The organism is Croceitalea dokdonensis DOKDO 023 (assembly GCF_001306415.1).
GTDB lineage: Bacteria > Bacteroidota > Bacteroidia > Flavobacteriales > Flavobacteriaceae > Croceitalea > Croceitalea dokdonensis.
Genome location: NZ_LDJX01000008.1, coordinates 1 through 115343, shown reverse-complemented (window position 1 = coordinate 115343; position 115343 = coordinate 1). Strand labels below are relative to the sequence as shown.

The window sequence follows — 115343 nt, the reverse complement described above, 5'->3', positions numbered from 1 at the left end:
TAGCATCTGCACAAGACACCGAAGATGCCATCCGATTGGGTTTTGACGGTATTATCGTCTCCAACCATGGCGGTCGCCAATTGGATGCGGCAGAATCCACCATAAATTCCCTTACCGAAATAGCCGCCAAATATGGCGACCAAATTGAGGTCATGATGGACAGTGGGTTACGTTCTGGTCCAGATATTGCCCGAACCATGGCTTCCGGAGCCAAGTTCACCTTTATGGGCCGTTCTTTTCTTTATGGTTGTGGCGCTTTGGGCAAAAAAGGTGGTGACCATACCATTACCATGCTAAAAACACAGTTCAAACAAGTAATGGACCAGCTCTGCTGTGAACGGGTGGAGGATTTACCAAAACATTTAATACAAAACTAAAACCAACCAAAATGGGCCAACACAACATTGAAGAGGAAATAGAGGAAATTGTAGGTGGGGAGTTTGAGAGGGAGCCCGTGCCCCAATCCAAGCTTAGAAGTTGGAAAAGCTTTTTGGGAATGTACGCTGGTGAACATGCCGCAGGCACGGAATTTATGATCGGGCCACTTTTCCTCACGGCCGGGGTCAGTGCTTTTGACCTCATCATAGGCTTGTTGTTGGGAAATCTGTTAGCCGTTTTAAGCTGGCGTTTTTTAACCGCAAAAATTGCGGTGGACAATAGGCTAACGCTTTATTATCAGCTAGAAAAAATATGCGGTAAAAATTTGGTCACCGGATACAACCTGGCCAACGGTATCTTATTCTGCTTTTTAGCTGGGGCCATGATTACCGTTTCCGCCACGGCTGTGGGTATTCCCTTTAATATGGAAATGCCCAAGCTTACCGATACCCTACCTAATGGCCCAACCTGGATCATTATCGTTATTATCATAGGAGCGGTCATTTCATTGATTGCCTCCAAAGGGTACGACACGGTTTCCAAGGCCGCAAACTGGATGTCTCCCATCATCGTGCTCGCTTTTGTGGCCTGTGGTGTGGTAGCCTTGGGGCAACTTGGCGTCAGCAGTTTTTCAGATTTCTGGAACATTTGGGGAGAAGGATCGGAACCCTTTCCGGGTCAAATAAAATTTACGTTTTGGCATGTGGTGATTTGGTCATGGTTTGCCAACGCAGCCATGCATATTGGTATGTCTGATCTGTCTGTGTTTAGGTTCGCCAAGAGCGCCACATCTGGCTGGACAACCGCTGCCGGAATGTACGTAGGCCATTATATGGCTTGGATTGCCGCAGCACTATTGTATGCGGTATATTTAAAATCCCCAGAGGCACAAGCATTTTTATCCAACGGGGAGGCACCACCGGTTGCCCCTGGCCCCTTGGCCAATAATGCCATCGGTATTTTTGGTATTATTGCGGTAGTGTTGGCGGGCTGGACAACTGCAAACCCAACTATTTACAGGGCTGGACTTGCATTTCAGGCCATAATTCCAAAAGTATCCACCTTTTGGGTCACCATCATTGCGGGGACCATTGCGACCATTGCAGGCCTATTTCCTGCCTTTGCCATGAAATTATTGGGCTTTGTAGCCTTATATGGATTTATTTTGGCCCCATTTGGTGCGGTAATCGTTTTTGAGCATTTCTTTCACAAAAAAGCGGGAATCGTCAAAAATTATGCGGAAAAAGCAAACATAAAATTCAATAATGCCGTCTTTTTGGCCTGGGCGGTAAGCTTTGGCTTTTTTTACTTTATTTCCCTTCAGTTTGATGTTTTTCTATCTTTCGTAACCCTACCGGCATGGCTGTTATGTGGGGTACTCTTTTTAGTATTTAGTAAACGGCTACAGCGTAAACACCAATAGAATTCCCCATGAAAATCCACGAACTACTACATCCAAAAGAACAAATTATAAAGATTATTGACCGTATCTATAAACGCGGGATGACAACCACCTCTGGTGGTAACATTTCAATAAAAGATGAGGACGGCAATATTTGGATAACGCCATCCGCTATAGACAAGGGTACCTTAAGGACATCAGATATTGTTTGTATTGCAGAAAATGGAGCAATTTTAGGAAGACATAAGCCTTCTTCAGAATTTCCTTTCCACAAGGCCATTTATGACACCAGACCAGACATCAAATCAGTGATTCATGCACATCCTCCCGCATTGGTCTCTTTCAGTATCGTACATCAGATACCCAATACGAACGTTATTCCACAGGCCAAGAATATCTGTGGCCCCATTGGCTATGCTAAATACAAGTTGCCCGGAAGCGACAAGTTGGGTGATGTCATTGCCGCAGAATTTGCAAAGGGTTTTAAGGCAGTGATCATGGAAAACCACGGTATCGTATTGGGTGGCACGGATATGGACGATGCCTACCAACGGTTTGAGACCTTAGAATTTTGTGCAAGTGCATTATTATATGGGCAAATGGTGGGTACACCAAACTATTTATCCGATGAGGACATTCAGGCCTTTTACGATCAAGTGGTAGCACTGCCAGAAGCATCCCAAAAGGCCATGTATCCTTCCAAAGAACGGGCCAAACGGGCAGAAATATGTACCATAGTAAAAAGGGCATGCCAACAGGGATTAATGACCAGCAGCTACGGAACAGTATCCGTCCGGTGGGATAAAAATGATTTTTTGATTACCCCTAGGGATTTTTCCAGATGGGAGATACAGCTAGAGGACATTGTACAAATAAGGGACGGTGAACGTGAAAAGGGAAAATACCCTAGTAGGGCCACCGCCATACATCATGAGATTTATCAACGGAACCCGGAGGTAAACTCTATTATTATGACGCAATCTCCTTATCTCATGGCTTTTGCCATTACCGATACACATTTGGATGTGCGCACCATACCGGAAAGCTGGATATTTTTACAAGATTTGATGGCCTACCCATTTGGAGACCATTTTATCAACGGAAATCATACAAAACTACTTGAGGAAGCCAAACCCGCGCTGATCATAAAAAACGATTCCGTTTTAATTACCGGGGATGAGCTGCTACAGACGTTTGACCGACTTGAAGTTGCCGAGTTTAGTGCTAAATCCTTGGTGATGGGAGCTTCATTGGGTGATTTAAAACCAATTAACGACCAACAGATACAAGAATTAAAGGAGAAATTTTTATAAAGATGGGACAATTGGCGTACCTAAACTGTACTTTTTGAATGGAAAAAGTGAGTAATTTTCGCATACAAAAATAATCCTAACCCATCTTTAAACAATAAACAATTCAAGAAATGAAAAAAGTAGTCACTTTTGGTGAGATTATGCTCCGCTTAGCACCTCCAGGTTTTTTACGGTTTTCGCAGGCCAACAGTTTTGATGTCGTGTACGGCGGTGGGGAATCCAACGTTGCCGTTTCTTTGGCAAATTATGGGGTACCCGTAGATTTTGTAACACGACTGCCCAACAACGATATTGGCCAGTGTGCTTTAATGGAAATGCGAAAACGGGGCGTTGGCACGGATAAAATTGTTTTTGGTGGTGACCGTCTCGGAATATACTTTTTGGAAACTGGGGCCGTATCAAGAGGCTCCAAAGTCGTGTATGACCGAGCACATTCGGCCATCGCGGAAATCAAGTCTGGAATGATTGATTGGGACCATGTTTTTGAAGGGGTGGAATGGTTTCACTGGACGGGGATTACCCCTGCCATATCCCAAGGTGCCGCAGATGTTTGTCTTGAAGCGGTGAAGGCTGCCTCTGAAAAGGGAATCACCATTTCCACCGATCTTAATTATAGGGCAAAACTCTGGAAATACTGCGACGATGCCAAACGTGAGGAAATCATGTCTGGCCTTACCGCCTATTGTGATATCGTTTTGGGCAATGAAGAAGATGCCGAGAAACACTTTGGCATACACCCCGCCGGATTGGATGTGCACAAGGACGGTGCCAACGTAAAGGCAGAGGCCTTTTTATCGGTCTGTAAACAAATGATGGAGCGTTTTCCGAAGGCCAAAAAAGTGATCACCACACTGAGAGGCTCCATATCCGCATCGCACAATACCTGGGCGGGAGTGTTATGGGACGGCAAAAAAATGTATGAGACCCGGCAATACCAAATCACGCATATTGTGGACCGCGTTGGTGGAGGCGATTCTTTTATGGGCGGATTGATTTACGGCCTCTTAAAATACCCCGAAGATGACCAAAATGCATTGGATTTTGCCGTGGCCGCTTCCTGTTTAAAACACACCATAAAGGGCGATGCCAACTTGGTTACCGTTGCAGAAGTGGAAAAGTTGATGGGCGGTGACGCCTCCGGTAGGGTGGCAAGGTAGGCCTCCCCTACAACACAAAAAGAGTATTATGAAAAGATTTAGTTTTAATATAGAAAAATAGAACTCCTTCCCTTTGGGAAGGATTTAGGATGGGCATATGGCACAATATTCAAGAATTGAAGTAGCAACGGTAATGAAGGAAACCGGAATGGTACCTTTGTTTTATCATCCCGATATCGAACTGGGCAAAAAAGTACTTCGGGCCTGCTACGATGGTGGGGCACGTTTAATGGAATTCACCGCACGGGGCGATTTTGCCTTTGAGGTATTCTCCGAACTCAACAAGTTTGCCATCAAAGAACTACCGGGAATGATTATGGGCGTTGGTTCCATCACGGATGCCGGGGCGGCATCCATGTTTTTGCAGATGGGCGCCAATTTCATCGTTACCCCATCTCTACGCGAAGATATCGCCATTGCCTGTAACCGCAGAAAGGTACTATGGTCACCGGGCTGTGGTTCGCTTACCGAAATCAATAGGGCCGAAGAACTGGGCTGCGAGATTATAAAACTGTTCCCAGGTTCTACCTATGGACCAGGGTTTGTGAAGGCTATCAAAGGACCACAACCTTGGACCAACATAATGCCCACTGGTGGTGTAAGCACCGAAGAATCCAACCTCAGAGGCTGGTTTGATGCTGGTGTGACCTGTGTAGGAATGGGCTCAAAATTGATAAGCAAGGAGGTCTTGGCCAATAAAGATTATGAAGGTCTTAAAACCAAAGTTAGCGAGACCCTAGACCTCATCAAAAAAATACGTTCGTAAGATATATGAGCTTTATTACCGACGATTTCTTATTACAAAACGAATTTGCTAAAAAACTCTATCATGGCTTTGCAGCAGATTTACCCATTATAGACTACCACAATCACCTACCCCCGAACGAAATCGCCCAAAACCGTGTTTTTGAAAATATCAGCCAGGCATGGTTGGAAGGGGATCACTATAAATGGCGGGCCATGCGCGCTTTCGGTATCCAAGAAAAATACATTACCGGTAATGCTTCTGACAAAGAGAAATTTTTAAAATGGGCAGAAACCGTCCCGTATACGGTTAGAAATCCGCTGTACCATTGGACGCATTTAGAGTTGAAACGCTATTTTGATATCGATGCGTTGCTCACACCTGATAATGCCGAGGTTATCTATGAAGCTGCGTCCGAGAAACTGCAAACCTCGGAGTATCACACTCAGGGTTTGCTACAGCAGAAAAAAGTAGAATACCTCTGCACAACTGACGACCCAACCGATTCCTTGCAGCACCATAAGCATATAGCGGACAATAAGATAAAACCGAGGACCTATCCGACCTTTAGACCTGATAAGGTCTATGCGGTAGAAAATGGCGATGATTATCTAGAATTCTTAAGATTATTGGCAAAGGTCACCAACTCTGAAATCAATACCTATGATGACCTTATTTCGGCATTGGAACGGCGCGTAGATTATTTTCATGAGACGGGATGCAGGCTTGCGGACCACGGCTTGGAGCAACTCTATTATTTTGACACAGCTGAAGTCAATTGTGACCGTATTTTCGAGAAAATCGTTTCAAGAAAAGCACTCTCCACCAAAGAAGTACAAGTCTTTAAATCCACCACCTTACTCCTCTTATGCAGAATGTACCATCAGCGGGGTTGGGTACAACAATTTCATTTGGGCCCTATTCGAAATAACAACACACGCTTATTGAACGAACTCGGCCCAGATACCGGATTTGATTCCATTGGCGATTTTTCGCAGGCTAGAGCGCTGAGCGGATTTTTGAACGATTTGGATGGCACCGACCAATTGGCGAAAACCATTCTATACAATATAAATCCTTCCCAAAACGAAGTGTTTGCAACCATGGCCGGTAATTTTAATGATGGTACGGTTCGTGGCAAAGTCCAATACGGTTCTGCTTGGTGGTTTTTGGACCAAAAAGATGGTATGGAAAAACAATTGAACACGCTATCTAATATGGGCTTGTTGAGTTGTTTTGTGGGGATGCTGACCGATTCCAGAAGTTTTCTATCCTTTCCCAGGCATGAGTATTTCAGAAGAATTTTGTGTAATCTCATTGGTAAAGATGTAGAAAACGGAGAACTCCCGGCCGATGAAAAATGGCTGGGCAAGATTGTGGGTGATATCTGCTACCACAATGCAAAAGCATACTTCGGATTGTAAAAAAAAAATCAAATTATGGAAACCGTAAAATGGGGGATTATTGGTTGTGGCGATGTTACCGAAGTGAAAAGTGGCCCCGCTTTCCAAAAAGTGGAAGGCTCCGAACTCATTGGTGTCATGCGCCGTAATGGAGAAAAAGCCAAGGATTTTGCAAAACGCCATGGTGTACCAATTTGGACCGATAAGGCCGAAGACCTCTTAAAGAATGATGAAATCAATGCGATTTATGTGGCCACTCCCCCATCCACACATTTAGCCTATGCCAAAGCCGCACTTGCAGCGGGGAAAGATGTTTATTTGGAAAAACCAATGGCGCTTAGCTCGCAGGAAGCTAAGGAAATCGTTGCCGCCGTAAACAATAGTGATATCAAGTTATCTGTTGCCCACTACCGCAGAAAACTACCTGCCTTTGAAAAGGTAAAAGCATTACTTGATGAGAACGCTATTGGTACGGTACTTTTTGCAGACATCCAAATCCTACAACCTAGAAATTCTGATATCGTTGCCAATTCCGAAGAAAACTGGCGGTTGAATCCATCTGTTTCAGGAGGGGGTTATTTTTACGATTTGGCTCCGCATCAAATTGACCTAATGTACCATTATTTTGGAGCTTTTGACAAAGTTGACGGGTATGCGACCGGCCAAAAAAACAAGGTAGAAGATACCGTCAACGGGATCATACAATTTAAAAATGGAGTGCAGTTTAGGGGCGTTTGGAATTTTACAGCCGCGGACAATTATAAAAAAGAGGAGTGTGTAATTTATGGTACGGAAGGAAGCATCCGTTTTTCTTTCTATGGAGATAAGGTCATTCTCGACAATGAAAAGGGGGAAACCGTTTTTAAATTTGAAAACCCCAAACACATTCAACAACCTATGATCCAAGCCGTGGTTTCCTATTTTTTAGGAAATGCTGAAAATCCCTGTTCCGCAAAAGAGGGATTTACTATCATGAAGGCCATGGAAAAACTGGCTGGTCGATAATCAACCTATTCTTACAGCCCAAACTGCCTAGGCAACCACAAACTCAACTCTGGAAAATAGGTCACTAAAAACAAAGCGATAATCATTGCGATAAACAGTGGAAGCAAAGGCTTTACTACCTTTTCGATGGAGGTTTTTGCGATACCCACCCCAACGAACAAAACTGAGCCTACAGGCGGCGTACAGAGTCCAATACAAAGGTTTAATACCATGATGATTCCAAAGTGAACCGGATCAAGACCTAAGGCCGTAACTACGGGTAAAAAGATGGGGGTAAAAATGAGCACTGCAGGAGTCATATCCATAAAAATCCCAACAAAAAGCAATAGTAAATTGATGATCAACAAAATGACTACAGGGTTATCACTCAATGCCAGTAGCGCCGTACTAATTTCTTGCGGTATGTTTTCGTAACTCAATGCCCAAGACATGCTCATGGAAGCTCCAATCAACAACATTACAATGGCGGTGGTTGCTGACGAATCCAATAAAATCCGCGGCATTTTAGGTAGGCTGATTTCTTTATAAAACAGCCCCAATAAAAAACTATACAATACGGCAATGGCCGATGCTTCGGTGGCTGTAAAGATTCCTGTAACGATACCGCCGATTACGACAACCAGCATGAATAAACTAGGTAGGGCATCAATGAATGTTTTGAACACCTCTTTTAAACTGCTGCGTTTCCCCACTTTATAGCCTTTCTTCTTCGCCCAGACCGATGCGACTATCATCAGGAACAATCCAGTCAAAATCCCAGGAATGTAACCCGCTAAAAACAGCGCAGCAATAGAGGCACCACCGCTGGCCAATGAGTACACAATCAACACATTACTGGGTGGTATTACCAAGCCTGTGGTCGCTGCCGTAATATTCACCGCCGCACCAAATTCCCTGGAATAACCTTCCTTTTCCATTTCGGGACCCAAAATACTTCCCATGGCAGATGCTGCGGCCATGGCCGAACCTGCAATGGCCCCCATAAGCATGGCTGAAATGATATTTATCAATGCCAATCCACCTGGGAGTGCGCCCACCAAAGTCTTGGCAAAAGCAATGAGCCGGTGTGCGATACCGCCTTTATTCATCAATTCCCCCGACAGAATAAATAAGGGTATCGCCAAGAGGGCAAAACTATCTAGACCCGTTCCAATACGTTGGGAAACGGTGGTTGCCGCCGGCAATATAGGGATGCTGACCATTAAGGTCAATAAAGAGGATATGGCAATACTCCACGCAACAGGCGTTCCTATGGCCAATAGACAAATAAAACTGAGTACAAGTACGAGAATTGGAATGTATTCCATGGTCTATTGTTTTTTTAGGATATCGGACAGTTTGTAATACATAATCAATACACCACTGATAGGTATAACGGCATAGACGACGGCCAAGGGCACTTGCAAGGCAGGCGAATTTTGACCGAGCACATAGGTGATATACACCAATCTAGAGCCGCCAATGACCATAGCAACCAAGCAAAACAGAATAATCAGCAAACGAACCACCAGCATCAGACGCTTTTGGGTGGGAGGATTGAACCTTCTTGGAAGCACATCAATCGCCACATGCATATTTCTTCCTGAAACATAGGCGGCACCTAAAATACCAATCCATATCATTAAGTACCGGGCAAGTTCATCGGTAAAAGAACTTGGTGTACCTATAATGAACCTACTGGCGACTTGCCAGAGTACATTGATGACCATAACGGCCATGATGATGACCAAAAAATTGGCCAATACCTTATCTATAGTTTTTCGTAGTTGCATGGTTTGGTTTTTTTGGTATTATTCGGTTGCCTGGATGTCTTTAATGAGTTGATACATGACCTCATCCTCTTTGTATTTATCAAAACTGTCCTTAATCTTATCGGCAAAAAGGCTTTTGTCTGGTCTAATGATTTCGACCCCTGCTTTTTTTACCGCTTCCAAAGCTTCATTCTCAGCTTCTAGCCACAGCTCCCGTTGGTATACTACGGATTTTTCAACTGCCGCTTTTAACCATCTTTGTTCTTCTTGAGTGAGCTTTTCCCAGGTCTGAGTGCTGGCTAGCAAAACATCTGGGAGCATGGTATGCTCATTTAATGAATAATATTTACACACTTCATAATGTCGGGAAAGGTAAAAACTGGGGGGATTGTTCTCAGCCCCATCGACTACCCCTTGTTGTAATGCCGTATAGAGTTCGCCCCATGAAATGGGCGTGGGCGAACCTCCAAGTCCGCGCACCATATCCATTGCAGTTACGCTTTCCATCACCCGAATTTTTTGTCCCTTTAAATCCTCCGGGGTATTTACTGGCTTATCCTTAGTGTAAAAACTCCGGCTACCCGCATCATAGTACCCCAGGCCTTTTAACCAATATTGTTCACCATCATTTAACAATTGTTGCCCAATGGGGCCATCCAACACCTTAAAAGCATGTTCACGACCACGAAACAAAAAGGGCAAGCCCAATACTTTCATTTTTGGAGCGAAGTTTTCCAAAACACCTACGGACACCTTGGTCATATCCAAACTACCTATTTGCAGTAATTCCAAACATTGCCGCTCAGTGCCCAATTGCTGACTGGGGTAAATTTCAAGTTTTAGCTTTCCATCGGACAAGGCCTCAAGGTCCTCGCCCATCTTTACCATGGCCTTGTGTACCGAATGGCTGACATCCAATCCGTGACCTAGGCGCAATGTCTTAAAATTATCGGCCTCGGCGCAGGAGTTGCAGCAGAACACCAAAATTAGCAGGATGGAAAAGTACTTGAATCTCATAACTCTTTACTTTATAGTTACCTGTAGTGGGTTTTGTAATTGCTGGGCAAATCTATCCAAATAGGCTTCCCATTGGGCTTTGGTACTAAATTGCCCACTTTTTTTCCAACCAAAACCAGCATAATACACGGCTTTTCCGTCGTTGGTCTTGATGTGGGCATAGAGGTTGCTCTCATCCTTACGTTCCGTCAGATAATGTTCATAACCCAGCATGTTGCCATTGGGGACCACAATCCCGGTACCCAATTCCGAATCCCCATGAAGCTCCCAATAGCTTACCCAGCCACTGTCTTGATTTACGCCTATGTCACCATCTTTTTCATGAAGTGTCAATCCGGCAGAAATGGTATCCGTTCCCTTTAGCGTAATTTCAAAACGGGACAGATTTTGGCCATAGTCCAACGAAATCTTTTTCTCTTCGGAAATCATGTTTCCGGCAGCGTCCCAATCGGCATAGGTGAGGATAAAACTGGTGCGGATGGGTCCTGTGGACAGGGTTTTCCAACTGGTAAAATTTTTGGAGATATGATAGATAGAATCCACTTTTTTAGCAATTCCGCCGACGCCTCGACTGATACCTACGTGAAAATTATCCAAACCTTCACCATCATCTTTATGGTAACTGCCATCGGTTTCCAATTCTTTTTTGTACCATTTATTGATAATGGGGTAATCTACCCTTTTTAACCAAGCATCCATGCCGCTTGACAAGGTACCGCCTTTAACGCTGTCTTCCACCATTTTTTGGGCCGTGGGACCGTATGTCCTAAAGGCAACGCGATTGTTTTCCCAAGCGTAATCATCCGTACGTTCCGGTACAAATCGCGAATAACAGGAAGGGTCGCCTTTAGTTCCTGTTTCAGCAGCACCAAAATGGACCTCATAGGTTTTGGTGGCATTCGCAGCTATTTTAGGCTGAAACAATAATACATCCACAGTGCCATCACCATCGGTATCCACCTCTTGGGAGGTCATCACTTCTCCTGTTTTTGCATCCTTTACAATAATAGCACCGGAAACACCATCATTTTTAATGGTGGTAAGGTTTACGGAAACCGTTTCAAAAGCACGGTGGGCATCCATCGTATTTTCCACCACTATTTGTTGTCTAGCCGCTTTCTCTTGGCAGGAAATGGCAAAAAGTGCCAAAAACAAAACAGGAAGTGTCAAAAAAGATTTCATATCGCGTGTTTTAATTTTCATTTGAAGGTTTACCAATGGTAGCCAAGATTCCGCCATCAACATAAAGTACATGACCGTTAACAAAATCACTGGCTTTTGAAGCTAAAAAAATAGCTGCACCGCCTAAATCGTCCGGGTCTCCCCATTTGGCAGCAGGTGTTCTATTTATAATGAATTCATTGAACGGATGCCCATCAACACGTATAGGAGCCGTTTGTGAAGTGGCAAAATACCCTGGACCAATACCATTGATCTGTATGTTGTGTTTGGCCCATTCCGTGGACATGTTCTGGGTGAGCATTTTTAGTCCGCCCTTTGCAGCAGCATAAGCCCCAACGGTATTTCTGCCCAATTCGCTCATCATGGAACAGATATTAATGATTTTTCCTTTTTTTCTGGCCATCATTCCTTTCACCACATGTTTGGACATAATGAACGGACTCACCAAGTCGATATCGATGACCTGCTTAAAATCCGCCACTTCCATTTCTTCCAAAGGGGTTCGCTTAATGATTCCCGCATTATTCACCAAGATATCAATAGGGCCAACTTCACTTTGTATGGTGCTTATGGCATCAATGACTTGTGCTTCATCGGCTACATTAAATTTGTAACCAACGGCATTGATACCTTCATTTTTGTAATGGGCCACGGCATCATCGATTTTTTGTTGGGAAGAATTGCCATTGACCACGATAGTCGCCCCGGCCTTTCCCATTGCTTTTGCCATGGCCATTCCCAAGCCGTGGGTGCTACCGGTTACCAATGCGATTTTACCAGAAAGATTGAATAATTCTACGCTCATTGGATTATCTTAAATCGGTTATTTTAGCGACATCCATATCGCCATAATCTAAATTTTCACCGGCCATACCCCATATAAAGGTGTAGTTAGAAGTGCCTGAACCACAGTGAATGGACCAAGGTGGGGAAATCACTGCTTCATGGTTTTGCATCCAAATATGTCGTGTTTCTTGGGGCTGCCCCATAAAATGACAAACGGATTGCCCCTCCGGTACATCCAAATAAAAATACACTTCCATACGCCTGTCATGCACGTGCGCAGGCATGGTATTCCAAACACTACCTGTTTTGAGCTCGGTCATTCCCATTTGAAGTTGACAGGTAGTGACCACACCACCAATGATCATTTGACTTACCGTGCGGTGGTTGGCCGTTTCCAAGGAGCCTAATTCCAATTTATTGGCCTCGGCAAGACTGACTTTTTTCGTAGGATAGGAAGTGTGGGCCGGTGCAGAATTCAAGTAATACTTAGCGGGCTTGGATGCATCATCGCTTTTAAAAACCACTTCTTTAGCCCCTTGACCAATGTACAAGGCATCTTTATGAGCCAAGTGGTAAGTTTCACCATCGACCTCAACACTGCCAGAATCGCCCACGTTGATAATTCCTAATTCCCGGCGCTCCAAGAAATACTCCGCTTTAAGTGGGTCAATGGTTTCCAGCCTTAAAGGTTGATCAGGCACTGCCGAACCTGCGATGTAACGGTCATAATGCGTGTAAGTCAGATTGATTTTTCCTTTTTCCATGAGGTTATCAATCAAGAATTCATCTCGCAGTTCAGTAGTGTCGTATTTTTTAACCGCTTCAGGACTTGAAGCATAACGGGTTTCGTAGGATACTGACATTATCGTTGTTTTTAGGTTTAGTTATATATTGATTTTCGTATTCCAAGTTCCAATCCCCTGAGTTCGGCAAGCCCCCTAAGACGGCCAATACCCGAATAGCCGGGATTAGTTTTTTTCTTTAAATCATCTAGCATTTTATGACCATGGTCTGGACGCATGGGCATTTTTGTGTCTTTACGTCCAGCAGCTTTTCTTTTTTCCTGTTCATTGACCAAAGCTTTCATCACCGCGTACATATCCACATCACCCTCTAAATGATTGGCCTCATGAAAATTACCGTGCTCATCGCGTTTGGTACTTCGTAAATGGATAAAATGGATGCGGTGGCCTAAACGTTCTATCATTCCTGCCAAATCATTGTCCGCGCGTACGCCAAAAGATCCCGTACAAAAGGTAAGTCCGTTATTTGGACTGTCCACCGCTTGGTAAAGGTCTACAATATCCTGTTCCGTGCTGACTACCCTCGGCAAGCCTAAAATCGGATAAGGCGGATCATCAGGATGGATACACATTAGCACCCCAGCCTCTTCAGCCGCCGGTATAATGTGGCTCAAAAACTCAAAAAGATGTTGCTTTAATTCTTTTGGGCCAATATGGTTATAAGTGGCGAGAACTTCATTGAAGGCTTCCAGCGTATAACCCTCTTCGGCTCCAGGTAAGCCCGCGATAATGTTGTTGCTCAACTGCGTTTTTTGCTCCTCGGAAAGGCCTTCAAAATAGGAAACTGCCCTTTGCTTCTCTTCTTCAGTGTAACTTTCTTCAGCTCCCGGTCTTTTCAACAGGAATAGCTCAAAAGCCGCAAAAGCAGCAGCTTCAAAACGTAGGGCCGTTGAACCGTCCTCCACCTCATAGTTTAGATTGGTCCTGGTCCAATCCAGTACGGGCATAAAATTGTAGCAAACGATATCGATACCACATTCCCCCAAGTTGAGCAGCGTTTGCTTGTAATTTTCTACATAGCGCATGTAACCTTCAGCCTGTGTTTTGATGGCTTCGTGAATTGGGACACTTTCCACTACCGACCATGAAAGCCCGGCGTTTTCTATATCTTTTTTTCGTTTTTGAATTTCCTCAACTGGCCAAACCTGGCCATTGGGTATATGGTGCAGGGCACTTACAATTCCAGTAGCCCCGGCTTGTTTAATATCAGCAAGGGATACCGGGTCGTTTGGTCCGTACCACCGCCAAGTTTGTTCTAATCCTATATTCATTTTAATGTGTGCTTTCGTTTAAACCCCGCTAAATGCGCTAAAACCACCATCAACTGGCACCACTACGCCTGTAACAAATGAAGCACCATTGCCACAAAGCCAAAGTGTGGTTCCTATTAAATCTTCAGGTTCCCCAAACCTGCCCATAGGGGTCTGCCCAATAATCGTATTTCCCCTTGGGGTCAGTGAACCGTCACTTTCCGTTAGCAAGGCCCTGTTTTGGTCGGTCAAGAAAAAACCTGGGGCTAATGCATTGACCCGTATCCCAACTTTTGAAAAATGTACTGCCAGCCATTGGGTGAAATTTGATACCGCAGCTTTGGCCCCACTGTATGCGGGAATTTTAGTTAGCGGGGTAAAGGCGTTCATAGAAGATATGTTCAATATACTGCATCCATCTTTTCCTACCATATCAGCGGCAAATACCTGTGTTGGTAAAAGGGTTCCAATAAAATTGAGGTTGAAGGTGAACTGTATGCCATCGGCATCCAAATCAAAAAAAGTTTTGAAACCCTCCGCCGTGTTTTTTAAATCATCCATTTCAAAAAATGGATTGGAGGTGGTGCCCAAGGGATGGTTTCCCCCTGCCCCATTGATTAAAATGTCACAAGCACCAAATTTGGCATGCACCGTTTGTTTTGCTTTTTCGAGCGAATCTTTCTGAAGTACATTGGCGGCAACACCTAGTGCAGTGCCCCCATCATGCGTTATTTCTTCGGCAACTTTATCGGCAGCCTCTTTATTAAGGTCCAGCACGGCAATTCTATGGCCCTCCTTTGCCAATGCCATTGCCAGGGTGCTGCATAACACCCCTCCGGCGCCTGTAAGTACTATTGTTTTATTGGTCATTTTGTAGTAATCTCGTTTAACTTTATAATATTAATTTTTTAAATTGGAACGGGGAGAATAAATAGGTTTAAAAAAAGTACAGAATAGGAGCAATCCCGTTCATTTAAAGATAATAAAAGTAGTAATGACCACTACTAAAGGTATCCTGTTGTATCTTGTTAAGGTACTATTGTTGTTTTGTTTTAAATTGGCCTTCGTTTCGTATTGGTTTTTAATGGATATCTCCAATACCATTTTTTAAATCCGAGTATGAATTAAGAAAATCCGTTTGGTCGCATACCATAGTTTCCATGAGGAATGTAATTCTATATATTTTTCTTCTAAGTACCATTGCCTGTTTCTCCCAGAATCAGGAAAACCCGTTTAAGTTTAAACACTTGGGCACCTCTGACGGACTTTCACAAAGTTCCGTTATTGCCATGGAGCAGGATAATCTAGGGAGAATGTGGCTAGGTACCCGTGATGGTCTAAACCTTTATGATGGCAGTGGTTTTAGAATATTTAGAAATATTCCTACTGACAGTACCTCCATTAGCAATAGTGATATCCTTTCAATTAAAGAAGATAGTGAAGGCTATATTTGGATTGGCACGTACAACGGCCTTAACAAATACGACCCACGCAAGGATACGTTTCAACGGTTTTATCATTACAACGACAAAAATTCCTTGTGTGACAACAGTATTTGGGCCATTGAAGAAGCCTCGGATGGTAACATATGGATAGGCACTTCAAACGGCTTGAGCATCTACGATAAAGAAGCAAAACGTTTTGACAACTATTTTGATAAAGGAGACAGTGCGGACAACAGACTTCCCTCAAACTACGTGCTCAGTATTCTTAAGGCAAACAATGGCACGCTATGGCTAGGCACTTCCAAAGGATTTTGTAAGGTCATGGACAAGGGTGGCAACAACTATGTTTTTCAAGCAAGCCATGCGCCTTTCGGAGAAACCGAAGCATTTGTACAAACCATGTCGCTCTGTGATGAAAACACGATTTGCGTGGGCACAAAAAACATGGGCATTTTAAAATTTGACTTAATCTCCGAGCGGTTTCTTGACACTAAAATCTTAAACCAGAATGAAGATGTTAGGGCTATTGTCGCAGATGACAATGGGCAAATATGGTCTGGCACTTCTAACGGGATAGTGGTGTTAAAAAACAATAAAGCACCAGAACAACTGCTCTATGATTCAAAAGACCAAAACGGAATTAGCCATAACTATATTAAATCCATTTTTAAGGATATTAAGGGCTCTATCTGGATAGGCTCCTACTACGGAGGTGTTGATATATGGGATGACTCCAACAATAATTTTATCAATTTTAATGAATCTAGTGCCAAAGGTTTATTGTCGCATAAAGTAGTTAGTTCAATTGTTGACGATGGTAATGGACACCTTTATTTTGGTACCGAGGGCGGGGGCATGACCATTTACAACAGCAATACCAAGGCCAGTCGTTTTATCAACACCGTAAATTCAAAAATTATAGAAAGTGATAATATCAAATCACTATTACTTGATGAAAACGTACTATGGATAGGCACCTTTAATAGAGGAATAGAAACCTATAATATTGTAAAAAATAAGTTTGAGAAAGGGGTTTTTCCAGAACCTTTGAACGAAGCTTTTGAGGGTACAGGAATAAATACCATGAAAAAAGGGCTAGACAATGATATTTGGATTGGCACCTTTGGCAAAGGACTCTGGCGTTACAATAAAAAAGACCAATCCTATGTTCGTTTTATTAACAAATCAAACTCTGAACAAAGCCTTACCAATGATAGGGTAAGAAGCCTTATGGTAGATAAAGGCTCCAATATTTGGATAGGTACCCAGAGTGGTCTTAATCTATTGCCATTTTATGACGGAAGCTACAGTAACAACCGTTTAAAACGATTCTTTTATAACGGCCACATAGGCTCGGGTGAAGACATACTTACCATATTTCAAGATAGTAAGGGCGTCATTTGGGTGGGTATACGTGGAAAGGGACTATTTCGTTTTAACGGTAATGAATTTGAACCGGTAACCATAGCCACCTCCAACCAAGTAACTTCGGTTTATGCTATTTTGGAAGGAGCGAACAACACCTTATGGATGAGCTGCAACGAAGGCTTGGTTAAGTATGATGTTGTCAATAATTCCTTCATGACCTATTCCAAAAAAGATGGCTTGGTTGGCAATGAATTTAGTAGTGGTGCCGCACTTAAACAAGGAGCATCAACATTCTTTTTTGGAGGCCCACATGGCGTCTCTTCTTTTGATGCGGAAAACATTTCAAGAAATGACCACGTACCCCAAGTTATTTTAACTGATTTTAAAATAAAGAGCACATCGGTAAAGGTAGGTGGAGAAAGTGGGATATTAGCACAAAGTATGCCTTTCACCAAGGCTATAGACTTGAATCATGAAAACACTAATTTTTCCATTAGTTTCGCCATCCCAAACTACATCAACCCCAACAGTAATCAGTATAAATATAGAATGCTGGGGCTTGAAGACAATTGGACCCATACCAATAGGCCTAGCGTAAATTACACCATTCAGCGACCGGGAAATTATATTTTTGAAGTGAAAGGAGCCAATAATGATGGGGTCTGGAACAAAGAATCTGCCTCGTTGGAAATCAATGTTCGCCCGGCACCATGGCTTACCATTTGGGCAAAAATATGCTACTTGCTGGCCATTCTTGGCATTGCATACTGGTTAATTGTTAGTATACGCTCTAAAACCAAGCTAAAACACAAACTACAACTAGAACATTTAGAAAACCAAAGAAACCAAGAAATCAATGATGCCAAACTAAAGTTTTTTACGAACATATCCCATGAGTTTAGAACGCCACTTACCTTGATTACCGGACCGCTTGAACAGCTGTTGACGGACTATAAAGGCAGCAGTGTGGTCTACAAAAAGCTTTTGGTTATTGAGAGCAGTGCCAACCGGCTATTGCAATTGATCAACAGATTAATGGATTTTAGAAAATTAGAGCATCAAAAATATACGCTTGAAGCGGCCGAAGGCAACATTATAAAGTTTCTCCAAGAGATATACTTATCCTTTTCCGAATATGCCAAGTGCAATGGGTATGACTATGAATTTAAAACTGAGGAGGAAAAAATATTGGTGTACTACGATCGTCCCAAATTAGAACAGGTTTTTTACAACCTCATTTCAAATGCATTTAAATACACCCCCTCAGGAGGAAGAATTGTTATTTCAATTAAAAAGGACCCTAGTAATATCATAATCGATGTTACCGATTCTGGACCTGGGATTCCTGAGGCGTATCGAAATAAAGTATTTGATCGTTTCTTTGAAATACCGGAATACCAAAAACCAGCTACGGTCCAAGGAACCGGAACTGGTATTGGCCTATCGATTGCCAAAAGCATAATTGATTTGCACAAGGGAACCATCCATATTGACGATGGTAAGGTGCAGGGCACCACATTTAGGGTAAGCCTAAAATTGGGCAGCGATCATATCACCGATAAGGATATTAACGAAAACTACAAGTTTAGTGATGATCTTGGGCTGTATGTGGAACAAATGGAAACACCGTTAGACGATACTTTCTTGGGGCCAGAAGAAGTCTTGGCGGACAAAGAAAAAGACACTGTCCTATTGGTTGAGGACAATGTACCCCTTCGTAAATTTATCAAAGAGCTACTAAAAGAAAAGTATAAAGTGCTGGAAGCGGGGAACGGTAGGGAAGCCTTGCTGAAAGCATTAAAACATCTACCCTGCTTGGTTATTTCAGATGTTATTATGCCAGAAATGGTGGGCACTGAACTTTGTGCCAAACTAAAGGCCAATATCAAAACCAGTCATATTCCCGTTATTTTACTTACCTCTAGAACTGCGCTCATTTATAAATTTGAAGGCCTTGAAAATGGAGCGGACGATTATATCAGCAAACCATTCAACATAAAGGAATTTAAGCTAAGGGTTAAAAATCTTATTGATTCCTCTAAACGGTTACAGATAAAGTTTTCCAAGGAGGAACGTTTAGCCCCTAGCGAGATTGTGACCTCTTCAATGGACGAAAAATTATTAAAAAAGGCGCTAAACATTGTTGAGGACAATATTTCCAACTCCAATTTTGATATCATTGCGTTTTGTTCTGAGCTTGGGGTGAGCAGAACCTTGCTGTTTACAAAAATCAAGGCATGGACCAACTTCACACCAAATGAATTTATACAAGAGGTACGCATGAAAAGGGCGGCCCAATTATTGGAACAAGGTAACTTGAACATCTCCGAAGTGAGTTATGAAGTCGGATTTAAAAATCCCAAGTACTTTAGTAAGTGTTTTCAAAAAAAATATGGTCTTGGCCCCTCTGCCTATATTCAGAAATTCTCAGAAAACCTTTTCGATTTAAATTAAAAAAACAACCACAAACCCCCGTAATTAGGGAATCCGTATTATTTTACCCCTATTTCTGGACTTTTATAAACTGCTTTTAACATAGTTTTGGGAGAAGACAGGTAACACGCTTTTTGTTTAACCAAAAAAGTAGGTTGACCAATAATTTTAACTAAATAGACTAGACTTATGTATGAAAGTAGCATCACAAAAAGGATACTAAAACCGCTCTTAGGTTTTCTTCTCCTGATGGCGTCTTATACCTTTGGGCAAGACGTTACAGTAACAGGTACCGTTACTGATGAAAACAAAATTCCCATTCCAGGGGCCAACGTTATCATTTTAAATACAACAACTGGTACACAGACCGATTTTGATGGCAAGTACACTATTAATGTGGCCAGTGGTGAAACCCTTCGCTTTTCATACATTGGTTATGCAGCCCAAACCATTACACTAACCGGCCAAACAGTTGTTGATGTAACCTTGGTAGAAGATGCTTCCCAACTAGATGAGGTGGTAGTCGTGGGATATGGTTCCCGAAAAAAGAGTGATATCACGGGTGCGGTTTCTTCCGTTAAATCTGAGGAATTGAATGCATTTCCGGTGTTAGATGCAGCACAGGCCTTACAAGGTAGGGCGGCAGGTGTTGTGGTTCAATCCAACAATGGTGGTGAGCCCGGTGCTCCCATCAACATCCAAATTAGGGGTAATACTTCAATCAACGCCAGTAGTAATCCTTTAATTGTAGTTGACGGTTTTGTTGGCGCTGTTTTTCCCCAACCCAATGATATTGAGTCCATAGAAGTCTTAAAAGATGCCTCAGCTACCGCTATCTACGGGTCGCAAGGTGCTAATGGTGTGGTTTTGGTAACGACCAAAAAGGGACGAAGCGGCAGACTAACCGTTGAATTCAACACAAATTACGCTGCACAAAGTACCTCAAACCAACTCGATTTATTAAATGCGGATGAATTTGCGTCTTTTCAACAAGCGATCAACCCATCTTACGAGCAGGGTCCTGCCAATACGGATTGGCAAGATTTAATCTATAGAAATGGGTATACAACGAATCACCAATTCTCCTTTTCAGGAGGTGCTGAAAACATTAATTTTTATGCATCTGCAAATTACTTTAAGCAAGAGGGTGTGGTCATTAATTCAGATTTTGAAAGGGTAACGTTTCTCGCCAACATTGATGCTCAGGTAACAGATAAGCTAAAATTAGGAGCCAATTTATTTGGGAGTAGAGGTAATCAAAATGGCGTGCCAACACAATCTACCGGCCAGACAGCCAATGGTGGTGGTGATGATGTGGTATCTTCAGCGTTTAGATTTTCGCCAGACTTGGGCGTATTGGATGCCAACGGGCTTAATACCATTAATAGCGTAGGTGATGATATTGACAATCCGTTTGCCGTAGCTACGGAATCTGTGAACGAAACAAAAACAGATAATTATAGGGCAAACCTTTATGCTGATTATGAATTAATGGAAGGGCTGTCTTTTAAAACCACATTCGGTTTTAGCACAACCAATATTTTTGATGGACTGTTTAGGCCTTCAACCTTGATTACTACCGCAGGGGGCAATACCGGAGGTCGGGCCATAGTTGCTAGTAGTCAAAATACCAATCTAATCAGTGAAAATTACCTGACCTATAACAAAGAACTGGGAAAAGGAAATTTAACGCTTTTAGCTGGTTATAGCTATCAAAAAAATAGGACTGAAGGCTTTTCGGCCGGTGCAGAGAATTTTACCTCTGATTCATTTTCCTTCTTTAATTTGGCAGCTGGGGCCGTGCAATTAACCCCAACCTCTTCATTCTCTGAAAGGGAATTACAATCTCAATTCGGTCGTCTAAATTATGATTATGATGACAAGTATTTATTTACGGCCACCGTAAGGCGAGATGGTGCCTCTAACTTCGCAGCAAATAATAAATATGCCATTTTTCCTTCAGGAGCCATTGGCTGGAAAATTTCTAACGAAGACTTTTTAAAAGACAATCAAAAGATTTCCAACCTTAAGCTCAGGGCAAGTTATGGGGTAACCGGTAACCAAGCCATTAGTGCCTTTCAATCGTTGGCAAGATTTGATAACGTACTGTCTATAATCAATGGGCAACAAGTTGGTGCTGTGGTGCCAGATCAAGCAGCCAATCCTAACTTAAAATGGGAATCTTCTTTTCAAACCAATATTGGACTAGATTTGGGTCTGTTCAGCAATCGAGTTGCACTATCCGTAGATTATTATAATATTGACACCAAAGACCTGCTCTTGGCGGATCAAGGCCAGCCAGAATTCCTAGGTTTTTTAACCGCTGCAAGTATCAGAAACGTAGGTGAAATAAATAATAAAGGTCTTGAAATTTCATTGAATACCGTAAATGTGACCAATGATAACTTTAGTTGGACCACAGATTTCAACTGGTCTAGAAACAGAAACACGGTAGAAGCGCTTATTGGCGGTTTAGACGTCTTTCTAGATGCTTCACCAGGTTATTTTAATATAGATCGTACACATATTTTAAGAGAAGGTGAAACCGCTGGTGTATTCTGGGGTTTTGAGTATAGAGGTGTGTATCAAGGTGGGGATCTGCCGGAAGGTACTGCGGTTTTTGAAGGTGCTGAGGCAGGCGACCAATTGTTTACCGATGTCGCAGATGAAAATGGTGTTACGGATGGTGTGATTACCACAGCCGACCAAAAAATCATAGGAGATCCTACCCCAGATTTCACCATAGGTATTACCAATAATTTTACCTACAAAAATTTTGATTTAAACATCTTCTTTCAAGGAGTTTATGGAGGGGATGTGATGAACCTTACCAATGTTCAATTATTTAATGGAGATTCCAATGCAACAAGGGAAATACTAAACTCTTGGACACCCAGCAACACGGATACCAATATACCAAGAGCAGCACTTAGGGGTAAGCAAATCAGCTCACGTTTTGTAGAAGATGGTAGTTACTTAAGACTTAAAAATATTGCCTTAGGGTACACCTTACCTTCAAATGTCTCCGAAAAAATTGGTATGGATACGGTGAGATTTTCACTGAGCGGTCAAAATTTATTAACCTTCTCTGACTACTCTGGCCTAGATCCCGAGGTAAGTTTCTTTGGATCTGGTGGCGGCAATAGTTCGTCTGCAAATACCACCAACGGTTTTGATTTTGGCAACTATCCAAACGTCAAATCTTATACCTTTAGCTTAAATTTACGATTCTAATAAAAAAATGAAAAGAAAAATGAAAACAATTAAACTAGTGCTTTTATTGATTGGAATATCCGTAATTGGATGTTCTGATCTAGAGGAGAACCCGCAGGGAGTTTTGGCGCCCGAGAGTTTTTTTAACTCTATCGCAGATATACAGACTGCGGTAAACGGTGCCTATGGGCATATGACCCACGAAGATTTTTGGGGCAGAAAATTTTCACTGACCATTATGTTACGAGGTGATATGGTCGATATCGGAGATCCCACTACTTCGCTTAGGCGGATTGAACATAATGAATTTAACGTTCTTGCGGATAATGGCATGATCGATGGTTTTTGGACCCGAGTGTACCAAATAATTGGTGCCGCCAACCAAGCCATTGCTGGTGCAGAACTGGTTGATGCCGATCAAGACGCAAAGAATGCAGTGATTGCTCAAGCCTATTTTGCCAGGGCGTTTACCTACTTCCATTTGGTAAGGCTGTTTGGTGACCTTCCCTATTTGGATGCGCCTGTGACGGATATCGTTGCGGCGGGTTCCATTAGTAGGACACCTGCGGAAGAAGTTTATGCCAATATCATTGCCGATCTAGCGTTTGCCGAGACTTGGTTGCCAAATACACAACCCGCTAGGTCCTTGCCTAGCAAAGCCACCGCTAAAGGATATCTAGCATTGGTTCACTTAACAAGAGGTGATTACCAACTGGCATACGATAAAGCCAAAGAAGTAATAGACAATGAAGGAATTTATGAATTGGCATTAGAACCGGATTTTCAAAACCTATTCAACGCTGCAACGATTGATGCTTCCCAAGAACCGCTATTCTCTTTGGATTTTGAAGCGTTTAGGAATGGAGACGATGGTCAGGATTATGCCCCTGCGCTAACAGGAATTCGATCAGATGAACAATACGGTATTGGTGGTGGTTGGTCTGTGGCCGTACCCGCATTATCCGTATTTGAAAATTGGGATGATGACGATTATAGAAAAGCGGTCAGTTTTGACGCAACAGGGGTTTTTAATGGTAATGTTGAACCTTTTACCGTATTTAGGGATTTCAACAGTAGAGCCGTAAATCGCCCGCATATTGCCAAATATACAAGAGGGACGGGTACAACTGCCAATAATAATGGTAGAGCTTCCCAACACAATTATTCCATGATGCGTTATGCTGAGGTGCTGCTTATTGCTGCTGAGGCTTTGAATGAAATTAGTGGGGGCAACGCTGAAGCTTTTCAATACGTGAACAGAATCCGTGCACGCGCCAGAAGTGGTAATGGTGCCGCCGTACCTGCAGATGTGAGTGGTCTATCTCAAGATGAGTTCCGCGACCTGGTCATGGAAGAGCGAAGGTTAGAACTTGCTTTTGAATTTAAAAGATGGTACGATATTGCAAGAAGAAGAATGGGTAATGAAGTTTTTGGTGCCAGTGGATTTGAAGGTGAAAAAGTCAATTTTGACCCAAATCAAGATTATTTGTTGCCGATGCCGGCAGATGAATTAGCGAGAAATCCCAATTTAACCCAAAATCCCGGGTACTAAAAGTTAGTTTAAATTCTCCCAGAGCGGCCATTTACCAAGGCAGTAGATTGGTCGCTCTTTTTTTTCACAAGGCCATTCTATCATGAAAAATACATATCCCACTTTATGGGCTCTAACACTGCTATGCTTTTTTGTGGCGTGTAAAACAGAAAAAAATGAAACCGCAGCACGTGAAGCTAAGGCAATGGATTCCCTTCTTCAACAGCGGTATTCAAAACTTTTAGAACATCCTGTTGACTCCCTCAGCTTTCCAAGAAGTTATTCCCTTGACAAAAAATCGGTAAACAAAGTACCTTCCAAAGATTGGACCAGTGGATTTTACCCTGGCAATCTATGGTTGCTTTATCAGCTTACGGGTGATGAGGCATTCAAAGAACATGCATTGAAATGGACGGCTCTCGTAGAAAAAGAAAAGCTAAATGACGGCACCCATGATATGGGTTTTAAGATTTACTGCAGTTTCGGACAAGGCAGCAAAGTACAACCGAACGAATCGTATAACGACATCATCCTTGAAAGTGCCAAAACCCTTAGTACCCGCTTTAACCAAAATGTGGGCAGTTTACGATCCTGGGATTTTAATAAGGATATCTGGGAGTTTCCCGTCATTATTGACAATATGATGAATTTAGAACTGCTCTTTGAAGCTACCAAAATCTCAGGAGACAGCACCTACCACAACATCGCGGTAGCACATGCCAATACCACCCTTAAAAACCATTTTCGTGAAGACCATAGCAGCTACCATGTTGTGGTTTATGATACCATTACAGGCCAAGCCAAAGACAAGGTTACCCATCAAGGCTTTGATGCCAATTCAGCATGGGCCAGAGGGCAGGCTTGGGGTATTTATGGGTACACTATGGCCTATCGATATACCAAAGACGTCAATTACTTGAACCAAGCAAAATCTAATTTTGATTTTTACGTCAACCATACTAATCTTAGGGAAGACGCTATCCCCTACTGGGATTTTAATGATCCTGAAATTCCCAATGCGGTTCGTGATGTTTCCGCAGCGACCATCATAGCATCGGCCTGTTATGAACTGCATTCGTATACAGATTCCCCTAGGTATAAATCCTATGCCGATCGCGTGCTGAACACCCTAAAATCGGAAGAATATATTTTGGGTAAAAATGTCAATGCGCCTTTTATCCTAAAACACAGTACAGGTAATTGGCCCAAGAAAGACGAAATGGATGAACCCATAATTTATGGTGATTATTATTTTCTAGAGGCTTTGTTAAGACAGCAAAGAATTTAAAACATTTTTCAAGGTTCGTTCTTGTTCTACCGCAGGTAGTGCAGGATGGCACCAGATTCACCTAAAGGTATTTTTATCCTTATAAATAATTACATCCAATGAGCGCATCAATTATATTTCTAAGCCTACTTTTTTCTATTGTGGGATGTCAAAATAAGGAAACTATTACCGCGCTTAGAAGCAAAACCAATATTAATGAAGGATGGCACTATCTGGAAGACAACGCAGAAGGTATTGAGCTCATACAAAATTCAGATTCTTGGGTAAGCATAGATTTGCCCCATACTTGGAACAGTGAAGACCCAACGGATAATGAAGCAGGGTATAGAAGAAGTGGCAGTTGGTACAAAAAAACACTATCATTTAATGGGATTGATGCAAATACTCGCTACAGCCTTTACTTTGAAGGAGCCAATATTACTACAGATGTATACGTGAACGGACACCAAGCTGGTGGCCATATTGGCGGATATATTGGTTTTGAAATAGATATGACGCCCCATTTGAACAAAGGAGAAAACATCATTTTAGTACGGGTAGACAATGGGTACAACCGTGACGTTATCCCCTCCCAAAAAAGTGATTTCTTTATTTATGGGGGAATTACCAGAGATGTCTGGCTCGTTACCAAGCCTAAAATAGCTATCGGTGCTGTTAAAGTAACTACTCCAAAGGTATCGTATGAAACGGCCGATGTACACCTAGAGATTCCTCTTACCGAATATGATAATACAGCTACCCTAAAACTTAAAGCAGAACTTAAAAACCCTGAGGGCAACGTGGTGCTATCTGCGGAGCAAACAGTGGCAGGGAAAAAAGCCAAGATAGAGCTGAAAAACATTGAAAACCCCATGCTTTGGGATATTGACGAGCCCAACCTTTATGAAGTGGTCGTTACCTTATTTAAAAACGACCAACTGCTCGATGAAACAAGTGAAAAAGTAGGCTTGCGGTGGTTCGAGTTTAAAAAGAACGGTCCTTTTTACCTCAATGGAAAAAGGGTGCTCTTACGAGGAACCCACCGCCATGAAGAACATGCAGGAGTTGGCGCTGCTATGAGTAATGCACAGCACCGAAAAGACATGGAGCAAATTAAGGAAATGGGGGCAAATTTTGTTCGTTTGGCGCACTATCCCCAAGACCCGGAAATCTATAAAGCCTGTGATAAATTAGGACTTCTTGTATGGGATGAACTGCCCTGGTGTCGTGGCGGTTTGGGGGAAGAAGTCTGGCAAACCAACACCAAAAACATGCTGCGTGAAATCATAGACCAAAACTACAACCACCCTAGTATCATTATTTGGTCTCTGGGAAATGAAATGTACTGGCTGCCCGATTTTGAAAATGGCGATGATACCGATAGAATGAATGCGTTTTTGATGGAACTGAACGACATTGCCCATGAAATGGACCCTACAAGAAAAACAGCTATCCGCAAATACTATGAGGGCGCAGATATCGTGGACGTATTTTCACCTTCCATATGGTCTGGCTGGTATTCTGGCAGCTATAAAAGTTATCAGAAGGCGATTGATACTTACAAGCCACAATACGACCATTTTTTACATACTGAATATGGTGGTTCTAGCCATGTTGGTCGTCATACCGAGAATCCGATAACCGGTGAAGGCGTAATTAATTCAGACGGATGGGAAGAGGCCATAGTACAAACCAAAGTGGCCAACATCGCCCAAATTGGGGATTGGAGCGAAAACTATATCGTGGATCTCTTTGATTGGCATTTACGCATTACCGAACAAGATTCCACCTTTGTGGGCAATGCCCAATGGGCTTTTAAAGATTTTGGAACCCCACTGCGACCCGAAAATGATATTCCATACATGAATCAAAAAGGCTTGGTAGACCGCAATGGTAAGCCTAAAGATGCCTTTTACGTATTCAAAAGTTATTGGGCCAAAGACCCTTTTGTGTATATAGAATCCAGTACTTGGACAGAACGCCAAGGCCCCGAGGGCAAAAAGCGAAACCTAAGCGTATTTAGCAATTGTGATGAAGTACAACTGACGCACAACCGGATTGATTTGGGAAAAAAGAAAAAGGATATTTCAAAATTTCCAGCATCGGGACTCACTTGGGACATTGATTTTAAAGAAGGAAAAAATGAATTGATCGCAGCGGGAATGACCAACGAGGGAATGGTTCATGATACCCTAGAGGTGCACTATCGTTTTCAAAAAAATGGTGCGGCAAAAGCATTGGAACTATCGTACGCTCCATTGAAGAACGGTCATTATTTGTTGACCGCAACCGCCGTAGACAAAGATGGGATGCGGTGCTTGGATTATGAAGACAAGGTCTATTTTCAATGCCTGGAAGGCGGTGCAACGCTCAAAAACCAAGGAACGCCCACAGGTAGTGAAATCATTGGTATGGCCAACGGGCGCGCATCCATAGAAATAATTCCTGATGCCACAGCCGTAGACCTTACGGTAATGGTGCTCAACCAAAACTTTAAAGGCACCTATTTAAAGATTGAAAAATGATAGTGTATTGAGATGTTGTTTTGTTCCATGTTATGGTCTTTGCCCTAGGGCTATGGCACTTTTTTTCTTGGATAGGTAATAGTTTTAGGGACGTAGGCCACCATTAAAAGTGACAGGCAGTAAAATCAACAAAAATGAATCCAAGCTCATTATTGGCTTCTTGCCTACCAAACGTTGCAAATAATTCTGAAATGAAAAAAAACTTGCTGATTATATATGTGATTTTCACAGTTTTATCTTGTAATAAGAATGCTGAAAATGAGAAGGTTTATGTGAAAGACATCGCTGGATTGAATGAAGCGATTCAAAGGGCAAAACCAGGCGATGACATTGTAATGGCCAATGGTGAATGGAATGATGTTGAAATCCGTTTTGTAGGATACGGTACTGAAGAACAACCAATCTCATTAAAGGCGGAGACAGCGGGAGAGGTTATCCTTAGTGGGAAATCTGATTTAAAATTAGGTGGTGACTATTTGGTGGTAGATGGGCTTAAATTTAGCAATGGTTCGTCTCCTTCCCGAGCGGTCATCGAATTCGCCATGGACAAAGATACCGTTGCCAACCATTCTAAAGTAACAAACTGTGTGATTGTCGACTATAACAAGGCGCAACGAAATGAGACCGATGTGTGGGTGCAATTAAAAGGGCGATATAATGAACTAGACCATTGTTATATCGCCGGGAAGTCTAACCGAGGCCCTACGGTTCGGGTGGATTTAGAAGGGAATAGGAGTATCAAGAACTATCATAAAATCACGAACAATTATTTTGGGCCACGACCACCCAAGGGCGGCCCCAGTGCTGAAACCATTCAGATTGGCAATAGCTATACGTCTATGGCACCAAGTTATACCCTAGTTGAAAACAATTTTTTTGATCGTTGTAACGGAGAGGTAGAAATCATTTCAAGTAAAACCAATTTCAATGAATTTCGTAACAATGTGTTTTACAAAAGTGAAGGTTCATTGGTAACGCGTCATGGCAATTATTGCACCATCGATGGAAATTATTTCATTGGGGATGAAAATTCGGAGCAAATTGGCGGTATCCGATTAATTGGTACTGGCCATTGGGTTACCAACAACTATTTCTACAACCTTAAAGGAAAAGTATTCCGCAGTCCCTTGGCGGTAATGAACGGTATTCATAAATCGCCGCTCAACAGATATATTCAAGTAACTGATGTGGTCGTGGCTCATAATTCTTGGATAAATTGCATCGAACCCTTACAATTTGGTGTGGGGTCTAATACAGATCAAAGAGATGTACTTCCTGCCTCAGAAATCAGGTCTGAAAGACCTATTAGAACTATAGTTGCCAATAATCTTATTTACAGTGAGAATAGAGACAAACAGCCCGTTGTTGCACATGATTCTTTAGACGGAATCCATTTTAAAAGCAATGTGATCAATAACCAAGATGTTGCATTTAAGCCACTTGAGGGTTTCATATCTAGCGACTTTTCAATTTCAAAGTTAGAAGAGTATATATATGTGCCAGCTACTAATTTATCGAGTATTGAACCGTATGCTGGTTTTGAATTTGACCAAATTAAACATGACGTATTTGGTAATTCGAGAAAAGAAAATAACTCAGTTGGCGCTATTTGTAGCGTGAACACCGGGAAACCAAACTTGATGGATGTTTCTGAATACGGTCCAGATTGGTATCACAAAAAGCCAAAAACTACCGAGACTAAAACACATCATGTTGGTTCAGTAGCCGAGCTAATCACTGCCGTGCAGCAAGCTAATGAAGGAGATATTATCAACTTGACTGCCGAAAACTATGAACTCAATTCATCGTTAAAGATTAATAAAAAATTAATCATACAATCAGATGGTCCAAAGAATACCACCATTGCGTATAAAGGTGCTGCTAAAACACCAGCTTTTGAAATGAACCCTAAAGGGCAACTTACTTTAAAAGACATACATCTAAAAGGAACTGAATCTCAATATGCCTTTGCCAGTCTGCAAAGAGATATGTCCAGTCTGTACAATTTACAGGTTGTTGGCGGTGAAATTTCAGATTTTGATCATGTTTTACTCGGCTATAAATATTCATTTTCAGAGTATATCAAGTTTACGAATACTAAGATTTTAAACTGTAGCAACGGATTGGTTTTAGCAGCCGAAAATGATGATAAAGGCGATTACAATGCTGAAAATGTATTTATTGCCAATTGCCAATTTGAGAATATCGAAAAAAACACCATCAATTACTACCGTGGCGGATATGACGAATCCACCGTAGGCGGAAATCTCGTGGTGAACAACAATATTTTTAAAAATTGCGGTGCAAAAGAGAACAATGGAACTTTAATCCATACCTACGGCATCATTAATGTAAACATTGCCAACAACAAATTTTTAAACAATAAGGTGAACCTGGTGGCCCGTTTATGGGGGGCTAAGAACAATTCGCATTCCAATAACGAAATCATAAATTCCGGCAATATTGTGGTCCAAGAAAATCTGCCCCTTAAGTTGATGTATTGATGGACAAATTCCGCTGGTCATAAATCCGTATTTACCGCGATAGCCGCATAAAGATTGAGTTAAAAGTATTGGGTAAAGACAATGATTTCTTTAACCAATAGTTTTTGCGCCCTAAAATCGTTGCGCTTAAAAAGCTTCTTATATGGCCATTGCGAAGCATTTCTTACTTCCCATGAATTTTAATCTACCTAAACATTAAACAAAGCTACCTATTATGCATTTTGATGAAAATTCGTCAATTCGAATGATTTTTTGATACCAAGTATCGGGAAATATTATCGAGAATCAGAATTTTAGCATTGCAACCTTGATCTCGATACTTTTTCTTCCAGAAAAAACTCGAACTGACGGTTTTACATCTAAAAAGCATTCAAAAGGCACAACGGGTTATCGATTGAAAAGTTTACGCTCCTGGTAGCCATTTATGATAAAGAGTTGGTAAATAATTTGCCCATACCATAAATAAGCGTATTTTTGGTAAACCAAACTGGTTAACCAATTTTAACTGATGTTACTACACTATCTTTTCACGCGCTTTACCATAGTTTGTAGTATTTTTTCATTGCCTTCTTTAGCGACTGGCCAAGAACATCCCAAGTTGATTCTCACCAAGACCGGTGTTGAAAAAATCAGGGCAGAATTAGGTAACATTCCCTTATTTGATAGCTCCTTAAAGACATTGAAAGAAGAAGTTGACGCTGAAATCGCCCTAGGCATAGACACCCCAATTCCTAAAGATTACTCAGGTGGGTATACGCACGTACGGCACAAAAAAAATTGGATTGTGCTTCAAAAGGCGGGCGTATTATATCAAATTCTTGATGATGAAAAATACGCTAAGTACGTAAAAGACATGCTAATGCAGTATGAAGAACTTTACAAGACATTACCGCTGCATCCTAAAACAAAATCTTACGCTAGAGGCAAATTATTTTGGCAGTGTTTAAATGATGCCAATTGGTTGGTATATGTTAGTCAGGCTTACGATTGCATTTATGATTATTTGACCAAAAAAGAACGCAAAAAATTAGAAAAGAATTTATTTAGACCTTTTGCGGATCATATATCCGTTGAAAGTCCGCAATTTTATCAGCGCGTCCACAACCACAGTACTTGGGGCAATGCCGCTGTCGGCATGATAGGTTTGGTCATGGATGATCAAGCGTTGATCGATCGGGCCATGTACGGCATTAAAGGAGTTAATCTGGATAAAACCGCAAAGGATGATGATGGTGGGTTTTTAAATAAAGATGGAAGAGCAGGTTTTTTAGCAAATATAGAAGCACCTTTTTCGCCTGATGGTTATTACAATGAGGGGCCTTATTATCAGCGATACGCCATGTATCCATTTTTGGTCTTTGCCACGGCCCTTAATAATGTAAGGCCTGAAACTAAGATTTTTGAATATAAAGATGGTGTCCTTTTAAAATCCATCAATGCCTTATTGAATCTAACTGATGCAAATGGCAATTTCTATCCCCTTAATGATGGTCAAAAAGGCATGTCTTTATATAACAATGCATTGGTTACCGCAGTAAATATTTCCTACCATTATGGTAGTCAGGACAAGGGATTATTGTCCATAGCAAAAGAACAGGGCCGTGTGCTTTTAGATGATTCTGGGGTAGCCGTTGCCATAGACCTTAGAGATGGCAAAGAACAACCTTTTGACAAAAAATCAATTAATTTGTCCGATGGTGCCAATGGGCAACAAGGGGGTGTCGGGATTTTGCGAAATGACGAACTCGAACTTGTTTTTAAATATACCTCCCAAGGTTCAAGTCATGGGCACTATGACAAACTTTCATTTTCCCTTTATGATGAATTAGGCGAAGTCCTACAAGATTATGGCTTGGCCCGTTTTGTCAATATTGAGCAAAAAGGCGGGGGCAATTACCTAAAAGAAAACAAGACTTGGGCCAAACAAACCGTGGCCCACAATACATTGGTTCAGAACGAAACTTCACACTTTTTGGGGAAGTATGAAATTGGAAGCCAGCATCATTCTGAGCTGTATTTTTTTGATAACCAGAATGATTCCCTACAAATCATCAGTGCTAAAGAGAAAAATGCGTATCCCGGAACAGAAATGCACAGAACCATGGCCCTTATTAAAGATGCCGATTTTGAAAAGCCTCTTGTTTTGGATATTCTGAAAATTATTTCGGAGAAGGAAAATCAATATGACTTACCTTTTTATTACTTCGGACAGCTCATCACAACAAATTTCGAGTTCACCACACCAAAAACACTAAAAACTTTAGGTGAAAAAAACGGGTATCAACATTTGTGGCTTGAGGCAGAGGGTAAGGCCAATGAAGGAAACACGCAATTCAGCTGGCTAAACAATCGTAGGTTTTATACCATCACAGCGGCAACAAACCCATCTGATGAAATACACTTGGTACGGATTGGGGCAAATGATCCTGAATTCAATCTACGAAGAGACGCCGGTTTCATGCTACGAAGAAAAAATGCCCAAAATACCACCTTTGTTGCAACTATGGAAGCACACGGTAGTTATAGTCCCGTTTCAGAATCTGCTGTTAACGCTTCTAGCAACATTGCCAGCTTGAAAGTGGTTTTAGATGCGGAAGACTATACGGCAATCACTATTTCCGGTAAATCAGGAGGTAATCGATTATTCATAATTGCCAATACCAATGCCTCAAAAGAAGCAAGACATCAACTAAAAATCAACGGAAAGGAATACACTTGGGTTGGCCCATATCATTACAATCAAATTAAATAGAAAGAAATCATATTATGAACAGATTTAGTGAAAAGTATATCATCGCAAAAGAATTGGAGTGGGAAAATTTAGGCGGCGGAGTTTCAAGAAAATTCTTGGGTTATGACAATCAAATCATGATGGTACGAGTGAAATTTGAAAAGGGAGCCTTAGGAGCGCCACATCAGCATTTTCATACCCAAGCAACGTATTGTGTATCAGGTAAGTTTGAATTTGAGATTGATGGCGTAAAGAAAATCGTTGAAGCAGGAGATGGCGTATATATTGGACCTAATTTAATGCACAGTGCGGTTTGCTTGGAAGAAGGGGAATTGATCGATACGTTTAGTCCAGTACGGGAAGATTTCTTAACTGGCGAGGGGCCGTCGTATTTTAGCGATAAATAGAAAATTCAACGCACACAAGACTTGTTTTCATCATTAGGCTGAAAAGGGGCTTAGTATTATTTTTTTAAAATAGGAAGCAACAAGATATAATTGGTAACCAATTCGCAGAAAGTTAGTCATTTTATGAGGTTAGAATTACTTACAAAATCAGAGAACCAAGAAACTCAAAATGAAATCATCTCTAAAATCAGGGATTTAATGAATTACAAGAATCTTGAACCTGGAGATAAACTACCCTCTGAACGTATGTTATCAGAGAAGTTTGGTGTGAGCAGAGGCAGTATAAGAGAGGCGATTCAAAAATTGGAATTTTATGGCCTTTTGAAATCGAAGCCCCAAAGCGGAACCTTCGTTGCCGATATTGGACAAATTGCCATGAACGGCATGATAGAAGATATCCTTAAACTTGAAGATCCTGATTTTAAGTCTTTGGTGGAAACCCGAATACTATTGGAATTAAAAGCCGTAAAACTAGCCTCTTTACGGCGTATCGAAGAAGATTTGGTAATGCTCCAAAAAGCTTTAGATGCCTACAAAGAAAAAGTTTTAAATGGCGAAGATGCGGTACAAGAAGATTTGCTTTTTCATTTGGCCATTGCCAAGGCCAGTGGTAACAGCACCATGAATACCTTTATGTTGATCATTACTCCTGAAATCATCACCAATTTTGAAAAATACCATGTTTGTGACAAAAATCTAGCACAAAAGGGGATTCAAGAACATCAAGAAATTTTCAACGCCATTAAAGAACGGAACCCTAAAATGGCAAGGGCTAAAATGAAAATACATTTTAAAACCTTGTACCAATACTGTTACAACATTTAAGGTACTGTCATTTAGAGTAAAATAAGAACTAGAAATTAAAGACCAACTAAAAATATGAAAACTAAGGGTTTACGATGGTGGGTAGTAGGGCTTGTTGCCTTGGCCGCTGTGATAAATTATATTGACCGGCAGGCTTTTGGTGCACTGTGGCCCGATATTGCAAAAGAGTTATTCCCCGATATGGATGCTGATGGTACCAAGGCCATTTATGGCACCATATCGGCAGTCTTTATCCTTTCCTATGCTGCTGGCCAAACGATATTCGGGAAAATATTCGACTGGGTCGGCACGCGTATAGGTTTTGCACTATCCATAGGTGTTTGGTCATTTGCCACCATGATTCATGCCATGGCGCAAGGGCTACTTAGTTTTTCGATTTTTAGGTCCATTCTCGGAATTGCAGAAGCAGGTAATTGGCCAGGCGCAGCCAAAGCCAATGCAGAATGGTTTCCTACAAAAGAAAGAGCTTTTGCCCAAGGAATATTTAATTCTGGTGCCGCTGTGGGTGGAATCGTAGCGTATCCTATTATCGGTTTGCTCTCGGTCTACTTATCGTGGCAATATATTTTTATCTGCGTAGGGCTCATCGGTTTTTTATGGTTGTTGCCATGGCTTTACATTGTAAAATCATCACCAGAAAAACATCCTTGGTTATCTGAAGATGAAAAAAATTACATCTTATCAGGGCAACAAAATCAAGATCTTGATGAAGACGGTAATTTTGATGACGGATACAACCCTTCAACAGGTAAATTACTTAAACATAAAGAAAGTTGGGGTGTGATTTTGGCTTCTGCCGCAATAGACCCTATATGGTGGTTATTCATAGTTTGGATTCCCCTATACCTCAATGAGGTTTTCGGTCTGGATGTCAAAGAAATTGCCTTTTCAGCTTGGGTGCCTTATGTTGGCGCCATGTTAGGAGCCTGGTTTGGTGGTATTCTGGCCCAAAATAGATTAAGTTCAGGATGGTCGGTCAATAAAACTAGAAAAATGGTGATTACTTTAGGGTGCGTCATTATGATACCTTGCTTCTTTTTACTAAAAGCACCCGGTTCTGCATTTAATGCAGTAATCATCATGGCTGTATTACTCTTCGGGTTTCAAACCGCAATTGGCAATGTTCAGACCCTTCCCAGTGATATGTTCAGTGGAAAGGTAGTGGGAACACTGTCGGGTTTCGCAGGAACTGCGGCAAAACTGGCTGCTTTTGGTTTAACCATTCTAGTACCAATGTTGACCACCGGGGGAAATTATACTTCAGCGTTTTTAATTGGTGGTGCATTAGCTATCATGGCTTTAATAGCGGTATGGCTGTTGTGCCCTAAAATTGAACCGCTGAAAGAACAGTAAAAGACTTTAAAATTAAATTTTATACGATTGAATATGAGCAATAAAGGAAAAATAGCTGTCGTTACGGGTGCCACAGGTGGCATTGGTTTCGAGGTAGCTAAAAGATTAGGTACAGAAGGTTACACTGTTGTTTTAAACGGTATTAATGATGAGGAGGGCGCCGAAAGGGTCAAAGAACTGACCGCTCAAGGTATAACGGCTGAATACCGAGGTTTTGATGTAACCAAGGAAGAAGCGGTAACATCAAACATTGTGGCCATAGGAGAAAAATATGGTAAAATTGATGTTTTGGTCAATAATGCGGGCGGACTTGGCGGTCGTTCACGATTTGAGGAAATGACCACTGATTTTTACAGGTTTGTCATGGCATTAAATTTAGATTCGGTCTTTTTTGCCTCTAGAGCAGCTATACCTTATTTAAAAAAAGGGGAACATCCATCAATCATAAACTATACCTCCAATGCTGGATGGACGGCTGGCGGACCGGGGGCTGGTATTTACGGTACCTCTAAAGCAGGAGTGCATGCCATAACCAGAGCTTTGGCCAAAGATTTGGCCGAGTACGGTATTAGAGCAAATGCAGTATCGCCTGGTACAATTGATACCGATTTCCACAAACAAATAAAAACCACCAAGCCAGAAGTATTTGCTTCTTGGGCCAATAATATCATGTTGGGTAGGTTGGGTCAACCAGAAGATGTAGCAGGTGTTATTGCCTTTTTAGCAAGTAAAGACGCATCTTTTATAACGGCTGAAACAATTCAAATTGGAGGTGGTCAAGCATTGGGCATCTAAGCTATTTGAAGCTTTCCGTTGAACAAATAAAATTCCCTAAATCGTTGCCATCGTGCTGATTTAGGGAATTTTTATACCATTTTTTAATGAAAAGCGTGGTTACATTGAGTACCTATGGGCGTATACCTTAACAAAGTTCCTTTGCCCAATGCATTGGGCAGGATGGTACATGATGATTTCCTATAAAAACACCCCTACATTTAAAATGATGGATACAACCCATAATTTGTAGTAAAAAGCCATGAAACTAGCCTCGGTAGATATTGGTTCAAATGCTATTCGGCTTCAGGTCATCAAGGTCTATGAAGACAATGACCTTGTCAGTTTTAAGAACCTTCAACTGCTACGATTTCCGTTGCGATTGGGTAAGGATGTATTTACGCATGGAGAAATTACGCCTGGCACCCAAGAACGGTTGATCACCCTTATGAGTGCGTTTAAGCATCTCATTGACCTTTACGAGGTGCAAGACTATTATGCGGTGGCAACCTCAGCGATGCGAGAGGCTTCCAACGGTGAACTGATTCAAAAACAAATCAAAGAAGAAGTTGGCTTAAACATCCATATCATCAACGGAAAAAAAGAAGCACGTATCTTGAACAAAGCGATAAGACCCACCTTATCGGAAAAAAAATATGTACACATTGATGTTGGTGGTGGTAGTACGGAAATTAACCTGCTCCATGGAAACGCCTTGGTCAAAAGCAAGTCGTTCAAAATAGGTTCGGTACGTACCTTATCGTCGAAAGAACGGGCAGCCACTTTTAAGACCATGGGCGCTTGGTTGCAAAGCACCCCTTTCCATAGACAAAAAAACATTGTGGGCATTGGCACCGGCGGCAACATCAATCGTTTGTTCAAATTGGCCAACAAGACCCACGGTTCTGCAATATCGTATGCCGAACTCAAAGCGTTACGCGCCTATGTCAAAGAATTTACACTAGAAGAACGCATGTCCATTCTTAAAATGAATCCGGACCGTGCCGATGTCATCATCCCAGCATCAGAGATTTATTTACGGGTGCTCAAAGAAATGGGCAGCGACCAAATTTTAGTGCCACGGGTGGGCTTAAAAGACGGATTGGTCTATGAACTTTACGAAAAGGCCACCGAAAAAAATCTAGATAACATTGAATACTTGGGTTACCTTTAATATGAGAAAAGGACAAACAAAATTGAATCGACCCCCTATAAAAAAAAGATATTTATTTTATTTTGGGCTTTTGCTCATAGGGTGCGCCCCTACCCCATCCCCTTTTAACGACCCCTTATTTGACCAAGAAAAAGAGCGCGTATTGGCATTGGCCGAAAAATATGCTAATGCCCAACCGATAACCGTTACCGCTGCTATAAGCGAAAGAAGTGCTGGTGGCATCCATGATTTTTATTCGGAAGGTGATTATTGGTGGCCAGATCCGGAAAATCCTAATGGGCCTTACATTCGTAAAGATGGGGTTACAAATCCCGATAATTTTACGGCCCATAGGTATGCCATGATAAGACTGAGCCAAATTTGTGGTGCATTGGCATCGGCCTACCTTGTAACAGGAAATACTGCCTATGCCAATCAATTAGTGCCGCATCTAAAGGCTTGGTTTATTGACCCGTCTACTAAAATGAACCCCCACTTAACCTATGCCCAAGCCATAAAAGGTAAGGTCACTGGCCGGGGCATTGGCATCATAGATACCATCCAACTATTGGATGTGGTCAAAGCCATTTTGGCCATTCAGAATTCCGGAGCGCTTACAGAAGAAGATATTGGGGATTTACGCAGTTGGTTTGCAGATTATCTTCATTGGATGGACACACATCCGTATGGCATTTCGGAACAGGCCAAAGACAACAACCATGGCGCCTGCTGGTTTTTACAGGCCGCAGTTTTCTCGGAATTTACTGGCAACCGAGAAATGATGACCTATGTGGAAGGTAAGTTCAAAGAAGTGCTACTGCCCTGCCAAATGGATGAAAATGGCAGCTTTCCTTTGGAGTTAAAGCGTACAAAACCATATGGATACTCGCTTTTTAACTTGGATATCATGTCTGGCATAGCCCAGGTCTTATCCAAAACTGACAGCACTATATTTAAGTATACTATAAACGGAAGAAGTATGGAAAAAGGAATGACCTTTCTATATCCCTATATAAAAAACAAAGAGCAATGGCCATATGGGCAAGATGTCCTTTTCTGGGAAGAGTGGCCCGTAAGACACCCCGCTTTGCTATTTTCCGGAAAAGCATTGAAACGCACCTCTTATCTTGAGTTATGGCAGCGCTTAAGTGCGGATTTTGACAGCCCCGAAGTCGTAAGAAATATGCCCATACGTTATCCCCTGCTATGGCTATAACCGCAGATGTTTGCACAAATATGTATCCGTAATGAAACTAAAAAATATTTTCTACCTCTTATGTACCAGTATCATTTTTGGATGCGTTTCCAAATCAGGGCACACGCTGTTGTTCGTAGGTAGTTTTACTGATGGCAAACCCGATGCTGGAATTCATGTGTATGCAATTAATACGGACACAGGGGAAACAACATTGCTCCACGAAGAAAAAAACACCATAAACCCGTCCTATTTAAAAATAGGAAACCATGGCCATTTTCTCTATTCCGTCCTAGAAAGTCAGTTGCCCACCCATGGCAAGGTAGCGGCTATTTCGGTGGACTCTCTATCGGGAAAATTAAAGCTACTGAACATGCAGGATTCGGGAGGTAGAAATCCAGCACATCTTTCTCTACACCCCAGTGGTAGATATTTGGTAAATTCCAATTACACGGATGCCGGAATCTCGGTATTCAACATCAATTCAGATGGAAGTTTGGGACCCCATCACCAACTGTTAGAATTTAAGGATAGTAGTGTTGTAAAAGGAAGACAGGATGCCGCCCATTTACATTCCACCAATTTTTCGCCTGATGGTCAGTTTTTATTCGGACAGGATTTAGGGGCCGATAAAATACGTGCATTTAAGGTAATTGATACAGATGCAGGTCCTTTACGATTACGGCCATCAAAAGAAATTTCCGTAAAACCAGGTAGCGGTCCTAGGCACTTTACCTTTCATCCCAATGGAACATTTGGATATGGGATTTCCGAGTTGAGCGGAAAAGTTACGGCCTACCAATATTCAGATGGTGATTTGGTGTTCCTGGAAGACTATCCCTCTTATGCAACAAATCAAGAAATCTATCGAGCGGCTGATATTCATATTTCTCCTGATGGAAAGTTTCTATACACCTCCAATCGCGGTCCCAAAGAAGACTCTATTGGCATCTTTTCCATTGATCAAAACAGCGGTAAATTAACTTTAGTGGGCCATGAACCCACCTATGGCAAACACCCCAGAAATTTTTGTTTGGACCCTTCTGGCCAGTATTTATTGGTGGCCAATCAGTTTAGTGATAACATCGTATTATTCAAACGCGATAGGGAAACAGGACTTTTGACCAAACTTTCGGAAGAAATTCAAATGGATAATCCTTCTAGTTTGCAGATGTATAAGTACCGAGTAGAATAAAATATCTTTCAGTAATCAATTTGATTGAAACTAAATCCGGATGGGTTGCCCTACCCTATTAGACTCATAAGCCTTTTCCATTATCACGATATTATTGAGGTAATCTGTTACATCGGTTTCAAATGGCTCACCGGAAATCAATTGTGCTATAAAGTGTTTTTGGGTGGCATACACACAATCCCCGGCAAAATTCTTGTCCTCAAAAGTATACGGATGCACGGTTTCTGACTGACCTAGAAGTTTAATGGTAATTGTACCATCCTCAAGAAGGTGAATAACCCCTTTATTGCCTTCAATTCTGACCTCGCCAAAGGTCAATCTTGGATTTGCACAGGTACTTTCATGATAACGACCCGCATCTATAACTGCAGTACCACCATTTGAAAAATCGCATAATACAATAGCCGTGTCTTCCCCTTTAATATTCTTGTTAAAGCGTTTCAATTTGGCAAATACCTGATGGATTTCCCCTCCAAAATAACGCAGCACGTCAATAAGATGTACTCCTGTTTCGTACATCAAAAGTTGCTTCATCACCCTGAAATAGGGTTGACGGTTCATATAGGCATCTTCTTGCCAACCGTCACCCATACGCATACGCCATTGTAGTGCAAGCAATTGATCGCCGATTATATTTTGGTTCAGTAATTTTTTGATTTCCCGATGCCAGGGTTGAAATCGGAAATTTTCATGCACCATGATGCGTACGCCATGTTTGCTAGTCAATGCTGCAATTTTTTCTGCTTCCCCAAGGGTTGGCGCCAGTGGCTTTTGGCAAATACTATGCACCCCCTTCTGGGCCGCCAATCTGCAGAACTCCAAATGGGTTTCTGGTGGGGTGATAATGTCAATGAAATCAGGCTTTTCTTGCTCTAGCATTTCATTAACATCGATGTAGGCATTTGACACACCGTAGTTCGCTGCGAAGGCTTTTGTCCGCTCTAAATCCCTGCCGCAAATGGCAGTTAATTCTACCTCATCCAACCTTGACCAAGCTTCATACTGAAACCTGCTAAAGTACCCTATGCCTACAGCAACTGCTCTTAGTTTTTTCATTTAATATTCAGTAAAGTGATATTGGGGCCGCATTTTGGACCACAAGAAAATCGCAATAATATTCAAAATGGCTCCGACAATAAAAAAGAGTGTTGTGGCCCCAGTCCAATCCAAAAGATACGGAAATAAAAGTGCTGTGATAAAGGCACCTATATTTCCCGCCATATTCATGGTACCGGAAATGGCACCTGCATTTTTCTTTCCAATATCCACACAAAAGGCCCACGAGGGCGGCAAGGTCATATCGGCCCCGAAAATGGCGATGCTCAATAATAGAATGGCACCCATGGCACTGTCCATAAAAATACTGCCCACCAGACCGATGGCTGCCAGTGCAAAACCTAGAGCGGCAGGTAACCTTCGAGACCTGTCCCAGTCCCCTTTTTTGAAAATACGGTCAATCAACCAGCCGGCGAACCAATTTCCGAATGCCCCAAATATCAAAGGAACCGCAGTGTACAATCCCGCCTCTACCGTTTCTAGACCGTATTCTTTTTTGATATGGGGAAACAACCAGGTCAATGCAAAAAAGAAGGTAAAGTTACTACAGAAGTACTGCCCCATGGCGAGCCACATGTTCTTCGATTTTGAAAGCTGGCGAAAACTGATTTTCTCTTTTGCCAAGGATACTTTTTTGTCCTGTCTGTTGGAAAGAATAAATGCCTTCTCCGCCTCAGAGATGCTTTTATGGTCCTCTGGTCTATCCCTGAACAAGAGATACCATCCAGCGGCCCAGACCACCCCAATGCCACCTAATATAAGGAAGGTAGCCCTCCAACCTAAATCCTCTATCATCCAGGCCACAAGCGGAAGTGCAAACGCAGCTCCCAATCGTGAACCTGAAAAGTTGATACCAGTGACCACACCCCTTTCCTTTAACGGAAACCAATTGTAAATGGCCCTGGACATTCCCGGGAATGCCCCCGCTTCACCAGATCCAAAAAGAAAACGAACCACCAAGAGGGAACTAAAATTCCAAGCGACTGCCGTAAGTGCAGTGAACGCAGACCAAATGGTGACGATGCCTGCCAATATTTTACGTGGCCCATATCTGTCGGCCATCAGCCCGGATGGTGTCTGGAAGAATGCATAGCCCAATGAAAACGCGGCCAAGACCCAACCCATTTGCTTATCACTGAGGTCCAAACTAGACGAAATGGGCTCTTTGGCCACCGAAATACAGATGCGGTCTATGTAGAGTAATAGCGCCAGCAAAAAAGTACCGGCCACCATAAAATATCGTTTTGGAAAATAATTCTCTGAGCTCATTCCAGTTTTTTTAATGCGTTGTACAAATCTGCTGTTGCGCCCACATTTCCGGGAAAAACGATGTAAGGAATAGCAGGAAACTTAGCTTCTTTATCTGCCTGCCAAACCGGTACGCCTTTAACAAGTTGCCCCAGAACAGTGGCCCTTTGTATTTTTAAAGACTTCACTGCTACATCACTGGAGGTTATGCCTCCTTTGGCCAAAATAAACTTAGGTTGTACGGTGACCATCCCCACAAGAGTGGTCAACGCCCCGGATACTAGATTGACGATTTGTAGACTTTCTTGAGTGCTGCGACCTTCTTTCACCTTTCGGCTGGTGTAGAGTACCACATTGCTTCCATTGCGTAGTAATCCATCAATTACCGCTGCCTTTTTCAGGAGGGTCTGTTGCAGATTGTCATCCTCAAAAATGGAGTCGACATCCAATTCCATGTATTCAGCGGAATACTTATCTTTTAAAATCTTCAATTGTGCGGTGGTCTTGGGTACATAAGAACCGATTACGACTAAAGCACCAGTTTGATGCAAGCTCTGAAAAGCCTCCTTTTCCAATAGCGGTGCAGGTCTTTGTCCACTAATGGCATTGACAAAGGAAGCAGCGGTGCGGTATACTAAATTTTCTCCCGAATTCAGTGCTGCCAGTGCAAAAGCTTCCAAATCGGCATGTGATGTGGCATTCACCACTGTGCAGTGGCTTTTGAATTCGTCAATTGTTCCATTTGTTCGCAACGCTTCAATTGGAACCGTACTAATACCATCAGGATGCAATCCATCCGCATATTTTTCCAATACATAATCACGCAGGTTGGAATGGGTATATCCAAAAGAATTGTCCTTTGCAAAAGGAGTATCGGCCGCTGGAATAAATTCATCGCCTTCCCGAACATAGTGCACATCTTTATAGGTGTACCTGCCACCTTCAAAAAAAGCCGGGATAAAAACATGTTTGGCTTCTTTCATTCCCAAGGCTTTTGCCAAAGTTTCCACTTCGCCAGGATAATGGCCCCGCAGTGTGGAATCGCTCCGACTGATAACAATTAGCTTTTTATCGTGCTTATCGGCCAATAGTTTCAATCGACGGCCCAAGGTTTCTGCCAAATCTTCGGCTTCCTTCTTTTGCAGTGCTCTGGAATTGGTCAGCACAAAGAAAACTGGACTTTGCATCAATTCCTTTTCCAGCGTTTGCTCGGACCAGTTGGTAACCACAGGAATGTTTTGCACCGTTTGGGTGCCAGTGGGGTCATCATCCAAAATGACGATGCTATGCGGATACTTTTCCAAATAGTCACGCACCTCGCTTTGATGGCCTTTTAATAGGGCCCCTTCAGCTATCGACTGTAAAATTTCATCGTTCATAGTTCTATTCCAAAGCCAATACCCTGGCCGGTGCACCATCACCCCGTAAAATCTTTAACGGTGTAGCTATTAAGGTTACTTGTGACTTGCTTAATTGGTCCAAATTGGTAAGGCCCTCCACAATCAAAATATCATTTTTCATGAGGATAGTGTGGATTTCGGTCACTTCATCAATATTATTCACATCAGCTACGGATGGAGGTTCCACGCCCAAGAGGCCTACCCCTTTTTCGCCCAACCATAAAGCCAACTCTTTGCTGATTCTGGGCAATTCGTCACGATAACCTTTGGTCCCTACTTTCTTGCTCCACCCGGTCTGCAAAATGACACTTTCACCCTTCTGAATGGTAGCTGCGATGGGTGCCATATCGGCCACGGTGATTAATCCGCTAGGACCAATATGGGACAAATCCACCACCCAAGCTTTGGAAATAAACCGCGCAACCGGAATTTCATCAATACTTTGGGAGTTGACCTCAAAATGCAAAGGGGCATCCATATGGGTGCCAACATGGGAATACAATTCCAGCGTACTGGCGTTCCATCCATCTTTGGCCAAATTCCGGGCCTCGGTGATGGACACCCCGTTCATCTCATTGGTCAAGGTCAGTGTTAAATCAATGATTTTTTTGTCCCCAAAGCCTTCCATAAAAACTAACTATTGATGAAGGAACTGATGCGTTCTGCAATTTCAGATGTAGACGCGTTGCCTTTTAAATCCTTGGTCAAATCGCCCCCTGTCGTGGCATGTTCTATGGCTTCAACGATATTATCCGCAGCGGCTTTTTCTCCCAAATGCTCCAACATAATAGCTGCCGACCAAATTTGGCCGATAGGGTTGGCAATGTTCTGTCCTGCAATGTCAGGAGCTGAACCATGAATGGGCTCAAACATGGACGGAAAGTCTTTTTCTGGATTGATGTTTCCGCTTCCGCCAAGGCCCAAACTGCCCATGATGGCACCTCCCAAATCAGAAAGGATATCCCCAATCATATTTGTGGTCACAATCACATCAAAAACCTCAGGTTTCAACACAAAACTGGCCGAAGCATTATCTACATACATTTTACTGTATTCCACATCTGGGTATTGGTCCGCCACCTCTTGCATCACCTTGTCCCAAAAGCCAAGGCTATAAATTAAGGTGTTGGATTTGGTAACGTTGGTCACTTTTTTACCTCGGGTACGTGCCAATTTAAAGGCATAATGTGCAATGCGCTCCACGCCTAAACGTGTAACCATACTGGTATCTACAGCACAGCCGTTGGGCGTATCGGGATAGAAGATTTTACCGTTTTGTACAAATTCTCCTTCGTTATTTTCCCTTAGGATGATAAAATCGATATCGGCTTTGGTTTTATCACGTAGCGGACTTTGCACTCCTGAGAATAATTTTACCGGGCGATAGTTGACATACTGATGCAACTCCGTACGGACTTTAAATGTATAGTCTCTGGCTGGAAGGGTATCGTCTACCTCAGGAAGACCGACGGCACCAAAATAGATAGCGTCAAATTTTTTAAGGGTCTCGATACCGTTTTCCGGCATGAACTCGCCGTGCTTTACGTAATGTCCGGCACCCCAAGAAAAGTCTTCGGTCTCTACCTCAAAATTGTACTTTTTGGCAACCTCCTTAATAATGGAAACCCCTGCTGGCACTATTTCGTTACCGATGCCATCTCCATTGACCACTGCTATTTTATATGTTTTACTCATGCTTTGATTTTCTTATTTGTATTAATTGTGATTAATTTTCCTGTTTATTCTGATTGTATTTTAACTTTTAAAAACGGTGTAATCCTCTTTCTTTAGTACGTTTTGTAGACTATCGGGAACTCTCAAAGTTTCCCGGTCCTTGTCCAAATCAAATCGTTTTGTCTTTATCAATGGCATCCCCGAGTGTTCTGAAAGGATATCGTCTTGGGTTTCCATCCATTTTAGTAAATCTTGGGAGAGTCTTTGTTTTTCTGTTTGAAACTTGGGATTCTTCGCCAAATTATTGGTTTCAAATGGGTCGTTCTGAATATCATAGAGTTCTTCAAACGGACTATCCTTAAATTTTTTGGCCCCAATCTCAATAAAGGCATTCACATATGGATTATCCGTGAAGTTCTGCTCCATCACTTCGACCGAATTAAAGTTTCTGATGTATTTGTACTTTTTGTCGCGAATCATTCGAGCAGGAAAAATCGCAGCGGACAAAATCCCTTGATTGGTCTGCACCCCGTACACGCACTCATGGATTTCTTCTTGACTTCCCTTTAAAATTGGCAGAAAACTTTTTCCGTCAAAATCAGTTTTGGATGTTGCACCAGCAATCTCCATAAGCGTGGGCAATACATCCGTATAATGAACCAAGGCTTTTGAACGCGTTCCAGATTTGATGACACCAGGCCACCTAGCAATAAAGGGAACCTTTAGGCCACGGTCATAGACGGTAAACTTTCCAGAAACGCCATGGTCGGCACTATAAATAAATAAGGTATCGTCGCTCAGGTGTTCATCTACTTGCTCCAGCACAAACTCCAATTGCGTATTGTCTTCCGCTATGCTTCGGTAGTAGCCAGACCTCTTTTTTCTGTAGGCTTCATCTGTTTTTTTGGCTTCATCGAAAGGATAAAATTGGAGGTCTTCAGCATTCTTCGGTGGTACATCAAAATATTTCCCGTGGGGAAACATTGATGCAATGAACATACAAAAGGGCTTCTTAGCGTTTGCCATGTAGGAAGCTATACTATCCATAGGAATATAATCGCGCGGACTTCCTTCTTTTTCAACGGGTTTCCATTCTTTGTCCCATTGATAAACACTGGATGGTTTTACGTGACTTTTTCCTGCAAGCACCACATCAAAACCCAACGCCCCCAAATAACTGGTCACACTTTCAATAGCATCGTAAGTAGAAGTATGGTTGACAAAGCACCCGTTTCTAAGCGGATATTTACCCGTGAACAATTGCGAACGGCTAGGGGCGCAAATGGCTTGGCCCGTAAACGCATTTTCAAAGAGCATCCCCTCCTGTGCCAATTTATCGACTGCTGGGGTGTGTACCTTATCGTTGCCATAACAACCGTAATCATACACATCTTGGTCATCGGCCAAATAGAAAACAATATTGGGTAGTTCTTTAGGGACATCAATAGCCTCGGTTTTCTCGGCAGTCTCTTGATTTTTCTTCTGATGCTGACAACTTGATATGAATATGAATAATGAAATCAACACCGCGCATCGACACGAAATACAGAAAAGACTCTTTATATGTTCAATCTCGCTAGTCATGTGCTATTCGACCTCCTTGTAAAATTCATCACCCCATTTTTCCCTTAACTCTTTTGAAAGTTGTTTTACCGTAGCCTTATGGGAAGCCTGTTCCGCAAGGTTCTCCAATTCCCACGGGTCAGTACTATGGTCAAACAGCATTCGTTCTTGGATTTCTCCCTTTTCATTAAGCCATTCCGTGTAGAACAAATCGCCCTTTATCAAGGCGACGGCATCTTTAAATTTGGACACGGCATAATCCTTATCGGAACGCTTTCCTTCCAGTATTGGCTTCAGACTAATCCCATCTAAATGTTTTGGTTTTTCAATCTTGGTCAAGTCACATAAAGTGGGATAGATATCGATAAACTCGGCAATGTCCTTACTATGCTGACCCTCGGTTTTACCCGGAACTTTTAAGAATAGTGGTGTCCTGAGCGAGGATTCAAACGTGCTGTGCTTGCACCAAATTTTATGGTTGCCCAAGTTCCAGCCATGGTCGCCCCAAAGAACGACGATGGTATTTTCGGAAAGACCGAGCCTATCAAGTTCTTGTAATACACGACCAATCTGCGCATCCACATAACTCACAGCGGCATAATAGCCATGAATGAGGGTTTTTGCCTGTTCTTCATCCACATCGCCCTCTTTCCTTTTGGGGATATCTTGATATTGTCTTAGTTCGCCATAACTATGAAACGCTTTTGAAGGTGTGGATTCAGGTTGGCTAAAATTTTTGGGCAATTGGATGTCGTTGCTATCGTATAAATCCCAGTACTTTTTAGGTGCTGTAAAGGGCAAATGGGGTTTCATAAAGCCTACTGCCAAAAAGAAGGGTTGATTGCTTTTGCTCAGCTCATTGATATCGGCGATGGCCTTGTTGGCAATTTTGCCATCGGCATAAGCCGTATCCAATACGTCTGCCATTTCATAGGCCGGCCCGTTGTCCCCTTTTTGATTGTACTTGATGTTTTTAGGTAGGACATAGCCCCTATTTTCAAAGCCCGGATGCCAAATGTAATCCCATGCCTTTTTGTCGTCATTCCTATTATGGTAAACTTTACCGATAGATACCGTTTTGTAGCCCGATTTTTTAAAAGTATAGGGGAGCGAAGGAACCGAAGAGGCTTCCTCATCTTTGCGGGTTTTATAGTCTATAAAGCGATTCCAAGTAGGCCGAAGCCCTGTCATAATACTCGCCCTTGAGGCACCACAGACTGGAATATTGCAATACGCCCGCTCAAATACCATGCTTTCTGCCCCCAATTTATCCAAATTGGGAGATTGAATGTGGTTGGCCCCGTACACATTCAATTCCGGTCTAAGGTCATCAACGGCTATAAAAAGTATATTGGGTTTTTGTTCGGTATTCGCGTTTTGGGAAACTGCGATAACCGCCAAAAATAGCAGTGGAATCAGTGGTATCCATCGCTTCGCATCGAATTCATTTCCTATGGATTTCTTAAACCGATTGTTCATTTTCAAGTTTACAACTATAAAACTGCAGAACCGTCCTGCTCTTTCAGGCAAGCCCAAGCTTAGCGCACGGAAATGGTACAGACCACCTTCTCGATGGCTCCGGTAAAGTCAATGGTAATGGGTATGGCTTCCATACCGGGCACCATATTGAATATCCTATTTCTTTTGGTCTTTTTTATGCTCATTGGAGCGTTGGCTGAAACAACGACAGTGCCCCCTTCTTTTTCTATCTCTATTTGTTCCTCCGAAACTTGGGTCACTTTTTCATGGTTTGGGGATATTAAGGGAAGCACCAACGAGACAAGGGCCATTTCCTCATTCCAACTGGTACTCATGGTGCTGATTTTCATGGTCTCCTTTTCAAAGCTATAGGTAAGATAGAATTGGGCATCAGCTAGTTTTTTTTGTTCTTTATTGGTGAGCTGTGTTTTTACGCTGACAACTGACTTTCCTGGGGCATCACTTGCCAAAACGTCGGCTTTTAGGTCATACAAATTGGTATACCATTGGTCTTTTTTAAATACTTCCATTCTGGGGGTCAATGCAAAGTCTTCACCATTGGGTTGCGGTTGTTGGTTGTAGGGTTCCACCAAAAGGTATTCTGCCATACTCGCCGTAAACAAAGGCCCTACTTTTTCGTGCCAAAGCACGGCAAGGGAACCTCCTGTAGCGGCCTGTGACAAGGGTTTTTTAAAGACCACATCATTGGCCGAAACCGTGCCCCGCCATGGACCAGTGGACACCAACCAAACCGCAAGGTCCTCAAAATGCTTGATGCCATATTCCAAACTACGGGGTACTGGTTTCGATTTGGTGATTTCTGGAAGTTGCTCACTATTGTCCAATACAAAGGCAAGCGATTTGGCGTGGGCAAACGTATGATGTAAACATGGCAGAACACCGTGTTTTTCATAGTGCAGGCCACCTGCCAAAAGCCCGTCGACCGTACAACGTTGCAATAGTTCCGTACTTAAATACGCTGCCGTTCCAAAGGCCTCATTTCTATCTGCCATCAGCGAAAAAGCGGGTTGGCAACCATCTGTGGTCCTGCTGCCCCAATAACTCCACTTGTTCTGTCGTGTACCCCAACTATTGTCCCAAGCGCCATCGGGCAACATAAACTCTAAATGGCTTTCCATCGATTTTTCCACCAGTGCCAAAAGTTCATCATCTTTCACCGCCACTGCATACAGGGCTATGCCGTTGAGGGTCTCTTCCACATTGTATCCTAAATCAACAGGAAGCAGGCCCTTTTCGCTGGGTTCAGTAGCTGGTTTGTTCTCTCCAAAAATAATATGGTTGGGCTGCGTAAGTCGACTGGGAAATTCATCTGCCAATTGCCTAGCGTGTGCTTTGTAGGCCTCATTATCAAATAGTTCCCCCCAAAGATGCAATCCGTATACGGCGGTGATGGGATAGTTGGTATGGCTGTAATCGATATTAAAATTTTTATGTACAAACTCAGCGGCCTTTTTTAAGCGCTCCGTCCACTCCACTTTAATTTCTTCGGGTAAAATATGGCCATGGTGATGTAAGGCCTCCCCTAAGGCAATGGCTCCAAAAACCGTGATGCCCGCCCACGTCTTAGGATTGGGAACCACCGTCCAACTACCATCCGGTTTTGATACGTTTTTAGACCACTCCATTACGTTGATTGCGGCATCTACATATTTTTGCTCGCCGGTGGTATCTGCCATGTACAAAAACGGATACACCGCATCCATACATCTACCATGTATCCTGTTGCAGGCATCACAAAACAAGGCACCGTGCAATGTTGGATCTTCAGGTTTATCTATTTGGGTAGCCAGCATAGCATCACACCATTCTGCCAATAATTCAGCGGATAATGCTTCAAAAGATGAAGTTTCCGGTTCGGCAGTATCCGTTGGGTTTTTATTCTCCTTGCAGGCGTGCATGGGGACTAAAAGGCCCATACTGGCCAAAACGGAAAGTTGGGTAAAACTTCTTCTTCGCATGCGGTAATTGTTCGTTCTTAATTCAATTGCCTCAATGATAAAAAGTAATGCGTAGATTCATATCCTGTACCGTACTGTTTTGTGATAATTGGCAAATGCAACGCCTTAGGTACAATTATTGATGGTTGAATTTAAGTATACTTTTGAAATGAAGTAAAAAACCAATGGGTTCATGAAGCGTGTAATTGCTTTAGTAATAGGGTTGGCCCTATCAATTTTCACCACTGCCGTGGCGCAGCAAAATGATGCGGATAACCCCCCCATTGCGGAAAGATTAAAGCATTACATCACCCATAAAGGCCCAGAAAAGACCTATATACATTCGGATAAGGATACCTATGTGACCGGGGAAACCATTTGGTACAAGATTTATATGTTAGATGGAGTAAGCCATAGCATTAGCGATAAAAGCAAAGTGGTGTATTTGGAATTGCTCAATGAAAGAGATAGTCTTATTGCGAAACAGAAATTATTTGTTGACGGTTTGGGAGCGCACGGAAATCTGGATATTCCCCAAACCATATCAGAGGGCGGCTATACGCTACGTGCCTACACTGCTTATATGTTGAATGAACCAGAACCCTTGGCTTTTTCAAAAACAATTACCATTTGGAACCTAAAAAATGAACGCGATCAGACTCCCAAACAGGCCGTACGGGTGGATACCACGAACATAAATATCAGATTTTTCCCGGAGGGAGGGAATTTGGTCAGTGGACTCCAAAATACCATGGGTGTAAAAATTACGGATAAGACCGGCAAAGGCCTCGCTTTTTCCGGTAGGATTGTGGACCAAGCCGGTGCGGTTAGCCAACAATTTGAAACCTATGAATTTGGACTGGGCAAGTTCACCTATGAACCTGAATCCGGGAAGCGCTATTTTGCCATTTTGGATGGAAAAACCCCAAAAAAGTACCCGTTGCCGAGTCCCATGTCAAAAGGGTACGTTCTTCATGTTCGAAATACCAAAGAACATATCACAATCAGGGTGGAAAGTAATCTAACTAGCGGATTACAAAATACGCTGCTCATTGGTCATATCAGGGGACGTATCTTCCTAAACCATATGGAATCCTCCAATGACAACAACTTTAGTGTAAAAATCAATACCACCACTTTGGAAGATGGAGTGGCCCACTTTACCTTGTTTACCGCCACGGGCGAACCGGTATGCGAACGCTTAAGTTTTATAGATAATCCTAATAATGACAACCTATTGGACATCCGAAGTGTTCTACCATCTTACAAAAAAAGGGAACGGGTAGACCTCACCTTGGATATGGCATCTGTTGGAAAAATAGAAAACTTCGCCAGCTTTTCCGTAGCCGTGGTCAACCAAACCAGACTGCGGTCATCCCAAAAAGAATCCATAAAAAGTTGGTTGTTGCTCAATTCAGATTTGGGCGGCACCGTTCCCGATGCCCACTTCTTTTTTGCAAAAAGAAATACCAAAAGAAAATACCTGTTGGATGCCCTAATGCTCACCCATGGGTGGCGGCGCTTTGTCTGGAAAGAACTTTCGGATAGCACCAAATCCCAAACGCAACGTTTTGAACCAGAAAAAGGAATTGTAATCAAGGGGCGCACCACAGCCTTTAAAAACCAATATCAATTGCGACCGGCGTTTGTTAGTTTCAATATTTTGGGAAAAAACCTTTTTCGTGAAAAGAAGGCAACCGATAATAAGGGAAACTTCACTTTTGGCCCCTACATATTTCAAGACACCATAAAAGGCATGATACAGAGCGAGCCTATGACGGTTTCTGAGCGCGAGGCAGAAAATCAATTTAAAATATTCGTTGAAGACGGTTCCCCGGCAATTGAAGTAAGTGACATCGCCCACAAAAATCAGGAAGCCATTGTACCAGACCAACCAAAAAAATATGTGGAGCAGGCCGCCAAAAAAAGACAGCTAGATATGGAGCTCAATGCTGGCACCATTACACTTGAAGGGGTAACCGTAGAAGCTAGAAAACGGACAAAACGGGCAGAGGTTGAAAAAAGGTTAAAGGGCCTAACCCGCTATCAGCTGCCCAACCAACGTATTTACACTGATTCCATTTTTGGCAAAGGAGCCTTGCAGCCCGCAGATTTATTGTTGAATATTCCAGGGGCGCGGGCAGCGCGGGATGGATTGAGCATACGTGGTGGCGGACCGCCCATGTATTTATTGGATGGCTTCCAAGTGGAACGTGGCGACCTTGCCCAAATCAACCCTAACGAAATTGCCGTCATCGATATTCTTAAAGATGGAAATGCAGCAGGCTTTGGCTCCGGGCTTTTTGGCAATGCCGGGAATGGGGTCATTGCCATTTACACAAAATCGGCTTTGGGCATATCATCCGACCAAAACCGGTATTTCCCCAACATTGCTAATTTTATCGTGCAGGGGTTTTACAAAACGAGGGAATTTTATAGTCCAGATTATGAAGTTCAGACGGCCTCGCACCAAAAAGAGGACTACCGGAGTACCTTATTTTGGGAACCTAATGCAATTGTCGATAAAAAAGGGTTTACCAACCTTAAATTTTACACCGGTGATGTATCCGGTCTGTATTCCATTATGGTTGAGGGCATCACGGCAGAAGGTATTCCTGTGCGGGAAATAAAATCCTTTGAGGTAACGGATGATTCGGAAAAGTAAGGCATTCCAAATTCATCATTCCATAAAAAAAACTTCGCTTAGCGGTTTGGAAACTGGGGAATTGTCTGGATGGGTTTCCATAATATCCGCCATAAAGGCCCACCATTTTTGAACAATTGGATGATCTGACAAATCTTGGGAACCCCCATCGCCAGAAACTTTTTGAAAAGCAAAGAGGGTATTGGTCTCTTGGTCAAAGAAAATGGAATATTCACTGACCCCGGCATCTTTTAGAAGTTTCTTCAACTCTGGCCAAAGCTGGTTGTGGCGTTCCGTGTAGGCTTTTATTTGGCCTGGATTCAATTTCATTTTAAAAGCGAGCCTTTTCATAAGAACATTGGTTTTAGATGGATGGTATTTGCATTAACCCAGAACAACATTACTTGAAGACCTCATCCGTATTTGAAAAAGACTTAAATTCCAGCGGATTACCGCTGTAATCAAAAACAAACATGGTCATTTGTTCCCCTGTTTTGCCCTTGTATCTAGTTTGTGGCTTAATCACAAATTCAATACCTGCATTTTCCAATCGTTCTTGAACCTCTGCAAAGACTGATTTCTCTAAAAGACAGCCAAAATGTGGAATTGGAACGCTAATCCCATCAACCTTGCCACAATAATCCAATTTGGGAAAATCCGTACTCACGTGGGCAGATAGTTGATTATCAAAAAAGTTGAAATCGATCCAATTTTCCGTGGACCGTCCTTCTTCACACCCTAGAATATCCACATAAAATTTTCGGGTAGAGGGAATGTCCTTGATTTTAAATGCATAATGAAATGATGCCATAAGCTATTCAAAGATTGTTTTTAGGAAATTATATCTGTTCGGAATATTGGTCCTGACCCAAGCCTCCGTATCTGGGGCTAATCTGCCCGGATGTTTTACCATGGTATACACAAACAACGCGGTCTCTGCCATATCTTCCTTATCCGCATTTTCCATGGCATATTGGGTAATAAAGGTTCCATCCCTTTGTTGGGCGTCTCTCCACTCGGCACGCTGTAAATGCACTGCATCCAAGGTGGCATGGACACTTTCATGGAAAACGGTCTCCTCAAGATCCTTATTGGAAATACGGACATCAATATTCTCGGAGTAGACCACAAAAAAATTGGACTCTGACTCTGCAAAGGCCCCTGCATCCCCTTTATGCAAAACTACATGAGACAATTTATTTAGCATAAACGGGGGCAGTTTACCTAACCTATTTACGATTTTATCCGCATTTTCCTTGGCTACGTTCTCATTGCCAAAACTACTGTGTGCCCAGATTTCAACCGTAACACCCGCTGAAAAGTTAGCTTTAAAAACAAAGGCGGCGGTATCAAAAAGCTGATCGTTTCTGCTATCGGGCATTTCTTTCTCTGCTTGGCCTTCATAGGTAATGGATAAAAAACTATCCGAATCACCAGACCTAATAAAATCTATTTCCGTAGAAACAATGGAATTGGTAAAAAGGGGATCGCTGTTTTGTGCGCTAGAACCATTCCCATCTTCATCCACAGTTCCTTCTGGCCCACGGGGCTCCATTTCAATAAGATTGTCTTCAGTGGCCTTGGAGGAGCAAGCAATGGCAAGAGAAAGGGCTAAAAAAAATATAAATCTCATCATGATTTTTGGCATACGTTGGTAGGTAGGGTGATGCTGTTTTATTAAAATTTACGCTTCTTTCGTTTTCGCATCCGATTGGCTTGCTTGTCCCCCTTAAATTTTTCTTTGTTGGGGTTCCATTGCAGGGGCCGATTAAGTTCATAGGCGATATTTGCAATATGACAAAGACTGGCCGAACGATGGCCAATTTCAACGTCACAAATGGGCTGCTGTCTGGTTTTGATGGCGTCCAACCAATTTTGATAGTGGTTCCCTTGGTCCTTAAATAGTTCTTTGGTATCTCCCCCATTAGGCATTAAAATTGAACTCGGTGTGGTTTCAAGAAAGCTTCGGCTTACATCAAGACTACCATCGGTACCGATAAATCGAACCGCCCAGCCACGACCAAAATCCTCATGCACCAGTTCAATTCCGTTTTCATAAAACATGCGCAGACCCCTGGTTGCCTTTGGGTCTTTGGGAGGTATAAAAGAGACAGGGCCGGTACGGTCCATGCCCAAGCACCACTGGGCGATATCAAACATATGGGTGCCCCAATCCGCCAATCTACCTCCGCCAATTTCTTTAAAATCGCGCCATGCGGGATAATTTTTTACCACTTCCGGGGCAATGGTATCGTGATAAGTGATGAGCGGGGCGGGGCCGCACCACAGGTTCCAATCTACCCCTTTTGGGGTTTCTTGAAATGGAAGGTCGTAGGTGCGATAGGGATCGCCGACATTAACGAGTACTTTTTTGATTTCACCCAGCTTGCCAGACTTTACAATTTCATTTGCCTTGATAAATTTGGCCCAAGAGCGCTGCATACTGCCCACCTGCAACACGCGATCGTACTTGGTAAGCGCATCTACCATGTCCCTACCGTCCTTTATGGTATTGGTCATAGGCTTCTCACAAAATACATCTTTTCCAGATTTCATGGCATCAATGGCCTGTTGGGCATGCCAATGATCTGGGGTGGCAATAACAACCGCATCCAACCCATCCTGCTCCAGAAGTTCCTGGTAGTGCAAATAGGTCCTAATTCCGTTATACCCGGCAACTCCCCTTTTTTCTGCATAATAGCCCTCTACCAATTGTTTGAACCACCTTCTTTTTGATGTCCAGACCTCTGCCCCTGCCACAATCTGTGCTTGGGTATTGGTCATAAACTTATTGGCCAAAATACCCCCTTGTTTGCCTAGCCCTATGTACCCCAAATTTATTTTATCACTGGGGGCAATAAACCCTTTACCTAAAACATGCCTTGGAACTATGGTAATTAAACCTGCGGCAAGGGCGGTTGTTTTTAAAAAACTTCTACGGGAATTGGTACGGTCCCTTATTGGTGCTTTATCGTTTGATTTTTTCATGCGCTAGTTTCTACTTCTTAGGTGGACTTAAAGTTAATTGATTTTAAAGGAAACAAGGATATAGGAGTTGCCGTACATCATCCGTCCGTTCCAGTCCGGAAGCCAGCTTGCAATACAAGGGAACATTTAATAAACTGCCAGATGTCACATACATTCTTCTTAATCGCTCCCTAGCGCTCCCCATATCACCCAGTTGCTCGTAAGGCCAAGATATTGTTTCATCCAAATAGGGATATAAAAAATCATAGGCCTTTTGTAAATCACCTTCCTCTGAGCTTTGCTCCCAAAGTTCCACCCCTAATTTCCTTCCATAAAAAGCCAATTTTGTCAAGGCGGATAGGTTTAATATACTGTATGTAAGCCCTTTGGTACGCTTTAGTTCATGGGGCTGACTCCCATCTGGCTCTATTTGATGCTTTATACGTTGCTCAAAAACGGTGTTCAAAACCAATTGGGCTTCTTTTTCTTTCCCAAGATATAGTAGAAGTGATACAACTTGCACATCATACAACGAGCCATGGTTGTTATTTCTGGTTTTTTCAAAAACACCAAATTCACTGGTCTGTAGCCATACCAAATAGTCTTTCAACCATTTTCTAACCCCTTTTTCCACCATTAAATCCAACTGATTTTGCATCCCCAAGATCTCTAAAGCGGTAATAACGTGGGAAATTCCGGAAAACTCAATAATGCCAAAGCCCCTTCCATCATTTTTACCCGGTATCCCTTGGGCATAGTTGAGGTTAGGGTTCATACGGGTATCCAAATCCACAAACCACACTTGGAGCAGTTTCTGGACCTTCTTGGCATACATCTTCTTACCGGAAAAGAAATAGGCCAAAGAGAGCACTTTTACGTTGTTGATCATTTTATCCTTGATGGGATCGTCCACGTTATCACCCTTGGTCATGGGATTTACAATGCCATCCTTACGAATCCAGGGCAAGCCATTCTCTTTTTCTGGGTCTGGCCACCAATAAGGCGCCAAACTCAAATAGTCTTGCTTGTCACCACTTGCCGCTACCATTTTTTTTTGAAGTACCGAAAAAGGCCCTTCATCCAAAGCTTTATCCGCTTCTCTAATGAGTCTTTTGTAGGCCGGCAAATAATGAACATCCCCATGCTCAAGGGCGGTTTTCACCTTTGCCAACTTTTCAAAGTCCAAATTGGTCAGTTGGGCATTGCCTTGCACTAGAAAGACCAAATAAAGCGGCAAGACAAGAAAGTAAAGGGTGGTTTTTCTGGGCACTAGTCCATTTTTAACAACTCGCTACCAGCTAATAAAAATGCTCCGGTTCCATAGTTCTGCCAACTATCCGCAGTGGCAGGTTGCGGATCGGCACCAATATCTTGTACCCAGCCAACCATACCGTTTTGGTGTTGGCAGGCCACTAAGGCGTTCCATGCTTTTTTTACGGCTGGCGCATATTCCGCCTTATCCAAAAGTCCGTTGTTCACACCCCAGGCCAAAGCAAAAGTGTAGAATCCGCTCGCGCTCACCTCACCATGATTCCATGATTCAGGTGAAAGCAGACTCGTTCTCCAAAGGCCGTCTTCCTGTTGTAGGTCTTTGATTTTCGCAGCCATTTCTTTGTAAAGGTTGACATAGAAATCACGATGCTCGTAGTCTTGGGGCAAATCCGTCAATACTAGGGCAAGTCCGCCCAATACCCAGCCGTTACCGCGGGCCCAAAATATTTTCTTTCCGTTCGGTTCTTTTAAATCTTTTGCATTAACGCCCCATTGGTACCTAGTATCCCTTGCAAAAAGCTGTTCCTTTTTGTCATAGAGTAGGTTGTACGTTTCCATGTAGTATTTGTGCATTGCGTCCAGATATTTTTCTTCACCAGTTTGTTTGGCATATACTGTAATTACAGGAGGCGCCATAAACAAGGCATCACACCACCACCAAAGAATTTTTTTCTCCTTATTGGGGTCTGTTCCATCTTTCCATTTATTGGGTTCATAAAGGTGGGTATCCAAAAACGCTTTGGTGGGCCCTAAATCCACCAAGTTCTTTCTGGTAGCATTCGCATATAAATACGAATAAGAAATTGCAACATCGTCGGCGTGATAGGTTCTGTAAAGCGGTTTCCATTCATTTCGATAGCCCTGAGTTTTAAGGGCTGCCAAAAATATGGGGTTTTTAGTCGCTTCGTGGGCTTTGGTCACGCCAACGTAGTAGGCGCCGTTGGTCCAGTCTGTAGGTGCGAGGGCAAAAATAGGATGCGCCTCTTGCCATTCCATGGCGCTAACCATGGCATGCTCAATTTTTTCTTTATCTAAAGTCATTTGTGCCTTTACGCCTAAGCATAGCAAAAACAGAAAGACACTTTTGTACATTGTTTTTGGTGTTCGTTTCATTTATATCCTTTTTAGTTGTTTGCGTATCTATTTTTCCAATCTAAATCTTGCGGTGACTCCTTCTTTTGAAGAGGTACCTACCATAACGGTATAATCCCCTTCCTCCAACACTTTCTTCATGGACAAACCCGTAAACTCCAACATTTTAGGGGTTATCTTAAAAGAAACCGTTTTGGACTCCCCGGGATTGAGCAGGATTTTCTCAAAACCCTTAAGCTCTTTATCTGGGCGGGTTACGGAACCTATTTCATCTTTAATGTACAGTTGAACCACCTCTTTGGCCGCCATGCTGCCCGTGTTGGTTACCTTGGTACTCACCGTAATTTCAGAGGTTGGAGTCATCGTTGCGCCTGAAAGTTGTATGTCATCATAGGTAAAATTACCATAGCTCAAACCATATCCAAAGGGGTACAAAGGCCCATCTTCCAAAAAAAGATATCCTTTTTTATTGTTGATTTCCTTCATACTGTAATGAAAGGGCAATTGCCCAATGGAACGTGGCACGGTCACAGGTAGTTTTCCAGAGGGTGAAACCTCACCAAAAATCACTTTAGCTAAAGCAGTATCCCCCATTTCGCTTAAATCCCATCCATCTAAAATAGCATCGGCCTCTTTGGCCATTACATTAATGGCCAAGGTTCTGCGGTGTTTTAAAACGATAATGACAGGTTTGCCCAATGCCTTAACACGACGGACCAACTCGTCTTGCGGTCCTACGGGTTCTATGGTTGCCCTATCGCCTAAGGCATTATTGAAATAGGCTTCCTTGGCGGTAAATTCATCTCCACCCAAAAATAGTATGGCTACATCGGCATCATTGGCGAGACCTGTTAATCTGTCCAATGCTTTTTCATCCGTAGGCAAAACGTTGGGAACACCCTTTTTACCATCGGTAAGCTCAAAACCTTTATCGGCCACAAAAGTGATATCTTCTCCAGCAATAGCCTGAAACGCTTCTTGGGTTTCTTGATTTAATAGCGGCCCTATAAGCGCTATTTTCTTTTTGTTTTTTGCTAGCGGAAGGGTATTGGCTTCGTTTTTTAATAGAATGATGGATTCCAAATCGGCCTCTTGGGCAAGGGCCAGTGAGGTTTGCGACCGTACTTCCTTTTCTGCCTTTTTTACGTCCACCAGTGGATTATCAAAAAGACCCAATCTCATTTTAGTACGCAGCACCCGTCTTACGGAACGGTCTATCATCTTTTCTATAGAGGGGTCTTTTTTGACCATTTCTGGCAGATAGGCATAAGAATCCTCGGCATATAAATCAATGTCGATACCGGCAACAAGCCCCATTAAAGCGGCCGCTTCAGGACTTTCCGCTACTTTCATAAAATAATATAACCGGGCAATATCATTGGAGTCCGAGACCACATAACCATCAAATCCCCATTGATCGCGTAAAACCCCCGTCAGCAATTCCGGATTTCCGTGGCTGGCCACCCCATTGATATCACCATGGGATGCCATAATACCCAAGGTTCTCGCTTCTTTTACAGCGGCCTCAAAAGGTGGATATATTTCATCGATAAGGGTCCTTGGGGAAATCTCCACAGCGGCAAAATTTCTCCCTCCCAGCACTTGTCCATAACCAGCAAAATGCTTGGCCACGGCACCAATGTGAGTTCCCTCACCTAAACCTTTATAATCCCCTTGAACGCCTTTAATGGCATTCAACACCATTTGTGTGGTTAAATACGTGTCTTCACCAAAAGCTTCGGACATGCGCCCAAATCTGGGATCCCTGACCAAATCTGCCTCTGGGGAATGGCACATGTGCATCCCGCGCAGACGTGCCTCACGCCCAACCACGTCCCAAATACGGTTCACCAGTTCAGGATTAAACGTGGCTGCCGAATTAATGGGGCGACCGAATTTGGTGCAGCCAGCAGCGTCTACACCATTGTAAGACTCCGTCACGAATAAAGCAGGTATGCCCCACCTATTGCTCTTCATGATATACTGCTGCAGCTCATTGTTCAATTTTGCCGCTGCCGCGGGCGAAATGTGTTCTCCGGGATTTTTGATACCTGCAATGCCGAGCTTTAATTTTTCAATGACCCTATCAGACAATTTTAACCTGCCTTTTTCATCGGATTCCACCCCAATATTGGCATGAAAAATTCGCATTTGCGCCACTTTTTCCTCTAAGGACATTCTGGGCAGTAAATCATTTATCCGCTCTTCAATGGAAAGGTTGGCGTCTTGGTAGGGCATTTTCCCCCGCTGCGCATTCAATAGTAATCCAAAGCCTAAAAAAAATAATATTACCCTGTTTTTCATACCTGTTTGTAGTGGTCTATTTTTTTAATTATAAAATTGTAACGAATCTATCTCAAGGCTCGTGCCAGCTTTTTTACTGAACAAGAGGTAGAGGTTTTCGGTTTCTCCTAATCCAGTCAGGGATACCTCAAAAGACTGAAATCCATCATTGGTTAAATGAATGGTAGTCTTGGCCAATAAGGGGCCGTCCAACCCATTTCTTCTGATTTCTATGTTGTAGGCCGATGGTTCTGTTGATTTGGCAAGCAGCGAGATTCCTTTTTTGTCGTCCAAATTCTTGACATTGGGAAAATTAAGGTACGCTTTTTGGGCATTGCTACGCACCATAAAGCCATTACCCTGTTGTTGCTTTACAAAACCTGCCGTCCTAAAATACGCTTCTGCTTCTATGATTTCATTGGCAACATAGTTGGCTACCCCGGTTCCATCGACCCGTATGGTGGCCATTTCACCGTTTTCCTTGTAATGGACATAGCTAATAAAGGTGTCACGAAACCAGCGATTACCGGTCTGGCTGATATCACAATAGGCATAATACCACTGGTTGTGCCACTCAAAAAAAGAACCGTGCCGTCCTTGTAGAAAACCATTGGGCCAAGTGGGCGCATCATACCCTTCTGCAAAACTATCCTTGGTGATTACGGTACCTTTGTATTCATAGGGGCCATAGAGTTGATCTGACATGGCATAAAAACAACCCCAGGACAAGTAGTATTTTCCATTGTACTTGTGCACAAAAGGTTTGTCGTCCGTTGGTTTTTCCTTGTTTTCACCATCTTTGTTGTAGGGACCACGAGGGTTGTTGATTTCAATTTTTTTAGGCTCCTCCGCCAGACTGATCATATCATAGTTCAGCTTTGCAATATAATATTCCCAAACCCCAAAAATGATGTAGTGCTCCCCATCTTCTTCAAATAGGGCCATATCATACTCGTCCGTTGGCGTAAGGTCTTCTGTAAGCAGTGGCTTCCCCAATGGGTCTGACCATGGTCCAACCGGGGAATCCGCCACCATGACCCCGGTCTGTTGGTTCTTTTCTGAAAAGTACCAGTAATACCTCCCATCCCGGTAGGCCACATCGGTTGCCCAGCAACCTTCAAAGGGTTTTCCAATATAGGTTTCTTCTGGACTAAGTGTGTTTCTGTAGTTCCAATTCACCAAATCCGGCGAAGACCACACCCACCAGTCTTCCATAATAAAACGCGTGTTGGCTATGGACTTGTCATGGGAAGCATATACGTAGGCGGTATCCTTAAAAATATGGACGTGTGGATCGTTGAGCCCTTTATTGGGTACAATGGGGTTTTGACTCATGGCCATTAGGGGAACCAAAATCATCACTGTGTTAAACCGCTGAATCCATTTTACCATAAGCATCCTTTCTATCATGGTCTTACAATTTCACTGCGTTCGGCAGCCTCTGCCTCTTCAAAAGTCGTTCCCTCCACAAAAAGCAAAAATCTGTCCAGACCGTGAAATTGGGAACGCCCTGATACTTCCATGGTGTACACCCCCGGTTCATTAAACCTGACAAAAATGTCGTGAGGGTCGTTATCACTAGTATTGGAACGCCAAAACCACTCTCCAAGACGATTCATGTAGACCTTTAACCATCCATCCCGGCTACTGCCCTCCGGAGTGGGGGTTTTTCCCCTATCCCTTGGATAGACAAAACTCCCATCCTTTTCCCCAAAAAAGTCATCTGCATCATCAAATCGTAACCAAGAGTCGTTGGCTTCAGACTGTGTTTCCCCTTCCGTAATTCTGGACCTCCAGATAAAACGATATGTACCTGGGGTGGTTATCTGTAATGTATACGTTAAAATTCCGTTACCGGGCATCTGAAAACTATCAGGGTTGTTCCATACCAAATAACCCTCACCTTCAAACCCCTCAAGAGAGGAACCACGTTCCCAATCAATTTCTCCTTCCACCGTTTCAAATTCAACACTCACAATACCATTTTTTTCCACATAGGAAATGGTATCCACGTTTGGGACTTCTTCCGTTGGGTCTTCGGAAGCCCCTTCCTCCATTTCTTCCGTGGTTTCATCCTGAGTCCCATCGGCCGTGCCATCAGAACTACATGCAAACAACAACATCAACACAACCAAACAGGATAAAATTGACCTAAATTTCATACTCTTTCTACAATTTAAACTTGATTACGTACTTGCCAGAACCAAGGGCAACCTCCTCCTCGCTTCCCGAAACAAAGGTGTTTATGGCCTCTCCGTTGATGCTCACATTCTCCTTGTCGATCCCCTTAAAGGGCAGGATGGCTATGGTATTGAATGGAACCCGTAGCTCCATGGTAGCAGTTTCGTCCTTTTTGTTCCAATAATTCCTAATGGTACCATAAGGCGTTGGGACGTCTACTTTTACCTCATCAATAGTGGCCGGAAAAATGGGTACCACGTAAAAGGATTTGTAGCCTACATGGGTTTCGCTGGATTTAATCCCACCGAGGGTTTCATAAAAATAAGCTGCAAAACCACTATGCATGGGATGGTTAAGCGAGTTGGTGGGCCCTTCCATTTCTTCCCAGATAAACTGCCTTTCTGGCCATGTGGTAAAACCTGATTTGATTTGATAGGCCTGACTGGGAAAATCTGGGGTGGTTAAAATCTGCTGAGCCAAATCTGCCTTTCCGTTCTCCGCCAAAACGGTATAGATATACCTGTTGCCATGGATACCGGTGGAGTGATGCCCTCCTTTGACGGCAACAATATCATGCACCAAACCATTGACCACCTTTTCTATGTCATCTTCTGGCACCATCCCAAATTGTAAAGCCTGTACGGTAGCCGTCTGGCTTAGGTACCATTTGTGTTCTGTTCCCTCGATAGGTTTTAAATACGCTGAATTGAACGCTTTTTTTAGGGCCTCTTTTTCGGCTTTCATAAGGACTGCGTAGTCCGAATCACCATTCATTTGGGCAAACTTTTCCATGATGCCCAAAACATCATAGAAATAGGCATTTGCCGATATGATGGGGTCCGTCTCCATGGCACTTGGGTTTTTCCTTCTGTCCCACAGTGGAGGGCACCAATCGCCCATTCCATCTTGCATGATGCCGTTCTCACCTTTAAAATTCAGATAAAAATCCGTCAGATTCTTCATTTCGTCATAATACTCCTTTACAATGGCGTCATCACCGTAATACAGGTAATTATACCAGGGCAGGTACATAGTGGCCACGCCCCAGTCTATTTTGGCGTAGGTGGAAGTGCGCTTACCGGGCGCGATCATAGTGGGCACCTGAAAGTTAATATCGGGGTCGTTATGCCCTTTGGTGGGGCGCATTTGGGTACGGATATCCTCCATGTATTTTTTGTAGAAATCGTACATATCGTAATTGTACAAAGCGTACTCCGCAAAAGCATGGGCATCGCCCAGCCAACCACATTTTTCGCGATGGGGGCAATCTTCCGGGATTCCGTGAAGGTTGTCTTCTATGGTCCATTTACTAATGCTGTGCATTTGGTTCAGGATATCTTCAGAGGAAGAAAAATTACCTGTGTTGTCTATTTCCGTGGCCACAAGTACCGCTTTGATCATATTGGCATCCGGTTTTTTGGAAATACCTTTTATCTTGGCATACCTAAACCCGTGATAGCTAAATTTAGGCTCCCAAGATTCCGGTTCGGAACTTTTGGCAATGTACTTATAGATTTGGGGCATGCCATTGGCGCCACCGCCAGTGGAACCTTGAAAAATATCACTACCGTCCGTCAATAGGGCCTCTGTATTGGTAATTTCGATAAGCTGCCCCTCTTTTTCCTGGACCTGCAATTTTACCCAACCGGCTATGTTCTGTCCAAAATCCACGATCCATTCGCCATCCGCTCCTTTAAAGACCTTTTGGGGCTCCAGTTCCCGTAATTTTTTGATGGGCGGTATTTGTTGGGCACTTATTTTATTGAGCTTGGGCGTGGCCACTTTGGGACTGCCCCAGCTTTGGTCATTGTAGCCCACGGTGTTCCAGCCATTGATCTCGTACCGGGCATCATAGGTGTCACCGCCGTAGATATTGTTAAAGACGATGGGGCCTGTTGCCTCTTTCCAGGTTTCATCTGTAAAAAAATCCTCTTGTGAGCCATCGGCATAGGTCATTTTCACCATAAATTTTACCGTTGGGGCACCGTAGGCCAAGTCTCTTTCGGATTCTGGATCGTTTTTCCAGGAGATATTCTGTCCGTAGAACCCGTTCCCCATTATAATGCCAAAGGCATTGTCCCCTGATTTAATCTGGTCAGTAATATCGTAGTTGACGTAATAGGCCTGTTTGTCATAGTTGGAGGGGGCGGGATCCAATACATGGTCTCCCACCTTTTTACCGTTCAGATACAGCTCATAATACCCTAGGCCACAAATATAGGCTTGGGCACTTACCACCTCTTTGTCTATCTTGGTTTCCTTCCTGAAATATGCGGCGGCAAAGCCGTCTACCAAAACAGGTTTTACCATTTTACCCGTTTTATATTCCCTAAAACGGTGGGGAGAGCTCCGGGTGTCTTCATTCAAGGTAATCCATTTGGCGCTTTCCCAATTCTTTTCGTGCATGAGGCCCATGGCAAATCGCTGTACCGGGGACCAATCCGTGGGTTTTCCTTCTTCGTCCCAAATCTTTACTTTCCAAAAATAGGTCTGTAATGGTTGTAAAGCAGTTCCATTATAGGCTACAAATGTGGACTGCCCACTGTCCACCTTTTTGGAATTCCACATATCTGGAGCTTCTTTGTCCAATAGTTCTTTTGAGGTAGCCACCATTACATGGTATGCCGTTTGCGAACGATTGAACCCCTCCGCTTGCATTACCCAAGAAAATTGTGGCTTTTCATTTTCCAAGGCCGTTGGGTTCACCTTATAATCCGTGGTTACCTTGGTGAACGCCAAGGTTTGTTTGGGGGCATTCTCCTTACATGCCAAGAGTACAACAAGCAATAATACTAAGCTTACCTTTACCAAAATTGATGGTGCCCTATATCCTGATTTTGTCATTGTTTATATGCTATGGTTTTAGAAAACTTAAGTGTTATTGGTCCCAGAAGCCCGGAGGGCATTAATGGGTCGTCCTTTTTGTAAAAGGGGGCCGTAGTAAATGTCGTTCTTTTTCCTTTTGGCCGCGGTTCATTATTGGTATACCAGGCCGGCATGGTCAAATCAGTTGCCCTATGGGGGCCTAATTGGTAACCGCCATCATTGGGCGGATAGCGTTCATCACCAATCAATCGGTTGCTCCATTGGTTGGTAATTAAAATTTCTATCTGGTTCTCGCCACTTTTTACGTAATCTGTGATGTCTACCCTAAAAGGCGGCATCCAAGAGACCCCAACTTTTTCCCCATTGACGATTACTTCGGCAACGATATGAACCGTCCCTAGGTCTAGAATAACCTTGGTTTGGTCATCGGTATGTGCTTCGGATAGGTGAAACTGTTTTTTGTAGCTGGCCGTACCACTGTAATACTTAATGGAATCCAAAGGATGGTTGCTCCAATCCACCAAGGAATCAAATGGTAGAGTACCACCATATCCTTGTTCTTGGTTGAAGGTTACCTCCCAATTGGTGGAAATATCTTGGGATGCTGGAATATCCGTCACCGCAAAGTCCCAATTATCCCCAGATGTCAGCGGAACGGAGTAACTGCCGTTTTCTACCACCGTTGCATTAAGTAAATGCTCTTCGGATAGCCTTAGGCTGAGATGCTGTTGGTGCTGTGTTGCGCTCATAATGGTGTTGGCATCCTCCCGAAAGACCACAAAAATAGATGCTCCTGCATCTAATTGGATATGCGTGCCAGTTCTGCCATTTTCTGTTGTAAACACCCCTTGTTTGGTGATGCTACCGTCCATGGGATTCCATAGTTCCGGAATTTTATTGCCCACTCTGAACTGGGCATGGAATGTTTTGGTTTCTACCGTATCTGGGTTAAAGAAGAAGTAGATATCCTCAGTTGCGGTTTTTCGGTGTGCGTAATCCAAAGGAGCGTCGTTCAGGAGTTCCATATCCGGTTTAATCCCAAGGTTTTCCATCACGGTTTCCCAATCGCTTACCTTTTTTACCAATGGTTTTAGTTCTGCAATCAGTGCACCAAAGGCTTTCCGTTCTTCCGCGGTGGCTGCATACCCAGCTAATTTTTGGGGCGTTTCCCCAAATACGGGCACTCCACCTTTTGCAATTTCCAAGATACGCTTTGCGGTTCTTAAGGAAATTGTTTTGCTATTTTGGAGTAACAATAATTTGTAAGACGTACCCTCGGGTAGTACCAATTCCTTTTCCTTAATGGCAATCCTATTTAAAAGCACATCGGTATTTACGTTGTCAAAATTGATGCTTTTTGGTATGGCCGGGGAAACATCGTCTCGGTAGTAGGCGGAATTGGGGGTTCCTTCTCCAACGTAGATTAACACATCCGATACCGGAACCCCTTGCCGTAGCATATGCGATCCTCGAGCAATGTACTTGAACCAAGCGGCGCCTGCATTCTCCCACCAAGTCTGTGTTCTGTCAAAATGAAAGCCCCAACGGTTCATGGTCATTCCCGGGGCCACATGTGGATTGGCCTGGTGCGCAAATCTGTGGAACATAAACTCGTTGATGCCGTAGGTCCATCCCAAGTCACCAGATGTTTTTGCCATGGCCGGATGCCCTTTCCAATTTATCTGTGGTGTAGAGGTGAACGATTCCGCGGAAATAATGGGCTTACCGTAGATATGAGCCCCAGAAACGGCCGATTCGGTCTGGGTGATGGGCCGGTTCATCCAAAATTCCCCCATGGGAATGTCCGTGACGCCGCCAATATCCAAATCGTTCAAAGGCCCAAACCCATAGGGTTCAATATAACTTTGGATTCCGTCGGCATTGCAAAGTTCCGTAAAGTATTGAAAATAGTTTTTGGTCATTAAATTGGTAATGACATCCCGGTAATCATAAAGAACAGCATCTGAAGCCGCGGCACTTTCCACAAAACGGCCAGCGATAACAGGCAACCTTGTGATTACATCATAGCCTTTTTCACTTTTAAAAATACTATCCATGCCAACAGTCCAATTCTGCCCTCCCATTTCGTAACTATCAATCTCGGCATACTGCAGGGCGTTAGGGGCTAATGCTTTGGTGTTTTCAACTACTTGGCCCAGAAAAGCATCATAATGTTTTTTAAAAGCCGGTCTACTCAACTTATCCACTTCCAAGCCACGACCCTCGTCGGAAGCGGGATTGTTAAATGCACCAGTGGAGGTGTACCCAAAACGCATAATGGTCCACCTCCCCGGGGGCAGTTCTGTTTGCAAGAGACCATTGGCATCCATTTGGCCCGTAAGGTTTTTTATTTCTAGAGGGTCTATAACCATATTACCATCTGGCACACCAATAAGCGCCAAATCCTTGTCCTCCGTTCTTGCGATTGAAGTTCTTCCCAAAGGATTGTTTACAAAATAATTTGCCGTAAGCTGCACCTCCTTTAGTGTAGTCGACCTATTGAATTTTAATCGAAAATAGCTTGAAGTAACTCCTTCAAAATGATCGTTGATGCCCCACTCCCCTTTTCCCGTCCTTACCTTGAAAAGATTCCGCACATCGGTAAAGTTTTTTCCGTCCGCACTGGTTTGCAGCATGGCCGTGCTATGGCGGTCCTTAAAAATAATTTTGGCAGCACGTATGGTTTTGGGTCTTTGGTAGGTAAACTGTATCCAAGGGGATTGGTCCTTTTTGGCAGTCAATGTAGATTCGCCGTCCACTTTTCCGTCAGTTATCAGCGCGGTATCCAACTCCGCATCCGATGCCGTAATTACAGGCATATTATTGCTGTCGTCTATTTCCGAATCCAAGGCCGGGTATGCCAGTACGGCAATATCCTTATAAAATCCTTCACGTTTTGTAGGTTCTTTTAGGTTGATGCTTATGTTGCCCCCATCAGCAACCGTTTCACTCCAAACCACCATTTTCATGGATTCTTCTGGCGTGACCCATGGCCCTCCACTGGAAGACCAGCCATCACAATTATGCACTCCAAAGCTCAACCCAAGCCGCTCTGCCTCTTTGGCGGCGTGGGCAATCATTTCATGATGTTCCGGCGAGTTATATTTTATGGGGCCGTTTGGGATGCCCTGGGTAACGTTAAACAGTAAAAAGCCACCAATACCCACCTCTGCCATGGCCTCCAAATCTTTGGTAAGCCCTTCTTTGGTCATATTTCCGCTCATGGCATGGAACCATGTTTTTGGCTTAGAAGTTTGCGGTGGTTCCATAAATTCCTGGGCGAGGTCGTTTGTGGGTTTGCTTTCCTCCCCGCAGGAAACAAACCCCACTATCACTACCAAAAAAAAACTTAAAACTAGCTTGTTCATCGCATATCGTCCCGAACGGACTAAAATATAGCTTTGAAAGGGCTCCTGTATCCTGTACTATAAGGTTTGGTATGTGATCCTTAAAAAGTAGGTTTAAAACAGATATGATGGCCCGTGTAATTGAAAAGGCAAGTAAGCACAGGATGCATTCCTTTTTCTTTTAACTTTTATTTGGATAAAGAATACTAGCGTTGAAAACAGTAAAAATCACGATGATGCACAAACGCACTTTTGTTATCTTCTTTATGCTAACCACGGCTTTTTTTTCTTGCGATTCAGGAGCGGAAATTCTTGAAATGCCAGAAGTTGTTGACAAGCCTGTTCTGGAAGTATCAGAACTAGTGGATGAGGAAACGGGACCCATTACCAGATGTACCGAAGCGGGAACAAATCCCGATAGGGCGACCGATATTCCAAATCCGGTAAATGTGGGTGCCATTGACGACCGCAGTTGTTACGCGGACTATAAGGAAATAACGATTGATGGCACGGTTTGGGGCATTTACAACATCACGCACGAGTCCAACCACATAGACGACCCAAATACGCTACAACCCAGAATAGAACGTTCCCTGTCAAGGTCCCAGACCACAGGGATTGGAAGTTTTGCAAAATTTACGGGAACGGTAAGAATATTGGAAGTTGGTAAAACCAATAATGATGGTAGTGATGGCACCTATATCATGCAGGCAAAAGGAAAACATACCGGAGGCGGTGGCCCTAACGACCCTGCAATTTGCCTGTATTTGGCAAAACCGGTTTATGGTGATGATGGAAATGGAAATCAAGTGCAACAATCGTTTGATATTTTTAGGGAACAAATCAATTTTAGGGGCGGTTCTGGTGCGGATGGTAGGGAGATTGTCTTTTTGACGAACATAGGGAAAAATGTACCCACCGAAATTGAATTGGAAGTTGGTTTTGCCCAGGACCCCAATGATGCCACTAAAAAAATACACTATGCCAATGCTGTGATTGGCGGCGAGGTTTTCAATTGGAACATTCCAGAACCAGAGCGTGGAACCCAATCTGGCATTAGATATGGGGCTTACCGGGTCAAAGGTGGTCGGGCACAAATTAGATGGGCAAATACTACCTATGAAAAAGCGGAAAATGATTAAATTCCGTAATCCTTGAATCGCTTCTTTACTCTGAAAATGCTACCCGGTTTAAGCTGAGCCATATTTTAAATAGACAAAAATGACGAGAACCATCCGTTCCAAAGAAATGCGTGCCGTGCTTTTATCACTCTTTAATAACTACGGATTTTCTGAGGAAAAAGCGAAACTATTGGCAGAAGTACATACCGAAAATACGCTTCACGGGGTAAATTCCCACGGCATTAATCGAGTCCCTTTTTTTATTGAACAGTTGCAACTTGGTCTGGTTAAAAAAGATACTGAGGCTGAAAAGTTGGAAGGCTTTGGTAGCCTAGAACGCTGGGATGGCGGTTTAGGTTCCGGAGTGCTAAATGCAATACAATGTACGAATCGCGCTATCGCAATGGCCAAAGAGAACGGTATGGGTTTAGTGGCACTTCGCAACACCAATCATTGGATGCGCGCGGGATACTATGGTTGGATGCTCGCAGAACAAAATTGCATGGGCATCCTTTTTACCAACACCGAACCCAATATGCCCGCTTGGGGCGGGAAGGAGGCGCGACTTGGCAATAACCCCTTAGTCATTGCCATCCCCAGAAAAAAAGGACACATTGTTTTGGACATGGCCATGACCCAATTTTCCTTTGGCAAAATCAATGAATATAAGTTAAGGGGCGATGCATTGCCCAATGATGGTGGGTTTGATGCAGATGGAAATCTTACCAAAAATCCGAAGGATATTTTAACCACCAAAAGTGGACTCCCCATTGGCTATTGGAAGGGTTCGGCAATAGCCATGGTATTGGATATGCTCGCCACATTGCTTTCCGCAGGAAGGTCTACGTATAGATTAGGCTTGGAAGCACACGAATATGGGGTCTCACAGATTTTTCTGTGTATGGATTCAGCAACGTTTCAAGATGGCGACCTACAGGAAAAACTGTTGGGAGAAATCATTTCATATACCAAAGATATTACACCTACCCAACCGGGCGGAAAAACCTACTATCCCGGTGAAAAATCCCTTTCCAATAAAATTGAAAACGAAAAAAACGGGATGCAGGTCAGTGAAGAGATTTGGAATAGGGTAATTCACCTTTTGAACAACTAAAAACCAAGACCATGAAAAATAGCAGAAGAGACGCCCTTCGTAAATTAACACTAGTGCCCGCACTTGCTGCGGCTCCCAACCTGTTTGCGGCTTCAGCCAGTAAAAGGGCAAGACCTGTTTCCACGGAGCAACGTGTGCAATACAGCGTTAATGCCTACTCGTTCAATGATGAATTTAAAAGCGGGGAAATGGATCTGTTCGATATGATGGAGTTTGCTGCGGATATCGGGCTTCATGCGGTGGATTTAACTTCCTACTATTTTTCATCCTATCCAAACCTACCCGATACGGCTGAAATTTTTGCGTTAAAAAAACGTGCGTTAGAATTGGGATTGAACATCTCATGGACCGGAGTACGGAATAATTTCGTCACCGCAGACGTGGCAGCAAGAGAAAAAGACCGACAAATGATCAAAGATTGGTTGGTTATTTCTTCTAAGATAGGTTCCTCTATCTTACGAATGTTCACGGGCAGGAATATTCCCGAAGGCCATACCAAAGACCAAGTAAAAGAGTGGCTGGTAGAAGAATATAAGTTATGTGCCCAGTATGGTGCAGAAGTTGGTGTCATTGCCGCTTTACAAAACCATAATGAATTTCTGTTTACGGCAGATGAAGTAATCGATATCATAAAGCGCGTGGATTCAGAATGGTTCGGACTTATTCTGGACACTGCATGCCTTCGCACTACAGCCGACCCCTATGCCGAAGCGGAAAAATTGGCCCCTTATGCCAAGTATTGGTTTATCAAAGAGCATGTATATCCTAATCAGGAGAAAACACCGACGGATATGGCCAAGATGGCGGCCCTGATAAAAAAACAAGGATTTCAAGGTTATGTTTCTTTTGAAAGCCTATCGGATGGTGACCCTAAAGTGATTCTTAAAGAAATGTTGGCCGATTTTAAGCGGGAGTTTGAAAATGAGTAAAGCGAAGGCTTTGTCTAAATCGAATTACCAATCCCCACCAAGACAACAGATAATAATATCACCACGATTCCAGCAATAATGGTCATCTTGGTTTTTCTTGCAACTCCCTTCCATTCTTTTCTGTAAATGCCCCAAAGGTTGGCCGTTAAAATAATGGTGGACATGTGCAAAATCCATGAACTGGCACCGTTGCCCAATTTGCTTTCGCCCATACCGTAAAAGAAAAATTGTAAGAACCAGATAAGTCCAGCGAAAGAGGCAAATAGGATATTCTTGGTGATAGGGGTATGCTTGTTTTTAAAATCGTTGTAGGACTTATTTTTGACGCTCAGCATAGTCGTCCAAAACAGATTGGTGGTGAGTCCGCCCCAAAGAATGACCACAAAAGTGACATTGTTCGCAAACAGGGCATCATGGCCCGATGCTACCGCAGCCTCGGCCAAAGGCTTGCCCGATTCAATTCCGAAATTGAAAAAGGCACTTAAAATACCTGAAAGAATGGCCACTAGTAGTCCCTTTACAAGATTGAACTCTGCCACGCTTTTCTTTTTTTCTGCATCGGAAAGTTGCTTTTCTTTTAGCATTCCGGCCTTGCCGCAAATAGCGATACCTAGGATACAAAGCGCTACACCCAAAAGCACGACTTGGCCACCCGTAGATGACAACATTTCGGTAAAGGTCACCTTTCCCTCTGTCGGAACTAGATTGTAATATATAGGAGGCACCAATGCCCCAAAAGCGGCGCAGAATCCAAGGACTACCGAATTGCCCAGAGACATGCCCAAATAGCGTATACCCAAACCGTAGGAGAGTCCGCCAACACCCCAAAGCAAGCCCATCAAAAAAGTAAAAAACAATACGGAACTGGAAGCAGTTCCAATAATTTCCATAAAATTGGGTATGGTCAACCAAGCGGCAAATGGAGGCACAATAAACCATGATACTAGGCCACCCAACATCCAATAACTTTCCCATGCCCATCCCTTTACCTTATTATAAGGCATGTAAAAACTACCTGCAGCAATACCGCCCAACGAATGAAATAAAACCCCTAAAATTGCTTGCATATCTGCTATACTAAATTCTATTTAACCCATTGCGGATTTAAATTTGAGGACATTCTCTTTACGTCACTTCGAATACGTTTTTGGACCTTTTCCGGAATATAACCTAAAGCCTCTGGAGTATCGAGAGGACATTATAATCTAAAAGGTTCTCGATACTTTTGATTTTACAATGAAAAGATTGAAAAATCAAACACTCGGACTGACACTGTTTATAGTTGTATTCAAAATGCATAATTAATTCTAATTATAACTGCTCCTGTCCTTGTAGTCAGGATTTCGTTCCGAGGGGATCGGGGCATTTGTCTCTTTCCACCATGTTTTAAGGAGTCCCAGCAACTCATTTGCCTTCTCGGGATGTGTGGTTATGAGATTATCGGTTTCGCCAATGTCTTTGGATAGGTCATACAACTCCATCCCATCGTCCTCAAAATAATAATGTAGTTTCCAATCCCCTTTTCTTATCACTGAACCCGGACGGGTTCTGAACAAGGGGTCCCTGTTTTGATTATCATCTACATTATAAGCCTGCAAATAAATGGGAAAATGCCAAAATAGCGAACGTTCCAAGGTTTTGGTCTTTCCCTCTAAAACGGAAGACAGATTTTGACCATCCAATTCCAAAACAACATTTTCAATACCTGCGTAGGCCAAAACAGTGGGAAAAATATCCATGTTCGTTATGGGAACATCACTTGTTGTTTGGGCCTGAATCCTCTTTTTGTACACAAAGAAAAAAGGCTCACGAATACCACCTTCATAATAACTGCCCTTACCTGCCCGTAAAGGCTTTTGTTTGGTGATGCCATACAGACCTCCATTATCAGAGGTAAATACAATGAGCGTATTGCCCAGTAGGTCTCTTTTTTTCAATTTGTCAATGAGCAATCCTATGTTCCTATCCAGATTATCTACCATAGAGGCATATTCCGCATTTCCCTGACCTTCCCAGGGCGACTTTTTTGCGTATTTGGGAACAATACTATCTACGGGCATGATGGGCACATGTACCGCATAAGGGGCATAGTTTAGATAAAAGGGTTTTTGAACGGTGTCAATAAAAATCAGGGCTTTTTCAACAATTAAATCCGTAAGGTATTCGGCCTTCCCTTTTTCTATACTCACATTTTTATAGGGAGGATAGTAGCTTTTGGGAAGTCCGTTGTGACCCCCTGCTATGTTCAAATCAAAACCGTATTCCAATGGATTGTCGCTCAAATGCCATTTCCCGGCTTGGCAGGTCGTATAGCCGTTTTCCTGTAGTACCTCTGGCAGTATCTTAAATTGAGTTGGTAGGGTGTGGGTGTTTTTCGTGGGAATCAGTTTTCTATCCTCCGATCTTCCCCTGGTGGAGGGCGATACGGTGTATATGCCGTGGCGCGGTGTCCACTGTCCCGTCATTAAACTTGCCCTACTTGGAGCACAGTTGGATGCGCTCGCATACCCATTGGTAAAGACCATGCCCTGACTGGCAAGATAATCCAAGTTGGGCGTTTCATAGTATTCGCTGCCCATAAACCCCACATCCTTCCATCCCAAATCATCAACATTTATGACGACGATGTTCGGAACGCCAACCTCTTGCTTGCTGGTGCACGCTGCGTAAGAAAGTATAATTATGAGTAGTGGTAGTATTCGTTTCATTTTATCCTAACTTAATTCTTAACTGATTAACCAGTGTTGTGTCCACAGAAAAAACCTAACATATTTGCACGACCCTCAAGTTCAACAATTTTCCCAGTTTTTCAATTTTATTGGCAATATGCCCCACGCCAATGGCGCAATGGTGGGAGGGCCCCTGTTTGGACCATTGGTTCATAAATGCCCTGGCCCCAATGGAAAAACGATACCTACTGTTGGTATTGCCAATATGCAAAACTGGTCCTTCAACAGATGCACCTTCCGCCACCAACAAAAACACATCGTCTTTGCCCTCTACCACGGAGAGTAAGGTAACCGGGCCATGCTTTACGCTCATTTGTATGGAGAGTCCTTTGCCGGGCTTACCGTGATATACGGGCAAGGGAACCAATTGAACCTTTCCCTCGGCAATGGCAAAATGTGCGGGACCATCATGGCCGAGCATTACAATATCATCATTGAAATCCATCGCATAAAACTCAGAGAAGGAACCGCCGACGCCAAAGGCATCCATGATTTTCATGGCCTGTGCATTTTTAACTTCATATTCTCCCGCCACGGGAACATTTTTACCGGTTAACAGGGTATTTCCCGCAATGACGGAGGTAACCATGTTTTCGTAGGCGTTGCCCGATTCGCCTTCGTAATAATAGGCCAAGGAACCCAATTTATGATTTTGCACCAGTGTGTCCAAAGCTATGGAGGTCTTTGCGGCCCGTACCAACTCTTCCTTTTCGCAGGTGTCCGCCACCTCAAAAGTGTTGTTGAACTCTTCCAATTTGGTTTCCACTTCGTTGTCCGTAACGGCATCACGATATTTCTTGAGCTCGCACATTTCAACAATTTCTATGTGCGTTCCAAAAGCGGCGGCCTGCTTGGTCAAATCGGAATACACATCCAGCATGCCCCCATAATAGTGGCCCAAGACCCCTAAACGATTGTTGTTCATGACCCGTTTTACGCGCGCGGCATCTATCCAATCCCGTAGTTCTGTCCAAACGCTTTCCTCATCCAAATAGCCGGTGACGAAGTCATATCCTATTCCCGCGCGGTTGAACACATTGGCCAGTTCCGGCACGGAGCAGGCTTGGCAATGGGCTAGCCATTCTCCCGTCATTTTGCCCCGATCCCCAAGGGCATTGAATTTTTCGTAATCTATTGCCGCCACGGGCTGTATGTTCAAAATGACCACAGGGCATTTTAGCTTTTGTATTACCGGCAGCACGGTGGACGAAAGTGCGTAGGTGGACACATACAAGAACAGCATGTCTATATCTTCCTTTTTTAGTTGTTGGCCGGTAACGATGGCCTTTTCTGGCGAATCTACCAAACCCACATTTACCACTTGGGCGTTGAAGGATTCCATCTTTTTGGCAATATGGTCTTGGTAGCCCTCCAAGCGTTCTTTCAGGCCTTTAAACTGGGGCCAATAGGTATCCAGTCCAATACCGAACAATCCAACTTTTATCATTGTCTTATTTTTTTTTAGTGTGATGTCAAAAAAACTCTTTCGTTTCATTGGTGTATGTAATTCATAGTATTGAACAGCTCCAGGCCTCCCATCGTACATGAGCATTCAACGCTATCCATTTTTATACGGGCATAGGTGACTTTCCAAGATCAATCCAACCTTGTTTTTAGTTTATAGGTTAACTTCTTCACCAATTCTTCCTGTTCCCCTGCCACATTCTTTGTTTCCTTTTCTGTTGACGTATGATCATATAATTCCACAAATCCGTCTTTATGAAGTATCATCCTATGGGTCGGGGTTCTAATGGTTGAAGCCTTGCCGTTATACGCTATGGCATCATGACCTGAGGTATTTGGGTCTTCTACTATTTTTTTTATTGAGACCCCATGGCCATACCCTGGGATTTCAATACCGGCCAAATCGCATAAGGTCGGAAAGATGTCGACCGTTTCAACAATGGCATCTGTACTCGCTCCTTTGTTTTTCATTTCTGGATGGTGAATTATTAAAGGTGCATGTAATGATTCCTCAAACAAACTGTGTTTTCCCCAAATGGCATGTTCTCCTAAATGCCATCCATGATCTCCCCAAAGCACCACAATGGTGTTTTTATCTGCCCCGGTTCTTTTCAGTTCCGCAAGTATTTTTCCCACTTGGGCATCTGCATAGCTAACGCTTGCCGCATAGTGCCGGCGAACATCATCGGCGAAATCAGGATCGGTATCGGGATTCTTGCCCCAGCGATTGTATCTCATAAATTCACCTGAGCCATGCCATGTGGTTTTTCCTTTTGGTTTTTGGGGATGTTTTATCTCTGGAAACGCAACGCCTTCATACCGGTCATAATACTTTTTTGGTGCACCAAATGGCAAATGTGGTTTAATGATTCCGACTGCCATAAAAAACGGGTTTTTAGGATTCTGGGCCAGTGTGTTCAGTTCCCTGACAGCTTCATTGGTAATTGCCCCGTCAGGATAGATACCATCATCTCCTGCCACTGTCTGGAATACATCCATTTCACCGGCCTTTACCCTAATCTCTCCATTGGCCAAACCGTGCATCGTTCCACGTGGATGTTCCCATTCCGCTACCGGCATAAGATGTTTGTCCCATGCATTTGGCATTTCAATTATTGTGCTATCATTCCAATTCTTGCCGCCTCTACCTCCTGGATGATGAGACACTTTCCCCACGGAAACCGTGGTATAGCCGTGTGATTTAAACCACTCTGGCATCGATTTATCCACTTTTTGTGTGCCTTCGTTCATTTTATCCGCTCTTTGGAAAAGAGCACTGTTTGCTGCGGGGCCAAACTGTCCTGTCAATAGGGTGTAACGCGATGGACCACAACTTGGGGAATTCACAAAATGTTTCCGGAATCTAATTCCCGTTTCCGCAAAAACGTCAATGTTTGGTGAGCTAATATGCCCTGCCCCAAAACTCTTTAACTCTGGACGGAGGTCATCCACACAGATGAGCAGCACATTAGGTTTTTTGGCACCTTCTGTTTTTTTACAGTTCGTTGTTACCAAAAGGGATAACATCGCATAAAAAAAAGGTGTCACTTTTTTAATTCTCATTACTCTATTTTTTAAACAGTATCCGGTCATAAAGCCTACTTTGTTACCACATCCCACACTTTGGACCTTATAGATTTGCCCTCTTTGTTTTCAACCGTGAGCACAACGGTCCAATGGCCCGGGGTGGTATATTGATGTACAGGGTGTTGTTCCTTGGAAGTGCTTCCATCCCCAAAATCCCACAACCACTTTTCAACGGTGCCCAAAGATTCATCTTTAAAGGCAAACACACGCCTGTCCCGATCAACCTCTACAAAAGACCAATTTGCTTGTAGCTCCGTGAACTCCTCCGATAGGGGCATCAACCTGAATGCATTTAAATAATCGCCATCGTGGATCATGTTGAGGTCATGCGCCAGATTGATAAAATCCTTTCGTACCTTATCGTCATCGTCATAATCCAGCACGCACCACGATAGTGCAATAAGTTCATTTTCCTTTAATTGTGAAACCGCAGATCCATTGATGCCTTCAATGGCGGCGTGATCAAAGGGGGTGATCCAAAATTCCATTTTGAGCCACCCGGGTCTGCCCTGTTCCAAGTGGTGATCGTAGGCCGCATTGGCATAGGGGAAGTCTTTGATCCACGGGGTATTTCCCCAAACCATGGCCCAGTCCTTATTTTTCGGGGGCATAAAGACATGGTAGTTCTGCGCATGCGCCCCGTGTCCTCTAAAATGCAGTTCCTCCATGGGCATCCTACTGGTATTGGCATTCCACTTTTTAATGAAATTGCCGCCAGACATATCTGCATCCACCACCAGTTCAAAAATATCTTGTTTGATGTCCAAGCGCTCAAATTCCCAGAAATCATCAAAAACCTCTACATAGAAGTACAGCCTATTCAAGTCTTTGACCCATCCTACCTTTACGGTTATATCCAGATCGGCCGGGTCCAGATCAAACCCAATGCCGTTCACGCTCTCCTTCATTTGATCCAGGCCAATGGCGTAGGTATCCGGCACTAGGTTCCATTCGGAAAAATCGCCGTCCATCTGTGGCATCTTATGTTGGGGGAACTGAAAAATGGGGTAAATGGTGTCCCTTGCTTGAAAGCCAAATGATGCCATTGTGCCACAGCCATAAACGGCCATACATAAAAAATAAATCAGTTTGCGCATATTCAGTACTTTTTAAGGCTTCGGCCCTTACCACAAATGGGATCCTTTTCCAGTAGAGGTTATCTTCCAGTGCCTCTTTTTGAATACCAACGGGGCTATCATTCGTTATGTAAAATTTTCAGTTCTGTAATGGAGGCCGCCCGCTCTGCATCTACAATATACAGTCTGCACTTTGTGCTTTTAACGGCATTGAATTCATGGACTTTATCCGGGCCACAAGAGGTGCCTTCCACAAGGTCTTGCCATGCCCCATTCTCCCAGTATTGCAGTTGATACGCCCTGATATTGTTCTCGTGCTCATCTACAATAATTTGGTTGAAGGTTTGCGGTTTTACCCATTCCACTTCAAGATATTGGTCCTTGCTCGCTGCGGCCCACCAGCGGGTGTCTGCATCTTCATCGTTTGCCCTAAAGGCTTCATAAACCGGTAATTTTTCCGATTCTATGACCATGGACGACGCGCTCAAACGCCCTATCTTGGATAGATTGGCCGGTTTGTTCAAAGGATCGGGGTATGTTGTTTCCGGTAGTTGGTCCACCAGAAAATCGTAGCTGCCAGACGTTACCTCATATATCACATAAGTACCAACGGCATCATTTTTCTCGGTGCCCACATATTGGATACCTTCCGCGTTTTCGGCCAAAACACCGTTTTCTTTGATGCCATCTTTGCCCATTGCCGGCAGATAGACCTGCGCCGTGGTGTTTATGGGCACCTCAATATGAAAATGGGCACCCGCATCCTTCCTTTTCCAGTTCACGATCACCTTGCCGTACATAGATCGGTATTCGGTGTTGGCATGGGTCAAATCTCCCACAACCGCGGGCTTAATGAGCATTTTCTGCATGCCGGGATGTTCTGGGTGGGGCCTTATGCCGCCAAACCCTTTAATGAAATAGCCCCCAATACCCGTGTAACAGGTGTGTATCTGGCTACTTCCAATAGCGGACCAACGCTCTGGCCATACGGTTTTGTCTTGATCCAAAAAGTAGCCGTAGCTTGGGTGTCTTTTATCTTGTAAGAGTTCATAGATCAAATCCATCCGTTCGCCGTATTCCGTAAAATAACGGGTGTAGAGGGCCTGGCCCGAGCTGCCGGTGTCGTAGTACGGAAATTTATAGAGCACCTGATCTACTAGGTTGTCGTACACTTTTTGCCTTTCGGATTCCGGGGTAACCCCTGAAATCAGGGCAAAGGCCTGGTTCACTTGATGCCCTTCGCCATATTTTCCCGTGGCAGGGTCGTATAGATTGGCATGGGTTGCCTTGCGCTGTACTTCCAATCGCTTTGAAAAGAGGGCAATATCTTCCGTTTTGTTCAGGGTTTTGGCAATGTTCAAGGCATTTTCCAACATAAAGGCATAGACCGTATTATTGAAATGGGCCGATTCCGGAGAGTTGCTTGAGCTCCAAAAATTACCTCTGGGCGTGCACCAGTCTCCCAATCCTGGAAATTCCAAAGTGCCCCGCTCACCAATTTTTAAGGTACCGCCACTATCATAATCCGAATGTTCGTACAGCCAGTGCATCCACTTTTTCATACTGTCATAATGGTTGTTTAGCAAACGTTCATCCCCCAACATTCTGTAGGTTTCCCAAATGGTAATGGGGCTGTTGGCCATCCACATTAAAAACTCAAAATCGTCTCCGTTGATCACGGCGCGCATTTTACCATCATCGGCCTGTGAGTCTTGCATAAATTGGGCATATTGCGCCATATAGGCCCCGCTCTCAAAATTGGGCAGGGCATCACCGTACATCGCCGCCACGGTTACCTCGCCCCAACCACGACGTTCGCGATGGGGACAATCTACTAAAATGCCATCAATGGTATTGGCAATATAGGTGTTCAGATTTACCTGATAGATCCTGTTCATCAATTCACTGGAGCTTTCAAATTTGCTGATCTGCTTTCTGTCATTGGTAATGACATGTCCTTTGATGTCTTTTAGATCTGGTTTGTAACCAATGCCGTAAACGGTAACATAGCGCCCTCCGGCAAGATTGAACCGATTGGTGAAATGGCCCGCACCGGTTTTGTCAAAAACGTACTGGCTCCGTTGTTCCCAAGAGGAGAATACCTCTTTATAGTCTGCAACCTCAAAGGTGATGGTATCGCCCTCTTTTCCCTGTAACAGATTCATTTCAAAAAAGCCCGTGTAATTTTCGCCCATATCAATGATATAGTTGCCATCTTCCTTCTCTTTTATCCCAATGGGGCTTATTTCCTTGAACTTCACCTGGGGCTCCACCATTTGGGCACTGAGGGTTGCGGTGATTTTGGTAGTGGGCGGGTTGGCATCCGTACCGGGGGCCCGGATGGCACCCTTGGGGCCTAAATTGATATCGGTAAAGACAGCTTCTTTGGCCTTGTCATTGTCAAAAACCACCGCGTTGGCCCAATGGCCATCATCGTAATCTGCGGTGTTCCAGTCGTCTTCACGTAAACGTTCATCTATGATTTCACCGCCAAAATCCAAAATGTCCCATGAGCCAATATAGGCGCTGTAGCTTTTTTTACATTTCCAGCTGGCGTCGGTTGCCAATACCACATTGGTGGTATCCCCTGTAATATGTGCTTGGGCCTTAAACACAAATGGTGGGTCATAGTATTCTTTCATCCTGCCCCATCGTGCCCAACCAGCCGCATGCCAAATACCGATGACATTGTCGCCTTTTGTGAGGTGTTCCTTAATGTCATAGGTAAGGTACGGGAGCCTTTTTTTCTTATAGGACAGCACAGGATTCATTACTGCATCGCTCACTTTTTTACCGTTCACGTACACCTCATGATACCCAAAGGAGGCCACATGGACGTAGGCTGATTCTGGATCGGTATCCAAAGTAAAGTTCTTTCTGTACCAGTTGTGATCTTTTTTGTTTTGACCTTCTTTGTAGATCCATTCGCCTTTCCAATCCTCTGGCTGCAGCAGCCCCATAGAGAATATGGCCGGTGCGCTCCAACCCGAAGGATGGCCCGCTGCATCCCATACCTTCACCTTCCAGTAGTAGGTTTTGGTGGACTCCAACGGAATCCCTGCATACACCGCATTGACGGATTGGCTGGAGGAAACCTTGCCCGAGTCCCAGACATCTCCCGTGTTCCCGTCCAAAAGGGCAGGGCTACTGGCCACCAATAGCTGATAGGCCGTTTGTTGTTGCCCTCTTTCAAAATGGGGTGCTTCCAATTTCCAACTCAATCTGGGTTGGGTGTTGTCTATGCCCAGGGGGTTTTCACGGTACTCGCATCTTAAATCAGTAACGTTAACGTCAGATTCGGACGTACAACTACCAAGGAGTACTACTAGGATAAGATAGGAAAGTCTCAATATTTTCATGACATCCATAGTTGAAATTTAGTGTGTTTAGCGAATACGAATAGCATAATCTGTTACTCTGTTTTAAGATTCCGATAAATTTATTGATTGACAAAATAATCATTAAAATAGAGTTAATTTTAACTTTTGACAATAAATAAATCATTTACTTCCCTAATTCATACAATTTCAGGAATAATGGTACGGATACCAATTGACAATTTGATATTTTTATTGCATAAAATGATATGAAAAATAGCTATAGAAAATACTTGATGGTCTTTGATCGGGACAAGGCATGGGGGTTCTACATCAATAATTTGGGACGGACCAAAATCCCAATAAACTCCAATTACCCAAGTACAGACCACCCCGATTCTTATATGTTTTCTTGGGAAAACGGTCGGGTTTTGAATGAATTCCATCTGGTATTGATCACCCAGGGCGAGGGGGAGTTTGAAAGTAGTCCTACAGGAAAAATTAGACTTATGGATGGGGATGTGTTCTTGCTATTTCCTGGGGTTTGGCACCGGTATAGACCCAGAAAAAATAAGGGTTGGACCGAACGATGGATAGGTTTTTCCGGTACCTTGGCAACCCAGTTCATAGCCAATGGGTTTTTCAGCCCTGAGGACCCAATAATTTCCAACGCAGACCAAGCCCAAATTTTAACCCTTTTTGACCGGCTCTTTTTGTTGTTTGAAAGGGAGGACTTTGGTTTTCAACGAACAGCTTCTGCACTTTGTTTACAGCTCATGGCCGAACTGTATAATCTAAAGACCGGGGGGGCGAATGTGGCGGATAGGAACACCATGGTCAACAGAGCAAAGTCCATCATGTACCACCGTATCGATTCCTCCATTGAACTAAAAGAAATTGCCAAGCAGCTAGGGGTCAGTTATTCGAAGTTTAGACTGGATTTTAAAAAACAGACCGGCGTATCACCACTACAATATTTTTTAAGCTTAAAAATTGAAAAGGCAAAGGAACTCCTCTTGGCTACCAACAAAACCCAAAAGGAAATTGCCTTTGAACTTGGCTTTGAAAGTGATTTTTATTTTAATCGGTTGTTCAAACAAAAAATAGGTATGGCACCCGGAAAATTTAGGGATAAAGCCAAGTCCTTTTTTTAAAACTATCCCAGATACGCTCGGAAATTCTTTAGGTTTCCTGCGTCTTACCGGAAAATAGGTGACCTATTTTTTCTTATACTGAAATTCCTTGTCAAATCCTACATTTTCATAGCCCTTGGTTTCTGGAAGCACAAACTGGTATTGGTTTATTTTATCAAATTCGACAGTCAAGTTTTCTGCTTCAAATTCCATTACATGACCTGCAAAAGTTTCATCATCCGAAACAAAATGAAGGTGAAAACCTGCTACGTTTATGTTGCCAATAAACTCAGGGCAATAAAAACCGACCATGGTTCCTGAAAAATTTTCCCGTTCAAAAATTGGTCTGTTCGGTATCAAAACATCCAAGCCTTCTTCAAAAGGTGGGGTTTGCTTGTGTAGCCCCCCACATTTCATGTACTTAAAATTTCCCTTTATCTTAAAAGCATAAAAGAAGTTTTTTGAAGGCAATTGTTTGTTGATCGTATCCCTTAGCGTTTCGTAATTTTCTACCTTATAAATGTTGAAGCTTCCATCCTTGTCAAAAAAGGCCGCATTGGCGTAGACTACTTTTAGCGAATCGTTGGGTTCCAAAACCTCTCCATTCTCCTTGGCCTGGTATAATTTACCATCCAGCATTATTAACTCCCCGTCCAACAGATTATAGGAACCTAAAGCAATGTCGCCCTTTGTTTTTAGTTCCCCAGCAGTAATATCACCTTCAAAGACTTTGTTCACAAATGCCCACCAAATGGAATAATGATAAAAAACATCGGATTTTTTAGTGTTTTCAATGGTTGACACCGATTTAATTTTTTCATCGGTTTCAAGTTTTTCATTTTTGGCTTTTTCACCACAACTTAGAAAAAGCAAACAACCTAAACTTAAAAGTATACTACCATTTTTCATCTGATTTCGTTTTTCAATAATTAGTAACTATAATGACCATGCGCCTGTAACTGATCAAAGGTGCCATCTGGTTGTCATCACGCACTTCCAGAACCACATGTAATTCCCTGGTTGCTGCATCCAATGGGATTTTAAATGATGTCTTAACCTGTGTATCATTTTCATTATGAATAGGCTTGTTGTACGGTTTTTTTCCAGCTTCGGGATACACCCACCATTTGTAGCCCAAATTATCATCATCTGGATCGGTTGACCCCGTTGCATCTAAAACCACCTCTTCATTATAATTAAATTTTGCCTTTATGATTTGATGGGTACTATCGCCATTCAGTACCGCAACAGGGCGGTGATTCGCTTTGTTATAAGGTTGAATACACCAATCCATTCTAGCTTTTAAATCGTTCCAAATTGCCTTACGCCATCGCCATACGGGCGTATATTCATCGGCGTAAACTTTTCCGTTATCTGGGTTTGTCCACGTATCTACAATCGGGTCCCCATCAGTATAGGCCTTATAAGGTAAAAAGGGTTGTTCATCTGTTTCAACAATTGAAAATCCAGATGGTGGGTTGTCGTTTTTCTGTACGGAGTAGCGTCCGCCCCATCCTCCCCAAGAGGGTTCGGAAATATCGGATAATTCAGGATTAACAAGTACCAACCAAGGTATGGTCCCGCCACCCCCAATAAAATGAAAGGTATCATCTACTTTCCTATCCGGATATAAAGCACCCAATGTACCGTGATTGGTTTGCACATTTTCCCTAAACCATTGATGTTGCCCATTTGGGGTATATTCATAAGGTTGCCAAATATGGGGTCCTAGGTTAGCGTTGGAAGGCCCGCCAAAACTTTTATTTTGATGGGTGGCCCGAATGTAAAATAAATCTGGAAATTCATGACAAATCCAAGCGCCACTTTCATCTTGTCCCGAATTATCATAAACCCTTAATTTGGAAACGAGTGTTTTTAGTTTTTCTTTTGAATGGTTTGCCCTGAGGTGAAATAAAGCCTGGGCAAGCGTATTCATCCCACCATTGGACAAGACAAAAATGGGTCTGTCATCATCTTTTAAAACGGCCTCTACAAGTAACTTTGCCCCGTCACTTGTTTTGCCTGCACCTACATCCTTCATGCCATTTCCCGACTGCCCCGAAGCGACGATACTGTGAAGATACTTTGGTGTTTTCCATCCTTTTTCATGTAATTGAAGGTTTGGGTACACTTTTTCGTAACCGTCAATGTAATAATGAAACAACTCCGGCATCAAGACTTTTACGGTATCCTTGGGGTTGGGCCTAAAATAACGCCCTGTAACCGCAATTAACCCTTCCAAATCAAACTTGTTGGAGTACATTAACAAATGGACAAGTTGCTGTTCGTCGTCAGGGTCATGGCCAATATCAGACATTAAAATGAATCTGTTTCTTTTAAAATTTTGATGGCTTTGGGCAGCTAATTTGCCCTTTTCTGATGCTACGTTAACGTCTATGGGACGAACTTCTGATTTCTCATTATTATCCATACAAGAGAATAAAAAGGCAAGGGAAAAGACATAAAAAAATGATTTGTTCATAGTGTTTTTATCGCGTCCATAAATTAAATACCATTATTCAATGGTAAGAACGATGCGTCTATAATCGTGCAATGAAGCAATTTTATTATGGTCTTCAATTTCGAGAACAATATGAAGGGTTTTGCCTGTGGCATCCTCTGGAACTGCAATCTCCGTAATGGCCCGCAAAGGATACTTAATAATTTCACTGTTGCCTTTATAAGTTCCTGCCTCTTTGTAAATCCACCATTTAAAGGCTATATCATCACCATCAGGGTCAACCGAAGCGGAGGCATCCAATGATATCGTATCTCCCGAACTGACTTGTAAAAAATGAATTTTTTCCGTGTTATCCCCATTTATTGCGGCTACTGGATGATGATTGGCATTCTCAAAAGAAGCGATGCACCAATCCATTCTACATTGAAAATCGTTATAATAGGCCTGTCGCCACCTCCAAACTGGCGTGTAAATTGAAGTGTAGACCTCATTGGTTTCCGGGTCTGTCCAAACATCTGAAACTTCGGTAAATAAATAATAATCGCCATACGTTTCCTCATCGACATGTACACTTTTATGTCGGGAGGGCACATTCTTAATAGGTTTTTCTGAAAATCTCCCACTCCAACTGCCCCAACTGGGTTGGCTTATATCGGATAACCCTTGGTGCATAAGTCCTAACCAGGGAATGGTACCTCCGCCTTCAATAAAAGCCAATCTACCCGTTGGTGTTTCTCTCAAGGGAAATAATCCTCCTAATGCCCCATGGTTTTTGATATGCTCCAATGCCCATTGATGTTGCCCTGTGGCATTGTATGCGTAAGGTTTCCACGTGTGAGGCCCTTTTTTATCCGCGTCAGGGTCATTTCCCCAGGCCCAAGCAGGACCACCATAAGCATAGGTTTGATAGTTACTTCGCGTCCAATGAATGTTGGGATAATTGGCACAAATCCACGCTCCGGCGTTATCTTGTGCGCCGTTTTCAAAGACCCTGAGTTTTTTTAATACTTTTTTCAAAGTCTCCTCGGAATGACTCCCTTTAAAATCGTTTAATGCTTGCGCTAGTGTGTTGGAACCTGCATTCACCACAATGTAAATTAAACGAGGGTCCGCCTTTTTAAAAATTTCAATTAGTAACTCCGAACCCTTCGTACTTTTTCCTTCACCAACATCGGCCATGCCATATCCAGGTTGCCCTGACGCCACAATGGTACGTAAATAGGCTGGTTCTGGATAACCCTTTGCATGTATTTTCAGGTTTTCATAAACCTTTTCATAACCATCAATAAGGTTTTCAAACAAATCTGGATACAGCCTTTGCCTTTCAACCAATCTATGTTTGTTATGTAAATACTTTCCGCTTACGGCGATCAGCCCTTCAAGGTCAAATTCATTGGAGCACATGAGCATATGCGCCATTTGCTGTTCCTCATCGGGCTCGTTGCCCATATCGGCCAAAATCACCAACCGGTGCTTTGTAGATTGACTCAAAGCACATTGACCCCAACAAAGAATAAGGCCAAATACGATACATTCTAAAACCTTCATATTACCGCTCATTTTTTGCAATTTCAATATCCTGTTTTACCCATTCGGTAATTTGCTTCCAATCCACAATACCAACTCTGTTGGTCCACAAAGGGTTATGATTTTGTTGCTTGGCTTGGTGCACGTACCGTTTCCAAAAATCCAGAGCTTTTTCTAAAGCTTTAACTGCCAATTCTTGATACTCCTTTTTATTAGAATCTCTGAACAACGCTAAATAAGTGGCACCTTCAATTTTATGTGCATAATACTTCCCTAAAAATGAAACTGTTTTAATATCGTTCAAGGTAAACTGCAGTTCCTTATTAGTTGGTTCCTTAAATTTTTTCAAAACATCCAAAGCACTGCTGGAGACATTCATGAGTTCATCGGATACCTGCAGCGGTGTTCTTAGGGCAGTGGATTTTCCATCGGAAACCATTTTCACATAGTCTGGAATGGACTGATTTCCTGATTTAGGATGCACACCAAGCGAGATAAACCGGTTAACATCATGAAACCCAGTTTCATTCGCAGCCTGACTAGGGCGACTCTTACACCCTTCAATATACCATTGGAAGTCAAGACTTCCCCAATGAAAGCCAGTCGTTAGCGGATATACCATAGAGGCATTTTGCCATGCGGAAAACAAGGAATTGGCATCTACTTCTGGAAAGTGGCTTCCCAAGATGTCTCTAAATCGTTCATTTGATAGGGTTGGGTCGTAACTTAATCTGCCCCATAGCATCCATTGGTACCAATGCTTTTGCACTTCCAACTGATTGGGGGTTTCTGGGTTTTTGGTCAGAAAATCACGCCCCCATATCCATTGATCGGAACCAAAGTAAATACCTTTGGCCACATCGTTATGGGGTAGGTTATTTATAAATTCCCGGGTAAAATCCGGGGCGCCCCACCTAAAATAGAAGGTATCATCATTTCGGAGGCCCCATAAGGTCTTCATGCCCTCAATTTGCTGCAGGTAATTGGCGTGTTCATGATAGGGCTGCTGGGTTGCACTGTACACATGGGCTTTTGCATACTTAAAACAGAACATAAACTCCACATTTTCCGCCGCCACAACCGCCTTGAATTTTTCAGCAATTTCTTGGGCTCCGGACTGGTGTTGTCTATGAATAAATTTAAATTGTCTTTCGGGCATTTCCTTAGCTGCTTCCAAAATACCCAAGGCATAGGTATCGTAAGCCCAATTTTCTTTTTCTTCGGCATTTGCCCCATGCATATTTTCACCTGTGGCCAACCCTATGCCCGCCAAATCGGGATAGGTGACAAATAATTGCTTGATACTTTTTCTAAAATAATCTTTAGTTATTTCATTGTCAATCTCATCTGTAATTCCATATTTTCCCTGCGTGCCGTAGTCAAATATATTCCATGTGATAAAATGAAAATCCACATTTCTGCTTTTGCCATAGGCCATTACTTTTTTCCAAAACTCGATTTTTTCATCAATGGTAATACTTTTTAAGACTTCCACATTATCTAAAATTTCAGGGGCATCAAAACCTATTCCCAGAAGATTGTAATACTCCTGCCAATTTGTTGTAGACCGTTGTACGTCATCCAGGGCAATATCTTCATATCCTGGCACTTTCACTAGGGACGGAAACGGATGTAAGCTCCACAGTGAAATATAATTGTAACGGTAACGGGCCATAGTGTCGATATAGTCTTTCCAAAAGCTGAAATCCCACATGTGTGGCATATTGTACTGCGCCGCATCACAAACATCGCTATAACTTGGTGTACGCACATCCAATGGTATATTGAATTTAGGCCCCCGCATTTCTAGATACGGGTTACGAACCAAAGGTTTTACACCCTCAAGCCCGTATAGTTTTATCTGCTCCGCCAGTTCCAAAGTACCGTACATTAATCCAGCATTATCCGAAGCAGTGACCTTAATTTCAGTCTTGGTCTTTTCAATTTTAAAACCTTCGGGATTTAAAACATCCGTCTTTTGAACAGCGAGGACTATATCTGGTTTATCGGCCAAGTTTGGACCCGATAACTTATATTGAGCACCTAAAGCTGATTCTAAATCCTGTAAAGCAAATGAAACTTGAGGCGAATCGGACAAGGTTATAACATTAATAATGTCTTCTTTTTCCTTACATGAAAACAAAACAAGAAAGGACCACAAACAGAGAAGAGGAAAGGTGAAAAAGGTTATTTTTCTCATTGGATAGTTGTAATGCCATTAATTACAACAATTTACGGTATCAATAAAAGTTGTGTATCCTGCTCTATTCTGCTATTATCACTTTTTATAGATAGCGTTACTTGCTATAATACCTAGGTTTGAGAAAAAAATTTAAGACCTTCTCAATACCATAATTTCAAAGGAGCAAGTCTGAGGTGGAACAAAATATAGGGGGTTACCTCAGTGAATTTGAAGCGATAGTACTAAAATCTTGATTCTAGCATAATCCAGGTCTTTACCAAAATTTTTTGCCTAAATCTTTGCGGTAATTATTTCGTATAAATCTTAAAATTGCTGTAACGAGCAGAACGAGTATACATATGCCGTAGGCCAATCCTACCCTCCAGAATAGGGTCAATTTTTGAGAGGTCCCAAGTAAATAACTCACTACCCCCTTCACCGCTTACCTCAAAATAGAGATAGTCCCCCAATTTCATCGCAGTTATATGGTACTTCTTGCCCGTTTCAATAAAACCCTTATAATCATAAGAAGGTTCCACTTGGGTTATCTTAAAACTTTTAACTTCTGGCTTGGGATATCTTCGGGCACGCGTGTAAAACAGACCATCGCCTTTATTGCCAAAAGCAGCATAGCTAATGTGCAGGGCGTTCATATTTTCAAAGTATTTTCTCATAGCAGGAACCTTTCGTAAATGCTGCCATTGTGCAATATCGGTTGCATATTCGCCCTTAGCAGTACCTGAGGCCTGTATATAGAGAATGTTTACATATTTATTTTGTTCATCCGTCCGTACATAGTCGTATTCTATTCTTATATCGCCAGCAAAAGTGTCCTTCGTCCAAAGAACCGCGTGATGGGCATCATTATTGGCCTCAGGCCCGGCAGAAAAATTCATACCTGCTTCTGTGTTCTCGATTGTCGCCAATTCGCCATCCAGAGTCCAATTTTCTCTCCAATTCCGAGTACCGGTGTCACTAAGGACAAGGTTCCATTCCTTGGCATTTTTGAGGTGGTCAAAAGCCGATTTGGCGGCAAGGACCTTGGCCTCAGAAGTCTTTCTTTGGATAGGGCCATTATCCCCCAACAAATACATTCTTCTGTAGTCTGATTTTGGTGATATTTCGGCAACAATCAAAAGGGCGTCAGGATGGGCATTTTCAATACTTGCTGAAATGGCAAAACGAGCATTACTTTTTTTGATGAAGGTCTTTTCCTTTTTAAAAGTGGTTCCATTAACTCTGGAATCGTATCGGGCGATGGCTCCTTGGCCATTTTCATTAACTTCATCAATAAAAAATTGAACATCATCAGCTTCGGTCACCTTTATAAAACCATTGCCAGTAGGCATATTGGTATTCCTATTTTGTATCCATTGTATACCATCCCACCAGAAATAGTGCATTTTCTTGGGTGCGCTACGTCTAGAATTGGGTATCTCCTTACCTACCGTCATACCAATATGGGGCCAGCCCTTGGAGTCTAGGTCCAGTACTCCCTGAAAAGTCCAATTATCATCAGTTTCAGCTACCAAAGTTTTAGCTTCTGCAATCTCCCGCGTAACCGGTGTTTCAAGTATATCATTGTTGATATTGGTCCACTCCCCTGTTTGGGTATTGAACTTCATATAGTACACATTGTATCTCTTGGCTATGTGCCCAAGGCCAATGGTGCTTGGTTTGGTATCTAGACATAAATGATAGTCAAATACCACATGCAATTCGTTGCCGTCGCCTTTGGTTATCCAAGGATACCAAGAATCTACTGCCGCCATATCATTGCGCCTTTTATGCTTAAGAAATGAGATGGGTTCAGAAAAGCTACGGCCGTTATCTGTTGACAGTTGATAAACCCAATTGCTGCGATGGGCACCATGACGGTAAAACAGATAAATATCCCCATTGTCCATTTTTATCCATTGATTGTAAGTGCCAAAAGGAGAAATGGTATTGAGGGTCTCCCAGCTGGAAATGTCCAAAGGTCTTTTAGAGACTGCATGTAGATTTTTACCGTAGTGATGGTTTCCCAAAAGATTCTCTCCGTGTTTCCTCATTCCCCCATGACCTCCAAAGGCAATGTGAATATAGCCTTGGTCATCAATCAGTATGGAGGGTTTGCCATGATTGTCAATCTTTTTCTTACGGGTAGGGTCTTTTCCCATTTCACTAATACCTACTTTAAATGGGCCTTGCCACTCTTTGGTTTCGTGATTATAGGAAGCCACGTATGGGTCTTCTTGGGGGCCTTGATAACAAACGTAGGTGATGCCGTCATGGTAAATACCCGCCGGATGTTGCACCACGGCAACAGCGTTACCATAGCCATTATCGGCAAAAAAATCGACCTTTTCATTTTTCTCCAAAACCGCTCTAGCTTTGTTACCCTGACCTTTACAGGATATAACCATGGTTAATAAGGCAAAGGCTCCTAAAAGATATTTGGTCTTTATCATTTACAAACTCGTTTTTTGATACGTTCTAAGGACTATGGGACCCAATAGACCAGAAGGCAATAACGGACTATCTGCATCCCAATGCTTCCACGATGCAAAAGTTGTTCGTTCAGAGGCTCGCCGTGTGTTATTTCGTAACCAATTAGGCAACTGTTTCGGTCGTTTTCCTTTAAGTTCATAATCCAAATCATAGCGTTCGTCACCTATTAAACGGTTTGGCCAAAGGTTGGTCACTTTTATTTCAAGGGTATTCCAACCTAGTTTCAGGTAAGTGGTAATATCGGTTCTAAATGGAGCTTTCCATAGGGTTCTTACTGTTTTGCCATTTATCAAAACTTCGGCTATTACGGCCACACTTCCTAAATCCAGTTCTAACTGCTTGTCCTTCTTAAGCAAATCCTCAGTTAGTTCAAAGAATTTTTTATAGGTAGCTGTTCCCGAGAAATATTTTAGGTCTTTTTCGGTATGGCTAGACCAAGAGGTAAGCGAATCGAATTTTACGATTTTTGATGTTTCATTTTTAATGGGGAAGGTAACCTCCCAACCCCCTGATAAATCCATCGGTTTAGGTATTGAAATAAGCTGTTTACGTTGTATCGTTCCCGATGCGGTGGTGTATTCGATATTTCCTGGATAGGGTGTTACCCAATAAATGGAATCATTTGTATACACCAGTTTTGGCTTTGGAACATCTCTTGATAAATCTAAAACTTGCCCTTTTGGAATGGTCAAAGTACGTTCTTCACCCTCGGTGATGTAGCTTATTTTTAAAACCGTTTTTGGACTTTCAATATCCTTATCGTCGATTAATTTATCTGTTACCGGTATTTTATAATTTCCTTTCTCTATTTGACTTAGAATGTAGTTGGTCACATCTATGGTTTTATAGGCTTGGGGAACTCCTTTCGTTTCTGCCTTGAATTTACCAAACACGGCTTTTAACACCTTTAACTTTTTATCCCCAGCATCTATTTTTATATGCTCACGCTCTTCGGCATACAATTGCTTTTCCGTTGTTCCTATGGCATAGGCCATTCTAAACTCCTTCTTGTAGCCCATGGCAGGGTCGCAATCGCAAAACGCACGGGTCATTTTAAAATCGAGCACTCCGTCCTTAACGGCATCAGCTACTTTTTCTGTAATATCGACAAGGCCTTCTTGCAAAAATGTACCATATTCAGCCTTTACAATTTTTAAATCTGGAAGCGGTACTGCTACGGGTTGTTCAAGAGTTGTGGTAACCGCCAATAAATGTCTTGCGTTTAAAGGCTTTTTAAAAACAACAAATACTGATTCTTCCGCGTCTAAGTGAAACGATACGGTGGTTGTGCCGTCTTTATTATCCTTAAAAACCACAGCATCCTGGATTGTAGCCGTTTCGGCATTCCAGAATTCGGGCTGCTTTCCCGTTACTCGAAAACGTGCCGTTATTTCCCTGGCTTCTTTTCTAGCATTGGCTACAAAATAGATATCAGCCTCATCTGTTTTTCTATGGATAAAATTGATATCGGAAGAGTCAGCACTTTCCACCTCAAAGTCAGGCGTTTTTTTTCGCAATACACTTTCAATACGCACATCTTTTACTGACCCACTTCCCCATAAGGTATCAACATAGGTTTTAACCTCATCGTCGCAAGCAGGATAATTGGTTAAGCTGGGCGATTGTAGCGGCTTTCGACCGATTACTTTTGCACCACCATCTACCAACTCCTGTACTTTTACCAAGGTCTCTGGTTTTATAAAATCGGATTCTGGTAACACCAAAAGTTCATAAGCGTTTCCGACGGACGAATAGATGGTTCCGTTCTTTACGACCAAATCCTTTAATTTATTGGCACCAATTAAATCGTAATCAAAGCCCAACTCCCTAATTTCAGGTTTTATAAAGCCAGTGTTTGGAGATGATTCCCCAGTAAACACCAACACATCGGCTACATTTTTACCTTGTTGCAATAGGTGTTGCGAACGCGCTATGTAGTCCATATACGCCTTGCTTTGCGTCCACCAAGTATTTAGTCGGTTAAAATCGAAGCCGTGGTAACTAAGGGCCAAGCCTGGAGCAACATCCCAAGGCTGATGTACGTAGGTATGGAAAATGAATCGGGTGATGCCTTCTGTCCAGGCCCTATCCCCAATGGTTTTTAAATCTGCTGGGTGTTTGTCCCAACCGCCTATTCCAGTAAAGGACTCCGCTCCAACTATAGCACTACCGTTTAAATGGGCAATAGAGGATACAAATTTGGGCGAATCGAAAAACGGGTAGCCACCGCTCCAAAACTCGCACATGACAATATCTCCAGTGGCGCCTACCTGCATATTGTCAAATGGCCCCCAGTAGGGTTCAACAGAGAATTTCAATCCGTTTTCATGACATAATTTTGCAAAATGCGCGTAGTAGTTTTTGGCAATTAAATCGCCTATGGTCCTTCTGAAATCCCAAAGAAATCGTTCAGAAACTTCACCACTTTCTACGTAATAACCTGCTAATGTTGGCAAATACGGGGTTAAATCATATTCTCTTAAATCTTCAAATTGTGTATCGAATCCTGAAGTCCAATTGGTAGTTTCTACCTCGTAGCTATCAATTAGGCAGTTGTTTACGGTAGTACCTACCAAATCTCCTAATTTATCGAGTATGGGTTGCACCCCCGCTGCCCAATACGCATCAAGGGCTTTGGTACTCATCTTATCCACTTCCAAACCCTTGGCCTCAGGCGGCGCCGGGCGGTTGGTTGTACCCATAGGGGTGTGCCCTAATCGTAGAATAATCCATTCGCCCTCAGGAACGTTCCATTCCAAAATTCCGTCTTCGGACAATTTAGAAGTGATATCAATAATAGACTTTCTGGGAATTATGGCATCTTTAGGAATACTTTTAGTATCGGGCAATAAATGATTCCGGATGCGTTCCGAAAGGTTTTTATAATCCAAACCATCTATTTTTCGAACTTGCTTTGGTTTTGGAAAGGCTAAAACGGCTATGTCTTTATAGTAGTGGAATTTAGTTTCTGGTCGGGGTAATACTTGTGCTATTGTTTTTCCACCGGCAACCTCAAGTTCGCTAAAGACCACCGTTTGCATGGCATGCTCTTCTGTTACCCAAGGCCCTCCCGAAGACGACCAGCCCGGACCATTGTGAAAGGCCAATTCTAAGCCCAAACGCTTTGCTTCTTGTGCCGAAAAATGAAATAAGTCCAACCACTCTTCACTAAGATACTTCACAGGCCCTTGCGGAAAGCCCAGGTGTACATTGAATAATTGTGCTTCTTGAATACCCACTTTTTTCATAGCTTCCAAATCGGCCGTAATACCTTCTTTAGAAACATGGCCGCTAATCCAATGCCACCACGTACGGGCTTTGGCTTCATTGGGTGGGTTATGGAAACCTACTTCTAAATCCGCAGACACAGCCCTTTTCACCTCTTGACTCCACAAGATTGTGCTGCTCATCAAGAGTAGCATAAGAATACTTATAAAGGGTTTGTATGTGTTTTTAACTATTTTCATTAATTCTTCGTGCCTTAGGTTGGAGCTTAAAAACTATTGGCCAGGTTTAGGCGACTGTACCACACCCTTTCCCTCATCAAAACTCCACCAATCAATGGCTTTCCTTTTTTCATCAAAAATGTAATTCCATTTTTTAAGGTAGTAATCCCTATCGCCAAATTCGTCCCCTATTTCATTGAGTTGATTGACCAATTCATCATCCAACTTTTGCTGGACTTCAGCATACTCCTTTTTATGTACCAAATTTTGCATTTGAAACGGGTCATCCAGATTATCGAATAAATGACTGGCACCTTCTGGGGTTTTCACGTAGGTGTATTGCTTGGTTTTTATGGCCCTGTAGGCTGGGTCTTTTACATTGGCCCCAAAAGGAGCGACGCCCATCGCCAGTGCAGCTCTATCTACATCTGGATTGGGATTTTTAATGAGATTGGCCAAATTTTCACCTTCTACGTCTTTGGGAATCTGAATATCGGTCAAACCTAAGAGCGAGGGCAGGATATCGGGTGTGGTCAATGGGGCATTTACTACCGTTCCCGCGTTGGCATCAATTTGAGGATATCGAATTAAAAATGGTACCCGAAGCGCTTCATCCCATGCCAGCTGTTTTACAAAAGGTCTTACCCCGTGGGCTCCCATCATCTCCCCGTGGTCGGCAGAAAAGACCACGATGGTATTTTCTAGTAAATCCAACTCTTTCAGTTGATTGAGCATATCCCCAATAGCCTCATCGGTCGCGGTTGCATGAGCGTAATAGCCCTGTAGCTCTTTCCGAACCCTTGGCTCCAGTGACTTTGGAACGTTGGGAGGAAGCACCAAGCTATCCTGCGGATACATTTCCTTATATTTTTTGGGAGCACTGTTATGCGGGTAGTGCGGAGTAGCTATGGAAACCAGCATGAAAAAAGGCTGTTCGCTATTGGCGTTATCCGCCATATATTGGTTGGCATCCTTCGTGATGGCAAATGGCGAATATTCTGGCCAATACCTTAAAATGGTATCATTATTATCATAGTAAGGCATTTTATTATAGGCATGAGAACATTCCAAGCCCTTCCAATATTCAAAACCTTGTCTTCGTTCTCCCGGGATGTAGGTAGAACGGCCGTGACCATCTAAGTGCCATTTTCCCCAAAACCCTGTTTTGTAGCCTGCACCCTTAAAAATTTCGGCCATGGTCACTTCTTCTTTGGGTAGATAAAGGTCATTGACGAACATGCCCGTAGTAGTCGGGAATTTACCGGTCAACAATGCCGCTCTGTGCGGTGTACAGACGGGTGCTACGGATATGGCATTGGTAAAGTTGACGGACTCTTTGGCAAACTGGTCCAGATTTGGTGTTTTTACATTGGGATCGCCCGCGTAGCCCAAAGCATCACCGCGCCATTGGTCGGTCAATATGTAAACGATGTTCGGTTTTGTGTTCGCTTTTTTTGTTTCTTTCTTTTCATCTTGTTTGCAGCTAAAAAGGCTTATAAACAGGGTAGTCAATAAAAGTGTTCGCTTCATTATATTCATTTCAGGTCTTCATTTGATATCCAAAAAACAGCACCCACCGGAGGCAAGTTCAGACTGGCTTTTGTATAGGATTGATTTTCTATACTTACCTTTTTTGAGTTTTTAATTGGTGTGATATTCCCTGTATGGGGATTCGCTTCAAAGAGCTTAAAATCACCTTTGAGGGTCACTTCGGTCTGGATGGCTTCATCACTGGAATTGGAGAAAAAGTAGATATGCCTACCTTCCTTTATTTTGTGGATGTAGTTGAACTTGCCAAAATCCGAACTTAGAGCGGGATTGGGAGAAAAGGCCACATCTGGAGTGGGGCCCATGGCCAAGGCCTTGGATAGCTCAGCTTCATTGGCATCTGCCAAATGAATGGCCTTTCCGCTGGTGTTGTTCTGGTGTATATGCGGGTTGCCGTCCAAAGGGGCATTGGCATCCACCCCAAAAATTTGCTTTATCAAGGTTTTTACCTGCTCGTCCGCTCCCATTTCAGAGGATTTATAGGGCAGTTGTCCGGTTGAAATCACCAAGCCGCCTTGGTCATAATAGACTTTTAGCTTTTCCAGTGTCTTTACCGATATCACGTTGCAACCGGTTAGGATAAGGGCTTTATAGGTTTGTTCGTTTTCTTTATTTTTCAGTTGAAGTGTTCCTGCATCAACCACATACTTATCATCCAGAAAAAATTCCGGATGGATAAAAGTGAAATCCTGTCTGATGTCGTTGGTCAACATACCGCTAATTTCCATGTAATTGGTCTCGGGAGAGATAAAGAACCCCTGCCGCGGGTTAGCTGGGTCTTCAAATCGGTACCAGCCCGCCAATTCTTCAAACGGATAAAAAACCCCTATTTCCGAAACCCGTTTGCCACCTTGTAGCAACGTACAGGCACGACCTACAAAATTTGAATACTCAGGTAATGCAGGGGCGAGTTTTTCACTGTATGGTGAAACCAAAGGCGAAATGTATACCTGCTCTGGATTGTACCAGAGTCCATGGGGCACCACAAAATTAACTCCTCGTGAGAACAGGTCCATTGCGGAGCGATATAACATCAAAGAGTCAAAGGATTTTTCTTTGTACGCCCCATAGATTTCAGTAGAAACCACGGGTCTATCATAATAATCGGCCGCGGAGCTGATGAGTTTGTGCCCATTTTGACCAAACTGATAACCGATAATGGCATCCGTTAAGGGCATGGCCATATGCCGATAAAATTTAAAGATATCGGCATTCATATCTATTGGTGTTGGATCATAATTTCCTGGAGGATGTCCCGTATCCTTTAAACCGTTTGCTTTGGCCCATTCGCCGACCAATTTTGGGAAACCTTCTGCCAATAATTCGGCTCGGGTTTTAAAAAAAGCATGGCGTACCGATTCCGTTTCTGGTCCTATATCGTACCAAAGTGCAGGGTAATAGGGTTCGGGGTCATAACCGTTGAGTTCTTTGAATTTTTGATTGAAACGACCGGTCCAGGTTCGTGGGTGTTTCCAAAAACCCACATCATCAAAAAAGACTTTTTTTATGGTATTCCCAAAGTAGGAACCAAAATTTTCTTGGTGTACCTCGTAAGTCAATTCCATCAGTTTACGCACCGCAATGGTATCCAAATAATCGACTACAGGATATGCTTTGTGATAACTATCCTTTACCAAAACAAAATACATGACCTTCCATTCGTCCCCAGGAACCTGCCAATTGATGGTATTGTATTTAATGTACTCACTAAGGTCAAGACGTTCCAAGGTTTTTGGATTCATGGCCACCGCAGCAAGTAATTCGCCATCAGGCAATTTTTCTTTTAAAACAGCCGGACCTTGGACGGTTGATTCTACGTTGTCCAGGCGTTTCATGGTATGCTCGGGATATAGCTCACCCAATTGACCACCCGCCATACCACTGGGAAAATCATTATCGTCATATAAAATCACCTCCATGTCCAATTCCTCGGCTGTGTCCAGAACATCCTGAAAACGCTGCAAATATTCAGGAGAAAGGAATTTAGGTGTTGTACCGGGCCGTCCATTTTTTTTGGGCGCAAGGGGTAAAACGCTAATGCCGCTAAAACCTCCCAATTCCTTGGCATCTTTCATTTGCTGGCGTATGCCATTGGTGGTCAATTCCCCATTGATGTGCCAGAAGGGCATGGGTTTATAGGCCTTAGGTGGATTTTTAAAATCTTCAATAAGCATTTTTGGCAAGGTATTATTTGCTTTATCGCATGATAGGAGGCCAATTCCCAACATAAGGAAGCCTAGCCAATATTTTAAGGATACCGATTTGTACATCATCAATCTTTTGTGGTTTGACTCCCCCACCAATCCGCATTGGGTTGGAAGTTGGGTTGTAGTATTTCCAAACGTTGTTGCTCCAAAGCTTGCCGCTTTTCTGTAGCCATTCGCTCTAAATAAACCCGTTCCTTTTCAGCATCGTAAAGCGGGTCTTTTTCGGGATATTTAGCATCCACTCCATTCAAGAAATCCATAAGCTCAGCTAACAGGGCACTGGTTAATTCTTGGTGCTTGCTGGCAACATTATTTTTTTCGGAAATATCGATTTCCAAATCATACAATTCGTCCCGACCATCTTCATAGTAATGAATCAATTTCCATTTCCCTTTTCTAATAATGGACGATGGTTGCCCACCTTGGTTTCCATAGTGTGGGTAATGCCAGACTAGACTTCGTTCTTTGGTGGGCAATCCGGTCATAAGCGGTAAAAGGCTCATTCCGTCTTTGTGTTGTGTAGGGATTAATTCCGCTTCAACGGCATCAAGGATGGTAGGATAAAGGTCAGCTGCCGTCACCGGAACATCGGTCTCCGCCGGCTGATTCACAAGCCAAGGTATTTTAACGAGGTAAGGCTCTTTGATGCCCCCTTCAAATTGGTAGCCCTTACCGCCGCGAAGCGGAAGGTTGGATGTGGCATAGTTATCCCCCGAAGCCACGCCTCCATTATCCGAAGTAAATACCACCATGGTGTTTTCCTCCAAGCCCATTTCCTTTAGGGCATCTAAAACATGACCCACGGCATCGTCCATACTTTCCACCAGTCCTGCGTAAATGGGATTGTCTTGAACCTGGCGTATGGGCAGCACTGCTTCCATTCCGTATCCCGTTTCTGCCAACCCCTTGGCCACGGCCTTATCCCGGTATTTGTTCCATTTTTGTTGGGTGGTCTGTATGGGTGCATGAACGGCATAAAAGGACAAAAAGGCAAAAAAGGGCTGCTTTGTATTGTCTTTCATAAAGGCTACGGTTTCTTTTGCCAAGCGCATACTTAAATGTTCACCAGGCTGTCCGTTCTTTAGAATTGGATTGTTATAAGGGGCAAAAAATCCCCCTTTTGGACTACCCGAGTCCCAACCACCTACATTATGGTCAAATCCATAGTCCTCTGGCCAAGAGCCCTTGCCACCCAAGTGCCATTTGCCCGCAAAAAAAGTGGTGTACCCTTGTTTCTTTAAAGCTTCTGCCAGGGTGATATCCTCTGAGGGCAACTGACGTGAATATTCGGGTGGCAGCAGCTGGTTGAACCTTTTTTTCTTACGCCATTCCTCCCCCACCGGCGCGCCTATCCAATCCGTAATACCATGCCGTGCGGTGAATTTCCCCGTCATGATACTGGCCCTGGAAGGGCTACAGACCCTAGAGTTGGCATAACCTTCTTTAAAAACAGTGCTTTCGCTTGCCAATTGGTCAATATTCGGAGTTTCATAGAAACTGTTGTTTCTAAAACTCATGTCGTTGTATCCATAATCATCGACCAAAATCAACAGTACATTTTTTGGTTCGACGGACTTCTTACAGCCTAGCATCAGAAACAATACCAATAATGGTATCCCAAGGTTTCGCTCCATACTATTTTTTATAATTGAAATGACGTATACCCTTTCCTGCCGCATCGGCCTCCAATTTTTTATCGCCCCAAATCAAACGCTCGCCCTCACCAATATAGAGGGTCATTTGCACACCTTCTTTTTTCTTGGTAATGCGAACGATACCGAATCGGCCGGTAAAGGCAAGACCTAACGATTCATTTAGGTAGTTGGAATTTACGTTCGGTTGTGAAATGATATAATCCGTGATTTCAGCACCAACAATCTGTGAATGAACGATAGCACCAACAGTGGTATCCCCATCGGTCAACGGCACCACTTTTTGAACACTTGATGATTTCTCTAGTGAAGGTTCCAGAACCACGAAAAACGGATTTTCCCAAGCCTCACCATTTTGGCGTATGGCCAAAACTTGTGTTTTTTTATCCACATACCCATTTTTGGCCTCCCTCGTTGGGGGCGCCAGGGCTTTGGTATAGGCCCTTGAAATACCCTCAGGAACGAAAAGGTGCATGTATCGGTCGTCATATGCGATATCAAAACGCACCTTGACGCCTTCCGTCGTCATCTCGGTAGTCATGGTATCCTCAAAATAACGCCAACCTGGAGATTTAACGGTATCCCCAATATCATTTTGATAACGGTCCGTTGGTTTCAAGGGAAATTCCCGCTCTTTCCCATCCAAAATATACGTGGCATCCCCCAAGTTGTGATAGAGGTAATCATGAAAGTTATTATCGCCATTGGATTTGGAACGAAAAACATCCAAATAATAGCCTGTGGTCTCACTGGTCCTAATGGTGCTTAGCGTGCGTTCTTGAGTGGCATTGTTGACGGTATCGTCTAAAAACTGCGTCGCAAAACTGAACTCCTCCGCAATACCGTCTTGCAAATGTTTGGGCTCCGCAGCAATATTCAACACGGTGTTTTGCCAGACGTTGGCCCTGCGTTTCCACGAACCTTCGTCCAGTCCGTGCGAGGTTCCGTTTACTACTACCGTATTGTTACCGGCATATAACCTAAAATAATGTTCGTGTAGGGGTATCTGTCTTTCCGGGACGGTTGGTGGTAGGCCTGCATTGGGCGCCATTACGTAACCCGCACCATAGAGTTCCATGGAAATACCAGTGACATGGGAATGTACGTAATGGGCACCACCGATGATGCCACAGAGGCCATATAATTCATTGTTCTTGTCCACAGCATTCCTTTGCAGCGCCACTCCAGCATGATCTATAATCACAGTTTTCTTGTTGAAATCGATTTGACTATCAAGTTCTTTAGGAATGTCTATACCCCAAAACAATTGCAAATGCTGGTATTGGTCGTACGGCCCATTGCTCGATGTACTTGGGCGATACCCACCCTGGGCATCATAGGCCTGCCTCAGGGCCAATTTTGCCTTTTTCTCGATATCGACATAGCCGCGTCTTTTGGCAACATGTAGGGCATAGCGGTAATTATTGGCCGAGAAGTCATTGTTTCGTTTTGAATCGCCATAACGTACAAACCTTCTATCCGGGTGCCTGAGGTAGTCATACAGAAAACTACCGTTAAAAATACGTTTGGCTTCTTCAGTAACATGTAGCTCGGGCTTTATACGGTCGATAATGTTCAAGTTCATACTGACTATGGGCATAAAACCATAACTCAGGGATTCTGGCCATAATCCCTGACTGGAAAATAGCGGTAGAATCGTATTTTTAAAGGAATTTTGATGTGCTGTGCCTTCTTCCCAGAAAACATTGAAAAGACGTTCCCGCTCCGTATCATTTTCAATACAAAGTATGATAAAAAGTGCTCCAGGCGCCGTAAGTATGGGATGGTTGGAGACCCTTTGCCCATGTTTATCCGGTTTGCCATACTCCTGAAGTACGCTACCGAGCATATTGGTAAAGGCCTTTTGTGCTTTTTGATGATCAAACGGAACGTAATTGCGCCTGGCCGTGCTGTAGACCTTACATCCTTCTTTTTTAAGAAAGGAATGGATAAAATCATAGGTCAATGCAATGTGTGGATAGGTAGTTCTTGGATCATAAAAGGCGTTTCCGGTAATGGTTGTAGTTTTTGGAGTGCGCGCAGCCAATTCATCAATGTAAACCTGCAAAATATCAGCTGCCAATTGCGCATAGTCCTCGTCTTGGGTCAAATGGAACAACATACCCGCCTCCGATGCCAACTTCAGCACACGATAGTGTTTTTCCGCCAATGGTCCTGCGGCCTGCTCGCCTATCTTTTTACCACCTGAGCTAAAACTCGGTACAGCGTCCAATACTGTAGTTGGTTGCGAACGATGTGACTTAAGTTTGGGGTCTACATGTTGGTGAAGCTCATCTACCATGCCTTGGGCCCATTGGTTGTTTTCTATGGTTTTTAGCAACGCTTGCCTTTCCCCGGCCGTAGTGTAAATAATGGGATGCTGTAAGGATTGGGCGCCCAACGCCCCGATGTATAGGAAGCATACCATCTTAATGAACCTAACCCCCAACGTTTTCAATTTGCAATTATTCATTCTTTGATTTATAGTGATTATTCCCAAACCATAAGCTAGAACAGCATGTTTAGCGTATAGTGCAGAGCTCTAAGTGCTATGGATTATTTTCTATGTAGGTCAGCAAGATGTGTTTGACGTCATTAACAGTGCCCAAACGCAGTCCGCCGTTGGTGGCCCCTGTGATCCAATACAGCACCATACCCGCATCGGAACAGTCCCATTTTCCTTTTTGAAACCTTACCACATCATCCACCTCTGCAATTTTTCCCTGTAGCCACACCCATTGAATGCGGGGGTCCGGATGGTTCTTGGCCCAATCCCATTTTTCTAGGTTTACTTTTAGGTTCACGTTTTGGTCCGGAATGCGCACCTCTTCAACCCCATAGTCCAAAATTTGTTGCCAAGTGTAAAAATCACCCGCATCATCATTAGCGGGATGATGTGTCACCACCTTTACAAATTGGTGTTTTTCTTTTTTGGAAGCATCCAAAGCGAGACCGATAATATCTGGCTCCCCAGCTTCAACAATCCACAAAGGGTCATCGGCAGAAGAAGCATTTATCGCATTTGCCAAATCACCTACCGTTTTTTCTTGTTGCCATTTGGCATCAAAAAAAGTGAGGTCGTCAAATCCGCCCCACCGCCTTGCCGTTACATCACAAGCAGCTTGCATAAGGGCATGACGTTCTTTTTCGGCTCTTTCAGAAATGCGTTCTACCCGCACCAGATCGCAACTGTGTGAATAATGCACCAATCTGTCTTCCAGTCCAGCGGCTCGCAACAGGGAAATGGAAACCGCCGTGCCACCCAAATCGTCCGGATCAGGAGAATTGCCATCGGCAACAATGGCGATTCTACCCTTGGGAGGGTTAATGGTAGGCGGCTCTTGAGTACCGGATGCCTGAAGCCCGGGCGCGTTGCTTACGATTTTTCCCTTGCCCACTGGGGCAAAAATCAGTCCAGACCAACGGGCCCTAGCCCATTCCTTACCATCCTTGCTACCAATTTCTGCATCCACTGTAATAGTATCGCCTGCCTTTAGCGTTACCTTTTCCCAAACCGTATTGGCGGATATCCCTTCCTGAAACCACTTTTGGGACAAGGCAGGACTAAATGTCCCCAATTCCCTATCGTTGACCAAAACGGTAAATTTAGACTGCCCATCATGTTCGCCAACACCCACAAAAACCACATCATAAGGTCCACTTTTAAACCTAAATTCCGTACTGGTGCTTGCTTTTTTGTTCTTGTTTGGGTTTACGGCAAACCATCTACCACCAGCGTCTTTGTAGTAGCCGGTTCCCTCCATGGGAAAATCCGCCACGGGCAAGGTCTTATTCTCTATGACCGATGTACTGATGACTTCATAATAGGAAGGTTCTGGCCATTTTATCTTTACCCCTGGACCTTTCTCCTTGGGAACAAAATCCTTGTTCAAGGTGAGCAAGAACTTATCCATGGCGAAGCCATCCTCGCGCATGCTGAACTGAATATCATGATAGCCGGCCTTGGGGATGTCCAAGTATATTTGGTGCGGTACTCCGCAATGCACTTCTTTGGTGCGCTGTTTGCTGGCCCAGGTCCATTGGTTCTTACCGTCGCACCATTGCATGCGTTGCCCTTGTTCTGGCCAAGCCCCGTTCAGTCCCACATGTACCCCGTTGTCTTCACTGCCCGTGCTATGCACCCTGGCCCAAACATAGTAACGCCCCGGCCTGTTTATTTTTACGCGGTAATGTACAACCGCCGTTTTGCCGGGGGTGTTGGAAAAATTGGTTCCCTTGATCAGCTGGTCCCCATGGGTCCGTCTCGTATCTGGCAAAAGCTGGATATAACCATTGGTGCCCGCACCCTCACTATAATTGGTTAGATTTCCAAGCAAGGGGGATTCGTGCTTATGGTACCGGTACCATTGGCGCTTGTCCGTTTTACTTTGCTTGTAATAAAACTCCGCTTCCACGGCAACCAGCCCGTCCTTTTCCTCAAAATAATTTTGCCCGTCCAAAATGGGTAATGACAATGCCGATTCTTGACTCTGTATTTGAATGCATTGCAATACAAAAATCAAGGCTAATGCAAATTTCATATTCATGGCTCGTATTCTTTAAGTCTTATATTTCGGTAGGCAATGGTCATTGGCGGTCCAGTGTGCACCTGCACCCCAATTAACCCCTGGGCTTTAAAATTTTTTTGGTCCTTATCAATCACCACGCTCATCACCCGGCCGTTTATGATATGCACCATAGTGTTGCCCCGTACAATGAGATGGCATTGGTTCCATTCTTCATCATGTATAAACTGTAGCAGTTCTTCCTTATCGCCAACGGTACCATAGGCTAGAGGTTTTGATGCGTCCATAAGTTGTGAAAACTGTCCGCGAAGGGCCAAGAATTTACGTCCGCGTTCCTCGTAATTTTGGCCACTCCACCTACCACCGCCATCAATATCGCATTGGTATCCTTTAAGGGCGTATGGTACTTCCGTGACTTCAACACTTCTATAATTGATGCCGGAATTACCGCTTTTAGATACCTTATATTCCAATTTGAGTTCAAAATCACCCGGTTTCCCCCCTCGCCAGATTAAAAAAGAATTTCGCTCTAAAATATTTTCTGGAGTCACCTCACCTAAAATGCTTCCATTTTCTACCCGCCAATACGTTGGGTCGCCCTCCCAACCGTTTAGGGTCTCGCCATCAAAAATGGAGGCAAAACCCACAAGATCATCTTCAATGACCTGTGGAAATGTATGTTGGGCACATAGTTGAAGGGTGCAACAAAGCAAGGCTATTGTACAAAGCCAATTGTAACCCTTTGCCATTTGCTGATTATTCATCAATTTGTGAAATTTATATGCGATGATTGTCTCAGAGCAAGCTAGTATTTTGCCCTACGAATGCTATCCTGTGGTGTTCGGTACATTTTAAGGAAGGAACAAGCTATGTTCGGCATGAGACTACAGGACAGTTTGCCAATAAGAATAGGTAACTTTAGACCACAGTTTTATAAACCAATAAATGATGAAAAAACTTGACGTAATAGCCTATTTTAAAAATCTAGGTGTGCTACTTGTTGTTGTCTTTTTGACCAGTTGTATGCAAGAGAACAAAGACCACCTTACCCAAATTTTTGATGGAGAGACCCTAAACGGTTGGCATACCCTGGGCGGTGATGCTACGTACCGTGTTGAAAATGGAGAGATTATTGGAACCACGGTTGCCAATACACCTAACACGTTTTTGGTTACCGATGGGCAGTATACCGATTTTATTCTGGAATTGGATTTTAAGACGGATTCCGTGTCCAACTCTGGAGTACAGATTCGCAGCAATAGCCATGACTGGTACCGAGAAGGAATGGTCCATGGATACCAGGTAGAGATAGACCCGTCCAAACGCGCCTGGAGCGGTGGCATCTATGATGAAAAACGAAGAAAGTGGTTGCATCCATTAGAAGGTAATGAAGCCGCACAAAAAGCCTACAAGCCCAACGATTGGAACCATTTTAGAATCGAAGCCATAGGTGATACCCTTAAAACATGGATTAATGGCGTACCGGCATCACATTTAGTGGATGGGATGACCCAAGAAGGGTTCATAGGATTGCAAGTGCACAGCATAGGCAAAAAAGGAAAACCCGGGGTGGACATCAAGTGGAGAAACATTGAATTTATTACGGAGAATTTGGGGCAGTATTCCAAAGCCTCCCCCTTACCGGCCGTTACCACCAAAAACCAATTAACGTTCGAAGAAAAAAGAACCGGTTGGAACTTACTTTGGGATGGGAAGACCACGGAGGGATGGCGTGGCGCCAAATTAGAGGAATTCCCTAAAGAAGGATGGGAAATAAACAATGGGGAATTGAGCGTGCTGGCTTCAGGAGGGGGAGAATCCACTGCCGGAGGTGATATTGTGACCAAAGAGATGTACGGTAATTTTGAACTTAAGGTGGATTTTAAAATCACCGAAGGTGCCAACAGCGGCATTAAATATTATGTGGATACCGAACTGAATAAAGGCGAAGGCTCTTCTATAGGATTGGAGTACCAAATTTTGGATGATGAACGCCACCCAGATGCAAAAAAGGGCAGCCATGAAGGAAGCAGAACGGTAGCCTCACTATATGATTTGATTAAGGCTGACCCCAACAAACATATGAACGCCATAGGGGAATGGAACACCGCTCACATTGTATCCAAAGACAACCAAGTGGAGCATTGGCTCAACGGTGTTAAAGTATTGGAATACCAGCGGGGCAGCCAGGAGTTCTTAACCTTGGTAGAGGAAAGTAAATACAAGGACTGGCCCAATTTTGGCCTTTTAGAAAAGGGTAATATTCTTCTACAGGACCACGGAGACCTGGTTTCGTTCAAAAACATTAAAATAAAGACCTATGAGTAAGCAAAATAGCAGAAGAAGCTTTGTGAAGAAATCTACCTTGGGAGCCCTTGGACTGGCAAGTGCCTCTAGCATGGGCATGAGTGCGGAAAGCTACAGGAACATCATGGGTGCCAATGACCGTTTGCACGTGGCCATAGCCGGCTTGGGCAGGAGATTGGGGGCTTTTTATGCGCCAATAGCCCATAAGAAAAGTAATGTTCGTTTGGCCTATCTGTGTGATCCCATGCAAAGCCAAATGACCAAGGCTGCAGAAAAATTCAAGGAACATATCACGTATAAGCCCCAATTGGAGCATGATATTTTTAAAGTCTTGGAGGACGATAAGGTAGATGTACTCATCAACGCCACGCCCGATCATTGGCATACCCCTGGGTCTATCATGGCCCTAAAAGCTGGCAAGCATGTCTATGTGGAAAAACCCAGTAGCTGTACCATGGAGGAGAACGAGCTTTTGGTCTCGGCCACCAAAAAATATGACAGGGTGGTACAAATGGGTAATCAACAACGCTCCTCTGGTCACACACAACAGGTGATAAAAAAGATTCATGAAGGTGCCATTGGCGATGCCTATAAAGCAGTGGCTTTTTATAGTAACAGACGTGGCGCAGTGCCCCTACAAAAAGAGGCACCCGTTCCAGAAGGCCTGGATTGGAACTTGTGGCAAGGCCCAGCCGTACACCGCAACTATACCTCAGAAACATGGAATTATAACTGGCACTGGTACGGATGGAACTACGGGACTGCAGAAATGGGCAACAACGCCACCCATGAACTGGACGTTGCCCGTTGGGCACTGGAGGTTAACTACCCGCAATTGGTTGAGGTCTCCGCCGATAAGCGGCATTTTGTGGATGATGGCTGGGAAATGTACGATACCATGCTGGCACGTTTTACTTTTGAGGGAAACAAACAGATAGAATGGGACGGAAAAAGCAGAAACGGCTATAATACCTACGGTAGTGGACGGGGAGTCATTATTTACGGAACGGAGGGCAGCGTTTTTGTAAACAGAGGGCATTATAAACTGTTTGACAGAAAAGGGCAATTGGTAGAGGAAGTTCTTAGTGATGGAAAGGAAGGTGGTCTGGCCCTAGGTGGCGGTGGGGATATGTCTACCATCCATGTGATGAACTTTTTTGATGCCATTAGGGGAAAAGCCAACCTAAACGCTCCTATTGAAGACGCCAATATTTCCATGGCCATGGTGCATTATGCCAATGTTTCTTCTAGAATCAACCAGCCTTTTGAGGTGGACGATACCAAGGGAACCATGTTTAACCGGGACGCCATGCAACATTGGGGCAAACCTTATGAAGATTCTTGGAAGAGCAAGTTTATGACATTGTAATAGACATCCCCAAGGTAAACTTGGGGATTTTTAATGGTACCCCCAGGAAGATATTGGGCTTAAACAACCATTGAGAAATGCCCTACATTATCCGTTTACAAACGCATAATATACGTTTATTATACTGCTTTCCATGAACTCTAAAAATTATTGTAGATTGGGGTAAAATAGATATAAACGTAATAAACTACGTTTATACAATTGTTGGCAGCAATTAAAAAAACAAAAAATGAACCCTGACTCCAAAAAGATAAAAATCTTGATGTTAATTTTGTTGTGTTTTTCATTAGAAGGAAAAACACAGTGCTATAAAGACTTTTTTGGTTATTGGAAAACTGATAGTGGAAAATTTATAAAGTTAATCGAGCATGACTCAGATAGAAATATTAAAGGTGAAACTGTGATTGGGGATAAAAATAATCACTTTAAAGGAGTTCATTTTTATGAAGATAAAATTTTCAAAATCCAAAATCATGAATACCATTATGATGAAAAAGCAAAAAAGAATAATTCAACAAAAAGGGCTTTTAATTTTAAAGTATTGACCGTTAATAAACAAATGATGAGAATTAGACCAATATCCAAAGATATGAAAAAATTATTTGGTCTAAATGACATTAACCTTTGGAACGAGTACTATATTCCATTTGGTAACTTTGAATTGGACTCTATTTTTTATAGAAGGTCTCATTTGCCCTATGAAATTCAAATAGATAGGAATGGAATGATGAAAATGGCGGAAGATTTATCCTATAAAAATAATAAGAAGCGATATTATTCTGGTGAGCTTAGTTTTAACCAATTAGATGAGCTAAAAAGGCTAATAATTAAGTCTCAAATAACATCAATGTCAGTATGTGAACTCGAAAATTATTGTTCAGATTGTTACCCATTAAGGTTAAAAATCTTTCATAATAGTAAACTTTCCTACTATAAGGTTGGAATGATGCATGATAATGCAGCACCATTGATAAGGTATCTAAAAAAGATAATATTGGAGACTAAATGGAAGAAGGTAAAAAGAAAAAAAACTGCTGCCAACAAAGGCTAAAACGTTCATAGCCAGCAAAAGCTGGCTACGCCGTTTAGCCGAGACCGTTGGCAACAAGCTAAAAAAATGAATACAAAAGAATTAGAAATGTTAGGTGGTATTATTTGCCTAACCATATCTTTATTATTGGGGTATCGCGAATATCTTAATTGGAAATCAATAAAAAAAGATGACTATATTCTAAAATCTTTTAGTATTCAAAAATCAGCAGGAATAATCATATTTTTTGTTGCTGGTGTTGTATTAATTTATCGGTATTTTTCTAACTTTTTAAGTACCGTTTGAATGACAACAAATGATTTTAACTGAGAAAAACATCAAAGAGAATACAATAAAACCCTTGATAGGTAAGCCGATAGAAATAGACGCGAAAAAACCAAAAGCAATTGGTAGTGCTTCGTACTTTTTAAAATCGTTTACCAACAAAAGCAACCAAACTGATACTTTAAAAGTTGACTCAAAATGCAACTTTGAGAAATACTCGGACGGACTTTTGCTGCGTGTAAATCTTTCCAACCGACTATTCGCTATTCCTATTCCGAAAACTGAATTAAATGGAATCGAATTAATTAGGGGACAAGAAAATATCCAGCCATTTTTCTTATCCCCAATGTGGATTTTATTAAAACTCGGTGTTTCAAAACTTTATGCAAGATATTTTAGATTCAGGCTTAGCGAATATTCAATTGACCAAATGGAATTAAAGTTGGACACGAAACAACACGCAATGGAATTTATTGCAAATGGGTATATTTTTGAACGACAAAAAAGTTTTTTCGAAAGTTTACATTACGGAGAAAAACTAGTAACTAGGGAAAAGCCAGTTGCCAACAATACCTATAGCAAATAGGGCGTTAAGTTCTATACATAAGAGCTTTGGCGTGTTTGCTAGGTCCGCCAAATCTTTTGGATTTGGCAATTGAAAAATGAAAATAATTACAAAACAAAAAGCTTTGGCTACGAGCGCGGACGGAAACAAAAAGGTTTCCTTACTGCCCTACTTACCATAGCCCTGACCGTTACCACATATTTTGAAGAAAAAAATCTTAATCATATTCGGGTTTCTAACAATATGCGGCATCGTTTATTTTTTCTACATAAACAAAAGAATTGAGGGAATCTGGATAAATCACTATGACGCGAGTTCGTCCAGGGACTATAATTTTCCCGGCCGTGATGTTCTACGAATTAAAAACCTAAAATTTCAATCCTTTAATCACAACGCAAATGGTGGACTTATTGAACAGAAATACTTCCTCTTCGGCAAATCCCTAAAATTGTGGCCAAAGGACTCGATGGACTTTTCAATTCCGAAAGTAAATATCAATAAGGACAGTTTGACATTTACTTTTTTCAGCGAACAACAAAGGATTTATAAAAAAGTTCCAGATTCACTAAAAAACGATAAGGATTTTAATTTTGACTTCTCAAACAAAGCTTTCCGAATGGAATCCAAAAAAGGAATTGACACAACTTATTTTGACCCTGAATTAACTTATGACAGGCGAAATGATCACCCATATAGAAATTGGTATACTAGAGGTTGGCAAACTGTGGAAATTGACAATTTTGATTTTTTATTGTTTGCAAGTGCAACACCTGTGATTATCAAAGAGAAAAATGATAACGTTTTACTATATGTTCTAGCCGACAAAAATGATTTACTGGAAGTAAAACTTGTCGAAATTAAATTGGACTCGACGGACTTAATTAGTATTGAGCGATACAAAAAGTACTATACAGAACGATAAAAAACATGTGGTAACAATGCCTAAACGTAATGCGGACTTTAGAGCTAAATCGAATGGTCTGTGTATATTTATGAAGTCGCTAAATCTTTGGGATTTAGCTTTGAACAAAAAAAGAAAAAGCAAAACCAAAAGCTTTAGCTTAGTGCGTAGACGGAAACGAAAAGTTTCCCTGCCTCCGCACTACGCTTAGCCGAACCGTTATGTAACATTTTGAAAAATGATAGTTACACCATCAAAAGAAAGGTTAATAAAAGAAAACTTCATCGAATACTCATTCGAGAATGAAGATTATGACTTTAAACCTAACTTTGGAATTTTTAAAAAGCTGAACTCGTCTGACCAATATTATCTCGCTGAAAATTTTAATTGGGATGACGGAATTGATGTGCTGAATTGGATAATTGAAAGTCCGAAATGTGATAGCGGAACTGCCTGTATGATTTTCTGGAAAGCGGAACCCGATTACTATGCGGAATATAACGCTGAAACGATTGGGGAAAGTGACAAAGAAGTTTTTGACTTACTTCAAAAAATTATTTCAAAATTTAAATCATCTGGATTTAGGAAAAATAAGCTGAAATTCAATCTGCTGGAAAACGGATATAGTTCAGCGGATTTCGATAGCGAATACAGTATTTGGGAACTTCCAAAAGAATTGAAAAATGGAACGAGTGGAATTATTCCAATAAGCCTTGGTCGAATTCAGGCAATAATTTGGACGTACCAAAGAAACAGACGACTGAAAAAAAGAGAGAAAAGGAAAAGAGCGCGTAAAAAAAACGTTACATAACAATGTATAACCGCAATTACGGCGGATTCGACTACGTCCGAATCCACTCGGAATTGCTAAAGCCTATGCCAAACCGAAAAATAACGCATATTAACCCGTAACTGACGGTTATACGAGACCGTTGTAAGCAATTTAAAGAAACCTTTGCGAGTTCAATAACTTAACGCAACAAATCCAATTTTTAGATTTGTTGTATGAAGACAAAAAAGCACAAACGGTTGTCACTTGAGGAGCGTGTCATTATCCAGACACTTTTGGAAGAGAAAAAGACCAAATCCTTTATAGCAAAAAAGCTCAGTCGTTCACGTTCCACCATCACCAGGGAGGTCAACAAATGGGTGTCCGACCCTAACGATAAATATGATGCTTCTCTTGCCCATTGGCTGGCCAAGGACGACTACCTGAACAAGCGTAATTTAGATAAAATAGGGACACATTCCCTACTGCGGTTCTATGTCTATAAATCACTTTTGAAAAACTGGTCACCAGAGCAAATTTCAGGCAGAATCAAAATCGATTATCCCAACGACCCAGTGATGACCATATCCCACGAGGCCATTTACTCCCACATCTATTCCCATCCACAGGCCAGCCTTAACAAAAAGCTCATAAAGCTGCTGCCCTACCAAAAATCCAGGCGTAGAAAACCCAGACCCAGGCGTAAGAAAGGTTCCAAGATCAAAGACCAAATAAATATATCACAAAGACCCGAACATATTGAAAACAGACAGGAAATCGGACATTGGGAAGGTGACCTGGTCATAGGCAAGGGCCAAAAATCCGCCATTGGAACCATCGTGGAGCGAAAGTCCAGATATACCCTTATCATCGGCCTTGAAAACAGAAAGACCAAATCCGTGACCAGAGCCTTTGCCAAAGAACTGAACCGTTTTGACAGTCAACTGAAAAAGACAATGACCTACGACAACGGTACCGAAATGGCCGACCACAAATGGCTGTCGGAATCAACCAAAATGGACATCTATTTTGCCAATCCCTACGCGTCTTGGGAACGTGGCACCAACGAAAACACCAATGGGCTCATCAGACGTTTCCTGCCCAAGAAGACCGACTTTGGGAACATGAACGAAAAACAGCTCAAAACCATTGAACAAAAACTGAACAACAGGCCAAGAAAGGTGTTGGGGTACAGAACACCATTGGAGGTCATTGCCCAAAACACCACATAATTTTTTCTTTCCGAAAAGCCTTCAAAAAAACTAGGCTCTTTGGAAAGAAAAAATTAAATTGAACCATAATCAATTAGCAACGTTTGTTGCGTTAAGGCCTTGAATGCACCCTTAAATCAATTAATGAAATTAAAGATATTAATCATTTGTGTTTTATCGGTAAACGCAGTGTGTTATTCCCAAAATAAAGAAATTAAAGGCGAGGTTCGGCATTTCGAAGATAATGAACCTCTTACCTATGTAAACATAGGAATTGCTAATAAAACAGTTGGAACAGTTTCGAATAAAAACGGCTTATTTTATCTTTCCTTAAACGAGAAAGTAAAACAAAATGATACAGTAGTTTTTTCCTTTATCGGTTATAGAACTGAAAGGTATTTGATTTCAGAATTGAACGATAAAAACAATATCATTTTACTTCAACCAGAAAACACGGAATTGGACGAGGTTGTTGTAAGCTCAAAGAAAATCAAACTAAAATCCAAAAAAATCGGACGGACTTCTAAAGGTCTTGGATTAACTCATATGAATTTTTATAGCTATTATGAAGAAGATGTTGACGACAGATTGAGCAAGGAAAGAGGTATGAAACTCAAAATAAGACGGAATTGCCATATTAAAGACCTAAATTTTAAAATAACTTCAAATGATTTTACCTCCTTGAAATTTAGAGTAAACTTTTACAAAATAGAAGATGGACTTCCGACTGAATTGCTAATAGAAAAAAACATTGTGTTTGAGGTAAAAGATAATTTTTTAGGTTGGTTTGAAGTGGATTTAGAACCTTATGAAATCTATCTGAAAGAAGATATCGAAGACGTTGCGGTAACAATTCAATGGTTAGAGAGTGTCAAAAAGGATGAAAAAAGTAAGTACTTTTCGATTTCAACTGCTGCTTCACCATTGAATACAGCTTATTTCCGAGAAAAAGCTATGGACACTTGGACAACAGGTGGACAAAGTTTGAGTTTTTATTTAAATGCAATGTGTGAATAAAAAACTGCTTACAACACGGTGTATAAAACATAGCTAATAAAGGCTTTCCGAGAGGTTTGTGTTTATTTTCGAAGACCACCAAATTTTTAAATTTGGCTTTTAGAATAAAAAAATTAAAAACAAAACATAAAAATTCGGCTCTGTGTTAATCCGAAAAGTTAGTGCCTTTTTGCACGCTACGTTTCATACACAAGTCCGTTGGCATTAATATGCAAAAACTATCTGCGAGTTCAATAACTTAACGCAACAAATCCAATTTTTAGATTTGTTGTATGAAGA

Annotated in this window: 80 protein-coding genes (1 of these 80 running past the window's edge); 35 read left to right on the top strand and 45 right to left on the bottom strand. The window is 42.8% G+C overall.

Translation table 11 applies throughout. The annotated features are described in order from the left end of the window. From I595_RS15460 to I595_RS15430, 7 genes are all read left to right on the top strand, one after another. On the top strand, positions 1-377 hold the final stretch of the coding sequence (locus I595_RS15460; RefSeq protein ID WP_054560350.1) for an alpha-hydroxy acid oxidase. Its footprint begins 775 nt before the window's first position; only the last 377 of its 1152 coding nucleotides appear in the window; its start codon lies off the left edge, out of view; the stop codon is at positions 375-377. Positions 378-388: 11 nt separating this feature from the next. Beyond that, positions 389-1801 carry a purine-cytosine permease family protein gene (locus I595_RS15455; protein ID WP_054560349.1) on the top strand — a complete coding sequence of 471 codons (1413 nt, stop codon included), beginning with the start codon at positions 389-391 and terminating at the stop codon, positions 1799-1801. An 8-nt stretch (positions 1802-1809) separates the two neighbouring features. Then, entirely contained in the window at positions 1810-3093 is a 1284-nt protein-coding gene (locus I595_RS15450; RefSeq protein ID WP_054560348.1) for a class II aldolase/adducin family protein, read from the top strand. A gap of 110 nt (positions 3094-3203) precedes the next feature. Beyond that, positions 3204-4250 (top strand): sugar kinase, encoded by a 1047-nt coding sequence (locus I595_RS15445; protein WP_054560347.1) that lies wholly within the window; start codon positions 3204-3206, stop codon positions 4248-4250. Positions 4251-4347: 97 nt separating this feature from the next. Next, a complete protein-coding gene (locus I595_RS15440) occupies positions 4348-5016 on the top strand; it encodes a bifunctional 4-hydroxy-2-oxoglutarate aldolase/2-dehydro-3-deoxy-phosphogluconate aldolase (protein ID WP_054560346.1) in 669 nt (222 codons plus the stop codon). A gap of 5 nt (positions 5017-5021) precedes the next feature. After that, positions 5022-6419, top strand: a complete 1398-nt coding sequence (gene uxaC, locus I595_RS15435; RefSeq protein WP_054560345.1) for a glucuronate isomerase — start codon at positions 5022-5024, stop codon at positions 6417-6419. A gap of 15 nt (positions 6420-6434) precedes the next feature. Continuing rightward, a complete protein-coding gene (locus I595_RS15430) occupies positions 6435-7403 on the top strand; it encodes a Gfo/Idh/MocA family protein (protein WP_054560344.1) in 969 nt (322 codons plus the stop codon). 11 nt (positions 7404-7414) lie between these two features. Here I595_RS15430 and I595_RS15425 read toward each other — a convergent pair whose 3' ends face one another. Genes I595_RS15425 through I595_RS15390 form a run of 8 tightly spaced genes read right to left on the bottom strand, consistent with a single transcriptional unit; the run spans position 7415 to position 15062 of the window. Continuing rightward, entirely contained in the window at positions 7415-8710 is a 1296-nt protein-coding gene (locus tag I595_RS15425; RefSeq protein WP_054560343.1) for a TRAP transporter large permease, read from the bottom strand. 3 nt (positions 8711-8713) lie between these two features. Next, a complete protein-coding gene (locus tag I595_RS15420; RefSeq protein WP_054560342.1) occupies positions 8714-9175 on the bottom strand; it encodes a TRAP transporter small permease in 462 nt (153 codons plus the stop codon). An 18-nt stretch (positions 9176-9193) separates the two neighbouring features. Then, on the bottom strand, positions 9194-10171 hold the full coding sequence (locus tag I595_RS15415) for a TRAP transporter substrate-binding protein (RefSeq protein WP_054560341.1): 978 nt from the start codon (positions 10169-10171) through the stop codon (positions 9194-9196). 6 nt (positions 10172-10177) lie between these two features. After that, complete coding sequence (locus I595_RS15410; protein WP_054560386.1) at positions 10178-11353, bottom strand: DUF4861 family protein; 1176 nt, start codon at positions 11351-11353, stop codon at positions 10178-10180. A 10-nt stretch (positions 11354-11363) separates the two neighbouring features. Further along, positions 11364-12158 carry a gluconate 5-dehydrogenase gene (locus I595_RS15405; RefSeq protein WP_054560340.1) on the bottom strand — a complete coding sequence of 265 codons (795 nt, stop codon included), beginning with the start codon at positions 12156-12158 and terminating at the stop codon, positions 11364-11366. A gap of 4 nt (positions 12159-12162) precedes the next feature. Then, positions 12163-13002 (bottom strand): 5-dehydro-4-deoxy-D-glucuronate isomerase, encoded by an 840-nt coding sequence (gene kduI / locus I595_RS15400; RefSeq protein WP_054560339.1) that lies wholly within the window; start codon positions 13000-13002, stop codon positions 12163-12165. Between the two features lie 17 nt (positions 13003-13019). Continuing rightward, a complete protein-coding gene (gene uxuA, locus I595_RS15395) occupies positions 13020-14213 on the bottom strand; it encodes a mannonate dehydratase (RefSeq protein WP_217997199.1) in 1194 nt (397 codons plus the stop codon). Between the two features lie 18 nt (positions 14214-14231). Beyond that, positions 14232-15062 (bottom strand): SDR family oxidoreductase, encoded by an 831-nt coding sequence (locus I595_RS15390; protein WP_054560338.1) that lies wholly within the window; start codon positions 15060-15062, stop codon positions 14232-14234. A 290-nt stretch (positions 15063-15352) separates the two neighbouring features. Here I595_RS15390 and I595_RS15385 point away from each other — a divergent pair, with 290 nt between their 5' ends. From I595_RS15385 to I595_RS15320, 14 genes are all read left to right on the top strand, one after another. Further along, positions 15353-19459, top strand: a complete 4107-nt coding sequence (locus I595_RS15385) for a hybrid sensor histidine kinase/response regulator transcription factor (RefSeq protein ID WP_054560337.1) — start codon at positions 15353-15355, stop codon at positions 19457-19459. Positions 19460-19627: 168 nt separating this feature from the next. After that, on the top strand, positions 19628-22672 hold the full coding sequence (locus tag I595_RS15380) for a SusC/RagA family TonB-linked outer membrane protein (RefSeq protein WP_054560336.1): 3045 nt from the start codon (positions 19628-19630) through the stop codon (positions 22670-22672). 19 nt (positions 22673-22691) lie between these two features. Beyond that, a complete protein-coding gene (locus I595_RS15375; RefSeq protein WP_054560384.1) occupies positions 22692-24203 on the top strand; it encodes a RagB/SusD family nutrient uptake outer membrane protein in 1512 nt (503 codons plus the stop codon). An 82-nt stretch (positions 24204-24285) separates the two neighbouring features. Beyond that, the gene (locus I595_RS15370; protein WP_054560335.1) at positions 24286-25470 is read left to right on the top strand and encodes a glycoside hydrolase family 88 protein; all 1185 of its coding nucleotides are present in this window, start codon (positions 24286-24288) and stop codon (positions 25468-25470) included. A 98-nt stretch (positions 25471-25568) separates the two neighbouring features. Then, positions 25569-27974, top strand: coding sequence for a glycoside hydrolase family 2 protein (locus I595_RS15365; protein ID WP_054560334.1), 2406 nt, complete (start codon positions 25569-25571; stop codon positions 27972-27974). Positions 27975-28165: 191 nt separating this feature from the next. Next, positions 28166-30478 carry a chondroitinase-B domain-containing protein gene (locus I595_RS15360; protein WP_054560333.1) on the top strand — a complete coding sequence of 771 codons (2313 nt, stop codon included), beginning with the start codon at positions 28166-28168 and terminating at the stop codon, positions 30476-30478. A 508-nt stretch (positions 30479-30986) separates the two neighbouring features. Further along, positions 30987-33230, top strand: coding sequence for an alginate lyase family protein (locus tag I595_RS15355; protein WP_054560332.1), 2244 nt, complete (start codon positions 30987-30989; stop codon positions 33228-33230). A 14-nt stretch (positions 33231-33244) separates the two neighbouring features. Next, complete coding sequence (locus I595_RS15350; RefSeq protein ID WP_054560331.1) at positions 33245-33616, top strand: cupin domain-containing protein; 372 nt, start codon at positions 33245-33247, stop codon at positions 33614-33616. Positions 33617-33739: 123 nt separating this feature from the next. Beyond that, complete coding sequence (locus tag I595_RS15345) at positions 33740-34441, top strand: FadR/GntR family transcriptional regulator (protein WP_054560330.1); 702 nt, start codon at positions 33740-33742, stop codon at positions 34439-34441. 54 nt (positions 34442-34495) lie between these two features. Next, positions 34496-35794: an MFS transporter gene (locus tag I595_RS15340; protein ID WP_054560329.1), complete on the top strand. Its 1299-nt coding sequence runs from the start codon at positions 34496-34498 to the stop codon at positions 35792-35794. Between the two features lie 33 nt (positions 35795-35827). After that, complete coding sequence (locus I595_RS15335; protein WP_054560328.1) at positions 35828-36589, top strand: SDR family NAD(P)-dependent oxidoreductase; 762 nt, start codon at positions 35828-35830, stop codon at positions 36587-36589. Between the two features lie 241 nt (positions 36590-36830). Next, the gene (locus I595_RS15330; protein WP_054560327.1) at positions 36831-37742 is read left to right on the top strand and encodes a Ppx/GppA phosphatase family protein; all 912 of its coding nucleotides are present in this window, start codon (positions 36831-36833) and stop codon (positions 37740-37742) included. 70 nt (positions 37743-37812) lie between these two features. Then, positions 37813-38937, top strand: a complete 1125-nt coding sequence (locus I595_RS15325; RefSeq protein ID WP_217997198.1) for an alginate lyase family protein — start codon at positions 37813-37815, stop codon at positions 38935-38937. Between the two features lie 31 nt (positions 38938-38968). Then, positions 38969-40111 (top strand): lactonase family protein, encoded by a 1143-nt coding sequence (locus tag I595_RS15320; RefSeq protein WP_054560325.1) that lies wholly within the window; start codon positions 38969-38971, stop codon positions 40109-40111. A 30-nt stretch (positions 40112-40141) separates the two neighbouring features. Here I595_RS15320 and I595_RS15315 read toward each other — a convergent pair whose 3' ends face one another. The 8 genes from I595_RS15315 to I595_RS15280 are packed head-to-tail and all read right to left on the bottom strand — an operon-like array spanning position 40142 to position 50510. Further along, positions 40142-41167, bottom strand: coding sequence for a Gfo/Idh/MocA family protein (locus tag I595_RS15315; protein WP_054560324.1), 1026 nt, complete (start codon positions 41165-41167; stop codon positions 40142-40144). Beyond that, positions 41168-42436 carry an MFS transporter gene (locus I595_RS15310; protein ID WP_054560323.1) on the bottom strand — a complete coding sequence of 423 codons (1269 nt, stop codon included), beginning with the start codon at positions 42434-42436 and terminating at the stop codon, positions 41168-41170. Continuing rightward, positions 42433-43794, bottom strand: a complete 1362-nt coding sequence (locus tag I595_RS15305; protein ID WP_054560322.1) for a four-carbon acid sugar kinase family protein — start codon at positions 43792-43794, stop codon at positions 42433-42435. The genes I595_RS15310 and I595_RS15305 overlap by 4 nt, the downstream gene beginning before the upstream one ends. 4 nt (positions 43795-43798) lie before the next feature. Further along, entirely contained in the window at positions 43799-44443 is a 645-nt protein-coding gene (locus I595_RS15300; RefSeq protein ID WP_054560321.1) for a cyclase family protein, read from the bottom strand. A 5-nt stretch (positions 44444-44448) separates the two neighbouring features. Then, positions 44449-45510: an isocitrate/isopropylmalate dehydrogenase family protein gene (locus I595_RS15295; RefSeq protein ID WP_054560320.1), complete on the bottom strand. Its 1062-nt coding sequence runs from the start codon at positions 45508-45510 to the stop codon at positions 44449-44451. A 60-nt stretch (positions 45511-45570) separates the two neighbouring features. Then, positions 45571-47016: a sulfatase family protein gene (locus tag I595_RS15290; RefSeq protein WP_245628309.1), complete on the bottom strand. Its 1446-nt coding sequence runs from the start codon at positions 47014-47016 to the stop codon at positions 45571-45573. Positions 47017-47076: 60 nt separating this feature from the next. After that, positions 47077-48531 (bottom strand): sulfatase, encoded by a 1455-nt coding sequence (locus I595_RS15285; protein WP_083467636.1) that lies wholly within the window; start codon positions 48529-48531, stop codon positions 47077-47079. Between the two features lie 59 nt (positions 48532-48590). Beyond that, complete coding sequence (locus I595_RS15280) at positions 48591-50510, bottom strand: ulvan lysase-like protein (RefSeq protein WP_054560319.1); 1920 nt, start codon at positions 50508-50510, stop codon at positions 48591-48593. 172 nt (positions 50511-50682) lie between these two features. Here I595_RS15280 and I595_RS15275 point away from each other — a divergent pair, with 172 nt between their 5' ends. Next, complete coding sequence (locus tag I595_RS15275; RefSeq protein WP_054560318.1) at positions 50683-53154, top strand: TonB-dependent receptor plug domain-containing protein; 2472 nt, start codon at positions 50683-50685, stop codon at positions 53152-53154. 15 nt (positions 53155-53169) lie between these two features. Here I595_RS15275 and rhaM read toward each other — a convergent pair whose 3' ends face one another. From rhaM to I595_RS15220, 11 genes are read right to left on the bottom strand one after another with little or no spacing between them, the layout of a single operon-like run. Beyond that, positions 53170-53484, bottom strand: a complete 315-nt coding sequence (rhaM, locus tag I595_RS15270; protein ID WP_054560317.1) for an L-rhamnose mutarotase — start codon at positions 53482-53484, stop codon at positions 53170-53172. Positions 53485-53533: 49 nt separating this feature from the next. Continuing rightward, positions 53534-53944 carry a VOC family protein gene (locus tag I595_RS15265; protein ID WP_054560316.1) on the bottom strand — a complete coding sequence of 137 codons (411 nt, stop codon included), beginning with the start codon at positions 53942-53944 and terminating at the stop codon, positions 53534-53536. 3 nt (positions 53945-53947) lie between these two features. Continuing rightward, the gene (locus I595_RS15260; RefSeq protein ID WP_157449775.1) at positions 53948-54769 is read right to left on the bottom strand and encodes a hypothetical protein; all 822 of its coding nucleotides are present in this window, start codon (positions 54767-54769) and stop codon (positions 53948-53950) included. Between the two features lie 41 nt (positions 54770-54810). After that, complete coding sequence (locus tag I595_RS15255) at positions 54811-56121, bottom strand: Gfo/Idh/MocA family protein (protein ID WP_054560314.1); 1311 nt, start codon at positions 56119-56121, stop codon at positions 54811-54813. Between the two features lie 43 nt (positions 56122-56164). Continuing rightward, positions 56165-57370 carry an alginate lyase family protein gene (locus I595_RS15250; RefSeq protein WP_054560313.1) on the bottom strand — a complete coding sequence of 402 codons (1206 nt, stop codon included), beginning with the start codon at positions 57368-57370 and terminating at the stop codon, positions 56165-56167. After that, positions 57370-58485: a glycoside hydrolase family 88/105 protein gene (locus I595_RS15245; protein ID WP_157449774.1), complete on the bottom strand. Its 1116-nt coding sequence runs from the start codon at positions 58483-58485 to the stop codon at positions 57370-57372. The genes I595_RS15250 and I595_RS15245 overlap by 1 nt, the downstream gene beginning before the upstream one ends. Before the next feature lie 27 nt (positions 58486-58512). Next, a complete protein-coding gene (locus tag I595_RS15240; protein WP_054560311.1) occupies positions 58513-60768 on the bottom strand; it encodes a glycoside hydrolase family 3 N-terminal domain-containing protein in 2256 nt (751 codons plus the stop codon). Positions 60769-60792: 24 nt separating this feature from the next. After that, a complete protein-coding gene (locus I595_RS15235; RefSeq protein WP_245628308.1) occupies positions 60793-62157 on the bottom strand; it encodes a family 43 glycosylhydrolase in 1365 nt (454 codons plus the stop codon). After that, entirely contained in the window at positions 62154-62909 is a 756-nt protein-coding gene (locus I595_RS15230; protein ID WP_157449773.1) for a hypothetical protein, read from the bottom strand. The genes I595_RS15235 and I595_RS15230 overlap by 4 nt, the downstream gene beginning before the upstream one ends. Before the next feature lie 7 nt (positions 62910-62916). Then, the gene (locus I595_RS15225) at positions 62917-65772 is read right to left on the bottom strand and encodes an alpha-L-rhamnosidase (protein WP_083467635.1); all 2856 of its coding nucleotides are present in this window, start codon (positions 65770-65772) and stop codon (positions 62917-62919) included. Continuing rightward, positions 65769-69023: a glycosyl hydrolase gene (locus I595_RS15220; protein WP_262485542.1), complete on the bottom strand. Its 3255-nt coding sequence runs from the start codon at positions 69021-69023 to the stop codon at positions 65769-65771. Before I595_RS15220 ends, I595_RS15225 begins: the two co-directional genes overlap by 4 nt. A 314-nt stretch (positions 69024-69337) precedes the next feature. On the opposite strand from I595_RS15220, the gene I595_RS15215 reads away from it, so the two are divergent. The 3 genes from I595_RS15215 (at position 69338) to I595_RS15205 (ending at position 72265) form a co-directional block, all read left to right on the top strand. After that, positions 69338-70243, top strand: a complete 906-nt coding sequence (locus I595_RS15215; protein ID WP_172675962.1) for a hypothetical protein — start codon at positions 69338-69340, stop codon at positions 70241-70243. Positions 70244-70322: 79 nt separating this feature from the next. Then, positions 70323-71336, top strand: coding sequence for a 3-dehydro-L-gulonate 2-dehydrogenase (gene yiaK, locus I595_RS15210; protein WP_054560307.1), 1014 nt, complete (start codon positions 70323-70325; stop codon positions 71334-71336). A gap of 11 nt (positions 71337-71347) precedes the next feature. Continuing rightward, positions 71348-72265: a sugar phosphate isomerase/epimerase family protein gene (locus I595_RS15205; protein ID WP_054560306.1), complete on the top strand. Its 918-nt coding sequence runs from the start codon at positions 71348-71350 to the stop codon at positions 72263-72265. Positions 72266-72279: 14 nt separating this feature from the next. Here I595_RS15205 and rhaT read toward each other — a convergent pair whose 3' ends face one another. The 6 genes from rhaT to I595_RS15175 all read right to left on the bottom strand — a co-directional run bounded on the left by rhaT (position 72280) and on the right by I595_RS15175 (position 82480). Continuing rightward, a complete protein-coding gene (rhaT, locus tag I595_RS15200; RefSeq protein WP_054560305.1) occupies positions 72280-73332 on the bottom strand; it encodes an L-rhamnose/proton symporter RhaT in 1053 nt (350 codons plus the stop codon). A gap of 240 nt (positions 73333-73572) precedes the next feature. Beyond that, positions 73573-74973 (bottom strand): sulfatase, encoded by a 1401-nt coding sequence (locus I595_RS15195; RefSeq protein ID WP_054560304.1) that lies wholly within the window; start codon positions 74971-74973, stop codon positions 73573-73575. Positions 74974-75028: 55 nt separating this feature from the next. Continuing rightward, on the bottom strand, positions 75029-76441 hold the full coding sequence (locus tag I595_RS15190) for an L-arabinose isomerase family protein (protein ID WP_157449771.1): 1413 nt from the start codon (positions 76439-76441) through the stop codon (positions 75029-75031). 149 nt (positions 76442-76590) lie between these two features. Continuing rightward, positions 76591-78021, bottom strand: a complete 1431-nt coding sequence (locus I595_RS15185) for a sulfatase (protein ID WP_054560303.1) — start codon at positions 78019-78021, stop codon at positions 76591-76593. A gap of 35 nt (positions 78022-78056) precedes the next feature. Continuing rightward, a complete protein-coding gene (locus tag I595_RS15180) occupies positions 78057-79142 on the bottom strand; it encodes a PKD domain-containing protein (RefSeq protein WP_217997197.1) in 1086 nt (361 codons plus the stop codon). Between the two features lie 98 nt (positions 79143-79240). Then, the gene (locus tag I595_RS15175; protein WP_172675961.1) at positions 79241-82480 is read right to left on the bottom strand and encodes a family 78 glycoside hydrolase catalytic domain; all 3240 of its coding nucleotides are present in this window, start codon (positions 82478-82480) and stop codon (positions 79241-79243) included. A gap of 227 nt (positions 82481-82707) precedes the next feature. Between I595_RS15175 and I595_RS15170 the strand changes: the two genes are divergently transcribed. Further along, positions 82708-83592 (top strand): helix-turn-helix transcriptional regulator, encoded by an 885-nt coding sequence (locus tag I595_RS15170; RefSeq protein ID WP_054560301.1) that lies wholly within the window; start codon positions 82708-82710, stop codon positions 83590-83592. A 63-nt stretch (positions 83593-83655) separates the two neighbouring features. Here the strand turns inward: I595_RS15170 and budA are convergent, their stop codons facing one another. From budA to I595_RS15110, 12 genes are all read right to left on the bottom strand, one after another. Then, positions 83656-84480 carry an acetolactate decarboxylase gene (budA, locus tag I595_RS15165; RefSeq protein ID WP_054560300.1) on the bottom strand — a complete coding sequence of 275 codons (825 nt, stop codon included), beginning with the start codon at positions 84478-84480 and terminating at the stop codon, positions 83656-83658. Between the two features lie 13 nt (positions 84481-84493). After that, the gene (locus tag I595_RS15160) at positions 84494-86053 is read right to left on the bottom strand and encodes a nucleoside hydrolase-like domain-containing protein (RefSeq protein WP_054560299.1); all 1560 of its coding nucleotides are present in this window, start codon (positions 86051-86053) and stop codon (positions 84494-84496) included. Positions 86054-86086: 33 nt separating this feature from the next. After that, positions 86087-87580 (bottom strand): nucleoside hydrolase-like domain-containing protein, encoded by a 1494-nt coding sequence (locus I595_RS15155; protein WP_054560298.1) that lies wholly within the window; start codon positions 87578-87580, stop codon positions 86087-86089. Position 87581: 1 nt separating this feature from the next. Continuing rightward, complete coding sequence (locus I595_RS15150) at positions 87582-89759, bottom strand: glycoside hydrolase family 20 zincin-like fold domain-containing protein (RefSeq protein ID WP_054560297.1); 2178 nt, start codon at positions 89757-89759, stop codon at positions 87582-87584. Positions 89760-90049: 290 nt separating this feature from the next. Next, entirely contained in the window at positions 90050-92191 is a 2142-nt protein-coding gene (locus I595_RS17245; RefSeq protein ID WP_083467634.1) for a DUF1961 family protein, read from the bottom strand. Next, entirely contained in the window at positions 92192-95641 is a 3450-nt protein-coding gene (locus I595_RS15140; protein ID WP_054560296.1) for a glycosyl hydrolase, read from the bottom strand. It lies immediately after the preceding gene. A gap of 90 nt (positions 95642-95731) precedes the next feature. Beyond that, the gene (locus tag I595_RS15135; RefSeq protein WP_172675960.1) at positions 95732-97207 is read right to left on the bottom strand and encodes a sulfatase family protein; all 1476 of its coding nucleotides are present in this window, start codon (positions 97205-97207) and stop codon (positions 95732-95734) included. A gap of 5 nt (positions 97208-97212) precedes the next feature. Continuing rightward, the gene (locus I595_RS15130; RefSeq protein ID WP_172675959.1) at positions 97213-99495 is read right to left on the bottom strand and encodes a glycosyl hydrolase; all 2283 of its coding nucleotides are present in this window, start codon (positions 99493-99495) and stop codon (positions 97213-97215) included. A 2-nt stretch (positions 99496-99497) separates the two neighbouring features. Further along, entirely contained in the window at positions 99498-101066 is a 1569-nt protein-coding gene (locus tag I595_RS15125; protein ID WP_054560377.1) for a sulfatase, read from the bottom strand. Between the two features lies 1 nt (position 101067). After that, the gene (locus I595_RS15120) at positions 101068-103512 is read right to left on the bottom strand and encodes an endo-acting ulvan lysase-like protein (RefSeq protein WP_172675958.1); all 2445 of its coding nucleotides are present in this window, start codon (positions 103510-103512) and stop codon (positions 101068-101070) included. A 121-nt stretch (positions 103513-103633) separates the two neighbouring features. Further along, complete coding sequence (locus I595_RS17560) at positions 103634-105631, bottom strand: hypothetical protein (protein WP_172675957.1); 1998 nt, start codon at positions 105629-105631, stop codon at positions 103634-103636. Further along, on the bottom strand, positions 105628-106374 hold the full coding sequence (locus I595_RS15110) for a 3-keto-disaccharide hydrolase (RefSeq protein ID WP_157449769.1): 747 nt from the start codon (positions 106372-106374) through the stop codon (positions 105628-105630). The genes I595_RS17560 and I595_RS15110 overlap by 4 nt, the downstream gene beginning before the upstream one ends. Positions 106375-106555: 181 nt before the next feature. Between I595_RS15110 and I595_RS15105 the strand changes: the two genes are divergently transcribed. The 9 genes from I595_RS15105 to I595_RS15065 all read left to right on the top strand — a co-directional run bounded on the left by I595_RS15105 (position 106556) and on the right by I595_RS15065 (position 115064). Continuing rightward, complete coding sequence (locus tag I595_RS15105) at positions 106556-107938, top strand: 3-keto-disaccharide hydrolase (RefSeq protein ID WP_054560292.1); 1383 nt, start codon at positions 106556-106558, stop codon at positions 107936-107938. After that, positions 107931-109286, top strand: a complete 1356-nt coding sequence (locus I595_RS15100; RefSeq protein ID WP_054560291.1) for a Gfo/Idh/MocA family protein — start codon at positions 107931-107933, stop codon at positions 109284-109286. The genes I595_RS15105 and I595_RS15100 overlap by 8 nt, the downstream gene beginning before the upstream one ends. 229 nt (positions 109287-109515) lie before the next feature. After that, positions 109516-110337 (top strand): hypothetical protein, encoded by an 822-nt coding sequence (locus tag I595_RS15095; RefSeq protein ID WP_054560290.1) that lies wholly within the window; start codon positions 109516-109518, stop codon positions 110335-110337. A gap of 66 nt (positions 110338-110403) precedes the next feature. Beyond that, positions 110404-110622 (top strand): hypothetical protein, encoded by a 219-nt coding sequence (locus I595_RS15090; protein WP_054560289.1) that lies wholly within the window; start codon positions 110404-110406, stop codon positions 110620-110622. Positions 110623-110632: 10 nt separating this feature from the next. After that, a complete protein-coding gene (locus I595_RS15085) occupies positions 110633-111187 on the top strand; it encodes a hypothetical protein (protein WP_054560288.1) in 555 nt (184 codons plus the stop codon). Positions 111188-111632: 445 nt separating this feature from the next. Beyond that, entirely contained in the window at positions 111633-112088 is a 456-nt protein-coding gene (locus I595_RS17460; protein ID WP_157449768.1) for a hypothetical protein, read from the top strand. Positions 112089-112305: 217 nt separating this feature from the next. Next, on the top strand, positions 112306-112878 hold the full coding sequence (locus tag I595_RS15075; RefSeq protein ID WP_054560286.1) for a DUF4274 domain-containing protein: 573 nt from the start codon (positions 112306-112308) through the stop codon (positions 112876-112878). Between the two features lie 194 nt (positions 112879-113072). Beyond that, the gene (locus I595_RS15070) at positions 113073-114068 is read left to right on the top strand and encodes an IS30 family transposase (RefSeq protein ID WP_054560285.1); all 996 of its coding nucleotides are present in this window, start codon (positions 113073-113075) and stop codon (positions 114066-114068) included. 123 nt (positions 114069-114191) lie between these two features. Further along, a complete protein-coding gene (locus I595_RS15065; protein WP_054560284.1) occupies positions 114192-115064 on the top strand; it encodes a carboxypeptidase-like regulatory domain-containing protein in 873 nt (290 codons plus the stop codon). The last annotated feature ends 279 nt before the right edge of the window (positions 115065-115343 follow it).

Bases quoted from the DNA above. Each gene is read 5' to 3' on its own strand.
- I595_RS15455 (WP_054560349.1), top strand. From the start codon at position 389: ATGGGCCAACACAACATTGAAGAGGAAATAGAGGAAATTGTAGGTGGG.
- I595_RS15450 (WP_054560348.1), top strand. From the start codon at position 1,810: ATGAAAATCCACGAACTACTACATCCAAAAGAACAAATTATAAAGATT.
- I595_RS15445 (WP_054560347.1), top strand. From the start codon at position 3,204: ATGAAAAAAGTAGTCACTTTTGGTGAGATTATGCTCCGCTTAGCACCT.
- I595_RS15440 (WP_054560346.1), top strand. From the start codon at position 4,348: ATGGCACAATATTCAAGAATTGAAGTAGCAACGGTAATGAAGGAAACC.
- uxaC (WP_054560345.1), top strand. From the start codon at position 5,022: ATGAGCTTTATTACCGACGATTTCTTATTACAAAACGAATTTGCTAAA.
- I595_RS15430 (WP_054560344.1), top strand. From the start codon at position 6,435: ATGGAAACCGTAAAATGGGGGATTATTGGTTGTGGCGATGTTACCGAA.
- I595_RS15425 (WP_054560343.1), bottom strand. From the start codon at position 8,710: ATGGAATACATTCCAATTCTCGTACTTGTACTCAGTTTTATTTGTCTA.
- I595_RS15420 (WP_054560342.1), bottom strand. From the start codon at position 9,175: ATGCAACTACGAAAAACTATAGATAAGGTATTGGCCAATTTTTTGGTC.
- I595_RS15415 (WP_054560341.1), bottom strand. From the start codon at position 10,171: ATGAGATTCAAGTACTTTTCCATCCTGCTAATTTTGGTGTTCTGCTGC.
- I595_RS15410 (WP_054560386.1), bottom strand. From the start codon at position 11,353: ATGAAATCTTTTTTGACACTTCCTGTTTTGTTTTTGGCACTTTTTGCC.
- I595_RS15405 (WP_054560340.1), bottom strand. From the start codon at position 12,158: ATGAGCGTAGAATTATTCAATCTTTCTGGTAAAATCGCATTGGTAACC.
- kduI (WP_054560339.1), bottom strand. From the start codon at position 13,002: ATGTCAGTATCCTACGAAACCCGTTATGCTTCAAGTCCTGAAGCGGTT.
- uxuA (WP_217997199.1), bottom strand. From the start codon at position 14,213: ATGAATATAGGATTAGAACAAACTTGGCGGTGGTACGGACCAAACGAC.
- I595_RS15390 (WP_054560338.1), bottom strand. From the start codon at position 15,062: ATGACCAATAAAACAATAGTACTTACAGGCGCCGGAGGGGTGTTATGC.
- I595_RS15385 (WP_054560337.1), top strand. From the start codon at position 15,353: ATGAGGAATGTAATTCTATATATTTTTCTTCTAAGTACCATTGCCTGT.
- I595_RS15380 (WP_054560336.1), top strand. From the start codon at position 19,628: ATGTATGAAAGTAGCATCACAAAAAGGATACTAAAACCGCTCTTAGGT.
- I595_RS15375 (WP_054560384.1), top strand. From the start codon at position 22,692: ATGAAAACAATTAAACTAGTGCTTTTATTGATTGGAATATCCGTAATT.
- I595_RS15370 (WP_054560335.1), top strand. From the start codon at position 24,286: ATGAAAAATACATATCCCACTTTATGGGCTCTAACACTGCTATGCTTT.
- I595_RS15365 (WP_054560334.1), top strand. From the start codon at position 25,569: ATGAGCGCATCAATTATATTTCTAAGCCTACTTTTTTCTATTGTGGGA.
- I595_RS15360 (WP_054560333.1), top strand. From the start codon at position 28,166: ATGAAAAAAAACTTGCTGATTATATATGTGATTTTCACAGTTTTATCT.
- I595_RS15355 (WP_054560332.1), top strand. From the start codon at position 30,987: ATGTTACTACACTATCTTTTCACGCGCTTTACCATAGTTTGTAGTATT.
- I595_RS15350 (WP_054560331.1), top strand. From the start codon at position 33,245: ATGAACAGATTTAGTGAAAAGTATATCATCGCAAAAGAATTGGAGTGG.
- I595_RS15345 (WP_054560330.1), top strand. From the start codon at position 33,740: ATGAGGTTAGAATTACTTACAAAATCAGAGAACCAAGAAACTCAAAAT.
- I595_RS15340 (WP_054560329.1), top strand. From the start codon at position 34,496: ATGAAAACTAAGGGTTTACGATGGTGGGTAGTAGGGCTTGTTGCCTTG.
- I595_RS15335 (WP_054560328.1), top strand. From the start codon at position 35,828: ATGAGCAATAAAGGAAAAATAGCTGTCGTTACGGGTGCCACAGGTGGC.
- I595_RS15330 (WP_054560327.1), top strand. From the start codon at position 36,831: ATGAAACTAGCCTCGGTAGATATTGGTTCAAATGCTATTCGGCTTCAG.
- I595_RS15320 (WP_054560325.1), top strand. From the start codon at position 38,969: ATGAAACTAAAAAATATTTTCTACCTCTTATGTACCAGTATCATTTTT.
- I595_RS15315 (WP_054560324.1), bottom strand. From the start codon at position 41,167: ATGAAAAAACTAAGAGCAGTTGCTGTAGGCATAGGGTACTTTAGCAGG.
- I595_RS15310 (WP_054560323.1), bottom strand. From the start codon at position 42,436: ATGAGCTCAGAGAATTATTTTCCAAAACGATATTTTATGGTGGCCGGT.
- I595_RS15305 (WP_054560322.1), bottom strand. From the start codon at position 43,794: ATGAACGATGAAATTTTACAGTCGATAGCTGAAGGGGCCCTATTAAAA.
- I595_RS15300 (WP_054560321.1), bottom strand. From the start codon at position 44,443: ATGGAAGGCTTTGGGGACAAAAAAATCATTGATTTAACACTGACCTTG.
- I595_RS15295 (WP_054560320.1), bottom strand. From the start codon at position 45,510: ATGAGTAAAACATATAAAATAGCAGTGGTCAATGGAGATGGCATCGGT.
- I595_RS15285 (WP_083467636.1), bottom strand. From the start codon at position 48,531: ATGAACAATCGGTTTAAGAAATCCATAGGAAATGAATTCGATGCGAAG.
- I595_RS15280 (WP_054560319.1), bottom strand. From the start codon at position 50,510: ATGCGAAGAAGAAGTTTTACCCAACTTTCCGTTTTGGCCAGTATGGGC.
- I595_RS15275 (WP_054560318.1), top strand. From the start codon at position 50,683: ATGAAGCGTGTAATTGCTTTAGTAATAGGGTTGGCCCTATCAATTTTC.
- rhaM (WP_054560317.1), bottom strand. From the start codon at position 53,484: ATGAAAAGGCTCGCTTTTAAAATGAAATTGAATCCAGGCCAAATAAAA.
- I595_RS15265 (WP_054560316.1), bottom strand. From the start codon at position 53,944: ATGGCATCATTTCATTATGCATTTAAAATCAAGGACATTCCCTCTACC.
- I595_RS15260 (WP_157449775.1), bottom strand. From the start codon at position 54,769: ATGATGAGATTTATATTTTTTTTAGCCCTTTCTCTTGCCATTGCTTGC.
- I595_RS15255 (WP_054560314.1), bottom strand. From the start codon at position 56,121: ATGAAAAAATCAAACGATAAAGCACCAATAAGGGACCGTACCAATTCC.
- I595_RS15245 (WP_157449774.1), bottom strand. From the start codon at position 58,485: ATGAAACGAACACCAAAAACAATGTACAAAAGTGTCTTTCTGTTTTTG.
- I595_RS15240 (WP_054560311.1), bottom strand. From the start codon at position 60,768: ATGAAAAACAGGGTAATATTATTTTTTTTAGGCTTTGGATTACTATTG.
- I595_RS15235 (WP_245628308.1), bottom strand. From the start codon at position 62,157: ATGATAGAAAGGATGCTTATGGTAAAATGGATTCAGCGGTTTAACACA.
- I595_RS15230 (WP_157449773.1), bottom strand. From the start codon at position 62,909: ATGAAATTTAGGTCAATTTTATCCTGTTTGGTTGTGTTGATGTTGTTG.
- I595_RS15225 (WP_083467635.1), bottom strand. From the start codon at position 65,772: ATGACAAAATCAGGATATAGGGCACCATCAATTTTGGTAAAGGTAAGC.
- I595_RS15220 (WP_262485542.1), bottom strand. From the start codon at position 69,023: ATGGAACCACCGCAAACTTCTAAGCCAAAAACATGGTTCCATGCCATG.
- I595_RS15215 (WP_172675962.1), top strand. From the start codon at position 69,338: ATGCACAAACGCACTTTTGTTATCTTCTTTATGCTAACCACGGCTTTT.
- yiaK (WP_054560307.1), top strand. From the start codon at position 70,323: ATGACGAGAACCATCCGTTCCAAAGAAATGCGTGCCGTGCTTTTATCA.
- I595_RS15205 (WP_054560306.1), top strand. From the start codon at position 71,348: ATGAAAAATAGCAGAAGAGACGCCCTTCGTAAATTAACACTAGTGCCC.
- rhaT (WP_054560305.1), bottom strand. From the start codon at position 73,332: ATGCAAGCAATTTTAGGGGTTTTATTTCATTCGTTGGGCGGTATTGCT.
- I595_RS15195 (WP_054560304.1), bottom strand. From the start codon at position 74,973: ATGAAACGAATACTACCACTACTCATAATTATACTTTCTTACGCAGCG.
- I595_RS15190 (WP_157449771.1), bottom strand. From the start codon at position 76,441: ATGATAAAAGTTGGATTGTTCGGTATTGGACTGGATACCTATTGGCCC.
- I595_RS15185 (WP_054560303.1), bottom strand. From the start codon at position 78,021: ATGAGAATTAAAAAAGTGACACCTTTTTTTTATGCGATGTTATCCCTT.
- I595_RS15180 (WP_217997197.1), bottom strand. From the start codon at position 79,142: ATGCGCAAACTGATTTATTTTTTATGTATGGCCGTTTATGGCTGTGGC.
- I595_RS15175 (WP_172675961.1), bottom strand. From the start codon at position 82,480: ATGAAAATATTGAGACTTTCCTATCTTATCCTAGTAGTACTCCTTGGT.
- I595_RS15170 (WP_054560301.1), top strand. From the start codon at position 82,708: ATGAAAAATAGCTATAGAAAATACTTGATGGTCTTTGATCGGGACAAG.
- budA (WP_054560300.1), bottom strand. From the start codon at position 84,480: ATGAAAAATGGTAGTATACTTTTAAGTTTAGGTTGTTTGCTTTTTCTA.
- I595_RS15160 (WP_054560299.1), bottom strand. From the start codon at position 86,053: ATGAACAAATCATTTTTTTATGTCTTTTCCCTTGCCTTTTTATTCTCT.
- I595_RS15155 (WP_054560298.1), bottom strand. From the start codon at position 87,580: ATGAAGGTTTTAGAATGTATCGTATTTGGCCTTATTCTTTGTTGGGGT.
- I595_RS15150 (WP_054560297.1), bottom strand. From the start codon at position 89,759: ATGAGAAAAATAACCTTTTTCACCTTTCCTCTTCTCTGTTTGTGGTCC.
- I595_RS17245 (WP_083467634.1), bottom strand. From the start codon at position 92,191: ATGATAAAGACCAAATATCTTTTAGGAGCCTTTGCCTTATTAACCATG.
- I595_RS15140 (WP_054560296.1), bottom strand. From the start codon at position 95,641: ATGAGCAGCACAATCTTGTGGAGTCAAGAGGTGAAAAGGGCTGTGTCT.
- I595_RS15135 (WP_172675960.1), bottom strand. From the start codon at position 97,207: ATGAAGCGAACACTTTTATTGACTACCCTGTTTATAAGCCTTTTTAGC.
- I595_RS15130 (WP_172675959.1), bottom strand. From the start codon at position 99,495: ATGTACAAATCGGTATCCTTAAAATATTGGCTAGGCTTCCTTATGTTG.
- I595_RS15125 (WP_054560377.1), bottom strand. From the start codon at position 101,066: ATGGAGCGAAACCTTGGGATACCATTATTGGTATTGTTTCTGATGCTA.
- I595_RS15120 (WP_172675958.1), bottom strand. From the start codon at position 103,512: ATGGTATGCTTCCTATACATCGGGGCGTTGGGCGCCCAATCCTTACAG.
- I595_RS17560 (WP_172675957.1), bottom strand. From the start codon at position 105,631: ATGAATATGAAATTTGCATTAGCCTTGATTTTTGTATTGCAATGCATT.
- I595_RS15110 (WP_157449769.1), bottom strand. From the start codon at position 106,374: ATGAATAATCAGCAAATGGCAAAGGGTTACAATTGGCTTTGTACAATA.
- I595_RS15105 (WP_054560292.1), top strand. From the start codon at position 106,556: ATGATGAAAAAACTTGACGTAATAGCCTATTTTAAAAATCTAGGTGTG.
- I595_RS15100 (WP_054560291.1), top strand. From the start codon at position 107,931: ATGAGTAAGCAAAATAGCAGAAGAAGCTTTGTGAAGAAATCTACCTTG.
- I595_RS15095 (WP_054560290.1), top strand. From the start codon at position 109,516: ATGAACCCTGACTCCAAAAAGATAAAAATCTTGATGTTAATTTTGTTG.
- I595_RS15090 (WP_054560289.1), top strand. From the start codon at position 110,404: ATGAATACAAAAGAATTAGAAATGTTAGGTGGTATTATTTGCCTAACC.
- I595_RS15085 (WP_054560288.1), top strand. From the start codon at position 110,633: ATGATTTTAACTGAGAAAAACATCAAAGAGAATACAATAAAACCCTTG.
- I595_RS17460 (WP_157449768.1), top strand. From the start codon at position 111,633: ATGGACTTTTCAATTCCGAAAGTAAATATCAATAAGGACAGTTTGACA.
- I595_RS15075 (WP_054560286.1), top strand. From the start codon at position 112,306: ATGATAGTTACACCATCAAAAGAAAGGTTAATAAAAGAAAACTTCATC.
- I595_RS15070 (WP_054560285.1), top strand. From the start codon at position 113,073: ATGAAGACAAAAAAGCACAAACGGTTGTCACTTGAGGAGCGTGTCATT.
- I595_RS15065 (WP_054560284.1), top strand. From the start codon at position 114,192: ATGAAATTAAAGATATTAATCATTTGTGTTTTATCGGTAAACGCAGTG.